Source organism: Coriobacteriia bacterium (assembly GCA_013336165.1).
GTDB lineage: Bacteria > Actinomycetota > Coriobacteriia > Anaerosomatales > JAAXUF01 > JAAXUF01.
In genome coordinates, this window is record JAAXUF010000004.1 from 1 (window position 1) to 115343 (window position 115343).

The 115343-nt window shown below is 61.2% G+C and carries 102 protein-coding genes and 5 tRNA genes (1 of these 107 running past the window's edge); 24 read left to right on the forward strand and 83 right to left on the reverse strand.

Features of this window, described 5'->3' with window-relative positions; genetic code table 11:
* The coding region (locus HGA39_04085; GenBank protein ID NTW28527.1) for an IS3 family transposase at positions 1 to 86 on the forward strand (86 nt) is incomplete at its 5' end.
* Positions 87 to 160: 74 nt separating this feature from the next.
* Here the strand turns inward: HGA39_04085 and HGA39_04090 are convergent.
* The 6 genes from HGA39_04090 to HGA39_04115 all read right to left on the reverse strand — a co-directional run bounded on the left by HGA39_04090 (position 161) and on the right by HGA39_04115 (position 5658).
* Positions 161 to 331, reverse strand: a complete 171-nt coding sequence (locus tag HGA39_04090) for a 4Fe-4S binding protein (GenBank protein ID NTW28528.1) — start codon at positions 329 to 331, stop codon at positions 161 to 163.
* Positions 332 to 450: 119 nt separating this feature from the next.
* Complete coding sequence (locus tag HGA39_04095) at positions 451 to 2052, reverse strand: hypothetical protein (protein ID NTW28529.1); 1602 nt, start codon at positions 2050 to 2052, stop codon at positions 451 to 453.
* A gap of 4 nt (positions 2053 to 2056) precedes the next feature.
* Positions 2057 to 2752, reverse strand: coding sequence for a bacillithiol biosynthesis deacetylase BshB1 (bshB1, locus tag HGA39_04100; protein ID NTW28530.1), 696 nt, complete (start codon positions 2750 to 2752; stop codon positions 2057 to 2059).
* A complete protein-coding gene (locus tag HGA39_04105) occupies positions 2749 to 3450 on the reverse strand; it encodes a glycosyltransferase family 2 protein (GenBank protein ID NTW28531.1) in 702 nt (233 codons plus the stop codon). Before HGA39_04105 ends, bshB1 begins: the two co-directional genes overlap by 4 nt.
* A gap of 89 nt (positions 3451 to 3539) precedes the next feature.
* Positions 3540 to 3965, reverse strand: a complete 426-nt coding sequence (locus tag HGA39_04110; protein ID NTW28532.1) for an OsmC family protein — start codon at positions 3963 to 3965, stop codon at positions 3540 to 3542.
* Positions 3966 to 4032: 67 nt separating this feature from the next.
* Positions 4033 to 5658, reverse strand: coding sequence for a PilT/PilU family type 4a pilus ATPase (locus HGA39_04115; protein ID NTW28533.1), 1626 nt, complete (start codon positions 5656 to 5658; stop codon positions 4033 to 4035).
* 138 nt (positions 5659 to 5796) lie between these two features.
* Here HGA39_04115 and rlmD point away from each other — a divergent pair, with 138 nt between their 5' ends.
* A complete protein-coding gene (rlmD, locus tag HGA39_04120; protein ID NTW28534.1) occupies positions 5797 to 7104 on the forward strand; it encodes a 23S rRNA (uracil(1939)-C(5))-methyltransferase RlmD in 1308 nt (435 codons plus the stop codon).
* A 69-nt stretch (positions 7105 to 7173) separates the two neighbouring features.
* Here rlmD and HGA39_04125 read toward each other — a convergent pair whose 3' ends face one another.
* Positions 7174 to 7401 (reverse strand): cytochrome B5, encoded by a 228-nt coding sequence (locus HGA39_04125; GenBank protein ID NTW28535.1) that lies wholly within the window; start codon positions 7399 to 7401, stop codon positions 7174 to 7176.
* Positions 7402 to 7493: 92 nt separating this feature from the next.
* Complete coding sequence (locus HGA39_04130; GenBank protein ID NTW28536.1) at positions 7494 to 10565, reverse strand: FAD-binding oxidoreductase; 3072 nt, start codon at positions 10563 to 10565, stop codon at positions 7494 to 7496.
* Between the two features lie 267 nt (positions 10566 to 10832).
* On the opposite strand from HGA39_04130, the gene HGA39_04135 reads away from it, so the two are divergent.
* The gene (locus tag HGA39_04135; GenBank protein ID NTW28537.1) at positions 10833 to 11549 is read left to right on the forward strand and encodes an HAD family hydrolase; all 717 of its coding nucleotides are present in this window, start codon (positions 10833 to 10835) and stop codon (positions 11547 to 11549) included.
* Positions 11542 to 12117, forward strand: a complete 576-nt coding sequence (locus HGA39_04140; protein NTW28538.1) for a hydrogenase maturation protease — start codon at positions 11542 to 11544, stop codon at positions 12115 to 12117. The genes HGA39_04135 and HGA39_04140 overlap by 8 nt, the downstream gene beginning before the upstream one ends.
* Positions 12118 to 12126: 9 nt before the next feature.
* Here the strand turns inward: HGA39_04140 and HGA39_04145 are convergent, their stop codons facing one another.
* A complete protein-coding gene (locus HGA39_04145) occupies positions 12127 to 14046 on the reverse strand; it encodes a transketolase (protein ID NTW28539.1) in 1920 nt (639 codons plus the stop codon).
* A 113-nt stretch (positions 14047 to 14159) separates the two neighbouring features.
* Between HGA39_04145 and HGA39_04150 the strand changes: the two genes are divergently transcribed.
* Positions 14160 to 14969, forward strand: coding sequence for an inositol monophosphatase (locus HGA39_04150; protein ID NTW28540.1), 810 nt, complete (start codon positions 14160 to 14162; stop codon positions 14967 to 14969).
* Positions 14970 to 14986: 17 nt separating this feature from the next.
* Here the strand turns inward: HGA39_04150 and hemG are convergent, their stop codons facing one another.
* From hemG to rnd, 10 genes are all read right to left on the reverse strand, one after another.
* Positions 14987 to 16453: a protoporphyrinogen oxidase gene (hemG, locus tag HGA39_04155; GenBank protein ID NTW28541.1), complete on the reverse strand. Its 1467-nt coding sequence runs from the start codon at positions 16451 to 16453 to the stop codon at positions 14987 to 14989.
* Entirely contained in the window at positions 16450 to 17373 is a 924-nt protein-coding gene (gene hemH, locus HGA39_04160; protein NTW28542.1) for a ferrochelatase, read from the reverse strand. The genes hemG and hemH overlap by 4 nt, the downstream gene beginning before the upstream one ends.
* On the reverse strand, positions 17373 to 18449 hold the full coding sequence (hemE, locus tag HGA39_04165; GenBank protein NTW28543.1) for a uroporphyrinogen decarboxylase: 1077 nt from the start codon (positions 18447 to 18449) through the stop codon (positions 17373 to 17375). The genes hemH and hemE overlap by 1 nt, the downstream gene beginning before the upstream one ends.
* 149 nt (positions 18450 to 18598) lie before the next feature.
* Positions 18599 to 20593 carry an acetate--CoA ligase gene (acs, locus tag HGA39_04170; GenBank protein ID NTW28544.1) on the reverse strand — a complete coding sequence of 665 codons (1995 nt, stop codon included), beginning with the start codon at positions 20591 to 20593 and terminating at the stop codon, positions 18599 to 18601.
* Between the two features lie 513 nt (positions 20594 to 21106).
* The gene (locus HGA39_04175) at positions 21107 to 22624 is read right to left on the reverse strand and encodes a DUF4445 domain-containing protein (GenBank protein ID NTW28545.1); all 1518 of its coding nucleotides are present in this window, start codon (positions 22622 to 22624) and stop codon (positions 21107 to 21109) included.
* Positions 22625 to 22678: 54 nt separating this feature from the next.
* The gene (locus HGA39_04180; protein ID NTW28546.1) at positions 22679 to 23032 is read right to left on the reverse strand and encodes a histidine triad nucleotide-binding protein; all 354 of its coding nucleotides are present in this window, start codon (positions 23030 to 23032) and stop codon (positions 22679 to 22681) included.
* 3 nt (positions 23033 to 23035) lie between these two features.
* Positions 23036 to 23281, reverse strand: coding sequence for an exodeoxyribonuclease VII small subunit (gene xseB, locus HGA39_04185; protein NTW28547.1), 246 nt, complete (start codon positions 23279 to 23281; stop codon positions 23036 to 23038).
* Complete coding sequence (xseA, locus tag HGA39_04190; protein ID NTW28548.1) at positions 23278 to 24516, reverse strand: exodeoxyribonuclease VII large subunit; 1239 nt, start codon at positions 24514 to 24516, stop codon at positions 23278 to 23280. Before xseA ends, xseB begins: the two co-directional genes overlap by 4 nt.
* A 93-nt stretch (positions 24517 to 24609) precedes the next feature.
* Positions 24610 to 25356, reverse strand: a complete 747-nt coding sequence (locus HGA39_04195; GenBank protein NTW28549.1) for a zinc metallopeptidase — start codon at positions 25354 to 25356, stop codon at positions 24610 to 24612.
* 31 nt (positions 25357 to 25387) lie between these two features.
* Positions 25388 to 26560 (reverse strand): ribonuclease D, encoded by a 1173-nt coding sequence (gene rnd, locus HGA39_04200; protein ID NTW28550.1) that lies wholly within the window; start codon positions 26558 to 26560, stop codon positions 25388 to 25390.
* 210 nt (positions 26561 to 26770) lie between these two features.
* Between rnd and HGA39_04205 the strand changes: the two genes are divergently transcribed.
* Positions 26771 to 27523, forward strand: a complete 753-nt coding sequence (locus HGA39_04205; protein ID NTW28551.1) for a hypothetical protein — start codon at positions 26771 to 26773, stop codon at positions 27521 to 27523.
* A 68-nt stretch (positions 27524 to 27591) separates the two neighbouring features.
* Positions 27592 to 27846 carry a GlsB/YeaQ/YmgE family stress response membrane protein gene (locus tag HGA39_04210; protein ID NTW28552.1) on the forward strand — a complete coding sequence of 85 codons (255 nt, stop codon included), beginning with the start codon at positions 27592 to 27594 and terminating at the stop codon, positions 27844 to 27846.
* 18 nt (positions 27847 to 27864) lie between these two features.
* Here the strand turns inward: HGA39_04210 and HGA39_04215 are convergent, their stop codons facing one another.
* Positions 27865 to 29475 carry a diguanylate cyclase gene (locus HGA39_04215; protein NTW28553.1) on the reverse strand — a complete coding sequence of 537 codons (1611 nt, stop codon included), beginning with the start codon at positions 29473 to 29475 and terminating at the stop codon, positions 27865 to 27867.
* Between the two features lie 94 nt (positions 29476 to 29569).
* Positions 29570 to 29644: transfer RNA gene (locus HGA39_04220), tRNA-Val, on the reverse strand.
* 136 nt (positions 29645 to 29780) lie between these two features.
* Between HGA39_04220 and HGA39_04225 the strand changes: the two genes are divergently transcribed.
* The 3 genes from HGA39_04225 (at position 29781) to HGA39_04235 (ending at position 31403) form a co-directional block, all read left to right on the forward strand.
* Positions 29781 to 29856 (forward strand) — tRNA-Gly (locus tag HGA39_04225).
* 88 nt (positions 29857 to 29944) lie between these two features.
* Positions 29945 to 30018 (forward strand) — tRNA-Cys (locus HGA39_04230).
* Between the two features lie 134 nt (positions 30019 to 30152).
* Positions 30153 to 31403 (forward strand): glycosyltransferase family 4 protein, encoded by a 1251-nt coding sequence (locus HGA39_04235; protein ID NTW28554.1) that lies wholly within the window; start codon positions 30153 to 30155, stop codon positions 31401 to 31403.
* Here the strand turns inward: HGA39_04235 and HGA39_04240 are convergent.
* The 10 genes from HGA39_04240 to HGA39_04285 all read right to left on the reverse strand — a co-directional run bounded on the left by HGA39_04240 (position 31387) and on the right by HGA39_04285 (position 41950).
* Positions 31387 to 31539, reverse strand: coding sequence for a hypothetical protein (locus HGA39_04240; GenBank protein NTW28555.1), 153 nt, complete (start codon positions 31537 to 31539; stop codon positions 31387 to 31389). The genes HGA39_04235 and HGA39_04240 overlap by 17 nt on opposite strands.
* 126 nt (positions 31540 to 31665) lie before the next feature.
* Positions 31666 to 32259, reverse strand: coding sequence for a UbiX family flavin prenyltransferase (locus tag HGA39_04245; GenBank protein ID NTW28556.1), 594 nt, complete (start codon positions 32257 to 32259; stop codon positions 31666 to 31668).
* A 64-nt stretch (positions 32260 to 32323) separates the two neighbouring features.
* Positions 32324 to 33061 carry an HAD-IA family hydrolase gene (locus HGA39_04250; protein ID NTW28557.1) on the reverse strand — a complete coding sequence of 246 codons (738 nt, stop codon included), beginning with the start codon at positions 33059 to 33061 and terminating at the stop codon, positions 32324 to 32326.
* Positions 33036 to 33836 carry an anti-sigma factor antagonist gene (locus HGA39_04255; protein NTW28558.1) on the reverse strand — a complete coding sequence of 267 codons (801 nt, stop codon included), beginning with the start codon at positions 33834 to 33836 and terminating at the stop codon, positions 33036 to 33038. The genes HGA39_04250 and HGA39_04255 overlap by 26 nt, the downstream gene beginning before the upstream one ends.
* Positions 33817 to 36372 carry a SpoIIE family protein phosphatase gene (locus HGA39_04260; protein ID NTW28559.1) on the reverse strand — a complete coding sequence of 852 codons (2556 nt, stop codon included), beginning with the start codon at positions 36370 to 36372 and terminating at the stop codon, positions 33817 to 33819. The genes HGA39_04255 and HGA39_04260 overlap by 20 nt, the downstream gene beginning before the upstream one ends.
* Positions 36373 to 36408: 36 nt before the next feature.
* Complete coding sequence (locus tag HGA39_04265; protein ID NTW28560.1) at positions 36409 to 36630, reverse strand: heavy-metal-associated domain-containing protein; 222 nt, start codon at positions 36628 to 36630, stop codon at positions 36409 to 36411.
* 35 nt (positions 36631 to 36665) lie between these two features.
* Positions 36666 to 38015 carry a sigma-54-dependent Fis family transcriptional regulator gene (locus HGA39_04270; protein NTW28561.1) on the reverse strand — a complete coding sequence of 450 codons (1350 nt, stop codon included), beginning with the start codon at positions 38013 to 38015 and terminating at the stop codon, positions 36666 to 36668.
* Between the two features lie 10 nt (positions 38016 to 38025).
* Positions 38026 to 39489: a PAS domain-containing protein gene (locus HGA39_04275; protein ID NTW28562.1), complete on the reverse strand. Its 1464-nt coding sequence runs from the start codon at positions 39487 to 39489 to the stop codon at positions 38026 to 38028.
* A complete protein-coding gene (gene rpoN, locus HGA39_04280) occupies positions 39486 to 40874 on the reverse strand; it encodes an RNA polymerase factor sigma-54 (protein NTW28563.1) in 1389 nt (462 codons plus the stop codon). Before rpoN ends, HGA39_04275 begins: the two co-directional genes overlap by 4 nt.
* Before the next feature lie 116 nt (positions 40875 to 40990).
* Positions 40991 to 41950, reverse strand: coding sequence for an EamA family transporter (locus HGA39_04285; GenBank protein NTW28564.1), 960 nt, complete (start codon positions 41948 to 41950; stop codon positions 40991 to 40993).
* 114 nt (positions 41951 to 42064) lie between these two features.
* Between HGA39_04285 and HGA39_04290 the strand changes: the two genes are divergently transcribed.
* Positions 42065 to 42370 (forward strand): metal-sensitive transcriptional regulator, encoded by a 306-nt coding sequence (locus HGA39_04290; GenBank protein ID NTW28565.1) that lies wholly within the window; start codon positions 42065 to 42067, stop codon positions 42368 to 42370.
* 21 nt (positions 42371 to 42391) lie between these two features.
* Positions 42392 to 43627, forward strand: coding sequence for a hypothetical protein (locus HGA39_04295; GenBank protein ID NTW28566.1), 1236 nt, complete (start codon positions 42392 to 42394; stop codon positions 43625 to 43627).
* Positions 43628 to 43661: 34 nt separating this feature from the next.
* Here HGA39_04295 and HGA39_04300 read toward each other — a convergent pair whose 3' ends face one another.
* From HGA39_04300 to uvrA, 22 genes are all read right to left on the reverse strand, one after another.
* Positions 43662 to 44381 carry a CehA/McbA family metallohydrolase gene (locus HGA39_04300; protein NTW28567.1) on the reverse strand — a complete coding sequence of 240 codons (720 nt, stop codon included), beginning with the start codon at positions 44379 to 44381 and terminating at the stop codon, positions 43662 to 43664.
* A 108-nt stretch (positions 44382 to 44489) separates the two neighbouring features.
* The gene (locus HGA39_04305) at positions 44490 to 45650 is read right to left on the reverse strand and encodes a pyridoxal phosphate-dependent aminotransferase (protein ID NTW28568.1); all 1161 of its coding nucleotides are present in this window, start codon (positions 45648 to 45650) and stop codon (positions 44490 to 44492) included.
* A gap of 43 nt (positions 45651 to 45693) precedes the next feature.
* Complete coding sequence (locus HGA39_04310) at positions 45694 to 47817, reverse strand: SpoIIE family protein phosphatase (protein NTW28569.1); 2124 nt, start codon at positions 47815 to 47817, stop codon at positions 45694 to 45696.
* Positions 47818 to 47986: 169 nt separating this feature from the next.
* Positions 47987 to 49264 carry an FtsX-like permease family protein gene (locus HGA39_04315; GenBank protein NTW28570.1) on the reverse strand — a complete coding sequence of 426 codons (1278 nt, stop codon included), beginning with the start codon at positions 49262 to 49264 and terminating at the stop codon, positions 47987 to 47989.
* Positions 49265 to 49936 carry an ABC transporter ATP-binding protein gene (locus HGA39_04320; protein NTW28571.1) on the reverse strand — a complete coding sequence of 224 codons (672 nt, stop codon included), beginning with the start codon at positions 49934 to 49936 and terminating at the stop codon, positions 49265 to 49267. It lies immediately after the preceding gene.
* A complete protein-coding gene (locus tag HGA39_04325; GenBank protein NTW28572.1) occupies positions 49929 to 50174 on the reverse strand; it encodes an AbrB/MazE/SpoVT family DNA-binding domain-containing protein in 246 nt (81 codons plus the stop codon). Before HGA39_04325 ends, HGA39_04320 begins: the two co-directional genes overlap by 8 nt.
* A 189-nt stretch (positions 50175 to 50363) precedes the next feature.
* Positions 50364 to 50449 (reverse strand) — tRNA-Leu (locus HGA39_04330).
* Positions 50450 to 50553: 104 nt separating this feature from the next.
* Entirely contained in the window at positions 50554 to 51603 is a 1050-nt protein-coding gene (locus HGA39_04335) for a dipeptide ABC transporter ATP-binding protein (protein ID NTW28573.1), read from the reverse strand.
* Between the two features lies 1 nt (position 51604).
* Complete coding sequence (locus HGA39_04340; GenBank protein ID NTW28574.1) at positions 51605 to 52627, reverse strand: ABC transporter ATP-binding protein; 1023 nt, start codon at positions 52625 to 52627, stop codon at positions 51605 to 51607.
* A gap of 2 nt (positions 52628 to 52629) precedes the next feature.
* Positions 52630 to 53640: an ABC transporter permease gene (locus tag HGA39_04345; GenBank protein NTW28575.1), complete on the reverse strand. Its 1011-nt coding sequence runs from the start codon at positions 53638 to 53640 to the stop codon at positions 52630 to 52632.
* Positions 53591 to 54571, reverse strand: coding sequence for an ABC transporter permease (locus HGA39_04350; protein ID NTW28576.1), 981 nt, complete (start codon positions 54569 to 54571; stop codon positions 53591 to 53593). Before HGA39_04350 ends, HGA39_04345 begins: the two co-directional genes overlap by 50 nt.
* A 100-nt stretch (positions 54572 to 54671) precedes the next feature.
* Positions 54672 to 56372: a peptide ABC transporter substrate-binding protein gene (locus HGA39_04355; GenBank protein ID NTW28577.1), complete on the reverse strand. Its 1701-nt coding sequence runs from the start codon at positions 56370 to 56372 to the stop codon at positions 54672 to 54674.
* A gap of 279 nt (positions 56373 to 56651) precedes the next feature.
* Positions 56652 to 56894 carry a preprotein translocase subunit SecG gene (gene secG, locus HGA39_04360; GenBank protein NTW28578.1) on the reverse strand — a complete coding sequence of 81 codons (243 nt, stop codon included), beginning with the start codon at positions 56892 to 56894 and terminating at the stop codon, positions 56652 to 56654.
* A gap of 58 nt (positions 56895 to 56952) precedes the next feature.
* Entirely contained in the window at positions 56953 to 58440 is a 1488-nt protein-coding gene (locus tag HGA39_04365; GenBank protein ID NTW28579.1) for a 2,3-bisphosphoglycerate-independent phosphoglycerate mutase, read from the reverse strand.
* 29 nt (positions 58441 to 58469) lie between these two features.
* Positions 58470 to 59258, reverse strand: a complete 789-nt coding sequence (locus tag HGA39_04370) for a triose-phosphate isomerase (GenBank protein ID NTW28580.1) — start codon at positions 59256 to 59258, stop codon at positions 58470 to 58472.
* A 65-nt stretch (positions 59259 to 59323) separates the two neighbouring features.
* Positions 59324 to 60514 carry a phosphoglycerate kinase gene (locus HGA39_04375; GenBank protein ID NTW28581.1) on the reverse strand — a complete coding sequence of 397 codons (1191 nt, stop codon included), beginning with the start codon at positions 60512 to 60514 and terminating at the stop codon, positions 59324 to 59326.
* A gap of 75 nt (positions 60515 to 60589) precedes the next feature.
* A complete protein-coding gene (gene gap / locus HGA39_04380) occupies positions 60590 to 61624 on the reverse strand; it encodes a type I glyceraldehyde-3-phosphate dehydrogenase (GenBank protein ID NTW28582.1) in 1035 nt (344 codons plus the stop codon).
* Positions 61625 to 61708: 84 nt separating this feature from the next.
* Positions 61709 to 62659 (reverse strand): DNA-binding protein WhiA, encoded by a 951-nt coding sequence (gene whiA, locus HGA39_04385; protein ID NTW28583.1) that lies wholly within the window; start codon positions 62657 to 62659, stop codon positions 61709 to 61711.
* A 1-nt stretch (position 62660) separates the two neighbouring features.
* Positions 62661 to 63617, reverse strand: coding sequence for a YvcK family protein (locus tag HGA39_04390; protein NTW28584.1), 957 nt, complete (start codon positions 63615 to 63617; stop codon positions 62661 to 62663).
* 2 nt (positions 63618 to 63619) lie between these two features.
* Positions 63620 to 64558 carry an RNase adapter RapZ gene (rapZ, locus tag HGA39_04395; GenBank protein NTW28585.1) on the reverse strand — a complete coding sequence of 313 codons (939 nt, stop codon included), beginning with the start codon at positions 64556 to 64558 and terminating at the stop codon, positions 63620 to 63622.
* Positions 64559 to 64645: 87 nt separating this feature from the next.
* Positions 64646 to 66619 carry an excinuclease ABC subunit UvrC gene (gene uvrC, locus HGA39_04400; GenBank protein ID NTW28586.1) on the reverse strand — a complete coding sequence of 658 codons (1974 nt, stop codon included), beginning with the start codon at positions 66617 to 66619 and terminating at the stop codon, positions 64646 to 64648.
* Positions 66520 to 69471, reverse strand: a complete 2952-nt coding sequence (gene uvrA / locus HGA39_04405) for an excinuclease ABC subunit UvrA (protein NTW28587.1) — start codon at positions 69469 to 69471, stop codon at positions 66520 to 66522. Before uvrA ends, uvrC begins: the two co-directional genes overlap by 100 nt.
* 121 nt (positions 69472 to 69592) lie before the next feature.
* Here uvrA and HGA39_04410 point away from each other — a divergent pair, with 121 nt between their 5' ends.
* The 5 genes from HGA39_04410 (at position 69593) to HGA39_04430 (ending at position 75248) form a co-directional block, all read left to right on the forward strand.
* Positions 69593 to 70816 carry an ammonium transporter gene (locus tag HGA39_04410; protein NTW28588.1) on the forward strand — a complete coding sequence of 408 codons (1224 nt, stop codon included), beginning with the start codon at positions 69593 to 69595 and terminating at the stop codon, positions 70814 to 70816.
* A 45-nt stretch (positions 70817 to 70861) separates the two neighbouring features.
* Positions 70862 to 71200 (forward strand): P-II family nitrogen regulator, encoded by a 339-nt coding sequence (locus HGA39_04415; GenBank protein ID NTW28589.1) that lies wholly within the window; start codon positions 70862 to 70864, stop codon positions 71198 to 71200.
* 3 nt (positions 71201 to 71203) lie between these two features.
* Positions 71204 to 73465 (forward strand): HD domain-containing protein, encoded by a 2262-nt coding sequence (locus HGA39_04420; protein NTW28590.1) that lies wholly within the window; start codon positions 71204 to 71206, stop codon positions 73463 to 73465.
* 207 nt (positions 73466 to 73672) lie between these two features.
* Complete coding sequence (locus HGA39_04425) at positions 73673 to 74677, forward strand: hypothetical protein (GenBank protein ID NTW28591.1); 1005 nt, start codon at positions 73673 to 73675, stop codon at positions 74675 to 74677.
* Between the two features lie 7 nt (positions 74678 to 74684).
* Positions 74685 to 75248, forward strand: a complete 564-nt coding sequence (locus HGA39_04430) for a cob(I)yrinic acid a,c-diamide adenosyltransferase (GenBank protein ID NTW28592.1) — start codon at positions 74685 to 74687, stop codon at positions 75246 to 75248.
* Between the two features lie 7 nt (positions 75249 to 75255).
* On the opposite strand, the gene HGA39_04435 is transcribed toward HGA39_04430, so the two are convergent.
* Positions 75256 to 75492: a hypothetical protein gene (locus HGA39_04435; protein ID NTW28593.1), complete on the reverse strand. Its 237-nt coding sequence runs from the start codon at positions 75490 to 75492 to the stop codon at positions 75256 to 75258.
* Positions 75493 to 75678: 186 nt separating this feature from the next.
* On the opposite strand from HGA39_04435, the gene larE reads away from it, so the two are divergent.
* A complete protein-coding gene (gene larE / locus HGA39_04440) occupies positions 75679 to 76506 on the forward strand; it encodes an ATP-dependent sacrificial sulfur transferase LarE (protein ID NTW28594.1) in 828 nt (275 codons plus the stop codon).
* On the opposite strand, the gene HGA39_04445 is transcribed toward larE, so the two are convergent.
* The 7 genes from HGA39_04445 to polA all read right to left on the reverse strand — a co-directional run bounded on the left by HGA39_04445 (position 76503) and on the right by polA (position 86788).
* Positions 76503 to 78659 carry a cation-translocating P-type ATPase gene (locus HGA39_04445; GenBank protein NTW28595.1) on the reverse strand — a complete coding sequence of 719 codons (2157 nt, stop codon included), beginning with the start codon at positions 78657 to 78659 and terminating at the stop codon, positions 76503 to 76505. The two genes, larE and HGA39_04445, sit on opposite strands and share 4 nt — an antisense overlap.
* Positions 78656 to 79033: a winged helix-turn-helix transcriptional regulator gene (locus tag HGA39_04450; protein NTW28596.1), complete on the reverse strand. Its 378-nt coding sequence runs from the start codon at positions 79031 to 79033 to the stop codon at positions 78656 to 78658. Before HGA39_04450 ends, HGA39_04445 begins: the two co-directional genes overlap by 4 nt.
* Before the next feature lie 173 nt (positions 79034 to 79206).
* Positions 79207 to 81276, reverse strand: a complete 2070-nt coding sequence (gene uvrB, locus HGA39_04455) for an excinuclease ABC subunit UvrB (protein ID NTW28597.1) — start codon at positions 81274 to 81276, stop codon at positions 79207 to 79209.
* The gene (locus tag HGA39_04460; GenBank protein NTW28598.1) at positions 81276 to 81860 is read right to left on the reverse strand and encodes a lytic transglycosylase domain-containing protein; all 585 of its coding nucleotides are present in this window, start codon (positions 81858 to 81860) and stop codon (positions 81276 to 81278) included. The genes uvrB and HGA39_04460 overlap by 1 nt, the downstream gene beginning before the upstream one ends.
* Positions 81857 to 82474 carry a dephospho-CoA kinase gene (locus HGA39_04465; protein NTW28599.1) on the reverse strand — a complete coding sequence of 206 codons (618 nt, stop codon included), beginning with the start codon at positions 82472 to 82474 and terminating at the stop codon, positions 81857 to 81859. The genes HGA39_04460 and HGA39_04465 overlap by 4 nt, the downstream gene beginning before the upstream one ends.
* Positions 82475 to 82601: 127 nt before the next feature.
* Positions 82602 to 83900 carry a 30S ribosomal protein S1 gene (gene rpsA, locus HGA39_04470; GenBank protein NTW28600.1) on the reverse strand — a complete coding sequence of 433 codons (1299 nt, stop codon included), beginning with the start codon at positions 83898 to 83900 and terminating at the stop codon, positions 82602 to 82604.
* Positions 83901 to 84124: 224 nt separating this feature from the next.
* A complete protein-coding gene (gene polA, locus HGA39_04475; GenBank protein NTW28601.1) occupies positions 84125 to 86788 on the reverse strand; it encodes a DNA polymerase I in 2664 nt (887 codons plus the stop codon).
* Positions 86789 to 86879: 91 nt separating this feature from the next.
* Between polA and HGA39_04480 the strand changes: the two genes are divergently transcribed.
* Positions 86880 to 87461, forward strand: a complete 582-nt coding sequence (locus tag HGA39_04480) for a class I SAM-dependent methyltransferase (GenBank protein ID NTW28602.1) — start codon at positions 86880 to 86882, stop codon at positions 87459 to 87461.
* On the opposite strand, the gene HGA39_04485 is transcribed toward HGA39_04480, so the two are convergent.
* The 7 genes from HGA39_04485 to HGA39_04515 all read right to left on the reverse strand — a co-directional run bounded on the left by HGA39_04485 (position 87462) and on the right by HGA39_04515 (position 96730).
* Entirely contained in the window at positions 87462 to 88133 is a 672-nt protein-coding gene (locus HGA39_04485; protein ID NTW28603.1) for a response regulator transcription factor, read from the reverse strand. It abuts the gene before it with no gap.
* A gap of 100 nt (positions 88134 to 88233) precedes the next feature.
* Entirely contained in the window at positions 88234 to 89571 is a 1338-nt protein-coding gene (locus HGA39_04490) for a glutamine synthetase (GenBank protein NTW28604.1), read from the reverse strand.
* 129 nt (positions 89572 to 89700) lie between these two features.
* Positions 89701 to 90522, reverse strand: a complete 822-nt coding sequence (locus HGA39_04495; GenBank protein NTW28605.1) for a hypothetical protein — start codon at positions 90520 to 90522, stop codon at positions 89701 to 89703.
* Between the two features lie 17 nt (positions 90523 to 90539).
* Positions 90540 to 92051, reverse strand: coding sequence for a 4Fe-4S binding protein (locus tag HGA39_04500; protein NTW28606.1), 1512 nt, complete (start codon positions 92049 to 92051; stop codon positions 90540 to 90542).
* Between the two features lies 1 nt (position 92052).
* A complete protein-coding gene (locus HGA39_04505) occupies positions 92053 to 93294 on the reverse strand; it encodes a glutamine amidotransferase family protein (GenBank protein NTW28607.1) in 1242 nt (413 codons plus the stop codon).
* 29 nt (positions 93295 to 93323) lie between these two features.
* The gene (locus tag HGA39_04510; GenBank protein NTW28608.1) at positions 93324 to 94667 is read right to left on the reverse strand and encodes a hypothetical protein; all 1344 of its coding nucleotides are present in this window, start codon (positions 94665 to 94667) and stop codon (positions 93324 to 93326) included.
* A 434-nt stretch (positions 94668 to 95101) separates the two neighbouring features.
* Positions 95102 to 96730: an FAD-binding protein gene (locus tag HGA39_04515; GenBank protein NTW28609.1), complete on the reverse strand. Its 1629-nt coding sequence runs from the start codon at positions 96728 to 96730 to the stop codon at positions 95102 to 95104.
* A 280-nt stretch (positions 96731 to 97010) separates the two neighbouring features.
* Between HGA39_04515 and HGA39_04520 the strand changes: the two genes are divergently transcribed.
* The gene (locus HGA39_04520) at positions 97011 to 98465 is read left to right on the forward strand and encodes a response regulator transcription factor (protein NTW28610.1); all 1455 of its coding nucleotides are present in this window, start codon (positions 97011 to 97013) and stop codon (positions 98463 to 98465) included.
* A 270-nt stretch (positions 98466 to 98735) separates the two neighbouring features.
* Here HGA39_04520 and HGA39_04525 read toward each other — a convergent pair whose 3' ends face one another.
* The 4 genes from HGA39_04525 to HGA39_04540 all read right to left on the reverse strand — a co-directional run bounded on the left by HGA39_04525 (position 98736) and on the right by HGA39_04540 (position 101970).
* Positions 98736 to 99371, reverse strand: a complete 636-nt coding sequence (locus tag HGA39_04525) for a LysE family transporter (GenBank protein ID NTW28611.1) — start codon at positions 99369 to 99371, stop codon at positions 98736 to 98738.
* Between the two features lie 16 nt (positions 99372 to 99387).
* Positions 99388 to 99840 carry an Lrp/AsnC family transcriptional regulator gene (locus tag HGA39_04530; protein NTW28612.1) on the reverse strand — a complete coding sequence of 151 codons (453 nt, stop codon included), beginning with the start codon at positions 99838 to 99840 and terminating at the stop codon, positions 99388 to 99390.
* Between the two features lie 104 nt (positions 99841 to 99944).
* On the reverse strand, positions 99945 to 100475 hold the full coding sequence (locus HGA39_04535; GenBank protein NTW28613.1) for a response regulator: 531 nt from the start codon (positions 100473 to 100475) through the stop codon (positions 99945 to 99947).
* 43 nt (positions 100476 to 100518) lie between these two features.
* Positions 100519 to 101970, reverse strand: coding sequence for a hypothetical protein (locus HGA39_04540; GenBank protein NTW28614.1), 1452 nt, complete (start codon positions 101968 to 101970; stop codon positions 100519 to 100521).
* Positions 101971 to 102073: 103 nt separating this feature from the next.
* Between HGA39_04540 and HGA39_04545 the strand changes: the two genes are divergently transcribed.
* The gene (locus tag HGA39_04545; protein NTW28615.1) at positions 102074 to 102859 is read left to right on the forward strand and encodes a hypothetical protein; all 786 of its coding nucleotides are present in this window, start codon (positions 102074 to 102076) and stop codon (positions 102857 to 102859) included.
* A 37-nt stretch (positions 102860 to 102896) separates the two neighbouring features.
* Positions 102897 to 102982: transfer RNA gene (locus tag HGA39_04550), tRNA-Leu, on the forward strand.
* Between the two features lie 63 nt (positions 102983 to 103045).
* On the opposite strand, the gene HGA39_04555 is transcribed toward HGA39_04550, so the two are convergent.
* Positions 103046 to 104350, reverse strand: a complete 1305-nt coding sequence (locus HGA39_04555; GenBank protein NTW28616.1) for an MFS transporter — start codon at positions 104348 to 104350, stop codon at positions 103046 to 103048.
* Between the two features lie 122 nt (positions 104351 to 104472).
* On the opposite strand from HGA39_04555, the gene HGA39_04560 reads away from it, so the two are divergent.
* Positions 104473 to 105462: an adenosine deaminase gene (locus HGA39_04560; GenBank protein NTW28617.1), complete on the forward strand. Its 990-nt coding sequence runs from the start codon at positions 104473 to 104475 to the stop codon at positions 105460 to 105462.
* Here the strand turns inward: HGA39_04560 and HGA39_04565 are convergent.
* From HGA39_04565 to HGA39_04595, 7 genes are all read right to left on the reverse strand, one after another.
* Entirely contained in the window at positions 105459 to 106031 is a 573-nt protein-coding gene (locus HGA39_04565; protein ID NTW28618.1) for a fuculose phosphate aldolase, read from the reverse strand. The two genes, HGA39_04560 and HGA39_04565, sit on opposite strands and share 4 nt — an antisense overlap.
* An 18-nt stretch (positions 106032 to 106049) precedes the next feature.
* Complete coding sequence (gene pfkA / locus HGA39_04570; GenBank protein NTW28619.1) at positions 106050 to 107021, reverse strand: 6-phosphofructokinase; 972 nt, start codon at positions 107019 to 107021, stop codon at positions 106050 to 106052.
* Positions 107022 to 107025: 4 nt separating this feature from the next.
* On the reverse strand, positions 107026 to 107979 hold the full coding sequence (locus HGA39_04575; GenBank protein NTW28620.1) for an acetyl-CoA carboxylase carboxyltransferase subunit alpha: 954 nt from the start codon (positions 107977 to 107979) through the stop codon (positions 107026 to 107028).
* A gap of 21 nt (positions 107980 to 108000) precedes the next feature.
* Complete coding sequence (locus HGA39_04580) at positions 108001 to 108912, reverse strand: acetyl-CoA carboxylase carboxyltransferase subunit beta (protein NTW28621.1); 912 nt, start codon at positions 108910 to 108912, stop codon at positions 108001 to 108003.
* A 128-nt stretch (positions 108913 to 109040) separates the two neighbouring features.
* Positions 109041 to 109997, reverse strand: a complete 957-nt coding sequence (locus HGA39_04585; protein NTW28622.1) for an aldolase — start codon at positions 109995 to 109997, stop codon at positions 109041 to 109043.
* Between the two features lie 135 nt (positions 109998 to 110132).
* A complete protein-coding gene (locus HGA39_04590; GenBank protein NTW28623.1) occupies positions 110133 to 110585 on the reverse strand; it encodes a GNAT family N-acetyltransferase in 453 nt (150 codons plus the stop codon).
* Positions 110586 to 110663: 78 nt separating this feature from the next.
* Entirely contained in the window at positions 110664 to 112271 is a 1608-nt protein-coding gene (locus HGA39_04595) for an NAD+ synthase (GenBank protein NTW28624.1), read from the reverse strand.
* A 319-nt stretch (positions 112272 to 112590) separates the two neighbouring features.
* Between HGA39_04595 and HGA39_04600 the strand changes: the two genes are divergently transcribed.
* Positions 112591 to 113262: a hypothetical protein gene (locus tag HGA39_04600; GenBank protein NTW28625.1), complete on the forward strand. Its 672-nt coding sequence runs from the start codon at positions 112591 to 112593 to the stop codon at positions 113260 to 113262.
* 1 nt (position 113263) lies between these two features.
* On the opposite strand, the gene HGA39_04605 is transcribed toward HGA39_04600, so the two are convergent.
* The 3 genes from HGA39_04605 to HGA39_04615 form a co-directional block, all read right to left on the reverse strand.
* On the reverse strand, positions 113264 to 113410 hold the full coding sequence (locus HGA39_04605) for a hypothetical protein (protein ID NTW28626.1): 147 nt from the start codon (positions 113408 to 113410) through the stop codon (positions 113264 to 113266).
* Between the two features lie 155 nt (positions 113411 to 113565).
* Positions 113566 to 114723 (reverse strand): hypothetical protein, encoded by a 1158-nt coding sequence (locus HGA39_04610; GenBank protein NTW28627.1) that lies wholly within the window; start codon positions 114721 to 114723, stop codon positions 113566 to 113568.
* 75 nt (positions 114724 to 114798) lie between these two features.
* Positions 114799 to 115343: the 3' portion of a tryptophan synthase subunit alpha gene (locus tag HGA39_04615; GenBank protein ID NTW28628.1), read on the reverse strand. The gene runs 253 nt beyond the window's last position; 545 of the gene's 798 nt are visible here — the last part of the coding sequence; the start codon falls outside the window, past its right edge — the gene reads right to left on this strand; the stop codon is at positions 114799 to 114801.

The window sequence follows — 115343 nt, forward strand, 5'->3', positions numbered from 1 at the left end:
GCTACTGGAACACCAAGAGGTACCAGCCGAAACTGAAAGGGCTGAGCCCGGAACAATTCCGGACCCAGTCCGTGGACGCCGCTTGAGACCCCTATTAAGCCGTCCAGCTTTTGGGGTCTAGTTCAATATCCGGCCCTTCTTGCTGAACAGACTCGTGGGGCTAGTTCTGAGAAATAGCACCGTTCGGGCATGCGTCCACGCAGATTCCGCACTCGGTGCAGCCGGCAGGCCGACTCAGGACGGCCGTATCCTCGAGATCGTAACAGCTGTTCGGGCACTCATCGACGCAGATACCGCAAGCTGTGCACACTTCCTTGTCAACTACGGGCACTGACATTGTCCATCCTCTCCAAAGCAAACAAGTGATTCACGCCGGTTATCGCATGCTAGCGCTCTGCGCCCTGCATGGGCAAGTTTCCCGCTCTCCGTCGCCCGCCAGCCGGATCGCGCTCAAGCACGAACGGCGCCCGCTGACCTGGCTATTTCAGCGATTTCTTCAGGCGTCCACATACAGAAGGGATAGGTCCTGTCTGTGAGAATATCGGCAGCTGCGCGCTGCGATTCAAGCGACGCCAACCCCGCTTCGTACGCCTCGCGCACAGGCGAAAGCAGGGCTCCCAACTCTGCGGTGACCTCCCGAATTCGCAGTCCCAAAGCCTTCTTGTCTGCGCCGGGTGCCGAGATGAGCGAGAGCAGGCCGGCCTTCTCGGCGGCAAGCGCATGCGCCGCAGAGCGCTGTTCAGCCGAGTCGAACACGATCTCGCCGAGAAGAGCGTCAGGGTTGTGAACGAGCCGATTCAACCGCTCCCGCGCCGCAGAGAGTTCCTCATCCGCGATCCGGTGAGCACCAACCGGCAACCGCAGAGTCAGCGAGGCGACCACGAAACCCAGAGGTTCGACACCGTAGTAGCGCCGACACACGCCGTCGGTGACCACATCATATCGGCCGCCACCCACGCCATGGATGAAGATATCTGCACAGAACACTCGAGCGAACAGGGTCAGCGCCAGCGCCTTCGGAACGATCACCATCCCCGCCTGCCGCAACACTCCGACGGCGGAAGGGCCGTCGGATGGCAACTCGGCGGCAAGCTGGCCGTCGGATGTCCGCAAAGCGACGCACCCACCCGCACACGGCTCAGCCCACAGGCCTGTTCTAATCCCGTTTGAGATCAGCCAGAGCGGAAGCTCATAGCGACCATCAGCGAATGCGAGATCCGGGAAGGGCTGAGCCCCCGTTCGCACCTTGTTCGCCGCACGGTACTCACCGAGTTCGGAGTTATGCGCATTCGCAAATCGCTCTGCGGACAGTGCGAGATCCACCACGAACGTCGCAAACGCCTCCGTGCGGGCCAAGCTGGTCAACGGCAGTTCGCGATAGTCGTTCCCTGCAGCCGCCTCGTAGCGACGGCGCGCAATTGTGACGAGTTCGGCAAGATTATGCGAATCGGCTACCGATTGGCGCAAGAGTTCGCAGAAGTGACCGACATTGCGCCGCACCTTCGTCGCGGGGAGATCTGCAACCATCGCTTCGACCGCCGAGCAGAACTCACCCAGAGCTTGTTCACTCGGCACCGGCGCACAAGCGAAATAGGAACCGGGCGTCCCGATAGCAAGGTCGACTTTGCAGCGATGTACTTCCGGAGTGAAACACGGTGCGCTTATGCCTACAGACTCGAATCCGTCCGAATCGACAACGACATCGATAGCCGTTGCGCCCATATCCTCGGCCAGACGCTGCAGAAGGAAGGCCTTGATCCACACGCCGGGATGGTAGATCTCCGGCTGGTGCCCGGCCATGACGATAGGGGCCTCGGGATCGCCCGAGCCGCCCAGAACCACTCCAAGTCTGACGGAGAGATCGGCACCGGCTGCGACCGCTTCCTCGCGAGCCAGCTTTCGCATCGATTGGGCATCCCGACCGGCGATCGTGAACTGCCACTGTGAAGCTGCAGCGCGATTTGCCGAGGCAAGCGCGGCCCAATCGCTATACGGCGGAACCGCGATGAGTTCGTCGTCCCCTGTCGGCAGAGCCGGTTTCGGACGCGTCATCAGCCTATACCAGATCCGTAATGGATCGAAGACAGATCGGCTCAAGTGCGAAGAACGGCTCCCCATATCGAACGCGCGCCATCGCACCCCATGCGGCGGCCTGCTGCTCGACGAACTCGAGCATCCCGTTGTTCGCGGGGTTCTCGGCAAATTGCGATTCGTATGCCCCGAGCGCTGCGATCTTGTCCGACAGGTGCTCGGAGACGTCGACGATGAATGACGGTTCGGCGACAAGACGCATGTGCACAGCCATATACCGGTAGACACGCTCGGGAAAGTACGGCTCGCCCGACATCTTGGTCTTGGTGAGCTTCGCGTAGAAACGTGCCGCCAGTGCGATCTGAGAAGCCGCAAGATGGTCAGGATGCGCGTCCTGAGGAAACGGCACAAACAGCGTCTGTGGCCGCAACTCCCTGATCACCTCGGCCAACTCCATGCGGGCTTCTACAGTATCGAAGAGATAGCGGTTGCTTTGCGTCAAGGTCCGTCGGGTCGCGCCGAGAACCCGTGCGGCCTCCGATGCCTCCGCTGCTCGCCTCTCAGGGGTGCCGTGCGGGGTAGGTTCACCGTTGGTCAGATCGACCAATCCGACACGCATCCCTTGGCCCACCATCTTGGCAACCGTAGCGCCCATGCCAATCTCGACGTCGTCAGGATGGGCACCAATGCACAGTACATCGCACAGCGATTCGGTCGTCATCGCTCATCCTCTTCCAAAGCTTGGCTCCACACTGCCATATAGTAAGCCAGCCGGCGTTCGGGATCATCCAGGAGTTCGCCGAAGGAACGGTCCTGCCCACAATAGATGCGCTCCACCGAAATCTCGCGCACGCTCAGACCGCAACGCCACGCCTTAGCCCACAACTCAAGCGGCATTGCGTATCCGCTTTCGCGCAGCCGAATACACTCGATCGCATGGAGTCGGTACGCCTTGAAACCGCAGAATGCGTCTGTCAGCCCCCAGCCGGTGACACGATTGATCTCACTCGTGACCGTGGCATTGATGCTGCGCCTGTCGTTTGGCGCCACTCCAACCGACGCAGAACCCGGTAGGTACCGGCTACCTGAAATGATGTCTCCGCCGCTGGCCAGAGCGTCAAGGAACTGCGGTATGTGCGCAGGCTCATGCTGGCCATCGCAATCCATGGTGATCAGATGCGACACACCCATGTCCGCTGCCAAGCCAAATCCGACCTTCAGAGCGCAGCCATACCCGCAATTGCGGTCGAGGTGCACCGTCGTGATGTCACTGCGGGCAGCCAGCACGCGTGGAGTCTCATCCGTCGACCCGTCGTCTACAACTATGATTTCTCCCCTGAAATACCGCCGAACCGCATCTAAGACGGTGGCGACTGTCGGGGCTTCGTTATAGACGGGCATCAACACTGCGTCGGGCAAGTGGGTATCCTCTTTTTCGTCGGCAAGTCAGTGACAATACCTGTCATGCCCGGACACGGCAAGCCGCAAACGGTGCGTCGCCCCAGTCCTTAGGCCTCAATCCGGTAACTGGTCATGATCTCGACTTGAGGCCCAAACATCCCACGAACCGAGCAATACTTGTCGTGCGAAAGCTCGATGGCCCGCTCAACCGACTTTGGTTTCACGTCGGAACCCTTCACGACGTAGACGAGCTCGATCCTCGTGTAAATCTTTGGGAACTCGTCCTCACGTTGGGTGGCCTCTACCTCCATCTCCAAGCCGGTGAAGGGCTCACGCTTCTTCTCCAGTACCGAAACGACATCCATCGCCGTGCAACCAGCCAGAGCATAGAGCACGAGTTCAATGGGGCGGGGACCGGTGCTCTCGCCTCCATATTCGGGTGTGGCGTCCAGGACGATCCCGTGGCCGGCGCTGTCCCACGCCGAGAACTGCCTATTGGCGGACCAACGAACCCTAACCTTATCCAACGCCATGATTACCTCCAAAACAGTAGTGGCGAGCCACAACTGCGGCCCGCCACATGAGTTCGCGGCCTTGCTCCTAGAGCTTGCGACCCACCATGGCTGCCAGTTCTTTGGGATTGCGAGCCTTGCTGATCGCCTCCTGGAATGTGATCTTCCCTGCAGTCAGCAGGTTCTTCAGGCTCTGATCGAGCGTCTGCATTCCTTGAGAACCGCCACCTTGGATGATTGTCTCCATTTGGTGCGTTTTTCCCTCACGGATCAGATTCTGGATCGCCGGAACGCCGAGCATGATCTCCATCGCCATGACTCGTGTCTTGCCGTCGGTACACGGCAGAAGGGTCTGCGACAGCACACCTTCAAGGCACGTCGAGAGCTGCATCCTTACCTGCGCCTGCTGATGAGGCGGGAATACATCAATGATGCGGTCGATTGTCTCAGGGCCACCGGTCGTGTGCAGAGTCGCGAAGACGAGGTGTCCCGTTTCTGCCGCCGTCAACGCCGCAGAAATCGTCTCCAGATCGCGCATTTCGCCGACGAGGATGACATCCGGGTCTTGACGCAACACTCGTTTGAGCGCAGATGCGAACGAAAGAGTGTCCTCGCCCACCTCACGCTGATTGACAAAGCACCTCTTGTTGCGATGCATGAACTCGATCGGGTCCTCCATGGTTACGATGTGCAGGGCCTTTGTCGTGTTCACGTGATCGATCATGGCGGCAAGCGTCGTCGACTTGCCCGAGCCAGTCGGGCCCGTCACGAGTACGAGGCCCCGGGGACGGTCGGCCAAGAATCGGCACACCGGAGGCAGACCGAGTTGTTCCAGCGTCGGGATATCGATCGGGATCGCACGGAAGACCGCGCCCATCGAATTACGCTGCTGAAAGACATTGGCCCTGAAACGGGAGACCCCCGGAATGCTGTAGGCGAAGTCCAGTTCGAGTTCGGTCTCGAACCGTTTGCGCTGCTCTTCAGACAGCAGTCCGAGAATCATCTCCGTCGTGTCTCGGGGAGTCAGCGGATTCATATTCTCGATGCGGATGAGTTCACCCCGCTGGCGAATGCCGGGAGGGCTACCTGCGGTGATGTGCAGGTCGGAACCACCTCTGTCAAGCATAATATGCAAGAGATCGTCGATGTGGGGAAGCCCGGATGTGCGCCCATCAGTTTGCGGCGCAGCAGTCCCCCGAGAGCCGACAGCAGTGCTCATTGGCACGTCACCTTCACTCCCCGTGGTACGAGGCACGGCACGTAGGGATTCGTCTTCGCAGAGAGCTATGGAGGGCTTGTAGCCCGCAAGAACCGCGATCCTCTCGGCGATCGGTTCCACAGAGCCGACCGAGGACAGTTCGTCAACCGCACCTGCTCGGTGCGCTCTCGCCGATGACTCCACTCCCGTCTCCGGATTGATGATCACAACGGGAACGTCGCGCGTGGCCGCGTCCGACTTCACCCGCTCGGCGAAGGCGAAACCGTCCATGCCGGGCAGCTTCGCCTCGACTACCAACACATCCGGCACGTTCTGCTCGAGAATGCCAAAGGCCCGCGGCGCCGAAATGGCACTGGTCACTTCGAGGCCGGGCGCCCTTTCGAGCAGAGCCGTCTTCACGCTCAACACGAAACGGGCGTCATCATGGACTATCAGCGCCGTCTTGGACACGAACATCATCTCCTCTTGGGGTCGAAGAGCGAGCAATCCACCCATCTCACCCATCCCCCGTCGGCCTATCAAGACAATGTATCGGCTATGCGCGCTCGATTCTAAACACAATTTTGAGCACTACTTCGGGTAGGATGTTTGGAAACCGCCCCCAACTCGGCCAAACAGAGAGTCGGAGACAACTTGATTCGTGTCAATATTGAAAGTCTTGCATACGGTGGTGACTCCATCGCACGCTTGGAAGATGGCCGGACTGCGTTCGTCCGAGGAGGTTGCCCCGGCGACACCGTCCTCGCCACGATCGTCGAAGATCGCGATCGTTTCGTTCGAGCGCAGGTCGACGAAATTGTCGTTGCCTCGCCTGATCGTGTCGAACCCCCATGCCCCTACTTCGGGATCTGCGGTGGCTGCAACTGGCAGCATGTTTCCTATTCAGCACAGCTTGCCGCCAAGCGCAGAATCATCGTCGACGCCTTCCAGCGAATAGGCCGCTTCGCCAATGCCGAGGAATTCGTCGCCGAGACCGTTCCCTCGGCGACAGAATACGGATACCGCAACAAGATCGAACTCGTCACCGGAAGGTCGGGTGGCCGACTACAGCTCGGTTATCACAAGGCCGGCTCAGACGAGATAGTGGAGATCGAGTCGTGCCTGCTGCTGCCTCGCAAGCAGCAGACAGCCCCCAAAGCACTTGCAGGCGCGCTCCGTTATCTGTCCGGCAGGCAGGAACTCGGCATACAGAGAGTCGCCCTCAGGGTGGCCGCGAACACGCAGGACGTCGAGATCGCCCTGTGGACCGTCCCGGGCCCGTTCCCCCGAAGGCCAGCCGGAACCACGCTTGGACAGGCTCTCAACACCTCAAGCATTGTACGAGTGCTCACCAAAGGCCCGTCCAACGAACGCAGAGTCTCCGGAGTCGAGGTACTGGCCGGCAACGGCTTCTGGAGAGAGCGTCTCCTCGGCCGCATGATGACCATCTCGGCGCCAAGCTTCTTCCAAGTGAACACCCAATCCGCCGAGTCCCTGATTCGGGTGGCATTGGCAGGCTTGGCACCCGATGGCTCCGACCGCGCTCTCGACCTCTACGCGGGCGCAGGGACGTTCACGGCACCTCTGGCCGATGCCGCAGGTGAAGTCATCGCTGTGGAATCGTCATCCAGCGCCATACGCGATCTTCGCCGCAACCTCGATACCCTTCGCCTTGACGCCGATGTGATCGGCGGCGATGCCGCTCGCGAACTCCCGGACATCGGCTACACCGACGTCGCCCTTGTCGACCCCCCGCGCGCCGGTCTGCACCCTGAGGTCCTGTCTGCGCTCACCGAGACGGGCGCGAGAGCGATCGCGTACGTGTCCTGCGATCCATCCACACTCGCACGTGATGCGGCCGCACTCGCTGAGCACGGTTACGCCGTTGCATCGGTTACGCCCGTCGACATGTTCCCTCAGACTTACCACGTGGAAGCCGTCGCACTATTCACACGCGCATAGTTCAGGGCCGGCTCCTCGAAGCCGACCCTGAACTTATCTCATCAGCAACAATGCGAAAGTAGCCTCTGGCTATACGATCTTCCCGACCTCAGGAAAATCTGTGATGTACACGTCGTGAGGCGCCATCGCATGATCCTCGGTCAGATCGGCTCCCGCAGAATGCATGTCGCCGTGCGAGCCCTCATCCCACATGGCGCTTTCGGAGACGTCGTAGACAATCCCTTCATAAGCGACATATGCGGGCCTGCCGTCTTTGCCATCGAAATCTGCAAGGTCATCGAGCGTGAACTCTTTCATCTATTCCTCCCTGGAGTCCTAGAACGTTGTATTCGTATCTCTCCAGTTGTCGGACACGCATAACAGGCCGCGGCACGCATTTCTCAAGACAACTACGTGTCGTTGCGAACGAAGTCGATAAACTTCGGCACCAGATACGGAATCAGCTGCGGCAGGTACGTCGGCATGAGCGCATCCATCGTCTTAGGCAGCAAGTCAGGCATGAGCGCTTCCATATCCTCCGGCATCGGTCCAATGAATTCCTGGACTGCGGCGATCAGATCGGGCATCACCTTACCGAGTATCCCGGGTGCCAACATCGGGAACAACGCAGGCATCATCTTCTCCATCAAGGAAAGTCCGCCTGGCACGTGCTTCATTGCAAGCATCATCGGTTTCATGCCTGCAGGCATCGAGTCCAGCATCTGCGGGAAGACCCTCGTCATCAGCTGGGCCATTTCCTTGGGCGCCATCAACCTGATGAACTTGTCGAAGAAACTCCACATGTAGGTCGCATTGGATGAACTGGATGCGATGTCATAACCCGCCGCCTGCGCCACGATCCGCGCAAGATCGTCAACCTTCAGATCCAGCCCGCGCTTGTCGACGCTGTCCCGAAGCTGGACTTGGCAGCACGGACATGCGGCGATAACGGTGTCGGCACCGGCATCGATCGCCTCCTGGAGCCGGTCGCCGCCGATGATGGGAGCCACATCGATTTCACCGATGAGAGTCATAACCGACCCACAGCACTTGCCGTCTTCACGGTTGTGTTCCATCTCGACGTAATCGACACCCGGAATAGCGGCAAGCATCGTCCTTGGAGGTTCGTAGATGCCCTGAGCACGCCCGAGATGGCAGGAGTCGTGGAAGGTGAGGGTACCCGGAACGGCATTCTTCAACTCGAGACGGCCATCCGCAACAGCTTCAGCAACGAGCTCGGAGTAGTGCTTCACTTCGAAGTCATACTCATCGCCGCGCTCCGCGGCCAAGTTTGCATAGAACTCCTTCCAAACAAGCCCGCACGCAGGACACGATGTGACAATCGTCTTTGCACCGCGCTTCTTGGCCTCGCCGGTGTTGTGGCGGTATATCTCCTCAAACAGGTCCCATTTGCCGGCCATTTTCATCGGAATGCCACAGCACGCCTCGTCGGTACCCATGTACGCGATGTCGTATCCCGAGTCTGTGAGCAGTCGTATCGACGCCTCGGCGATGTCCTTCTCAACGAAGCTTGCGGTACAACCTGCGAAGTAGAGGATCGGTCCCTTGTCTTTCAGCTTGGGCTTCATGTCCTCAGGAACCCAGTCGGCACGGTGCTCGGCCTTTCCGGCCCAGATATCGCGCTCTCCCCGTAACGAAGCAGCCATCATTTCGAAGGGCGGGAACGTTCCCCTCTTCTCCTCGTTGATGAGCTTGCCACGCAGTTCCATCCAGTTGTGCTCGATCGGCAACTGCACCTGGCAGCGCGTGTTGCAGACCTCGCACGTGGTGCACACCAGAATCGTGTCGATCGCCTTTCGATCCCACTTCTGCCGACCCTCGATCACCTCACGGATGAACGCGTACTTGCCGCGCGGTGACTGTGACTCCCAGCCTCGGCTTGAATACTGATCGCATGTTGAGACGCAGTAGCCGCACCGCGCGCACGCATACGCCATGAACGCCACATCACCGGGTATTCCGTTCATCTCCTTCGCGAGATCACCGGGACCGGCGGGGGCCTTCGCGGCGTTCGCGATCGGCCGTATGATCGGCTCCAATGCACTCGCTGCGCCCATCAGCACATCAAGTGCGCCAAACCCAAACACCTTGCCTGGGTTCATGAGATTGCGCGGATCGATCTTCCGCTTGTAGTCGCGCAGTGCGCGAACCTTCTTCTCTCCCAAGACGTCTTCGGCCTCAAACCGGAAGTACAGGCCTGTTGAGTACGCCGACCCTCCGTGGGCCTTTGCGATCCGGATGACCGACAAGGACAGCGCGAAGGCCATGTTGAAGTTGAATGTCCGCTCGTCATGCGGGATGAAGCCGAGAAGGACGACGTGGTCACCTTTCGCAACCATGCCTTCCAGTACGAACGGTTGCTTGATCTTGTCGGCGATCTCTCCGAGCACGGCAGAGAGCTGGTCGACCGGCACGACGACTTCGGTCGGGATGATCGATGGTCCGATGCGCTTGAGTCGCATGGGAGCGAAGCGCTGGTCCCATTCATGCTCGGCGATTGCAGTGTCAAGTTCGGTGCCGCCCACAGTTGCCACGATCGCATGCAGCGCTGCATCGATCGCCGAGTGCCGAGACACAGGATACGCGACCAGGAGCAAATAGGTCTCAGGAAGCTCCGGCTCGAAGAGCTGATGCTGCAACTCGTATGGATGCCCGTGACGATGCGGCAGCCGCTTCTTGAGGCGAGACGACTCCGGATTCAGGAAGGTGATCGACCAGATCGGAACGTTCTTCGCCGAGATCTGCGCGACCCCTCGTGCAAGCGAGTCCGCGTCAGGAAACGCTATCAGGCGATGAACCTCGTCCTCAAGCGGCCTGACCTTGAAGGTGACCTCGGTGATGATCCCGGTGATACCCTCGGCATCAGCGATGTAGTCCAACAACTCCCCGCCTGCGAACTCCTTGACTTCGCCACTAGGCAGCACGACTCTCGCACTCACGACGTTGTCCTTGAAAGCTCCGTACTCATAGCTCCCAAAGCCGCTACCACCCTGCGCAAGCCATCCAGCGACAGAGGAACTTGAGTGGGAAGACGGGTAGAGCCTCAGCGCGAGCCCGCGCTTGGCGATCTCGGCTTCGACCCGTTCCCAGATTGCGCCTGCCTGCACTCGAACGGTAGACGCGGAAACGTCGACCTCGAGTACCTGCTGCATGCTCGCCAAGGAGACGACGATTGCGCCTCTCCGGGGAAGTGCGCCGCCATAGCCGCTCGTGGACCAGCCACGGGGAGTCAGCTGCCACCCCTCGTTCACCGCAGCTTGTGCCAACTTCACGATCTGCGTTTCGTCCTTCGGCCGCACAACAGCGCCGGCGATTCCGGCCGGGACGAGGGGTTTGACCAACCTCGGCATGGCCCCTATGTCGAATGAATACATAGACCGCTCGCGCAGGTCAGTTCGGACTCGCTTGTCGCCGAAGATCGATTTCAACGACTCCTCAACGCGCTTGGGCACTGCTGCCATCCCTGTCGCTTCCTCTCGTCTATTCTGATCCGACCGGCCGCAGCTGCGAACACGATCGAAACGCACACTGCTCCATAGCAAACATTATACCCCTATGGGTATTTCTGATGTCAACGAGATTCTCCTTTGCCAAACCTCTGGAGCCCCACCGAAGATGTCACAAAGGAACGTTCCCAATATCGCTGTTCCACAGAACGCGGTAGGCGGCATCGGCCGGCATGCTAGTATTCGACGGTATTCGCTCTCCTCGCCCGAAAGGCAGTGGCCGTGTTATCCGGCATTCTCTTTGATCTCGACAGTACGTTGCTCGATATCCAACTCGAGCCATTCCTTCGCAACTACTTCGCGGCCCTGACGCCGGCCCTCGCAGAGATTCTCCACGACGAGGCAGAATCCCGAAAAGGACTCGACGCCCTCATGGTGTCGACCCAAGCCATGATGCAGGCACATCCCGGCCGCACGAACCGACAGATCTTCAACGAGTCCTTTGCGAAGATCACGGGCGCAGATCTCTCCCTCGATCACCACGCAGAGATATTGGGTCGGTTCTATGCGGAAGCATTCCCGAGGCTTCAAGGGACAATCGGCCCCCATGCAGGCGCCCGGAACGTCGTCGAAACCGCTCTCGCCCTTGGGCTGAAGGTCGCCGTCGCGACCAATCCCATCTTTCCCCGCGCCGCGGTTCTGGAACGTCTGAGGTGGGCAGGGCTGGAACACGTCGCGTTTCACGCGATAACGTCCTACGAGTCACTGCATTCGACCAAGCCTCAAGCCGACTACTTCATCGAGACAGCCGACATGCTGGGCGTCGACCCGGCGCACTGCATCATGGTCGGCGACGATCCGTTGTTGGACATGCCAGCAGCCGATGTCGGAATGAAGACGTACTACGTCGGCCAGCCGCCTCTTCCCGCAGCAACTTGGCACGGAACCCTGAACGACCTGGCCGCTATCCTCCCGCAGCTGATGGAGCACCATGACTGACAGCGCAGAACAGCAAATCCTCGTCATCGGCGTGGGAAACCCATTGATGCTTGACGACGGCCTTGGCCCGCGAGTAATCGAGTTGCTGCGAGCCGGCTACGAGTTTCCGGAGAATGTCGAGGTCCTCGACGCCGGGACGATGGGCTTCATGATCCTGAATCTCATCCATTCAGCCGATCAGCTGATCGTGGTCGATGCGATCAAGGACACCAACCTGCCGCCCGGCACCGTTCTTCGCCTGACTCCTGAGCAGATGGCGACCAATCACGTACGCCATTCGGGTCACGATATCAAGCTGATCGACGTGCTTCAGGCAGCGACGATGATGGGCGGTGCGCCGGAGACGATCGCCATCGGCGTCCAAATCGAGAAGATAAGTGATTTCGTCCTCGAACTGACTCCCATGGTCGAGGCGGCGGTTCCCATCGCCGCAGCTGCCGTCATCGATGAGTTGCGTCGACTCGGCGTCGAGCCAAAGCCCAGCGCAGGCGCCCCCGACGTGGCAGCTCGCATCATCGAAGCCATGCGCACGTATCGGCCGATGCCCGATGCAACCAAGGAAAGATAGACGCCGCGCTTAGCCCTTCTCGATTTCTTTTCGGATCGTCGTGGCGATCCCTGATGCATCGAGGCCAACGCGAGCAAAGAGGTCCTTGGCGGTGCCCGAAGACTGGTAGCCGTCTACGCCGAGCTTCACCAAGCGCGTTGGGCTTCCATGAGCGGCGAGCCACTCTGCAACGGATGCCCCAAGGCCTGAATGGATGCTGTGGTCCTCGACAGTGAAGAGCAACGGGGCTGCAGCGGCGTAGTCGAGCGCGGGGTCGTCCAAATCCAGCGGGCACGCAACGATTCCGACCTCGACTTCGATGCCTTCCTCGCGCAGAAAGTCCGCCGCCGCGACGGCCGCACCAGCCAGCGTGCCCATCGCCAGCACAACGGCGTCGTTTCCTTCCCGCGCCCAGACGATCTCGCCGAGAGCAAACTCATAGCCCTCACCGAAGAGCGGCAGGCCACTCTCGGCCAGCACCGTCGGAAGCTTGCTTCGCCCCATGGCCACGACCACGTTACCGGGCAGCCCCACTGCGGCTCTGACGGCACGGTCCGTTTGATTGGGATCGGCCGGAACGATGACCGTCCAGCCGAACATGGTGCGAAACGCTCCGACATAGTCCAGACACTGATGAGTCCTGCCGTCCTCGCCCACGTCCAACCCACAGTGCGTCACCACGAGTTTGAGTCCCGTGGCGTTGATATCATTCAGGCGCTGCTGGTTGTAGACCTCGTCAATTCCAAACACCCCAAAATCGCTCCAGAGCGCCAGCACACCCGGCACGATCGACAGTGCTCCTGCAACCGTCGCGGCGTTGTGCTCGCCCACACCGCACTCGATGAAGCCGGTGGGGCGGATCTTGGCGAAGCCGTCAGTCTTCACGGATCCGGCCAGATCGCAATCGAGCACTGCGATAGGCAGATCGGGGTTAGCCGATGCGAGGTCTGTGAGAGCCGCCCCCCACGCGGAGCGGTTGTCGGTAGACACCGCCGGACCGTAGGTTCGCGGCGTGCCCGGATCGACGGCGACGGTCTGCGGCGCATGGGGGGACGCCGCGACCGAGCAGGGCTTCGCACGACGCTCTCGTGCCGTCTCAAGCTCGCCGGTGTCCAAGCCGAGCTCAGCCATCGCACGGCCGTACTCCTCGGGAGTCAGACCGCGGCCATGATACTCGGGGTCGTCCTCCATGAACGACACGCCTTTGCCGATCAGGGTGCGGGCAAAAACCGCTGTGGGCACACCGTCATCAATGCCGTCTGCGATCGCCGCGTGAAGAGCGCTCAGATCGTGCCCGTCGCACTGGATCACACGCCAGCCGTCGGCCTCCCAGTCGGCAACAATCGGCACCGGCATCACCGTGTCGGTGTGTCCCGAGATCTGCACGCGATTCCAGTCGACCACCACCGTCAGTGCGCCGAGTCGCTCTTTGACCGCAAGCCGCCGTGCCTCGGCCACTTGGCCCTTGTGCTGCTCGGCGTCGCTCATCAGCACGAACGTGTGCCAGTCGGCGCCTTTGAGACGTGCGCCCAGAGCGAAACCCACACCCGCCGAGAGACCCTGCCCGAGGTTACCGCTCGACCACTCCACGCCCGGTACCGACCGCTCAACGTGGCCTTCGAAGATGCTGCCCGCCTGACGGAAATGCGCCGTGAACTCCTCGGCCGGAAAGAAGCCGGCGGCTGCCAGTGCAGAGTACACGCCGGGCGAAGTGTGGCCATGAGAGACCACGATGCAGTCGCGGTCAGCCCAGCTCGGGTCGGCAGGACGCAGGCGCGCCAAGGAATACAGCAGCGTGTATATCTCCATTGAGGAAAAAGAACCGCCGGGATGCCCCGACGCAGCCAGCGTCGTCGCCGTGAGCACGTGGCCGCGCGAAAGGAGAGCCCGGCGCGAAAGCTCGGCCAGCACCTCATCGGACAGTGGAGATGCGAATCCTGATTCATGCATAAGATCCCCAATACGCGAAAGTGCTATTGATTCGAGACAAGCCTGCCTTGCTCCCCTCTTCAGGGTACACTTGAGTGCGATCATATTCGATTATCCCCGAGGAGGCGGCCAACGTGCGTGCGCTACTCGAAACAGCCGAAATCGCGGCTCGGGCCGGTGGACGTGTCCTCGAGACATCGCGCGGCGAGCTTGGTGCCGTACGCTCGAAAGCGTGGGCGCATGACTTCGTGACAGACGTCGACGTCGCCTCCGGCGTGGCTGTCGTTCGCGCGATTCAGGAGCGGATCACCGACGCACGATTTGTGATCGAGGAGGACGAGGTACACGGCTTGGCAGGCGTCAAGCGCGGGAGACTCGACGACACCGAGGTCTGGGTCATCGATCCGCTCGACGGAACCACTTCCTTCGTTCACGGATACCCCACGTACTCCGTCTCCGTCGCGGTATTGCGCGACGGACAGCCTGTTGCCGGCGCCGTGTACAACGCCGCTGCCGGCGAAATGAACTCGGCCGCACTCGGACTGGGTGCCCGGCGTGACGGTGCGGCAATCCATGCATCAGATACGGCCAGCGTGCAGGAATCGCTTCTCATCACCGGCTTTCCCTACGACCGAGGCGCAGCGCTCGACCGGCAACTCGCCGTTCTCGGCGCGTTCTTGCGCGCACCTGTGCACGGAATCCGCCGCGATGGCTCGGCTGCCGTCGACTGCTGCCATGTGGCCGGGGGACGTGCAGACGGCTTCTGGGAGTACACACTAAGGGCTTGGGACATGGCCGCCGGTGTGGTCATTCTGCGCGAAGCGGGTGCGACTGTCAGCGACGTCTCAGGCAACCCGTGGACTGCCGAAAGCGACAGCATCTGTACGGCCTCGCCCGAACTTCACGCGCGCATGCTCGAAGTGATCGCAAGCGCATCGCTCTGAAGCCAACGGCCACTCGACTAGGCGAAGTCGATGCCCAGATCGGCAAGCACCTTGGCGGCTGCCCGCTCGCCGGACTCGATGCAGTTCGGTATCCCGACCCCACGATAGCCGCCTCCGGCAAGCGCGAGTCCAGGAATCGCCGAGGCGCGCTCCTCGATAAGAGCCACACGGTTCAGGTGGCCGATCGTGTACTGCGGCATCCCGCCATTCCAGCGGAAAACACGAGAGAATATCGGCTTTGCTGCGGGTTTGACTCCAAGCAGTGACCGAAACTCCGACAGGACCGTCTGGACGAGTTGCTCGTCGCTCTCCTCCATGATGACCTGGTTGTGAGGCCCGCCGACGAACCCGCGCAGCAGAACCCACCCTTTCGGTGCACGTCCCGGCCACTTGGTCGATGAGTACGTCGCCGCCATGAGCGCCCTCTCTTCGACAAGCGGGCATAAGACGCCGAACGCGTTCAGATCGATCCCGATCTCATCTTCGCGAAAGGCCACCGAGACGGTCGCCGAGGAGCTCGTGGGGATCTGCGCAAGCGCACCAGCGAGCCGGGCGTCGAACTCGCGCACAAGATCTTCCGCCGCCCACACCTCGGTGGCGATGATCACGGCGTCTGCAGTCTCCATGCTGCCGTCGGATAGCATAGCGGTCCACACACCGTTGGCATCCCGAGCAAGCCCCGTGACCTTTACGCCCATGCGGATGCGCCCGCGACCGGCTTCATCGGTGAGGGCATCGGTGAACTGCTGCATGCCTTCGTTGAAGGACATGAAGAACGTCTTGGGTTTCGCACCAGGCACCGGCGGGTGTTCTCGGCGCATCTGCTCGGCTGTTTTGCGCTGCGCCAAGAAGCCGCGGATCATGCAGCCGTACTTCTGCTCCATCTCCAGCAAGCTCGGAAACGTAGCGGCGAGAGACATGACCGCTGGATCCGATGCGTGCACACCGCCTACGATCGGCTCAGCGAGCCGGTCGAGGATCTCTTTGCCCATACGGCGGTGGATGAAATGTTCCAGCGTTTCGTCGTTGAGTTCACCGATAGGAACGGCCTTCCTAGGAATGAAGAGATCCATTCCGGCACGCAGTTTTCCGCGCCAAGAGAAGAGGCCTGTGGTGGCGAAAGGCCAGAACTTGGTGGGAGCGAACTGCATCACGCCATCCGGCATGGAGTAGAGACGGCCGCGCTTGACGATAAGAGTCTTCTTGCGGGAATCGTCTGTGGGAAGCTCTTCGTCAAAGACGCCGATCTCACGCGCGAGGCGGTGTACGGCAGGCTTACTCGAAAGGAACGTGTCCGAGCCGCCGTCGACAATGAACGTTCCGGCGGCGGTCTCAACCTTCTCAGTGACGATTTTGCCGCCGATTCGGTGATCCTTCTCAAGGACGATGAACTCCAAATCGCACCCCGCCTCGACGGCTCGACGCATCTTCAGCGCCGCGCCCAGCCCTGCGGCACCTGCGCCAATCACGATTACTCTCTTCATGAGCGGCTACACCTTTCTTGAAGCAGAACCTCGATTTGCCTCGCCATCGCCAGCGTGACGCGCGGGTCGTCGTTGGGCACTGCGCATCGTGCGAACTTCAGCCCCAGGTCTCTCGCCTTGTTCGCGACGACGATATCGAGATCGAACAGCGTCTCCATGTGGTCGGTAAGAAAGCCAATCGGGCAGACAATGACACCGTCCATAGTGCCGTCCGCCGACGCTGCCTCCATCACTGCATCCAAGCTAGGCGCAAGCCACTCCCCGGGGCGCTGGCCCTTCGACTGGTACGCGACCAGCCAAGGAACTGCTCCCAGCTTCTCGGCAACCGCCTCTGCGGTGCCGCGCAGCCCGGCGATATAGGGATCGGGTTCGGCGAGGTCTGCAACCGGCAGGCTATGCGCCGAGAAGACGATCAGTACCCGGTCGGCGGGCCCGAACGACATCAGAGTCGAGCGAGCCTCGTTTGCGAAGAACTCAGCGAACTCGCGTGTCGCCGAGACGAGCGGCGCCTCGACCACTGCGATCCCGCACTCACGCGCGGCCTCACCCAGTGCATGCCGATACGCACCAGAAGCCGCCCGAGACTCGAACGGAGACAGCGACACGGCGATTACGCGGTCACACCCCGCTACGCTGAGTTCGGCGACAGCCTCGCCGATGAAAGGATGCCAGTACGCCATCCCCACGCGAACCAGCATGTCGTGTCCGCTTTCACGCAACGTCCGCTCGAGCGCAGAGGCGATTTGTCGCGCGATTCCGGCGAGGGGCGACGCTCCGCCGATGGCTGCATAGTTCGCGGTAACACGCTTCACCAGCTCCGGCGAAGGCTTTCTGCCGGTAAGGTTTCGCATGAACGGCGCAATCGCATCGAGACAGTCAGGACCGCCGAAACCCATAAGCACAACACCCGTACGAGGCATCAGGAACGCTCCGCGCCTGTCCGAATGCGTTGAGAGTGCTCATGCACCAGCTGGACGAACGTCCTGGCCTTCTCGGGATCGCTGGTCTTGTGGATACCGTGGCCGAGATTGAAGATGTGACCCGGTCGGGTGCCAACGGCATCAAGGATCTCGACAACCATCCCCTCCAGCGCCATGTCCGAAGCGAAGAGTGCCACCGGGTCGATGTTGCCCTGAATGGCGAACTTCGGATCAATCACTTCGACCGCGCGGGCCATATCAAGCCGCCAGTCAACACCCAAGACGTCACCGCCCGCACGCTGCACGAGATCCAGCATGGAAGTGGCACCGTTTGCGAAGTGAATGAACGGAACGCTCTCCACGCGATCCGCGTTATACGCGGAGACCTCGGCTATTACTCGCTGCGTGTGCGGCAGCACGAATCGATCGTAGTCGCGCGGCGCAAGATAGCCTACCCAACTGTCGAACAGCTGGACCGCCTGTGCGCCGGCATCGATCTGAGCCTGGAGGTAGGCGATCACCGTGTCCGAGATCTTGGTCATCAGCTGATCCCATGCGTGCGGCTCATTCCACATGAACGCCTTGCAGCGCTCGTATTCACGGCTGCTGCCGCCTTCGATCATGTAGCTTGCAAGCGTAAATGGCGCACCCGAGAATCCGATGAGTGGAACTTTGTCCACGAGTTCACGTCGCACTATCCGTATGGTATCCATCACAAAGCCGGTGTCCTCGACGGGATCGGCGACGTGCAGCTTGTCGACATCCGCCGGCGTGCGGACAGGATTGTGGATCACAGGGCCGTCGCCTTGGACAAACTCAAGATCCAGACCCATTCCCGGAAACGGTAGCAATATGTCTGCGAAAAGGATTGCCGCATCCACGCCGACAAGATCTACGGGCTGGAGGGTAACCTCGGCGGCAAGCTCGGGCGTGCGACACATCTCCAGAAAACCGTGCTTGGACCTGATAGCGCGATACTCCGCGAGATACCGGCCTGCTTGCCTCATCATCCACACGGGTGTGCGCTCCGTACTCTCGCAACGCGCTGCCCGCAGGAAGAGATCGCTGTATGCCATGGTGGATGTCCTTTTCACGAGTCTGATGCGCCCATAGTAAGGACGATCGCCAAGGGGGGATTTTACCACTTCGCGGGAATAGGTCCCGGCCGATTATCCATCGGACCGGGACCTATCTGTCATTGACTTTCTTTGCAGGCGCCGTTTCGCTACGAGATGTCCGGTGCTCCCTCGATGATCTTCTTGACCACGCTCGGATCCGCAAGTGTAGACACGTCGCCAAATGTGGAGATGTCACGCTCCCCGGCGGCTATCTTGCGCAAGATGCGACGCATGATCTTACCTGAACGCGTCTTGGGCAGGTCTGGAACGATCTGGATGTGGTCGGGGGTAGCGATCGGCCCGATCTCCTTGCGGACGTGCCCACGCAGGATCGATGCAATATCCCCATCCACTACGCCCTCGCCCTTCAGGATCACATAGGCGTAAATGCCCTCGCCCTTGATGTCATGAGGGAATCCGACAACTGCAGCCTCTGCAACCGCAAGATGGGAAACCAGCGCCGACTCAACCTCTGCCGTGCCCATGCGGTGCCCCGAGACGTTCACAACATCGTCCACGCGGCCGAGCAACCAATAGTAGCCGTCTTCGTCCATCCGGCAACCGTCACCGGTGAAGTAGTAGCCCGGAAACGCGGAGAAATACACGTCCTTCATTCGCGTGTTCTCTGGGTCGCCCCATGTCCCGCGGAGCATACCGGGCCACGGGAACTTGATGCATAGACGACCCCCTTCACCCACCGGAGTCTCAGTCCTATCCTCGTTGAGGATGATCGGCTGGATGCCAAAGAACGGCTTGGTTGCCGAGCCCGGCTTCATCGGAGTCGCACCGGGCATGTTCGCGATCATGTGACCGCCGGTCTCGGTCTGCCACCACGTGTCGACGATCGGAACCCGCTCCCGGCCGATGTTCCGGTAGTACCACATCCAAGCCTCGGGGTTGATCGGTTCACCGACGGTTCCTAAGACGCGCAACGTGGACAGGTCATACTTCGCCGGCCAATCGTCCCCGGACTTCATGAGAGCTCGGATCGCGGTTGGCGCAGTGTAGAACTGGTTCACGCCGTGCTTGTCGATGATTTCCCAGAACCGACCGGGATTCGGATAGCTGGGGATTCCTTCGAACATCAGCGACGTCGCCCCGATGCACATCGGGCCGTAGACCACGTAGCTGTGGCCGGTGATCCAGCCACAGTCCGCCGTGCAGAAGAAGACGTCATCATCGTGATAGTCGAAGAAATACTTGAATGTCGAAGCGGCGTGGACCAGGTAACCGCCAGTCGTGTGGAGAACGCCCTTCGGAGTACCCGTCGAGCCGGACGTGTAGAGGATGAACAAGGGATCTTCGGCGTCCATCCATTCGATGTCGCAGTGGCGGCTGATATCGGCAGCCCGGACCTCCTCGTGGTACCAGAAGTCACGACCTGGCTCCATGTCGACGCGCGTCTGAGCGCGCGAAACGACGATCACCGATTCAATGGTAGGAGTCTCGTTGAGCGCCTCGTCAGCCATGGCCTTGAGAGGCACCGTGCGGCCTCCACGAAAGCCCTCATCGGCGGTGATCAGCATCTTCGCGCCACAATCTTGGATGCGGTCGCGCAGGGAGTTCGATGAGAAGCCTGCGAACACGATGCTGTGAATCGCCCCGATGCGGGCACAGGCGAGCATCGCAATCGCAATCTCCGGGATCATCGGCAGGTAGATCGCCACACGATCGCCCTTGCTGACGCCATGCTTCTTGAGAACGTTGGCAAATTTGCAGACCTTGAAGTAGAGCGACTGGTATGTATATATCCTAGAACGTCCCTCGTCGGACTCCCAAATGAGCGCAGCCTTGTTGCGGCGCCCGTCGGTAAGGTGGCGATCGAGGCAGTTGTACGCGACGTTGGTCTTGCCGCCTTTGAACCACTCGACTCGAGGAGTCTCGAACTCCCACTCGAGGACTTTGTCCCACGGCTTCTCCCAGTGAAGAAGGTCAGCGGCCATGTCGGCCCAGAAGCCCTCAGGATCCGCAACCGATCGTTCATAGATCTGCTGATACTGCTCCATGGAACTGATCCACGCGTTGTCCTTGACCCATTGTGCCGGTTCAATCACGCGCGTTTCATGCATCATTGAATCGTATGACGTCGACTCGCTGGTCATCTCGACCTCCTTGTCCTTTGTAATCGTCCGGGACAAGAGAGAACACCCCTGCCCTGGTAGACAAACGACCCGCTTAGGGTCGCAACTCATACTAGCGAGCCTGAGCGGAGGGCCAGATGCGAAGTCAGGCAGACGGCGGGAACTCTCGGCTAACGGTGCGGCGTGTGTAGGTGAACGGAACCGATGGTCCTATTGCATGACGTGAGCATTTTCTTGTCCTTCCGCCGCCCAATTTCCACCGCTCGCACGCCTAGCTTGTAACAAATGTTGCAGAGTTGGGTCAACGTGCGGTAACGTCGTGACAATTCAAGTTTCCTTCCCTACAAAGCGCCGTTCACGGAGAATCCGAAGCGGCAACCGGCAGGGCGAAGCACGACCGGCATCGTGAGTACGAGGCTTTCGACACACCTCACGCCCGACAGAGACTCAGGGGTAACACCAGGGAAGGCTTAAAGGAGACCCGGCCCGAAGGCTGGGTCTCCGCATTTGTCGGCTTGCTCGATCTCTCGAGATCTAGACAGAGAACGGCTCGAGCGCGGTCGCCGCGATGAGCGCGACACCGAATCCCGATGTTGTCGCCAAGTCGATATGACGCAGTTCGCGCGCGGTCGCTCGAGCGTTGTCCAATACGTCCGGATCCAACGCGATAGCGGCGGCGCCATCCAGTGCCGCATTGCCAACCTGCCGGACACGGCCGCGAAAGTTCGTGGGAAGAACGCCCAAGTTCAGGAGATCTTCTGGCCAGAGCGCCTTTCCGAACGCTCCGGCGACCAACACTTCATCGATGCGGGCAGCAGGAATTCCTGAAGCCGACACAACCGCCTCCACACCGACGCGGACGGCGGCTTTCGCAAGCTGCAACGCTCGAATATCCAGCTGACTGATCACAATGCCGGTTTCGCGCTCACCCAGGCAGACCCCGGCCACGCCTTGGCCGAGAATGGTCATCCGCCGCCCCAGCGGACCACCTTCAACGAAAGCTCCCTGGTGGTTGACGGCACCGATCCGAACGAGCTCGGCGACCGCCGAAATGAGTCCCGCCCCCGAGAGCCACCGGGCGTCCCCACCTCCGATCACAGTCAGTTCCACAGAACCAGCCTCGTCTATGACTACCCGCTCAACAGCTCCGTCAACAGCCGGGCCGCCACAGAACAGTCCCACACCCTCGAACGCCGAGCCAGCTGCCGTCGAAGCGCCGCTCAGCGTCCCATTACCCGAGAGAAGAATCTCTGCGTTTGTGCCCAAGTCGACCAGTAGACGCGAATGCGATAAGTCCGTCAGCCCTCCGGAGACCACCGCCGCCAGCGCATCACCCCCGATGAAGCCCGCCATTGGAGGAAGAAGCGTCACACGCACACCCTCGGCGAGAAGGGATCTCACCGCCGAGTCAATAGGCAGTTCGGAATCAAGATCGGGAGGAGTGAAAGGGTATGCGGCCAGTGAAGTGACGTCGGCACCTATCAGCAGGGACGCCATGACCGTGTTACCTGCGATAACCACCCTCCGCACGTTCGAGAGCGGCACAGCTGCCGCCCGAGCCGCGCTTAGAAGCGCATCGCACACGGACTCCTCGGCGAGTCCGCGAAGCTCCTGAGCCCCACCATCGAGGGCCGCGGCGATTCGCGATACGACGTCGGCACCATATGACTGCTGACGATTCGCGACCGAGGCGCGGCCTCTCTCGCGGCCGCTGCCCTCCTCAATCAAAACGGCCGCAACCGACGTGGTGCCGAGATCGACCCCAGCAACGAGATCGGCTCCCTCCCCGCCGTACTCTGAGCGTGAGACGGATCGCGCGGCAACCATGACGGGGCGCAACACAGCCGGCGCGGTAACGCGCGCCCGGCAAGCCAACCGCACGCCTTCAGGCGCACGAACGAGACCTGCGACCTCGGCGTCGTCGGGCGGGACAAGATGCCCCGAGAGCACTCGCACACCGCACTCTCCGCACACACCACGCCCGCCACATGCGGCCGAAAGCCCGACCCCGGCCTTTCGCGCAGCCTCGAGCACTGTGGATCCAAGGGGCACCCACACAGTGATGCCCGGCGGAAGAAACGTGATGGCTGCGCGGGGGCTCAGCGCCTACTCCCCCGCCGACTGGATCATCCGGTGCCCCATCGGAAAGCCACCGATCACGTGTACGTGCAGGTGGTTCACGGTCTGCATCGCATCCGGCCCGCTGTTCACTATCACCCGGTAGCCGGACTCGCCAATCCCTTTCACGTCCGCGACTGCAGGTACGGCGCTGAACAACGCACAAATGACGTCAGAAGGCACATCCGCAGACAGGTTGCTGTAGTGAATGCGAGGAATAACCAGAGTGTGCACCGGAGCCTGCGGTTGTATGTCATCAAAGGCGATCACAGACTCGTCTTCGTAGACGATCTTCGCAGAAATCTCGCCACTCGCTATCTTGCAGAACAGACAGTCGTCCATCCGTCACTCCTCCCGTCCGGTAATCTCGTCGGAGTTCTCAAGCTCCCCAACAAGCATAGTCACTTTCTGCTGCGCATCGGTGAGTTTGCCCTGAAGCACCCGCAGGAGGCCGACTCCACGCTCATAGCGAGCGAGGCTCTCCTCAAGCTCAAGTTGCCCGCCCTCAAGAGCAACGACAATCCTGTCGAGCTCGGCGAGAGCCTCTCCGAACGACATGTCTTCCTGTAGTGTTGAAAGAGACTCGCTCATCGTTCCTCCAAAGTATCGATCACCTCAACGGCCGCACCAATCCGGCCGTCATACAGACGCACAGACAGCACATCACCAAAACTCACCTGTTTCACGCTCTTGACTACGGTGTGGCCGTCCGCAGCAAAACAGGCTGCGTATCCGCGGCTCAGTATGCCAAGGGGCGATAGATCCTCAAGCCGGGCGGCGGCCAGCAAGAACGCGGACTCATGGGGTTCCATGATGCGTGGCCCATGCCGCACAAGTCTCTCGTGCGCATACGTGAGACGCTGAGCGTCCCGCTCGAGACGGCCTGGAATTGCCTGCATCAACCTCATGCCCGCTAGGTCAACGGCCTGCACCGCGGCCCCCAAAACTACGAAGGGATCGCGCAAGACAGGACGCTCGGCCAATCGCGTAACACTGTGAGTCGCGAGACGCACACGGTTCTCCAGCGCTCGACCGAGCGCCCGCGCCTCGCGAACGAGGGCCATACCTACCTCCGAGAGCGACGGCGCCACGGCTTCGGCAGCCGCGGTGGGAGTGGAAGCGCGTAAGTCGGCGACCATGTCGGCAATCGAGGTGTCAGGCTCATGCCCGATACCTGTCACGACTGGCACAGGGCACTCCACGATCGCACGTGCAACAGACTCGGCGTTAAACGGCATCAGGTCCTCGTACGAACCGCCGCCGCGCACAAGGAGTATGACGTCAGCTCCACAGTCGGACGCGTATCTGAGCCCCTCGACAATCGCATCGAGTGCCGTTTCTCCTTCAACGGTAACGCCGGCAACGAGCACCTCAGCAAGTGGATACCGTCGCCGCAGCGTACGGAGAACGTCATGGATCGCCTTCCCGCGTGGTGACGTGACGACGGCGATCCGTTCCGGGTATCTCGGCAGAATGCGCTTGCGATCCGACCGCATGAGCCCTTCGGTTTCGAGCTTCCGCGCGAGGGCCGCTACCCGAAGGCGCAGATCGCCCTCGCCCGCCAGCGCCAGCGAACGAACCTGGAACTGCATCCTGCCCTTCGGCACATAAGCCGAGAAGGATCCCGTGATCTCGACAAGCATCCCACAGCGAAGGGTGACGTCGCCCGCATCGTAAGCGTCGCGCCACATCAGGCATGGCATCGCCGCGCCACCGTCTGAGACTGTGAAGTAGGTCGCCTTGTAGCCTGGTTTGTCGTTGAACTCCGACACCTCGCCGACCACCGTGAGACGCACTCGCTCAAGGGCGTCTTTTGCTACAAGCATCGCCTCTGTCACGCTGACTGCGCGGTTCTCGATCACGTCTCACCCCCTCGTCATCAGCCATCCTACCAACAAGATCCGACATGCAGACGTCAGCTAGTCCCTGCGGAGCAGACCCATAAGATAGAGCAGCTGAAGCACTGCAATCAGTGCAGCAGCGACGTAGGTGAGAGCGGCAGCCGTGAGCACTTGGCGTGCTCCACCCAGCTGGGCCGGCTGAAGCACGCCGGTCGATTCGAGGGCAACCATGGCCCGCTTAGAAGCGTTGATCTCAACCGGCAGCGTCACTATTTGAAAGAGCACGGCGAAGGCGTAAAACGCGATGCCCAGCAGGACGATCGCCTGCCCAAATGCTGAGCCTAACCCGAAGAACAGCCCAAAGAAGATCATGACCCATGCCGCACTCGATCCGAAGTTCGCGACAGGGACGAGCGCGGTCCGTACACGGTTCCAGACATAGCCTTGCGCATCCTGCACCGCATGTCCCGCCTCGTGGGCGGCGACTCCTGCCGCCGCGACGCTTGAGACTCCATAGATGCCTTCGGAAAGACTGATGACTTTTGTTCTCGGGTCGTAGTGGTCCGAGAGGTTGCCACCGATCGGCTGAATACGAACGCCGCGTGTCCTGCCCTCCACCATACCCGATACCGTGGGGCCGCCCATACCTCCACTGATGCCGTTTGCGGCCAGCACACGCTCAGCGACTTCCGCCCCGGTCAGGCCGTTTGAAAGCGGCACTCCGCTCCATCGGCGATATGCCGAGTTGATGTAGCCCCGTGTGATCAATCCTAGGACGAGCGATACCACCATGAGCAAGATCCAGCTTGAGTTGATTCCGAACATGAGCGTCAATGCCTCCCTATCGTGAAACCGGCTACTCTGAAAGATCCGTTTGGCCATCTGTATGCAAAGGCTCTACCACAAGAGTTCCGGCCGACAAACGCATCGATATCTCACCGTCGAGAAGTCTCCGGAGCTCGTCGCCGACCATCTCCTTCCGCCAGCCTTCAAGCAGCGGACTTGTTTCCCGCTCGCCGGCGGCCAAGTGCTCAAGGTCATCACGCGATGCCAAGAGAGGCATCGCCACGTCTCGTTCGCGAGCGCGAAGTCGCACGATTGCGACCATCAGATCGACTGCGGCATCGATGTCGCCGAGGGGTTTGCGCCGCTTCTTGAGCGCAGGCAACTCGTCGTCGGGGACCGCAAGTCCGCGTGCCACCGATTCGATCACGCTCTTTTGCGCGACGGCACCGATCTTGTCGGCGACTCCCCGGATTGCCATGAGCTCCGGAACCGTCTTGGGAACCCTGCGCGCTATCTCAATGATGCTTTCGTCGCCGATCAGCCACCGCTTGGGAATATCTCGACGTTGAGCTTCGAGCTCCCTCCACGCCGCAACCTCTCTAGCCACAGCAAGTTGTCGGCGGTTGAGCGAAGACACCCGTTTCACTCGGCGCCACTGCTCGAGGGGGTCAGCCATATACGTCGCCGGATTCTCCAGATGCGCGAAGTTGGAGGCAAGCCAGTCCAATCTTCCGTCTCGCTTGAGGGTGGTGCACAGGCGTCTGTACATCTCAGGAAGATAGCGCACATCATTCAGCGCGTATTCAACCTGCGTCTCGGAAAGCGGGCGTTTGGCCCAGTCGGTGTAGGTATCAGACTTGTCGAGCGTTACGTCCATCATTTCCTTGACCAACGCTCCGTATCCCACCTGCTGCGGGAACCCGGCGAGTGTGGCCGCAATTTGAGTGTCAAACACCGGCATCGTGGCCTCACCGCACAGCCGATAGAAGATCTCAAGATCCTGTGAACCCGAGTGGAACACCTTCACCACTGCCGGATCGGCAAGAAGGGCGCCCAGCGGCGACAGATCATCGATCACAAGCGGGTCGATGATCGCTGCCACGTCATCAGATGCAACCTGGATCAAACACAGCTTCGCGTAGTAGGTCCGCTCCCGCATGAACTCCGTGTCGATCGCAACAATGGGAGCCTTTCGGAGCTGCGCCACCAACTCGCACAGTGTTCCGGTGTCAGTAACGTACAAGTCCGGTGGCTCCTCTCCTCCGAAAACTCGCGGTCCATACTCAGTAGGCCGGCCACAAGTTCCTTTCGGGGTCTGCAGAATGCGCTATCGGGCGGACATAACAGTATACCTGAGCCGCAGATACAGTTACGCCGTCCCTGCCGGTCCTAGGGCATCTGAGGGTATCCTAGGGTTAGACTAGGAATTTCACCCTTTGCATCGGAGGCAGGAATGGGTTCCCGCCGCTCTGAAGTGCTCCTTGTTGCCGCACTGTTCGTCTTCGGCACAGCGCTCTATGCGCTGCGCTGGCTGCTCTTCCCCGGCGAAGTGCCCCACAGTGAGATGTGGCGCTTCCTCATCGGCGATGTCGCGTTTCTGTTTCTGCAGGTCGCATTCGTGACATTCTTCATCGACCGGTTGCTCAGGGAGAGGGAACGACGCGCACTGCTGCAGAAGCTCAACATGGTCATCGGCGCCTTCTTTTCCGAGATTGGCGGCGAGCTGCTCGGCCGGATTGCAGGTGCCGATCGAAACCTGGCTTCCGTACGTGATGACCTCATCCCGAGGTCCACTTGGACCCCGACCCACTATGCCCTGGCAAGACAAGCGCTTGCCCGTCACAAGCCAAGCATCGACGTCACAGCCTGTGACCTCCACGAACTCAAGGAGATGCTCGTCCGCCACAGACAGTTCGTGTTAGGGCTGCTCGGCAACCAGGCCCTGCTTGATCATCAGGCGTTCACGGAACTCCTGTGGGCGATAACCCACCTCGCCGAGGAACTTCAAGCCCGTCAGAGCCTGGAGAACCTGCCTGAAGCCGACGCCGCTCATATCGCAGTCGACATCCGGCGTGCGTACAACCTGCTCACCTCACAGTGGCTTGACTATATGAGCCATCTGCAAGCCCAGTATCCGTTCCTGTTCTCTCTCGCCGTCCGCTTGAATCCATTCGATCCAGAGGCACATCCCGAGATTTCAGCCTGACTCTGCCGAGGAAGGGGAAAGAAGATGGTGGGTTCCGGACGTAACCCGCAGACGGAACGGAGACCGAAATGGAATTTCTGACATGGGTTCTGGTTGGTCTAGTGGCTGGCATCATTGCGAAACTGCTGATGCCGAGACTCGGCCCCAACGGCTGGATTATGACCATCGTCCTCGGTATTCTCGGCGCCTACATCGGGGGCTGGGTTTCGGGAAAGCTCGGTGGCCCGGCTGTCGTCGGATTCGACGTGCCGTCAATAGCAATAGCGGCCGCCGGCGCCATAGTGGTGCTGCTGGCATATGGGCTTATCTCGCGACGCCGCTAGACTATCGGCGTCAAGCGGCTACCGGATCTCGGCAACAACCACTCTGTTGCGACCTTCCCTCTTGGCAGCGTAGACCGCACTGTCCGCAGCAGCCACCACACTGGCGACGGTTGCATCATTGGGTGGATAGGTGGCGACCCCAAGTGACAGCGTAGGTGCCAACTTGTGGTCCACCCAAGCGGGACTCGCTTCCTCAAATGAGCTTCTCCACTGCTCGGCACGCAACGCAGCGTCATCTGCGGAGGCGAATGGCAAAACGACGAGGAACTCCTCACCGCCATACCGGTAGATCAAATCTCCCGGTCGCGTCTGCTCGCGGAGCTGCGAGGCTAGGCGCTGCAGAACCGCATCGCCCGTTGCGTGGCCGCAGGTATCGTTTACTTGCTTGAAGTGATCAACATCCAGCATCACCAGGCTGACGGGATAGGACTCCCGAGCAGCCCGGCTGAATTCACGTTCCAAGGTCAACGTGAGGTACCGTCTGTTGAAGAGCTGAGTCAACGGATCTCGAACCGCCTGCTCCCGCAACTCGGTATGGAGAGACTCGATCTCCGAAAGCCGGGACTGCAGATCCTGGTTTGATTTACTCAGCGCTTCCTCGGCAAGTTTCTGCATCGTGATATCCCGAAGAATACACAGACTCCCCGTGCGCCCGCCATGCTTGTCGGTCAACAAGGAAACGCTGACGCTGAGAGTGCGTCCCTCAGGCGATGCCAGAACGAACTCCTCGTCTACCGGTGTGGCACTCGCGAGACGGCTAACCAGGCCGGGCCAGCTCGGCAGGAGGTCTTCGACAGCCGTCCCGATCAGGCTCCCGTCGCCGATATGCAGCAGGCGTCTCGCGGCAGGGTTCACGTCGACTATTCGCCCGACCTCATCGACAACGAGGAGACCCTCGACCATCCGCTCGATGAGGGCATCTCGCGCGACCGGAATCAGGTCAAGCAGCTTGAATCTCACAAGTCCGAACGTAAGCAAAATGCCCGTGAGCGCTAGGAACACACCAGGATCCAGACCGGGCCATGCACCTGGGAGAAAGTCGTACGCGATGATAGCCACCCACGGAATAAGAGTTGCAATCACGATCCCAAAGCTCTGCCGACGGTAGAGCCCCTTGTTGCGAACTGCGAAGTCGATGAGGACCGCCGTTGCCACGGCCACAACCGCGAAACCGTAGACCGTGATCACCCAGTAGAGCAGACCGTGATGGTACGTAAGAATGTTATGCCCCGGTGCGTCGAACGAGAAGCGCGTCCATATGAGGTGATGCCAGTCGTTCGTAAACACCGCTACGATGCTGAGCGCAGGCACAACAAAGAGTCCTGCGATTCGCTTCCGAGTAAGCAACCTACCCGTCCCGGCGAACTCAACCGCGAAAAGCAACAGGAATACGCCCACTGTCGTTGCGCCGAAATATGCAATCTTGCTCCACAGCACATGTCCTGCAACCTCAAGAACCGATATCTCCATCGCATCGGCCAGCGCCAGTTCGACGACCGCCAAGAGTATGCAGAGCAACCAGAGTCCCCCGGGAGCCGACCGGCGACGCCAAGCAAGGGGAACCGCTGCCGCACAACACAGAGCCGCAACTAGGTATAGGGCTGTGTATGAAGTGAAATCGTAGGTCACTGAATGCCCCTTTGCCCGGCGCCTATGGCGCAAATGGCAAGAACGCCCCTCCATTCTCTCTTTGCGAGACTCTGAAGGGGCGCGTCGTCATCAATGGTGGGCACTGTAGGATTTGAACCTACGACCCCTTCCGTGTCAAGGAAGTGCTCTCCCCCTGAGCTAAGCGCCCATTGATTGCCCGAAAGCAACGAACGATAGTGTAGCAAAGTACCGGCGGATGGGAAGAGCCAACCCGCCGCAACCTACCCTTTCTCGAAAAAATGACCCTTGCGCCGTCCAACTCGTCCCGCTAGACTAGCCCCTGCGCGGACGTGGCTCAGCTGGTAGAGCACAACCTTGCCAAGGTTGGGGTCGCGGGTTCGAATCCCGTCGTCCGCTCCATCGTTTTTTCGAAGGTCGGCCGGAGGGTCCCACACCGAGGGCCTGATTGGTCGACTTTTTTGATTCGGCGCAGTAGGCGCCTTCATACGGCGACGTGGCCAAGTGGCAAGGCAGGGGCCTGCAAAGCCCTTATCCCCAGTTCGAATCTGGGCGTCGCCTCCAAGTACATACTGACAACCGGCAGGTACATTCTGCTGGTTGTCTGCGTTTCTCAAGGGTGCTCCCATGCTGGTAAACTACCGAAGGGCCATCAGCCCGATAGCTAGGGGACAGCTACTGAAAGCAGATCGCGCCATATGCGTATCGGATTCTTTACTGACACGTACACCCCGCAGATCAATGGGGTAGTTACGTCAATTCGCCTCTTCAAAACGGCTCTCGAGGCTCGGGGGCATCAGGTCTATGTGTTCGCGCCCGAGCCCGGAGCTCCAGACGACACCGAAGACATCGTGCGCTTCCTGTCTATCCCATTCGTCTTCCAGCCGGAGATGCGTTTCGCCTCCCCCATCTCTTTCGAGGCGCTGAGGTTGCTGGACCATATTGATCTTGACATCGTCCACGCCCACGACCCATTCAGCATCGGTCTCTTCGGCCTCAACATCGCTCGGCGACAGAAGATCCCGTACGTGCATACGTACCACACTATGTATCCGGAGTATGTTCACTACGTCTGGGAGACGAAACTGACAAAGCGCCTCGCCGAGAGACTCTCCCGGGACTACTGTGACGCGTGCGACTCTGTGGTCGCTCCGTCGACGAAGGTCGAGGAGTATCTACTTGGTTGGGGCGTCTCGGCACCGATCGAAATCATCGCAACCGGCGTCGACATCGACAAGTATGCCGCAGAGGATCCTGACCGTGTCGACGTATTGCGCAAACGGCTCGGACTGGCGCCCGAGGACCGAATCGCATTGTTTGTCGGACGCCTGGGCCGTGAGAAGAACGTCGAAACACTGGTGCGCGCCATATGGCACTGCGAATGCCCGGCTGTGAAACTGCTGATCGTAGGTGATGGCCCCCACCGCCGGGAGCTCGAGGAGCTCACTGATGAACTGGATCTGAGGGGTCGCGTTGTCTTTGCGGGCTATCTTGAGCGCGATGACACAATCGCTGCGTACCACCTCGCACACATCTTTGCCTTCGCATCGACGAGCGAGACACAGGGCCTCGTCGTGGGTGAAGCGATGGCTGCCGGGCTACCCGTTGTAGCCGCCGAGGACAAGGCCGTGGAAGACTTCGTGATCGACGGTACGTGCGGGCTCGTAGTGCCTGGGATACCTGACAGACTCGCGGCCGCTATGGACGCGCTTCTCTTGGACGAGCCGCGACGGCTCGAGTATGCGGCGGCGGCGACACTGCGCGCACAGGAGTTCTCTATCGCTCGCGAAGCTGCGCGCCTCGAAGCGCACTATCTCCGGGCGATAGAGAACTATCACCCGAGATCGTTCCTGCCCACCCTGCCCGAGTTGCGACGCGCACTGAAGCCGATGCCGAAGCACAAGAAGACGGCTGAAGGGTCTACGAAACCCCCTAGGACGCGTACTTGAGTAGGACTCGCTTCGACTGTTCGATACGGGAGAGGCCCCGTTCGATCTCGCGCGGGTCGGCGATGTTCTCAATCGCCCACTTCACGATCTCCAAGGGAACGTTCGGATAGCGCTTCCGCGCCTGCAACTGGGTCATTGCTACTCCTCTTACTGCGACTGCTGCTGCGACTACTGCTGCTGTGATGACCCTACCTGTTGAAGTGTGCTACCGAAACGCCACTACCGTCAACCAAGCCAGGCCGATCGAGTGTCGTGTCTCCTATCAACCGAGCAGATCATGCTTCATGCCGAGGACGTCCAGCACCTTGCCGACAACGAATCCGATCAGATCATCGACGGATGTGGGGCGATGATAGAACGCCGGCATGGCCGGAACCACAATTGCGCCCGCCTCGGCAGCGGCGGTCAGATTGCGCAAATGTATCAGCGAGAGAGGAGTCTCGAGCGGAACCAGGACCAGCGGACGGCGCTCCTTGAGCATGAAATCCGCAGCGCGCTCTGACAAGTCGCCGACAAGCCCGTGTGCCACTCCCGCAACGAATCCCATTGAGCACGGCGCGACGATCATTGCGTCCAAGCGATATGTGTCCGAGACGATTCTGTCGGACCTGTACTCCGGCCCCACCACTCGCAGGTTCGCAGCACTCGGCAACTCCAGAAACGCCGCCAGCGCAACCGCCGCGACACCCGGGCCGCCGATCGGCAACTCGAATCCGAGCTCCGAAGCGGCAACGTCCCGTCCCGCATCCGAGAAGATGATGGTGGTCTCATGGCCCTTGAGCGCAAGTTGCTCGATAAGGCGCATACCATATGCGCTTCCGGACGCCCCAGTGATCACAACAGCGTACTTACCCACCGAATTCACTCCCCTGATGTCTGTAAACGATCAGCACTGGCGTCTGCGCTGACTCCTGTGACGGTCACAATCCAAGTGTGCGTTCGATGTCGTCCAGAGTGCACATGACGCGCTCTTCTCGGCTGCTCGACAAGGCCCGGCGGTCAATGAGCACAGGTCGCATCCCCGCCGCCCGCGCGCCGATGATGTCCGCATACTGGTGATCGCCCACGTGCGCCGCATCTGCAGGGACAACGCCCATGCGTGCGCAGGCGAGTTCGAATATGCGCGGATCCGGCTTGCGCAACCCCACTTCCGCCGAAGAAACCACCTCCTCGACGAATTGGTCGAGACCCAGGCCGTTAATGATTGTCTTGAGCCTGCGATCCCAGTTGGAGATCAGACCAATCCGCAGACCACGCGCTTTCAGCCGCCCAAGAGCAGGCCGCACATCGTCATAGGCCCTCCAGCGCGACGGATCCCCAAACTCATCGTAGACGCGGCGAGCGATGCGCTCAGGGCTGTCCTGAATGCCGAGGTTGCGGCACAAAAACGAGTACATCCCCACCCATACTTGCGACGTTTCCTCTTCGCTGGTCCAGAACGTGTCATCCGAGCGGTATCGATCCTCGTAGTACTCGTCAACCAGCGGCATCAGCGCATCGATCGCCGAGAGATCGTGAATGTGACCGTCCTCGGCAAGAACTTGTCGGCATACCTCCGCAACACTCGGATGAGGGTAGAGCAACGTGTTGCCTACGTCGAAAAACACGACCTCGAGAGGATGGCCACCCAGCTCAGGACTCGCCATCACTGTGTCCATCTTGTCGATGCTTCTCAAGCCGAACCAGCGTTCCGCCGTCTCTTGGGCACTCGAAGTCGACCCGATCCATCAATGCTCTCATGAACATGACGCCTCGGCCACTCGATGCATACAAGTCATCACAGGGTGTCTGTGCGGCGCCGTCGAAACCCCGTCCGTTGTCGAGGACTTCAAGCACCACCCGATCTCCATAGGCCAAGATGCGAACCGCCACACTCGGAACTCCGTCAATGGGCTTGCCGTGCCGCACTGCGTTGGCGAGAGCCTCGCCCAAGGCCACCTTGATGTCGAAGATTGCTGAGTCCGGAAAACCCAGAGTTTTTACTATCCCGCTGACTTCTTCTCGTGCTTCCGCCAGCCGGTTCACATCCGAGGCGACGAACAGCTCCCTAGTCCATAGTGGCTCGCTCGTGACTTCGGAAAGCTCAAGTCCACTGATCGCCTCGCTGACATCCGGGCTCATTGTGATCGAAACGGCTACGTGTATCAGTCCGGACAACTCGAGAATGCGCGCTATATCCGAGTTCGCCCCAGCAAGCACCAGACGTCCACCCCGTGGTTTCAGTTGGTGATCCAGCCACACCAGGAGTCCGAGGGCCGAACTGTCCGCATAGACCACATCAGTCAGGTCGAGTACGAGATCGGAACAACCACCATCGAGCACGCTCGCCAGATCAGCCCGCAACTCGGGCACCACCGCCGTGTCGATATCGCCCGACAAGCCCACCACGCAGACACGTGTGTCATTGTGTAGCCTAACGTCGAACGGGGCCATTGCTATCTCCTCCTTCGTGAGCGCCCCTTGGGACAATCGATCTGCCCCGCATTGCGATCGCAAGCACCGCTATGTCGTCTCGAAGCTCACCGTGCGAAAACCTTCGAACCGCCGAAAGAATCCCCGAAACCACGTCCTCCGGAGTGCACTGCGTATCGAGAACCTCTCTGATCCGCATCTCGCCGAAGAATGCCGTATTCCGTCTGGCCTCGGTGACTCCGTCAGTGTAAAGCAGCACAACGTCTCCAGGTAGCACTCCTACGCTGTATTCCCCATATTGCGACTCCATCCCCGCCCCAAGCAACGGCCCCGTCGACGAAAGCGATTCGATGCCGCCGGCCTTTCGGCCGATCAGCCCCGGAGGATGTCCGCCATTCGCCCACGTGAGCCTCCCGGTTGCGGGATCGAGTCTGCCAAGCCACAGAGTCACAATGTCACTGGGCTCCCCAGACTCGGTCACCAGACGGTTAACGCGTTCAACGACCGCTGAAACGCTCAGGCCTGCGCTGACCAGCGCCCTGACCGAGTACTTGATCATAGATGTCTTGGTCGCCGCATGCACCCCCTTGCCGCATACGTCTGCGATCGCGAACCACAGTTGTCCGTCAGGCGCGCGAAAGAGATCGTAGTAGTCACCGCCGATCTCAGCCTCGGTGCCCGCCGGCTGATAGGCTGCCGCAAAATCGAACTCCGGATCGGGCGGTAGTGTGCCTGGCAGAATGGACCTCTGGAGTACCTCCGCGACATCGTGCTCACGGCTGTAGAGTCGCGCCGTATCCAACGCAAGCGCAGCCTGCGAGGCGAATGTCTGCAGCATGCTGTGGTCTTCCTCGGCAAATGCGGCGGGTTCCCTCGACAAGACGACGAGCACGCCAATCGAGCGGCCTCGGGCCAGCAGCGGGACGGCGAGGAGAGAGTGCAGGCCATGAGCGGCAGCAGTCCCCGCGATGCCGTCGAGCGTCTCGTGCAGATCCCAGAATGAGACCGGCTCACCGGTGGAGATAACGTATCCGGGCACGTCCTCCCCCGGCGACAGTCTCAGGTCGACGAATTCGGGCGGGACCGCGCCGCGCGCCATCGCTGTGGTGATTACGCGGGTCCTCGCGTCATACGTCATGAGCGCAACGGCATCGGCCGAGAGAATCCTCTGAACCACGTCCAACACGCGGTTCAAGACGACGTTCACCTGAAGCGACGATCCGACTGCCTGGCTGATGTTGAAGATAGTCTCCAGTTTGTCTGCCCTCGCGACTGCCCGTTCGTAGAGGTATGCGTTGTCGAGGGCCAAGACAAGTTCGTTGGACAGGGCCTGGGCAAGTTCGACGTCGCGCTGTCCAACCACCTGACCCGCGCGCTCTATCGCCAGAACCGCGCCGCGTGTGCTCTCAAAATCAACAGGAACCAAGAGTAGTTCCCTGACGTCTGACCGCTCAAAGACGGTGTTCTCGTCCCCGTCGACAGCTTGGTGAACCACCGCAGGTCTGCCTGTTCCGAGCCGCCCAAACGCGGTTCGCGCCATCTCGAGCAGCGCCTGCTCTGAACTGCAGTCCTCAGCAGGTTCAAGTCCGAGGACGGCACGGTCGTTGAAGGCGAACCGAACCTTCTCGGCGCAGAAGAGATCAGCGATGACCCCGCCCACCTCAGTCAGAGCCGGTCCCAGACCTCCCGGGCGCGCCAGACTCTCAGCCGCCATCCGAAGACCCTCAGAAACACGGCACATCTCCTCTTCAGTGGCCAGACGCCTCGAATTCCCTATGACGACACCAGCCTGTGCGCAGAAGAGTCCCACCAGCTCGCGTTCAGCCTCGGAGAAAGGTCTACCGATGCCCCGTGCAACGACGACAACTCCAAGCACCTCGTGAGCGTTCGTGAGCGGCGTCACGAGAACAGCCGAGGGCAAGAGGAGATCCCATCCCGGCAACTCCTCAGCGATGGTGCCTTCGCCGGCCGCATACGCCGCCGAGCATGCGCTTGTCTGAGCCTTCGCCAGCCAGCTATCGCCAAGAGCGTCAATCAGAGGAGTCCCTGTCACGCCGATCCCGTGATCGCTGGAAAGCACCAGCCATCGCCCGCCTCCGTCTGCCAGATAGGCAGCCGAGGCCGAGACGGGTCCGGCCATCTCGTCCACCGCTTCGAGGACTGCATCCAAGGCCTGATCTGCCCGCTCCGCAGCGCCAAGGGTACGTGACAAGTTGCGCAAAGCGCTCAGCTTGGTCGCGACGGCACCGAAAGCGTCGACAAGCGGCTTGAGCCTGGTTCCTGCATCATCTGGAAGGGACCCACCGTGTGAACCTTCAACGAGGTGTCGAGCGATTCGCGTCAGAAGGAAGAGCAGCCGGATATCTCGTCGAAAGACCAGCCACAGGACAACAGCAACAGTCAATGCGCCGAAAGTCACGCAGGCACCGCCCAGCATCGCTATGGCGTCTGCCGACAGTGGAGTGCGCCATGCACCCACCAACACGACCGCAGCGACTCCACCCGCCGCAAGGGCCACTACCGCGCACAAGAGCACGATGATGCGTGCGACGGGCATCGCAGAGCCTCTGCGGCGCTCATTCATGACGAAGCGCTAGTCCACAAGCTCGGCGTCGTAGCCGGCACCCCGTATCGCCAGAATGATCTCGTTTTCGGTGACGATATCGGGGTCGAAGCGCACGACCGTCTCGGCGGACGCGAGATCTGTCGAGACATCGGCAACGCCTTCAAGTTCGCCGACAGTCATGTCGACCAGCTTCGAACATGATGCACAGTGCAACCCCGATGTCTTGAAGTACTTCGTGGTTTCACTCATGACTCTCTCCTCTTCGTAAGCTCGGGGCCGGTTCGCTACAGGCCAAGCCGTTGCATACGCACTTCCAGCGTCTTGCTGGTCAGGCCCAGGAGTTTTGCCGCTTTGGGTATGCTTGCTCCCGAGCGGTCGATGGCCTGCCTGACAAGATCCAGTTCGACTTCCTCCAAATCAACTCCCTCTTCAGGCAACACGAAGCCGGTCTGCACTCGGCTGGTCGGCGAGACACCGGCCCGTACCTCGGCAGGCAAGTCGGACACGTCTATCTCGTCACCGCGCGAGAGGATGACGATGCGTTCGATGGTATTCTCAAGTTCTCGGATGTTTCCAGGCCACTGATACCGGACAAGAGCCTCCATCGACTCGGGACTAAGCTTCTTGGTACCAGCCTTGAACTTGTCGAGAAAATGCGCAACCAAGAGGGGGATATCGCCAGAGCGCTGGCGGAGTGTGGGCAACTGAATGGGAACAACATTGAGGCGGTAGAACAGGTCCTCACGAAACTCGCCATCGGCGATCATCTGTTGGAGATCGCGGTTCGTGGCCGCAATGACGCGCACATCCACCTCAACGCCACGGGTGGCTCCAAGTCGCTCGACACGGCGCTCCTGCAAGACGCGGAGTAACTTGACCTGGGTCGCCGGAGATATGTCGCCTATCTCATCCAGAAACAGGGTACCCCCATTCGCCATCTCGAACCGGCCCGGCTTGCCCATGACGGCGCCGGTGAACGCGCCCTTCTCATAACCGAACAGCTCGCTTTCGAGCAGGGTCTCCGGGAGCGCCCCGGCACTCACCGCCACGAAAGGCCTCGATGCCCGATCGGAGAGATTGTGCAATGCATGCGCAATCAGCTCCTTGCCCGTACCGGACTCCCCATAGATCACAACGGTCGCGGTTGTCGGAGCGACGCGCTCGATGGTGCTCAGAACGTCGAGCATTGTCTGATCAGATGCCACAATCCCATGAACATCGTATTCTCGATTCAGCTCACCCCGGAGCCGCTCGACTTCGGCCGCAAGGCCAGAGTATTTCAGGGCCTTGCCGATGGCCAGCTTCAGCTCTTCCAGATCAAATGGCTTCGTCAGATATTCGGTCGCCCCGGCCTTCATGGCCTCCACAGCGGTGGCCACATTGCCGTGCGCCGTCAGCATGATGATCGGGAAGCTCAATCCCTTCGCACGCACCGTGCGCAAGACCTCCATCCCATCCTTTCCGGGCATGCGGTGATCCAGCACCATCACGTCGGGCTCACGCTCGGCGATCAGATCCAACGCCTTGGCGCCATCTGCCGCCTCAATGATCTCGAACCCATCAGCCGCGAGCGCCTGACCGAGAACCCATCGCATATTCTTCTCATCGTCAACAATGAGCACTCTTTTGATCATCGTTCTTCCCTCAATCTGTCGACGCGACGTGGAGCCTGATTGTGAACACTGTCCCGCCGGGCCCGCTTTCAACTTCCACCTGACCGTCGTGATCCTCAATAATCCGGTGCACGACCGTGAGTCCTAGGCCGGTGCCATCGGCCCGCTTGGTGAAGAACGGGTCGAAGATCTTGGCTAAGTCGGCGGGATCTATACCCGGCCCGGTGTCGGCAACAGATACCTCCACAAAGTACTCATCACTTCGCGCCTCTATGGTTATGATGCCGCCAATGTCACCCATCGCCTGTACCGCGTTTGTCACCAGATTCAGAAATACCTGCTCGAGTTGATCGGGGTCACCGCTCACGGCCGGCAGGTCCTCCGGGACCTTCTGCACGATCCGGACACCGGACTGCAGTGCGAATCGGCTCGCAAACGACACGATGTGGGCGATCGTTTCGCGCAGGTCCGTCCGCACGAGAGTGGGCGTGCTCGGCCTGCCAAAGTCCAGGAGGGCCTTGATGACACGGTTGAGCCGATCGATCTCCTGCTTGATGACCCCAGCGATCTCCTTGATGCGGGCCGCATCACCGTGAGCATCTTCCAGCAGCTGAACGCTCGCACGGATCACCCCCAGCGGATTGCGCACCTCGTGAGCAACGCCTGCGGTCAGCTGTCCCAACGCGGCAAGCCTATCTGCCCGGATGAGCTGATCCGTCAGGGCTTTCACGTCAGAGACGTCCTCCAGCGTGATGACTGCCCCAAGGTTGTCCCCATCTACATCGCGCATGCATGACGTGGACGCCTGCACGTGCAGCATGCGCCCACCGACCGTCTGAATGGTCGTCTCTCTCATGGCGAGAGGCAATCGGCCGGCCAACACCTTCGCGACATCGCCGCCGAGACCGCCGTCCGACCGGAACAGCGATCCGATCGGCTTGGGAACCATCTCGAACTCCGAGACCCCGAGCATACGTTCCGCTGCCGCATTGGCCGTCGCGACCGATCCATCAGGACCTACCGTGAGCACCGCCGAAGTGATCGAGCGCAGAATCGACTGTGTGTAGTCTTGGATGTTGATGAGCTGAATCGCCCTGTCTTCAAGCTTCTTGTAGGCGCCTTCCAACTGTAGAGACATGCGTTTGAGATCCGCGTTCTTCGTCTGTTCCGTATCGCGCATGGTGCCCAGTATCGCACCCACCGCAATCAGCGATCCCACCTCAAGCCAGGTGTCGAATCCGAGGACTGCCGATTCCCCGACCGGCAGCCACGAGTGCAACACCACGATCGCACACGCCACGACTACTGCAACGATTCCTCCCCGCCTGCCGAACAGATACGCGGCATAGCCCACCGGAATGTAGTACAGCCGCTGGTGAAGACTCCACAATGGCACGCCTCCGACCGTGGCACCCGCGAAGAGATACAGTACGGTTATCAGCAGGAACATCAGGAAGATGATGATGACTGCTGGAGCAGCTTTCTTGCCGCTCATCTGCGCCGCCTTGCCCAGCTCGGCTCGATGTGTAATTCTTCCCGGTACTTTGCCACCGTCCTCCTCGCAACGGTAACGCCCTCCTTGGAGAGCATCTCGGCGAGACTTTGGTCCGATAGCGGCTTTGCCGCATCTTCTTCTTGTACGAACTCTTTGAGACGCCGCTTGATGCTTGTGGCCGCGACATCCATTCCGGATGTCGTCCGATATCCTCCGCTGAAGAAATGCTTCAACTCAAACAGCCCATACGGCGTCGCAATGTACTTGCCCGTCACACCGCGTGACACCGTTGACAGGTGCACTCCGATCTCGACCGCCACATCCTCAAGGCGAAGCGGACGCAACATCCCCTTGCCGTTTTCGAAGAAATCCTGCTGCACATCCAAGATGATCTCGGCAATGCGCGACACTGTGTCCTTGCGCCTGTCCACATTCTTTATGAAGCTCTCCGCCGAGCGGATCTTGTCCTTCAGATATCGGCGCGTGTCACCATCGGCAGAAGAGTCGCTACGCAGCATCGACCGGTAGCGCGGGGACACGCGAAGCGAAGGAAGCGCTTCGTTGTTCGGAGTAATCGTCCAGTCGTCTCCGAGTCTGCGGACCGTGACATCCGGCACGATGTAGCCGGGAGAGGGACCGGGCGAGAACGCTCCGGCGGGACGAGGGTTCAGAAGGCGCAGGATCTCGACCAGTCGGCGCACTTCATCTTCGTCAGTCTTGAGCGAGCGCGCGATCTTGCGATACCGGTTGGCCGCAACGTCATCAAGGTACTCGCGGACGATGCGCATAAGCAGCGGCTCCTCGATGCCGAGCGAACGCATCTGCAAACACATCGCCTCCGGCAGATCGCGTGCCGCCACACCCGCAGGATCGAGCTGTTGAACGGCTTCCAGCCCTGCCTGAGCGGCGCGCCGAGAAACCCCGGCCATGCGTGCGATCTCGTCGAGCGAACCGACAAAGAAGCCGTCATCATCAAGCGACCCGACAATGGCACGCCCGGCTCGTGCGACGCCTTCAGAAAGATCGAGAAGGCCCAGCTGCTCGAGCAGGTAGTCGATGAACGACTGGACTCCGCCGACAAAATCCTCGGTGTTCGTCTGATCGGCGTTCGGATCTCGCGGCGCAGACTGATCGATCGATTCGAGGTCTTCATACATGTCGAGCCAGTCGTCCCAAGAACGCTCGTCGTCTTCCGCGGGCGGCTCTTCGCCCTCCACAGGCTCAGATTCGGATTCGTCCACTTCAAGGACGGGGTTCTCAAGCATCTCGACTTCGATAAGCTGCTGAAGGTCGGCGACAGGCATCGCCAGTATGCTGAGCCCCTGATACACCTGTGGCGACAGCGTCACTTTGTGGTGCAATTCGGGGCGGTGCGAAAGCTCCATCGACCCTCCCTCGATGCGCAAACGGGAACCAGAAAGCGCCCGCCATTGCAAAAAGTATACCACCGCGGAACCGGACTCAGACTTGGCCGACGGTGGCGAGCTCCTGCGTGATCGGCCTAATCCCGCGGAGGAAGGATTGGAGATTGCGTGCGCGCCGGAAGCTGAACCACGATTATCGCTGCGATCACCAGCAGCCCACCCGCAATTTGCAGCAATGTCAGCGTTTCGCCGAAGAGCAGAAACGCGCCGAAGCCGGCGATCACCGGCTCGACAGTCGAAGTGACCGTGGCGTTTGTCGGCGCAATGTACTTGAGCGCGGCGAGAAAGGCTGTGAACGGGATGATCGTGCTGAATACCGCCATGAACAACACGGCGCTCATCGTCTTGGGGTCGGCGAATACGCCGAGAACTGCGCGCGGACCGAGTACGACAAGCCAGAAGATCGATGCGAATCCGAGCCCCCAAACGAGAGTCGTATACGGGCTGAAGCGACTGGCGGCAACGGCACCCATCAGCGAGTAGATCGCGAAGAACACCGCCGAGAGCAGCCCCCACATCAGTCCCGCCTGCGACACCACGGGCCCGCCTTTATCGAGTGCCCCTACAACGAGAGCGCTCCCGCCCACAGAAAGGGCAACGCCGATGGGCAGCGTCCATGTGAATCGGTGGCGCATGAAGGCAACCCCTATCACCAGCACGAGCACCGGTGCTAGGTACTCAAGAAGAACTGCCGTGGCTACGTTGGCCAAGGACAGTGTCTTGAAGTATGTGAAGTGAACCATGGCGAGACCGACCACCCCAAAGATGGCCAAGAACGGAACGTCATGCGGCGTGATCCTGAGTTCGTCCCTTTTCCAGAATGCGAGCACAACAGCCATGAGGAGGAAAGCGGAGAGGGCACGGGCCCCCGCCAGAGCGGTCGGCTCGATCGCGATACCCAGCGGCGGCACCGGCCAGGAAGCCGTGGCAGCCGAGGATTGTGTGAACAGCCACTTGGCCGTAAGGCCTCCGGTCGCCCAAAACGTAGCAGCCAGCAGAGCGAGAGAGTAGCCCTGCAGGCGGTGTGAACCAGACAAATCCGTCTCCTTGGCAGTAGCGTGTAGCGCGCGGCGTCTTGTTGCTGATACCCCTAGGGGGTATCATTATCGGTAATCGATTCAGCATACCGCAATGAAAGGGCACGGGGAGTCATGGCTGACAACGTATCGGACCATCCCAACGTCGTCACGAGCGAAATCGAGCGCAAGAAGATCATCAACCGGCTGCGCCGACTCGAGGGACAGATCAGGGGTCTTCAGACGATGGTTGAATCCGAGAAGGACTGCGCCTCTGTTCTAACGCAGGTCATGGCAGCGAAATCTGCTTTGAATCAGGTTGGCGTACACATCATCAGCCACAGTATGCGGGAATGCCTCACCGAAGCCGAAGTGGGGACCGCCTCCCACGACGAAGCCATCGATCGGGCCATATCCGTGTTTCTCAAGTACTCCTCCTAAGGGATCGGAGCGCACGAGCTTATGCCACATGCCGAACTCCTATGGATCGTGCTCGCCGCAGGCGCCATCGTCTCAGGCGGCTCGCTTGTAGGACTTCTTGCCGCACGATCGGTCTCAGAGCGCGTGTTTGCCGTAGCTGGCGTCACCGGCCTCGGGATAAGCCTGTGGGCTTTTGTATCCATCATCGCCAGCTACGATCGGCTCGATGCCGTCGCGTATGCGGCAATCTTTGGTGCGGCGGGTCTTGTCGGCGGCTACGCCCTGGCATCCGCCGTCCTCGAGGGGCTGGCAACTCGTCCCAGTCGACCTCCGCTCCCGGCTGAGGTGCCCGCAGGTATCGGAAAAGGCGCTGTCATTGTGCTTGGCGAAGTCGAGCCCCCCGGCTACAGCGCCCGAATCGTCGCCGGAGCCCTGAGGGATTTGGCGAAACAGGGTACCCTCGACCCATCCATAGCACTCCTCCCCTTCATCTTCATGGCCCAGAAGATGAGATACCGGGCACGCGGCGGCACCAGTCCCTCGGCCCACGAGCTCGATCTGCTAGCAGAACGTCTTGCCGTCACCCTCGAGCGGCACAAGAATGTCGGGTGCGTCGAATCCGCGTGGTGCCGAGGAGAGCGGGCGCTTGCAACCGTGATTCTCAAAGCCGTCGCACAGGGCTTCCGTACGTTCACCATCGCGGAGGCTTTCATTGCCGAATCACCACAGGTAGACGCTGCGAAGCGCGAGGTCGACGCACTGCGCCTCGAATCTCTCGGCGTCACGGTCTCCTACGCACAACCCCTGTGGCATGCCGATCGCATCGCCCGGCTTGTCGCGACACGCGCAATGGCGGCGGCCACAAACCCTTCGACCACCGGTGTCGCCCTTGTCGGTCGAGCTCAGCCGGAGAGTCTCGCTCAGGAACGTGGCGAGTTCGACACGCAGGAGACGGCGTTTCTGCAACGCGTCCGGCTGCTGTTGACCGGCTTCGGGATCCCCGAGGCCAACATACGCATCGCTTGGATGGATTGGCGTTCCCCCGACATCACCGGCACTCTGCGACATCTGGAGGCAATAGGGTGCGAGCGCATTGTGGTGTCCCCCGCTTGCTTCCCCTTGGACTCACTCGAGACTGCACTCGACATCCCGTTGGCCGGAAACCGGGCGCGCGTGGCTGAGACTGTGTCGATAGTCACGCTGCCTGCATGGCACGATGATCCGGGGTTCGTTGAGGCCCTGAGATCGGATGTCGCCGACATGCTGGGATCCTCCTAGGCGGACAATCCGGCCGATGCCGCCCGCCCAGAGGTTAGTGCGCCTTGCAGCGTTCCCAGTTGCGCGCCTGCATCCGGCGAATCTGCGGGTAGCGAAACGCATAGCGCAGTGCAATGGAGAGACCTCCGCGTTCGGCCTGAGCGCGTGTCTCGAGATTGTCGATGCTGAGGTGCAGGTCTTCTGCGCTCGAACCCCGAAACAGCGTATAGCCCTTGCCGATCGCCTTGCACACATGAGCATCGCTACCGCCGGTTGCGGCGATTCCCTGCCCGTGCACGAACGTCTTGGCGGCAAGACGGTTGGCGTAGATGAGATACGGTGAGGAGTTGTAGACCTCAAGAGCCTTGTAGGCCAAGTCGTTGATGGCATTGCCTACACTCTTGAGCCCAAAGGGCCCGAAGGCCCGGTTCGCAAACGGGTGAGCGATTACGGCGATTCCGCCCTGCTCCTCGATTGCGCGGATCGTGTCGGTCGCCGACATCCCGGCCTGGATGTCCTCTTCGATGAATAGGCCGAGAATATGCCCCGCGCTCGAAGTGATCTCCGATCCGACCACAACGTCGAAATCGTAGGCCTCGGCAAGCGACTTGGCGACGAGCGCGCCTTCGATGGTGTTGTGATCGGTGATCGCTATCACACTCAGGTCTGTCTTGTGCTGAACGTAATCCATGATCTCGGAGATCTTCGAAAGACCATCACTGTGATCAGAATGAATATGCAGATCGGCCTTGCTCCACACGTCAGTATCAGTCACTCGCTAACCAGTCTCCCTCACATTTGGACCCGAAGAGCGGCCGGCGAGACATGCTGCTGCGATAGAGTGAGCAAAGGGCGAACCAACAGGCATGTCGGCTTTTTCCAACTAGGTGTTTTCCGTCGCCCAAACACCCAAGCGCGCGACCCCTTCCTGCAGTCGATCGAGCGATGTCGCATAACTCAACCTGAGGAACCCTTCTCCCCCAGGTCCGAAGTCGACGCCCGGCGCAGTAGCGACACCTGCCTCTTCGAGAAGCCGGTATGAGAGGGCCAAGGAGTCTTCGCCCCATGCCCTTGCATCGGCAAAGACGTAGAACGCACCGCAAGGTGGACTCGCAATGATCAGACCCGCGCTTTCGAGCGCAGGAACAAGATAACGGCGCCTTTCGTCGTAGAGGGCGCGCATCATCGCGACGTCGCCTTGCGCCTGCGTCAACGCGACTACCCCCGCCTGCTGAACGAACGCGTTTGCGGCGAGGAAAAAATTCTGCTGGATCTTCTCGGCAGGGCGAATGAACTCCGGGGGCGTGATCAGGTAGCCGAGACGCCATCCTGTCATCGCATACGCCTTCGAGAATCCGTTCAGGACAAAGGCGCGGTCAGTGTAGGACAGAATCGTCCGGTCGGGACCGCAGAAGTCCAGGCCGTGATAGATTTCGTCGCTCGCTATGTGGACGCCTGTGTCCACGGCGATTTGAGCAAGCGCACGAAGATCCTCGTCGCCCAGCACGGCTCCGGTGGGGTTACCGGGAGAGTTGATCATGATTGCCTTGGTGCGCGGGCCGATCGCGGCGCGGACCTCTTCCGGCCGATAGCGGAAACCGTCCTCGGCGCGCACCCGCACGAACTTGGGGATCCCGCCGAGAAACGTCACATAGTTCGGATAGGCGGGGTAGCAGGGATCGGGCATGATGACCTCGTCACCCGGGTCCAACAACGCGCCAAAGAGGAGCAGCATGGCCGGCGAAGTGCCCTGCGTAACGACGATGTTGGCCGGATCGACCGTCGCGCCGTAGTGATCGCGATAGTGTGCCGAGAGCGCATCACGCAGGTCGAGAAGTCCCAATGACGGCGTATAGTGCGTGCTCCCGGACTGCATCGCCGCCTCCGCGGCATCCGAGATCACCTTTGGTGTCGGGAAATCCGGGTCCCCGATCTCAAGCCGAACAATGTCTCTGCCTTGCGCCTCGAGCTCTGTCGCACACGCAACGATGTCCATGACCACAAACGGGCGAATGCCCTCCGATCGGCGCGATACCTCAGACATGGAGCACCTCCTCCTTGAAGACAGGGAGCAACCAGCTCCTTTGTCAGGCCAAGCGCAGCGACACGATCGCGATATCGTCGGAGAGCCGGCCGTCTGCGAATCTGGTGACGTCATCCATGAGCACGGACGGCAGCTCGTTGGCCCCGGAAGAAACCGCAGCCTCCAGCGAGAATATCAGTCCATCCTCGCCAAAGAAACGCCCGTCTCCGTCTCGGGATTCGGTCACCCCGTCAGTGTAGAGCACCACCGTTTCATCCCTGCCCAGCACAAGCCGCTGGTCCTTGTACTCCATATCGTCAGACACGCCAATGATGGGAGAAGCCCCCGGCAGAAGCCTAGCCGACCCGTCCTTGCCGAGCACGACCGCCGGAGGGTGGCCCGCACTGCAGTACGTCATCTCTCCGTCACGCGTATTGATAACCGCGAAGAAGGCGCTCGCGAATTCCGGCAGCCGCGCTGCACGCCCCAGGGCGTGATTCACCCGCTTCATCACAACCGCAGGAGAGGACGTCTCGTGCGCATAAGCACGAATCGTGTCCTTGATGACGGAAGTCAGAATAGCAGCCTCCAGACCCTTCCCCGAGACATCTCCTATAACGAGCCCAACGCGCCCGCGAGCAAGTTCGAACCAATCATAGAAGTCGCCACCGACGCGGGTGTTGACAGTCGCCGAGCGATACAGATGCTCGAACGCGACCCCTCGAACCGATGCCGGGACCGTAAGCAACGCCTCCTGCAGGGTCTCGGCGATACGATGCTCGCTCGCGAAGTCCTCTGAGTTGGCGAGGGCTTGCGCTATGACGTCGGCGAAGCGCTTCGCGTATTCGAGAGTCAACTCATCAAGACGCCTTTCTTCGGAGTCTCCGAGCAACATCACGCCGAAACGCTCGCCTCTTGCCTCAACGGGCACTGCGAGCATCTTGCGAGGCCTTGGGTGGGCCGAGCCGTCCTCGAAACCCGGGATGTCGACCCAACCACCGGTCGCAAGCGCTGAGTCTCCGAGTTCCAGTGCCTTCACCGCCTCAAGAGTGAGCAGCACTGAAGAACGACGCCTGTCCAACCCATGCGAATACGTGATCGTGAGGGTGGCCTCGTCCACGGTCCCGAACGCCACCGACTCGCAGTCGAGCCCTTCGGCGACGATGGCGAGCACCGCAGGCACGTTCAACATGTCCGTCAGGTGCAGTGAACCGTTCACGAGCACATTAAGCTCGTTCAGTGCGGTACTCATGACCTGTACCTTGCGCGAGCGCTCGAAGAGCCGAGCATTTGCCACAGCCAGAGTGATGCGACTGGCGGCCAGCTGGATCATGGTGCTCTGTGCGACGCTCACCTCGTGCTGACTCCACCAAGCGAGTTCCAGCACGCCGAAGAGAGAGCCGCCCAGAAACATCGGCACGCCAAATACGGAGCGAATGCCCGCCGACTGCAGGATGTCCATGCGCCATGGACTTTCAGAGAGGCTGGCGACATAGATCGGCTTCCCGGCCTCAGCAATTCTGGCGGCAAAGCCCTGCTCCTCCGGGACCCGAAGCCCGGTCGGCGCCCACGAGGAAGCACCTCGCTGGTACGTGACAACCAAAGCATCCTGATCCCGTTCCAGAAGGACCACCGCGTCCGCATCGACAACTTCCGCAAGCGTCTCGAGCGTCTCGGCGAGAAGGCGCTCCTGCCCAGCATGGTCGAGCGCGCCTGAGACGATTCGCAGTAGTCCCTCAAGGTGCTGATTCGAGGTTGCCAGCTCCGAAATGAGTCGCTCGCGCTCGGCCTCATTGTGCCGACGGCGGGTGATGTCGCGGATCACACTCACGACCCCTCGGCCATGCGCGAGATCGACTCCGCGCGAACTCACCTCTACGGGGAATGTCGAACCGTCGCTGCGCAGGTGTGCAGCCTCGAAGAGGATGCCGCCCTGAAGGGCTGCGCCAAGCTGTTCCTGCATTCCCGTACGCGTCTCACGGGTTCTCAGATCGCTGATCGACATGCCGATCAACACATGTAGTGGATATCCGTAGATTTCCCCAGCCGAGGAGTTCGCGTCAAGGATGGTTCCGCTTGCGTCGACGATAAGCACCGCATCTCGGGCGCAATCCAAGACGTCACGGCTTCGGGCATCCATCGGGAGCGAACTTACCCGAGATGATCTCGCTTCGAGATCCGACTCCACGCGACCCCCTATGTCAGCGACCGATTGCCTCGCTTCGGCAGTACTGAGTGTAGCGCAAGATGCGGCATTCAAGATGGATGACGTTTCCATAGCGGTTTCCCCACAACGCAAGCGGCCCTCCCCGTATCCGGGAGGGCCGCAGTCAAGCATGGCGGCGCAAGCTCTTGGTCTACTCGTACCTGAGTGCGTCGATTGGATTGAGCAGAGCCGCTTTGGCCGCCGGATAGATACCAAAGATCAATCCGACTGCGCTGGAAACCCCTACTGCTAGTGCGATCGCGCTCATTGTCACGATGGGGGTGAACCCTAAGAACCCCGAGAGAACCTTGCCGACCAAGAATCCAAGGAAGATGCCGATGACTCCGCCGGCAAGAGTCAGCAGGAAAGCCTCGACGATGAACTGCAACAGAATGTCAGACGTCTTGGCTCCCACTGCCTTGCGCAGACCGATCTCGCGGGTACGCTCAGTCACCGAGACCAGCATGATGTTCATGATTCCGATGCCGCCAACGACAAGCGATATGGCAGCAATCCCCGCGAGAAGCGATGTCAGAACACCGGTAATGCTACTTACCGTGGAAAGCAGGTCCTTTGACGACAAGATCGAGAAATCGGCCTTCTTCGGATCCGTGATGCCGTGGTTGGCCAGAAGCGTTGCTTGGACTTCAGCTTTGGCTTCCTCCACTGAGGCCTCATCAACGGCTTGAGCGATCATCGTGCTGAAATTGCCGTTCTTGAACGTCACCATTGCCGCAGAATATGGTGTGAACATCTGTGTATTCGGATTGCTGAAGCCGGATTCGGCCTTCTCCGAGAGCACGCCGATGATCTCGTACACATCGCCATCGATAGTGATCTCCCGACCAATCGGACTGGTGGTTCCGTAGACATCGACGGCGACTTTGCTGCCTAAGACCAGTACCTTGTTCTTCGCCGTGACGTCAGCATTGTCGAACAACTTCCCGTCCTCTACGGAAAGCAAGTTGATGTCGAATGCGGCAGGAGCAACGCCTGCGACCGTGATACGTCGCTGATCCGCGCCCACGGTGACAAGAACCGATCCTGAGACCGTGCCGGTTACGGCCTTTATCTTCGGGTTCTTGGTGGTATCGGCGAGTGATTTCAGGTCCTTCTCGCTGAGTGTCGAAGTGCTCCCACCAAAGCCTCCCCCTGAGGCGCTGCCCGAACCCATGCCTGAGCTTTGCCCGCTGCTTTGACTGGTCGCGCTGGACATGGCCCCGAGACCTCCCCCCGGTGTGATAGTCAGGTTCGTGGTGCCGAGTTTCCCGATCTGAGAGTTTATGTTCGCTTGCACGCCATTACCCATGGAAATGAGTGCGATCACCGAACCGATGCCGATGATGATGCCGAGGACCGTCAAGAAGCTGCGTCCCTTGTTGGCGAAGATCGCCCGTATCGACTGCTTGGAAATAATCCAGTATTTCATTTACTTTTCCTTCACAATCTTGCCGTCGCGCAGGTAGATGATCCTGTCGGCAAATGCAGCGATGTCCGCCTCATGAGTGATCAGAACGATGGTTGCGCCCTTCTTGTTGATCTCTTGGAACAGAGCCATGATCTCGTTGGAGGTCCTCGTATCCAAGTTTCCTGTCGGCTCGTCGGCGAGGATGATTGAAGGATCCATCACCAGTGCCCTGGCAACAGCGACTCGTTGTATCTGGCCGCCCGAAAGCTGATTGCTCTTGTTTTTCTTCTTGTCGCCGAGCCCCACTTCTTCAGCAAGGTCGTTTGCTCGTTTGTCGGGGTTGTCGATCTTGCCATAGATGGTCGGCAACAGAATGTTGTCCAAGACCGAGGTACGCGGAAGCAGATTGAACTGTTGAAACACAAACCCTATCTCCTGATTGCGAATCTCCGATTGCTTGCCCTTTCCAAGCTGACTCACGTCCGTGCCATCGAGGCAGTACTTGCCTCTTGTTGCTGTGTCCAGCAATCCGATGATGTGCATCAGGCTGGACTTGCCTGAGCCGGACGGACCCATGATGGCAACAAACTCACCTTGCTCAATCGACAAGCTGATGCCGTCCAAGGCAACGGTATCTTCGTCGCCGGTTCTATAGATCTTGGTGACATCCGTTATTTCGATTACTTTATTCATTACTTTGTCCCTTTGTTTCCTTGACCATTTGACCTAGCATCATCGTCTTCTCAGACATCTCAGCAATCATCTTCTCGATACTGTCCGCCTTGACGAGCATGATTGCCTGGTCGTTCATGCCCATGACGATCAACGTGTCACCTTTTTCGAGGCCCAGTGCCTTCCGCGCTTTATTGGGGATCACTACTTGACCTCTATCACTTATTACGGTGGAACCAAAGAACTCCGGACTGAACACGTGATCAACCTCCTAATGGCGTGTCGGCCACACAGCAGAATCGCGACTCGCAGTTCTGCGTCGAATCTTACTTTTCTTACTTGTTGTACTTTTCCATACGAGCGCATTCGCGTCAACTCGATGGCGACCACAGACAGCTGACAAACAAAGCGGCCCTCCCCGTGTCCGGAGAGAGCCGCAGGTTGATCATGGTGTCGAAGAAGGGATTTGAACCCTCACGAGGTTGCCCTCACTAGGCCCTCAACCTAGCGCGTCTGCCGTTCCGCCACTTCGACTCGAACACCGCCCCTAGAGGACAGCGAGGGAGAGTATACCAACACCGATTACGGGGTACCAGTCCCCTTTCGATCCTTCTTGATACTCCTCGCACACCGACAAGCTAAAGCGCATCCCCTACAACGACTTCGAGCAACTCCTCGTCGATGATCGGCGCCGACTCGCCCACGATCGGGAACGGCTTCGCAAAATGACACGCAACCCGATGCCCCGGCTCGATCTCCCTCAACTCCGGTTCGCAATCCGCGCACACCGGGAACTGCGCGATCGGACAACGCGTGTGGAATCGGCAACCCGACGGCGGATCGATCGGGCTCGGCGGGTCCCCCGGCAGCAGAATACGCCTGCGTTCGCGCTGGGCCTTGGGATCCGGAAGAGGAACCGCCGAGAGCAGCGACTGCGTGTACGGGTGGTTTGGCTCGGAATAGAGCTGTTTCCAGTCCGCGATCTCCACAATCTTGCCGAGGTACATGACGGCCACGCGGTCGGAGATGTGCTGAACGACTGACAGGTCGTGCGCGATGAATATGTACGTGAGGTTGAACTGGTCCTGGAGCTGATCGAGCAGGTTCAGGACCTGCGCCTGGATGGAGACGTCAAGCGCCGACACGGGTTCATCGGCAACGATGAGTTTGGGGTTGAGCGCAAGCGCCCGTGCGATCCCGATACGCTGTCTCTGGCCGCCAGAGAACTCGTGCGGATAGCGATTCGAGTGCTCAGGGTTCAGTCCCACGACGTCAAGCAAGTCCTTGACGCGGCTCGTCCTCTCGGCGCGAGTACCGATGCTGTGAATGGCCAGCGGCTCACCGACGATTTCCCCCACCGTCATTCGGGGGTTCAATGAGGCATAGGGATCCTGAAAGATGAACTGCACCTGTCGGCGATAGGCCTGCAGGTCGCGGCCCTTGAGCGCCAAGGCATCCTTGCCTTCGAAGATGACCTTGCCACTGGTCGGTTCCGTCAGGCGGATGATCATTCGGCCGGTCGTCGACTTACCGCTCCCCGACTCGCCGACAAGCCCGAGCGTCTGTCCCTGCTCGACGTCGAACGCGACGTCGTCAACGGCGTGGACGACGCCTTTGTTACGCGAAAACACGCCATCGCTCACCTTGAAGTGTTTTGTCAGCCCTTCGACCCTGATCAGTTCACTCATGCTATGCACTCACCCCCGCGCAAGCCATCTCTGTCCGCGTAAAACCAGAGTCGCCCGCAAAGTGACAGGCGGCCTGATGGCTTCCGATAACCGCACGCAACGTTGGTGACTCCAGTCGGCACCGCTCCTGGGCGTACGGGCACCGCGGATGAAATGTGCAACCGCCCGGCAGATGGATGAGGCTGGGCGGCTGCCCCTTGATCGGGCACAGCTCCCCTTTTTCGGTGAGGTCATGCCGGGGCAACGAGTCCATGAGACCCCACGTATATGGATGCATGGGGCTGTAGAAGACGTCGTCGACCGTGCCGTACTCGACCGCACGGCCCGCATACATGACGAGGATACGGTCGGCCATATCGGCGACGACACCGAGGTCGTGCGTAATCATGATGATCGCCGTGCCGGTTCGTTTCTGAAGCTCTTGCATGATCTCGATGATCTGCGCCTGGATGGTGACATCGAGCGCGGTCGTCGGCTCATCGGCGATGAGGATGTCCGGGTCGTTGGCGAGCGCCATCGCAATCATGACACGCTGCCTCATGCCGCCCGAAAACTGGTGCGGATAGTCTCGTACGCGCTGCGATGCATGCGGGATTCCCACGAGTTCCAGAAGCTTCACGGCCCTCGCCTCGGCATCTTTGGCGTGAACGCCCTTGTGAATGCGCAGCGGCTCGGCAAGTTGCTTGCCGACGCGATAGACAGGGTTGAGCGACGTCATCGGATCTTGAAAGATCATCGCGATCTCATTGCCGCGAACACGGCGCATGTCGGCGTCGCTCATCGTGAGCAGCGATTTGCCCTTGAAGAGCGCTTCGCCCCCCTCGATCTTGCCGGGAGGCATCGGCACAAGCCGCATGAGCGTCATCGCCGAGACGGACTTGCCCGAGCCAGACTCTCCCACCACGCCGATCGTCTCGCCGCGGTTCAGTTCGAATGTGACTCCATCGACCGCCTTGACGACGCCGTCACGGGTATGAAAATGCATCTTGAGGTCAGTGACCTGAAGCAAAGGCTGATCTGTCATCGCTAGTCCTTCATCTTCACGTCGAGGGCGTCACGGATTCCGTCACCAAGCAGCGTGAACGCCAACACCGTGGACAGAATCGCTATACCGGGCCAGATGATGAGCCCCGGATTCGATATGAGATAGTTCTGCCCGTCGCTGATCATGCGGCCCCACGACACCACGTTCGGGCTGCGTGAGGGATCGAACTGGACCCCGAGACCCAAGAATGAAAGTGCCGCCTCGGTCAGAATCGCTCCTCCTACCGACATGGTGGCGTAGACCACGATGGGTGCAACGGCGTTAGGCAGAATGTGCCGGAGAACGAGTCTCAAGTCACTTGCGCCCAGAGCTCGAGCAGCGTCGATGTAGTCGCTTTCCTTGACCGATAAGATCGAAGAACGGAACACCCGGGCGATCGAGGGCCAGCCGAGTACACCGATTGTCACCACGACCGGTAACAAGCCGCGCTGGCTGGGCGGTAACACCGAGAGCAGCAGGATCGCGAAGAGAATATAGGGAAACGCGAGAAACACGTCGGCGATACGCATGACCGTGGCGTCCACAAGGCCGCCATAGAAGCCCGAGAGCGCTCCCATCAACAAGCCGATGAACACCGAGACCAGTACTGCGGCCAGACCGACGGTCAAAGAAACCCGAGATCCGTACACGACTCTGGAGAAGACGTCGCGCCCCAGATCGTCGGTTCCCATTGGATGGGTCATAGAAGGCGGCAGGAGGCGGTTTGCCATGGCGGTCTGCGTGTTGATGGCGTTCGGGTAGCCATAGTGCTGAGGCACCCAGAGGTCTGCCGTAACCGCTCCGATAACGATGATGAGCAGCCACGCCAGTGCCGCAACCGCCAGCTTGTTTCGCCGCAGCCTGAACCAGGCATCGCCCCATAAGGTGCGGGCCTTCTCGGAGTACTGAGCATCGGCGATTGGTCCTTCGGGAGCTACAGGTGCCGAACTGGTGTCCGTCATCTCACTCACCCGCCGATCCGCCATAGCGGATTCTCGGGTCAAGAAACGCATAGCTGATATCGACGAGGAGGTTCACGATCATGACCGCAAACAGGATGACGACCGTGCAGCCAAAGATGGTGGGATAGTCCAGCTGAAAGGCGGCTCTGGAGATCGTGAAGCCGATTCCGGGCCAGTTGAAGACCGTCTCGGTCAGGACAGCACCAGAAAGCATTGCCCCCAGATCCAGACCGATGAACGTCACAACCGGGATCAATGCGTTCTTCAGTGCGTGCTTGCGGAGCACGGCTCCGGGGGCGAGGCCTTTGGCATGCGCGGTGCGAATGTAGTCCTGACCGTTCACCTCAAGAAGTTGGCTGCGCATGATCCGCGCCGCATAGGCGGTCGAAACCGAGGCAAGCGTGATCGCGGGTAGCACCAAGTGCACCCACGCCGGGAACCCATCGGCACCTCCCCCGGCGCCTGTGACTGGAAGATAGAACATGCCGCCTGTCTGTTTCTGTAACCAGATCCCAAAGACGTACTGGAGCATGATGCCGAGCCAGAAGACGGGCAGTGCGACCAGAACCGATGTCGACAGAGTCGCTAAGATATCCCAGATACTGTACCGCTTCACCGCCGCAATTATACCGACTCCGATGCCAACGATGATCTCGACAACGATCGCTGAGAGGGCAAGCTTGACGGTGTAGGGATAGGTGGTCTTGATGATATCGGCAACCGGCCGTCCTGTGGCGATGGAGACGCCCAAGTCGCCGTGGGCAAGCGCATTCAGGTAGTTCCCATACTGCACGTACCATGGCTTGTCGAACCCGTACTGGGCGCGCAATGCGGCTTCGACTGCTGGTGACATCGACTTCTCCCCCGCACGCAAGCGCACCGGATCGCCCGGCAGGACTGTCGTGATGAGGAACAGCACTAGGGTCACTCCGAAAAACACAGGAACGAACTGCAATAACCTCCGGAAGATATATCGGAACATTGTTCCATCCATCTCGCTGATCACGAAGTGTGGGGGTGGTGGGTCACTTGCCCCACCACCCCCATGATGCTTTCACGCAGATATGCTCCGACCCTTCCAGCTACTTGCCGCCGTTGGTCAGCCAGACTGCGGTGAAGTCTGCTAACCCTTGCGCGCTGTACTGGAGATTGTTCACGCGATTTGACGTAACATTGTTGTGACGTAGGAAGAGGAGTGGAATAGCGGGGTTTGCGGCCTGGATGGTGTTATTGACCGCCTGATACTTCGCGATTCTATCGGCGCCGATCACCGTTGCGCGCGCCTTATTGATCCCAGTGTCCACTGATGCATCAGAGTACTGAGGCATGTTGGTGTCGGAATCAGAGAAGAACAGTGGGAAGAGAAAATTGTCCATGATCGGATAGTCCGAGCTCCAAGCCAGACGACCGATCTGGAACTTGCCAGCACCAAGCCCTTTGAGATACGTTGGGTAGTCTGCAGACTCGAACGTGGTGTTGATCCCAATGACCTTCAAATCAGCCTGAATGAGCTGCATGACCTTCTCGTGGTCGGCACCAGTATTGAATGACAGCGTGATCGTTGACAGGCCCTTGCCGTCAGGATAGCCTGCTGCCGTCAACGCCGCCTTGGCTGCGGCAACATCGTAGTGCGAATCCTTCCAAGCCCCAGTCTGATATCCCGCTATGCCCGGCGGCACGATGTTGTCAGCAGGAGCACAGGTACCTTCAAAAACGGTGTCGCAGATCGCTTGACGGTTAATTGCAAGGCTGATGGCCTTGCGGAGGTTCGCGTTGCCGACAACACTGTCCTTCATGTTCAAGACAAGGAAGTAGGTTGAGTTCTCTGCACCAAGAAGCACCTGCTTGCCAGGATTGGCTGTGTAGCCATCCACTGAGGTGCCATACTGGGCTTGGGAGGCCTTGATCTGGCCTTCGGTAATCTGCGTGAAGTCAAGGTTGCCAGCTTTGAACTCAGTGAACGCTGCCGCAGGATCCTTGAAGATCGCGAAGTTGACACCGTCGATATTGGCCATGGTCCCGTAGTAGTCGTTGTTCCTGACCAGTTTGATGCTCTGGTCGTGAGTCCAAGGCTCCGACATCTTGAACGGACCGTTGCCGACCGGCATCTCGCCGAAGGGCACTGTCTTACCGTTGTACGGGACGCCACCCTCAACGTATCTCTTGAGCACCGGCGCTAGGGCCGGATGGGAAACCATGTAGTTGAAATCGGCAAATGTCTCCGACAAGGTCACCTGAAGAGTATGACTGTCAATCGCCTTGAGGCCACTTAGCTCTGTGGCCTTGCCGTCCTGCATCTCCTCATATCCCTTGATCGGAGCCAGAGAGACGCTGGAACTATCAACCTTGCCAGTGGAGGTATTGATCGTCTCTGGATTGGCGATGCGGTTCCATGCGTAGATGAAATCTGCAGCCGTAACGGACGTGCCATCATGGAACTTGGCTTTCGGATCCAGCTTGAAGGTCCACACCGTCGCATCGGCGTTGACCGTCCACGTAGTGGCCGCAGCTGGGTTGACCTTGGTGGGATCAAGGGAATCGATTGCCGTGAGACTGTCGAACAGAGCCTGTGCAACCTGTATGTTGTTAGACTCGATAGCGTTGTAGGGATCGATATATGAAGGCTCTCCGATGTAGTAGGAGAGCGTGCCCCCCTTTGCCACACCCGCGCCGTCGCCCGTCGTGATCGTCTTCTTCGGAGTACACCCGACGGTCATGATTAGGGATGCGGTCACTGCGATTGCCAAGGGCACCACGATGAACCGTTTGAGACTACGCCGCATTTGCTGCCTCCCTTTCTCTCCCGAACAGAACTGTGTCGTTGTGGCAGATGGTTAATTTTGTCGCACGAGAATACAGTCCCCCTATGAAACGCATGCCAACTTTGGCACAACCTACGCATGAATGTCCCACGTAAGGCGCCGAATGGCAAGTTATGTGACGAAATCGGTCTTCGTGGGTGCGGATAGACACGGGCTTCCTCCGCATTCACGAGACAAACAGAAGAGCGGCGCACAGGCGCCGCTCGAGGGTGCAAGACTCTCTGAATACCCGCTAGAGCCTTACGCGGGATAGATCACCATAAGCACCAGAAGACTGACGCCAAACGCTATCGCAAAACCCACAGTGATGCGATCGAGATTCTTTTCGATGATGCTCGTCCCACTTGATGTGGGCGAGATCGCTCCGCTGAGCATGTCGGACAGACCCATGCCCTTCCCTGAATGCAGGAGCACGAATGCGATCAGACCGATAGCCGAGACGCCCCAGATAACGAGAGTTGTGATGAACAGTACATTCTGCACGCGGGACTCCTCGGCGATTGTTCGACTAGACGCTACAAAATAACATCAAATGGGTGTTTCAGTATACCAGCAGGCTGCGACCGGTCCACTCCACGGGCCTTTCCATGCCGAGCAGGTCGATCAATGTCGGCGCCACATCGGCAAGAATGCCTCCGTCAGCCAGTGAACGAACGGCATCGGCAACCACCACAAGCGGAACGCGGGACAACGTGTGTGCGGTAAACGGGGTAACGCCATCGACATCGAGCATCTGTTCTGCGTTGCCGTGGTCGGCCGTGATGACGGCCACTCCGCCGGCTTCCCGAATGGCCGCAACGACAGCCCCCACCCCCGCGTCGACCGTCTCAACCGCCCGCACGGCGGCGTCGAACAACCCTGTGTGGCCGACCATGTCGCAGTTCGCGAAGTTGACGATGTAGACGTCGGCCGCGCCTTCGTGGATTGCCGCCACTAGGCGCTCGGTGACCTCAGGCGCGCTCATCTCAGGCTTCAAGTCATACGTCGCGACCTTGGGGCTGGGCACGAGCACTCTCGTCTCCCCTGCCTTTTCCGCCTCATCGCCGCCGTTCAGAAAGAACGTGACGTGCGCGTACTTCTCGGTCTCCGCGATATGGAGTTGCCTCAACCCCGCTGCCGAGAGCACATCGGCCAGAACATTGATCGGGAACTCCTTCGGGTACGCGACCTCGGCAGGAATTAAGGGATCGTACTCAGTGAGGCACACGAAACGGACTTGCGGCGTGACCGGACGTGCGAAGCCCTCGAATGCCGGATCCGTGAAAGCCCTCGTGATCTCCCGCGCACGGTCAGGACGGAAGTTGAAGAACACGACCGCATCGCCATCGTGCACCGGTGCGGCCTCGACAATGACGGGCACCACGAACTCGTCGCTGACGTCTGCTTCGTACGACGACCGCACAGCCTCGACGGCACCGTCGGCCGGAACCCCCTCGCCCAGCACGATCGCCTGCCAGGCTTTCATTACGCGATCCCATCGGTTGTCACGGTCCATCGCGTAGTAGCGGCCCATGACCGTCGCAATGCGCCCCACGCCAAGTTCGCCGAGAAACCGCTCGGCGTCTGCGACGAAGTCGAGGCCACTGCGTGGCGGCACGTCCCGGCCGTCGAGGAACGCGTGCACGAAGACTCGCTCGGCGCCGCACGCTTTGGCCATCTCCAGCAGCGCGTAGAGGTGATCCCGATGGCTGTGTACTCCACCGTCAGAGAGCAGGCCCATGAGGTGTACCGCGCCACCGCCGGCTGCGGCCGCCTTCATCGCACCCGAGAGCACAGGGTTTGCGAAGATCGAACGGTCCGCAACCGCGAGGTTAATGCGCGTGAGTTCCTGGTAGACGACCCTTCCGGCACCGATGTTGAGATGTCCGACTTCCGAGTTGCCCATCTGCCCCTCAGGCAGGCCGACAGCGAGACCGGATGCGTCGAGGGTGGTGACGGGCCATCTGCTGAAGATCGCGTCGAGGTTCGGCTTACGTGCGGCGGCTATGGCGTTGCCGGTATTCTCGGCTGACACGCCGTAGCCGTCCATGATCACGAGCAATGCTGGGAGATTCCTCGTCACTTGGCGAAGTCCACAGCAGTGCGCACCATCGCCACGAATGACTCCGCGACAAGCGAAGCCCCACCAACGAGCGCGCCATCGATGTCGGGCTCGGGCATGAAGAACGCGATGTTCTCGGGCTTGGCCGAGCCTCCATAGAGCACGCGGACGCCGAGTGCCGCCTGCGGCCCGAAGAGTGCCCCGACGGTCGCGCGGATGGACCGAGCCACATCGTTGGCAGCCTCAGGCGTGGGCGTGCGCCCGGTGCCGATCGCCCAGATGGGCTCGTAGGCGATGACCAGCCTCTCAGCCTGCTCGGCGGTCAGACCCTGAAGCGCAGCGCGAACCTGTGCGCGCACGAATTCATCCGTGTTGCCCGCGTCGCGCACCTCGAGTGACTCTCCGCAGCACACGATCGGCGTGATGCCGATGGCAAACAGCGCCAGAGCCTTGCGATTGACATCGGCGTCGGTCTCGCCGAAGTACTCGCGGCGCTCCGAATGGCCGACGATGCAGTAGCTGCACTGCACGCTGGCAAGCATCTGAGGCGAAATCTCACCGGTATAGGCGCCTTCGGATTCCCAGTACACGTTCTGTGCACCGAGTCGAAGCTTCGAGGCGTCGAACTCGATGACAGACGCAACGGACTTCAAGTCGATCGACGGCGGGCACACAACGGCTTCGGCGCGTTCGGTGAGCTCCTTGTCATCGCCGAGAAGATAGTCAATCGCCTGCGCAAGAACGACGGCTTCGCCTGGGTTCTTGTACATCTTCCAGTTGCCCGCGATCATCGGCATTCTGCCCATGGTTCGCGCCTCCTCTTTCGGTTTAGCGGACAAGCCAAGAACCTGTCCGGTGCCTGTATGTTCCCCTATTTGTCGAGCAACGCCTCGACGCCCGGAAGCGGCGCACCTTCCAGCAGCTTCATGCTGGCGCCGCCACCGGTGGAAACGAACGTCACCCGCTCTTCAACGCCGAACTTGCGCAGTGCTGCCACAGAATCGCCGCCGCCGATGATCGATACGGCGCGATTGTTGCGCCCGACCGCGATCGCGACCTCCCTGGTACCGGATTCATAGGGCTTCATTTCGAAGACGCCCATCGGCCCATTCCAGAAGATGGTCTTCGCATCCGAGATAGCACCCTTGAACAACTCCACCGACGTCGGGCCGATATCGAGGCCCATCATGCCGACGGGAATCTCCTCGCGGCCCACAATGCGGATCTCGGCGTCTTCGGCAAACGCATCCGCAACGATGAAGTCCACAGGCAGAACGATATCGACGCCACGATCGCGCGCCTTCGCAAGCATCTTCTTCGCGGGCTCGACCCACTCCGGCTCGACGATCGACGTGCCGATCTCAAGGCCCTTCGCGGCGAGGAACGTGAACGCCATACCCCCGCCGACAATAAGCGTATCAACGCACTCCAAGAACCGGTCAATCACTCCGAACTTGTCGGAAACCTTGCTGCCGCCGAGAATCGCGACGAACGGGTGCTCGGGATTTGAGAGCATGGTCGTGAGCGTCTCGACTTCGCGTGCGAGCAGGAGGCCGGCGTAGGCAGGCAGGAACTCGGCCACTCCCGCAGTCGAAGCATGCGCACGGTGCGCTGCCCCGAACGCATCGTTTACGTAGATGTCGCCAAGCGCAGCGAGTTTCTTGGCAAAGGCCGGGTCGTTGGCCTTCTCGCCCGGATAGAACCGTGCGTTTTCGAGCATCAGAACTTCGCCGTCGACCATGCGCTCGGTTGCCTCGAGAGCCTCTGGGCCGACCGTGGAATCGATGAAGACGACGTTGCGGCCAAGCAGGCGTGCAAGCGAGCGGCGCACAGGCCGCAGCGAGTACTGCGGGTCGGGCTTTCCGTTGGGCCGCCCGAGATGGCTCACGATGATGACGCGCGCGCCGTGGTCCATCAGGTAGCGAAGCGTCGGAAGCGCCGCGCGAATACGCGTGTCGTCGGCTACGGCACCTTCAGAAAGGGGCACGTTGAAGTCGACACGCACGAGGACCCGCTTTCCCCGTACATCGACGTCTTTGACGGTCTTTTTTGCGAACATGATTCCTCCGAGACTGACAAGTGAGATCAGCGAGGCTCCGAAGCATCTTCGGAGCCTCGCTATAGACCTGATGTGGTATTACCCGATCTTCTTAACGAGATCTTTGACGCGGTTCGAATATCCCCACTCATTGTCATACCAAGACAGGCACTTCACAAATGTCCCCTCGCCGCCCATGACCATCGTCTGCAACGAATCGAACACGGAACTCGCGGGGTTGCCGACAACATCCACCGAGACGATCGGATCGGTGCAATACTCCAGAATGCCCTTCATGGGGCCTTCCGCTGCAGCCTTCATCGCGGCGTTGATCTGCTCTTTCGTGACCGGCGTCTCAAGCTCGGCGACGAGGTCGACCACAGAACCGTCCGGAGTGGGAACGCGTACCGACATGCCGTCGAGCTTGCCCTTCATGTCCGGCAGCACGAGGCCGATGGCCTTGGCGGCACCCGTCGAAGTCGGGATCATCGACATCGCGGCGGCACGGGCACGACGCAGGTCCTTGTGCGGCTGATCAAGGATGCTCTGGTCGTTGGTGTAGCTGTGAATCGTGTTCATGAAGCCCTGCTTAAGGCCGAAGGAGTCACGCAGGACCTTCGCGAACGGGGCAAGGCAGTTGGTCGTGCACGATGCATTGGAGATGATGAAGTGCTTCTCGGGATCGAACTGATCATCGTTGACGCCCATGACGATCGTGATGTCCTCATTGCTCGCAGGAGCTGAGATCACGACGCGCTTCGCGCCGGCGTCAAGGTGTGCCTTGGCTTTGGTGCCGTCGGTGAAGAAGCCAGTCGACTCAACGACCACGTCGATGTCCAGATCGCGCCACGGCAGATCGGCAGGATTGCGCTGTGCGAAGACCTTGATGGTGTGCGAGACGCCCATAAGCTCTCCGAGCGGATTTTTCGAGTGGATGACGATGCCGTCATCGGTAGCCTCAACATCGTGGTCAAAGCGCTTGTGAATCGAGTCGTACTTGAGAAGATGTGCGAGCGTTTTGGCGTCCGTCAGGTCGTTGACCGCGACGACTTCGATGGCTGGATCATTCGCCATCGCCCGAAACGTCAAGCGCCCTATGCGTCCGAAACCGTTGATTGCAACTCTGATAGCCAAGGTGGTGCCTCCCTTACGTTCGGCCGCTCCATTGCGGCCACTGCCGGTGGACGAACGCCTTCAGCGTCTTCGCCGAATGCGTCCCTAGTTCTCGGCGGCCGGCTCCTGACGGAGCATCTCAGCCGCAAGTTCCTCAATACGACGAACCCTATGATACACAGCCGACTTGCTCAGTGGCGGGTCAGCTAGTTCGCCAAGTTCTCTCAAAGAGAGATCTATATTGGCGAGCCGCAATTCGGCAAGCTCCTGAAGAGCCGGCGGAAGGCTGTCGAGGCCCTTCGACTTGGCCAGCGCATGGATCGCCTCGATCTGCAGGATAGCCGCCTCGGCGGTCTTCTGCTGGTTGGCGATCTCGGCGTTGACCAGCCGGTTTACGTCGTTGCGCATCGACTTGATGATCCGGACGTCCTCAGTGCGCAGAAGCGCGCGGTGCGCGCCGGCCAGCGCGAGGAACGTGACGATGGGCTCGGCGCCCTTGAGATAGACGGCGAACGTCCCTCGCCGCTGTGCCAAGCGCGCCTCGATGTGAAAACGCGCCATCAGGCCGACAAGGTCGTGGGCGAGCTGCTCGGTCTCGGCGGTCAACTCAAAGTGGAAGTCGCCGTGCGGGTCGGCCACGAATCCGCCGCCGAGAAACGCTCCCCGCAGGTACGCGATCGCGCAGCAGTCGCGCTTGACCAGCTTGGGGTCGATCCCGATCGAGAACCCCTCTTCTCCCAGAATCCCCAGTTCGGACAGCGCTGGGCCGAGAGCGGGCTGCGAAGGGACGGTGATCAGATAGTTGTTCGTCTTGTGCAGAACACTGCGACGCACAGTCAGTTCGGTCTTCAGTCCGTACATGTTGTGAAGCAACTTGACCACAACGCGGGCGACCGGGGCGGTTTCCGTGGCGACTTCCAGCCGGTAGCGGCCCGGTCCGGTGATGTGCAGAGTTCCTTCGATGCGCACGAGAGCAGCCAGCTCTGCCTTGAGGCAGCACTGGCGCTTGGGCTCAATACGCGAGAGCTCGTCTTTCACCTCTGCGGTGAAGGACATCCTAGGAAACCACCCCTTCGAGCACGTCTTTGAGAGCAGGACGGGAATGCCGCGCCGGGTTGGAAGCGTCTGCTAACCCAGTCCCAACCACACGGATGCCGAGGGCCTCGATCCGGGCCCGGATATCCGGCCCCGAAGCCACCGGCTCGACAACAATGTCATCATCGCACACCTGAGCCACCGATACGCTCGGATCGTGCACGATCGCGACATCGATCGCACCTGCGAGCCCGTGCTCCTCGAGCGCAATGACATGATCAGCGGCGTCAAGGCCGTGTGTTTCGCCTCGCATGTTAGCGACGTTGCACACGTAGACGCGCAACGCAGCCGAGTCGCGCACGGCCTTCGCAAGGCCGTCCACCAGGAAGTTGGGAATGATGCTCGTGTAGAGCGAGCCCGGCCCGATGACGATCACATCAGCGCGACGTATTGCCTCAAGCGCCGGGCCATATGGCGCAGGTTCGTTCGGATCGAGCCGGACGTGCGCGAGCGGCCGTGAACTCACTGCCAGCTTTGCCTGGCCGGTAAGTGCGAGGCCGGCCCGGTCGACACCGGTAAGCCTTACATCGACCAGGGTCGACGGCAGTACCTTTCCGCGTACGGTCAAGTAGCCTTCCACGGTCTCAATCGCCTCTGCAAACGAACCCTGCAAGTCCGTGAGTGCGGCGAGAATGAGGTTGCCGAGCGCGTGGCCCGCGAGCCCCTCTCCGTGCGGGAAGCGGTACTGAAGCAGGCGCGCCTCTAGACCGTCCTCCTCGGCGGCCATCGCCACGAGGCAGTTGCGGATGTCGCCCGGAGGCAGCATTCCCAGCTGCTCGCGAAGAAGTCCCGAAGAGCCTCCGTCGTCGGCCATGCTGACTACCGCGGCCGTCTCGAATCCCAAGCCGAGAAGGGCCTGCAGGACGGCGGGCAGCCCCGTACCACCGCCGATGGCGACGGCGCGCCTACCTTCACCCACGCTCAACGGGCCTCCTCATCTCGGCCGCTGTCGCGGTGACTGACGAAGACTCGATAGCCCTGCTCCCGAAGATGCTCGGCGGTGACCTCGGCCAGTGCAACCGAGCGGTGCATGCCGCCCGTGCATCCTAATGCAACGGTGAGGTGATGCTTGCCTTCCATCACGTAGCCGGGCATGACGTCGTCGAGCAGGGGCAGCCAGCGTTTCAGGAACGTCTGCGTCGCCGGCTTCTCCAACACGAAGTCCCGGACAGCATCCGCAAGGCCGGTCAGTGACCTCAACTCCGACTCGTAGTACGGATTCGGAAGAAACCGCACATCCATGACGATATCGGCATCCGACGGCGTTCCGTACTTGAATCCGAATGACATCACTTCAACCGTCAGCATGAGTGCCGACGGGTCTCCCGAAAACCTGCCACGGATCACTTGGCGCAGCTCTTGGGGCCGAAGTCCCGTGGTATCGATGACGAGGTCTGCGCGAGTGCGGATCTCGTCGAGCTCGGCCCGCTCGGCGGCGATGCCTTCGAGCACGGTTCCGCCCTCCTCGCACAGGGGGTGAGGACGTCTCGTCTGACTGAAGCGGCGAACGAGAGTCTTGTCGTCCGCCTCCAAGAAGACAACGTGTGAGTCGACACCGCGGTCCTCGAGCTTGCGTATCTCGCCCGAGAGCGCCGCGAAGAACTCGTGTGCGCGGACATCGCATACGACGGCCATACGCCGCACGTCCAAGCCCGGCAGCTTAGCCAGGTCGATGAGCTGCGGCAAGAACGCCGGTGGAAGATTGTCGATGCAGAAGTAGCCGAGGTCTTCAAACGTGTGCATGGCTTCGCTTCGGCCGGCTCCAGACATGCCGGTGATCACCACAAGCTCAGGCCGTTCCCCTGCCGGCACGCTCGCGCCTGGGGAGGGCGGGATGTCTGCGGGACACGAATCGGTCATGAGGTACTCCCCCTCGATGCGGCTGGAGACAGTTCAGCTCTACTGCCGAGTATAGCGCCCGGGCTGCCGAATTGGAGTGCGGCGGCGTCAGTGGGCGGATTCGGGCTCTGTACGGGATTGCCGCATGACGGATGCGATTTCCTCGGCGGTGTCACGGGGGATTCCGGAAACGGCGGCGATCTCGTCGACGGTGGCCTGGCGCAGACGCTTCACCGAGCCGAAGGCTTTCAGGAGCGCCTTCTTGCGCGTCGGCCCGACGCCGGGCACGTCGTCGAGCACGGACGCTGTCATCGCGTTGCCGCGCAGTTTGCGGTGGTACTCGATCGCGAAGCGGTGCGCTTCGTCGCGGACGCGCTTCACGAGATAGAGCGACGGCGAGCCGGCGGGAAGCACGACGGGATCTTCGGACCAGCTCACGAACAGCTCCTCCTCGCGCTTGGCCAGCCCAACGACAGGGATGCTCGAAAGCCCCAGCTCTGCGAGCACGCCCAGAGTCGCCGAGAGCTGCGGCTTACCGCCGTCGACGATCACGAGGCCAGGCCGCGACCCAAAGCGCGCGTCGGCCATGCGCTCGGGAGCGAAGCGGCGGCGCAGAACCTCCGACATCATCGCGATGTCGTTGGCCTCACCGGTGTCAAGGCGCACGCGAAAGCGGCGGTAGCTCTTAGGGTCCGACCTCCCGCTCGCAAACACAACCATCGAACCTACCGAATGCCGTCCGTGAAGAGTGGAGATGTCATAACACTCGATCCTCAGGGGCGGCGCAGGCAGGGCAAGAGCGCTTTCGAGCTGAAGCAGAGCCGCGTTGAGGCGCTCTTCGTCGTAGCGCGTCCGAACCTTGAAGCGCATGAGGCTGTGCCGGGCGTTTTCCTCGGCGAGGTTGAGCAAGTCGCGCTTCTCCCCCTTCACCGGCACGGTAAGGCGAACCCGCTTGCCTCGGACCGACGTGAGCCACTCCTCAACCGCGGGTGCGTCATCAGGCAGCTCCGGCAACACGAGTTCACCGGGCAACTCCGGACCCTCGGCGTAGTAACGAAGCAGGAAGCCGCCCACCAGCTCAGGCAGCGGCACGTCGAGACCCTTGTCGAGTACGAATTCGTTGCCCACCAGCACGCGGCCTTCCCGCACAACGAACACGTGAACGCCGGCAACCGTTTCCTCGCGGAAGAAGCCGACGACGTCCAGATTCAAAGGCCTCGCCGAGACCACCTTCTGACGCCCGCGGATGGCCGCCACGGCCTCGAGGCGGTTCCGGTAGCGCGCCGCGCTCTCGAAGTCGAGTTCGGCGGCGGCGTCGCGCATGCGGCGCCCCAGCTCGCCCTCAACGTCGTCGTGCTTGCCGGCAAGAAAGCGCGAGATGCGGCCGACGTTCTCGGCGTAGTCTTCGCGCGAGATCGCGCCGACGCAGGGGCCCGGACCGAGGCCGACATGGTAGTCGAAGCATGCTCGGCTAGTCGGCTCTCCGCCGTGGTCGTTGACGCGCTTCCATTCCGCGCATGTGGCGCGGCACAGGGGAACGATACGGCGCACGATGTCGATCGTGTCACGCGCCGCACGTGCGTCCGTGTAGGGCCCGAAGTACTTGGTGCCCGGATTGTGCTTCTCGCGCGTGAACTTGATCGCCGGATACGGGTCCGAGAGCGTCAGCGCGATGAACGGGTAACTCTTGTCGTCGCGATAACCCACGTTGTACGGCGGTGAGAACTGCTTGATGAGGCTCTTCTCAAGGATGAGCGATTCGACCTCTGTGCCCGTCACGACGTAGTCGTAGCTCGCGACCTGCTCCATCATCAGCGGGATCTTCTCGCGCTCGTCCTGACCGAGGACGTACTGCTTCATCCTCTTTCGCAGCGACTTCGCCTTGCCCACGTAGAGGACGCCGCCTTCGACCGTCTTCCACAGGTAGACGCCAGGCGAGTCCGGCACCGAACCCAACTGCTCCGCTATGCTCGGCCGCTCCGTCACGCGCGACCGTGCCCCTCGCCAAGCTCCGGCGCCACGGTCGCACCGCGTCCTTCCAGGACCGGCTTGAGGAACCGGCCCGTGTGCGAGTATTCGCATGCCGCGACTTCCTCGGGCGTGCCAGACACCACGACTTCACCGCCGCGATCACCGCCTTCGGGACCCAGATCGATGATCCTGTCGGCAGACTTGATGACGTCGAGGTTGTGCTCGATCACAAGCACCGTGTTGCCACCGTCGACGAGGCGCTGCAGCACGATCAACAACTGTCGCACGTCGTCGAAGTGAAGGCCGGTGGTCGGCTCGTCGAGGATGTAGAACGTCCGCCCGGTTGAACGGCGCTGCAGTTCGCTCGCGAGCTTGACGCGCTGTGCCTCGCCGCCTGAAAGAGTCGTGGCGGGCTGACCGAGATGCACGTAGCCGAGGCCCACGTCATAGAGCGTCTGTAGCTTGCGCCTGATCGGCGGGATATTCTCGAAGAACGACAACGCTTCCTCCACCGTCATGGCGAGGATCTCCGAGACGTTCTTGCCCTTGTACGTCACCTGCAGCGTCTCGCGACTGTAGCGCGCGCCTTTGCAGACCTCGCACGGCACGTAGACGTCGGGCAGGAAGTGCATTTCGATTTTGATCTGCCCGTCGCCCTTGCACGCTTCGCAACGGCCTCCAGCGACGTTGAACGAGAACCGGCCCGGGCTGTAGCCTCGCGCCTTCGCCTCCGGCGTGGAAGCGAAGAGCGAACGCACGTCGTCCCACAAGCCCGTGTACGTCGCGGGGTTCGACCGCGGCGTTCGGCCAATGGGCGACTGGTCGATGTCGATGATCTTGTCGATGTACTCGAGTCCCTCGAGCTTGCGGTAGTCTCCCGTACGCCGACGCGCCCTCTGCAGCTTGTTGGCCAGTGCCGGAGCCAGCGTGTCGGTGATGAGCGAGCTCTTGCCGCTTCCCGATACACCCGTGATGACGGTGAGCACGCCGACGGGTATCTCGGCGTCGATGTCTTTTAGGTTGTGCTCCGTGGCGCCCAGAAGCCTGATCGCGCCCTTGCCCGTTGTGCTGCGGCGCGTCTCCGGCACGGGAATCGAGACACGACCGGAGAGGTACGCCGCCGTAAGCGAGTCGGGACATGCGAGGATGTCTTCCGGCGTGCCCACGCACACGATATGGCCGCCGTGTTCGCCGGCACCGGGCCCCATGTCCACCACGAAGTCCGCCGCGCGGATCGTCTCCTCGTCGTGCTCGACCACCAGCACGGTGTTGCCGAGATCGCGCAACCGTTCCATCGTCGCGATCAGCCGCGCGTTGTCGCGCTGGTGAAGACCGATCGAAGGTTCGTCGAGGATGTAGAGCACGCCCATGAGACCGGCGCCGATCTGGGTCGCAAGCCTGATGCGCTGCGCCTCGCCGCCGGAAAGCGATGCCGTCCCTCGTTCCAGCGTGAGATAGTCGAGACCCACGTCCACAAGAAAGCGCAGCCGCTCGATGATCTCTTTGACGACACGCCGGGCGATCTGTTCGTCGCGCTCGGATAGTTCAAGCTGCTCGAAGAAGTCAAGCGATCTCTTCGCCGAGAGGCCCGTGACTTCGTGGATGTTGCTGCCGCCCACGGTGACAGCCAGTATCTCGGGCTTGAGCCGGGCGCCCTTGCAGGTATTGCAGGGGATGACGCTCATGAACTCCTCGAGCTTCTCCTTCGCCTGCTCGGACTCAGTCTCCTGGTGGCGCCGCATCACGGTGTTGACTGCACCTTCATACTTGGAGAACCAGTGCGTCTCCCGGCCGTCCCGCGTGACGTAGTCCACCCGGATGCGCTGGTCGCCGAGGCCGTTGAGCAAGACGTCCTGCACCTTGTCCGGCAGGTCCTGCCACGGTGTGTCGAGCGAGAAGCCAACCTCGGCCGCGACCGCCGCAAGCATCTGCGGGTAATACGTCTGCCCCGTCGCAAACGGTTTGATCGCGCCCTGTGCGACAGTGAGGCTCGTATCCGGCACGATGAGCCGCGGGTCGGGCTCAAGACGGCTGCCGAGACCTACGCAATCGGGGCAGGCGCCGTACGGCGCGTTGAACGAAAAGTCTCGTGGAGCGAGTTCGTCCATCGACACGCCGTGGACCGGGCATGCGAGCGCCTGCGAGAATGAGAGTTCCTCGCCCTCCGCAGGTGCGATCAAGACGGTGCCATCGGCAAGCCGAAGGGCGGTCTCGATGCTGTCGGCCAAACGAGAGCGCAGTCCCTCCTTCATGACCAGTCGGTCGACGATGACGTCGATATCGTGCTTGTACTTCTTGTCGAGCGGAATGTCCTCGTCAAGGGTGCGAACTTCACGGTCCACCCGCACGCGCGTGAAACCCTCGCGCTTGAGATCGTCAAACAGCTTGCCGTACTCCCCCTTGCGCCCGCGGACAACGGGCGCGATAACCGAGAACTTCGTGCCTTCCGCAAGCTCAAGAACACGGTCGACGATCTGGTCGGGACTCTGCTTGCGAATCTCACGGCCGCAGATGTGGCAATGCGGGATGCCGATGCGCGCGTACAGCAACCGCAGATAGTCGTAGATCTCAGTCACGGTCCCCACCGTCGAGCGAGGGTTCTTCGACGTCGTCTTCTGGTCGATGGAGACCGCCGGGGACAATCCCTCGATGTGATCGACGTCCGGCTTGTCCATCTGGCCGAGAAACTGCCTGGCGTATGCCGAGAGCGACTCAACGTAGCGGCGCTGCCCCTCGGCGTAGATCGTGTCGAAGGCCAGCGAGCTCTTACCTGAGCCGGACAGCCCGGTGATGACCACGAGTTTGTCCCTCGGTATGTCGAGGTCGAATCCCTTCAGGTTGTGCTGGCGGGCACCGCGGATTTGTATGCAGTCGAGGGACAAGATCGAAATCCTTTCTGTGACGCGCAACCGGTGCACGTAATCCACCAGTATAGCTTCCCTTGTGCCAAGACGAGGTTTCATCCCCCGGACAAGGGACAGAAACACTTCCGAAACAAGCCGCCGATACGGTGACTCGTGTCAGGCAGGCACCACCATGCGGGGCAGCTGTAGCCAACGCAGGTGGCGGACTTTAGGAGAGAGTATGGACGGGTTAAGTACCGGCGACACAGCGTGGATGCTCGCGTCGACCGCACTCGTACTGTTCATGACGCCGGGACTCGCGGCGTTCTACGGCGGCATGGTGCGGAAGAAGAACGTCCTGTCCACCACGATGCACAGCTTCTTCGCAATTGGATCGGTTGGTGTCATCTGGGCTGTCATCGGCTACTCGCTCGCATTCAGCGGCGGGTCTGGCGCGTTGTCTGCCTTCGTTGGCGGGTTCGACTTCGTGGGACTGAACAACGTGACCGGCTTGATCGGCACGATTCCCCACAGTGTGTTCGCGATGTTCCAGGGTATGTTCGCCATCATCACCGTCGCCCTTATCACAGGCTCAGTCGCTGAACGCATGAAGTTCAAGGCATATGTGATCTTCACCTCTGCTTGGGCGATTCTTGTCTACAGCCCGCTGGCCCACTGGGTATGGCAGGGAAATGGCTGGCTCTTCAAGCTTGGTGCGCTTGACTTCGCCGGCGGTACCGTCGTCCACATCTCCTCGGCCGCTGCGGCCCTCGCTGCCGCAATCGTGCTCGGCAAGCGTAAGGGCCTCAACACCGAGGCGATGCGCCCGAATAACCTTCCTCTGACCGTGCTCGGCGCAGGCATCCTGTGGTTCGGCTGGTTCGGTTTCAACGCAGGTTCCGCTCTTGGTGCCAACGAGCTGGCAGGTGTGGCGTTCCTCAACACCATGATCGCCGCCTCCGCGGCTGTCGTCGGATGGACGATTGTCGAAACGATGCACTCAGGGAAGCCGACCGTGCTCGGCGCCGCCTCCGGCGCCATCGCTGGCCTCGTCGTTATCACGCCTGCGGCTGGCTTCGTCGCCCCTTGGGCCGCGATACTGATGGGTCTTCTCGCCGGCGGGATCTGCTACTTCGGCCTCTACCTCAAGAAGAAGTTCAAGTTTGACGACGCACTCGACGTCGTAGGCATCCACGGTGTGGGTGGTACGCTCGGCGCAATCCTGACCGGTGTGTTCGCCACTACCGCCATCAACTCTCTCGGCAGTGGTCTTGTCGACGGCAACGGCAAGCAGGTTCTCATCCAACTTGTGGCAGTCGTGGCAGCTTGGGTCTTTTCATTCGGTCTCAGCTTCATCATTCTGAAAGTCACGGACAAGCTCGTGGGATTGCGCGTCGACGAAGAGAGTGAAGTGCTGGGCCTCGACCTGGCACTGCATTCTGAAGAGGGCTACGTACTCGACTAGATGCCGTGACATCAACGAATAGACACATCTGAAGGGAGCCACAACGTGAAGAAGATCGAAGCTATCATCAAGCCGCACAAGCTTGATGACGTGAAAGAGGCGATCAACGCCCTTGGCGTGCAGGGAATGACCGTGACTGACGTCCGTGGGTACGGGCGCCAGAAGGGCCACACCGAGATCTACCGCGGATCCGAGTACACGGTGGACTTTGTTCCGAAAGTGAAGATCGAACTCGTCGTCGCCGACGAAATCGCCGAGAAAGTCGAGGAAGCCATCCTCACCTCCGCCCGTACTGACAAGATCGGTGACGGCAAGATCTTCATAAGCGATATTGAAAGCGCGGTGCGAATCCGCACCGGCGAGCGGGGCCCGGACGCCCTCTAGGGCATGAGAGCCTATCTCGCCCAGCGGACGGAATTCATCGCCTCGGCTCGTCCGAGCATTGAAGCGGCCCGCGAACTGTCGGCCTTGACCGACGAGGCCGTTCGGGAACTCTCCCGAACGGCCTCGTCGCTTGTGCGCGGACGGACCGCACTAGTAGCACTTGGTGGTTGGGGCGCCGGTGGCCTCCTCCCCTCTAGCGACTTGGACGTCTTGGTGTTGTCCGACTCTTCCTCGTCTGCGCTCAAGCCGTACGTCGAAGCGATCCTCTACCCCCTGTGGGACGCCGGGTTGAAGGTAGGCCACCAAGTCAGGTCGCCCAAGGAGCAGTTGCACGGCATGCGAGCCGACCTCGCAACCTGCACCGCCGCGCTCACCGGGCGCGTCATCGACGGCGACGTCGCTTGGGCACAGCAGGTGCTGGCCTCCTGCGCCGCCGACGCGAAGAAGCGCTCGAAGCGCGTGCTGCGCGAACTCGCGGCAAGGCCGCGACCAGGGTCGCCCTATGCGCTCGAACCCGACCTCAAGGAAGACGCCGGCGGCCGGCGTGACTACGACGAGCTCGTCTGGACGTGCGCCGTCCTGACCGGAACGGTGCAGCGCGAGCCTTCAGCCCTCCTCGCCGCAAGATTGTCAACCTCCGCAGAGCTCGCCGCGATCTCGGAGGCCGCCGACACCATCAGCGCAGCACGCTTCACACTCGCACGGGCCGAGCTCGGCAACCGCATGAGCCTCGACGCCGCCGAGATACTCGGCACGGATGACGCCGAGCGCGTTCAGCTGGCGCTCGCGACAACGGCACTTGCTCTTACCCGCATTCGGCGGCGGGTGGCGGGCGTGCGCGATCGCGGCATCGCGGAAGACGACTCCCCACTCGGCGCACAGGCCATCTACGCGCTTCTGGACGCCGGCGAGCGCTCGCTTGATGCGCTTGAGGAGGCGGCGCAGGCAGGCAGGCTTGACGCTCTCATTCCCGGCTTCCGCGCCCTCATGACGGTGCGCCGTCCCGGCATCGGCCACCAGCTCACCGTGGGAGCGCATTCGCTGCGCGCTGCGGTTCTCTCGGCGACGATGCCAACGACAGGCGCGCTTGCCGAATCGCGGAGGGATATCGGCGATCTGCACACCCTGCAGGTGGCAGCTCTCGCGCACGACCTCGGCAAAGCGAAAGTGGGTAGCGGGCACGCAGAGCGCGGAACGGCACCTGCTGCCGATGCGGCACGCAGATTCGGGCTCACGGAGGCTGCTGCGCTCGATGTCGCCGATCTAGTGCGCCACCACCTCGCGCTCGCCGAGACCGCGACGCGCATCGACATTGACGACGAGGACGCGGTTCTCTCGGCGGCAGCACGCATAGGCCGGCGTGGGCTCCTGGCGCCCCTGCATCTACTCACTGCTGCAGACTCGCTCGCAACAGGACCGGCCACGTGGAGCGCCTGGAAGGCCTCTCTGGTGGGCAAACTCGTGACTCGACTCGACGCCGCGCTCTCCGCCGAGATCGACGGTGCCGGGCTGGCGATCCGTGGTGAGGCCGTGCGTGGTGAGGCACTCGCTGCACTGGCTGTCGACGATACCCTTGAGCGAGCCTTCATATCGGAGGCTCCCCTGCGCTACCTTGCCGACCGCGATCCTGGGGCGGTGACCCGCGACGCACGTCTGGTGGCCGCGCTCACGTTGTCCGCCTCGGCGGTTGAGGCCCGAATCGCAGTCGGCAGCGGACCCACTGCCGACTCATGGAGCGTCACGGTCGTGGCGCCCGACCGCCCGGAGCTACTGTCGCGCATTGCGGGAGCCATGTCGCTCGCTGGACTCGACATCCTCGCCGTGGATGCCTACGGCGCATCCGGAGGGCTCGCGCTCGACCATTTCGTGGTGGCATCGGCCACGCTCAAGCCCGTAACTCCCGAGACGTTCACTTCGCTGGAGCGGTTCTTGCGGGCAGCCCTTGGCGATCGCCTCGAACTGGAGACCCGCCTCGCCGAGCGACGGCGCCACTACCCCGCCCGCGTGCAGACGCCCGTGCAGGTCAGCATGGTCACCACGGGATTCGATACTGCCGTGCGCGTCTCCGCGCCGGACCGCCCTGGGCTCCTACACGACCTCGCACGCGCGGTATCGGCGACGGGCCTCAATATCCGTTGGGCGAAGGCCCTCACTGTCGACGGCATCGCGCTGGACACCTTCCATGTGACGGACGCCGAGGGCGGTCCCGTGGACAATCCAGGCATCCTCGGCCATCTGGCGATGCGTCTGCGAGAAATCGAGTAGCCATCTACGGGTAACGGCAAGTACACTGTATGCTGAAATTACGGGACAAGAGCGCGCTGATTGCGCACTATGTACGATGGCGTGCGGACACGCTAGGCCTATCTTCAGCGCAAACAGTCACTTCCGAACGAGAACGGGCCAACGTATATGGCATATCGCTCCAAACACGGTAAGAGCAAGATCATTCGTCTGAACAAGACGTCCAGAGTGATAGCGTACTGCCTGGCAGGCATCCTCGCATTCTCGCTTCTATCGTTCGTGGTCATCTTCCATTCCCCGTACACGTACCTGAAGGACCTCTGGGTCACAACGGCCATGTCCACGATGAACCACCAGTATCTTGCGAGGATATTCGTCTCCGACAAGGAGATCGAAGAAATAATGGCCAGGAACAGAGTTGTTGATTCAGGCCAGAGTGTGGACGTCTCACAGATATCCAGCCCACCAGTGGCGAATAACCTGGCTGAAGCCAGAAAGCTCCAGGAGGAGCTGGCTTTGATCGAGAAGATCGATCTCAGTGGCCCCGGATATCACGGAACCCTGCTGATCGTTCATGACCCATCGAGAGTATTCGTCGGCGCTACCAGCAAGGCCGGCGTGGTCGGCGAAAAGCTCGACGTTATGGCCAAGAAATACGATGCCGTCGCTGCGATCAACGCGGGTGGCTTTGTTGATGTGGGAGGTGTGGGCAACGGCGGGACTGCCGACGGTCTCACGATATCCCAAGGTAAGGTAGTCAGCGGAGTGAACGGCGTTCGCTACGACCTTGTCGGCTTCACCCAAGACAACAAGCTGATGTTGGGAAGCTACACGCTCGCCGAAATCAAGAACATGCAGATCCGTGATGCCGTGTCCTTCCATCCCTTCCTGATCGTCAACGGTCAGCCGTCACAGATCATTGGAAACGGTGGTTGGGGCATCGATCCAAGAACCGCTATCGGACAGAGGCAAGATGGGGCGGTGCTCCTGCTTTCCATCGACGGCAGGCAAGCGAGCGCGGTCGGCGTCTCGATCAAGGATCTCCAGAACATAATGATCCAGTACGGAGCCTACAACGCGACGAATCTTGACGGCGGATCCTCTACAACCATCTTCTGGGAAGGGTCGATTATCAATAATCCGTGCGGCCCTGCCGGTGCGAGATACCTGCCAAACGCAATCATGGTCAGCAACGTCGACGAGAACTCCCTCCTTTCCGTACAAGGAGAGTAGAGCAGCCGTGACCCTCTACACACGCCGAGGCGACAGCGGCGAAACCGGGCTCGTCGGAGGTTCGCGGCTGAGCAAAGCCTCCGCGCGCATCGAGGCGTGTGGAACGGTCGATGAAGCAGCAGCCTCCATCGCGTTCGCGCGCGCGGCCGTCTCCGACGACCTGCTCGTCCGTATGCTGATCTTCGTGCAGCACAGACTCGCCAACTGCGCCTCGGTACTGGCGACGCCTGAAGCCGACTCAACCTCCGAGCAGCTGCATGTCAGCGCGGCCGACGTCTCATGGCTCGAGCAGGCGGTCGACCTCCTCACGGAGAAGACCGGCGAGTTCCGGCAGCTCGTGATCGCCTCTGACAGCGAGGTCTCCTCGCGCCTGAACCTTGCCAGGACCGTAGTGAGGCGCGCAGAACGCAAGACGGTTGCACTTGCCGAGAAGGAACCAGTCGACGGCGACGTGCTTGCGTTCATGAACCGCCTCTCGGACCTGCTTTACGCGGCATCGGCGTACGTCGATGCCGAAGAGTACCGCCCGCAACAGGTATGGAATCCGCAAGTCGAGCCACCGGAACTCTAGGAAATGCTTACCCGTGCCCGAGAGTTCGCGCGGAGTCCTCATACGTCTCGACAGTCGCTTCCTCGGCGCTCTCTCCTGCGTGATACTCGGGGTTCTCTTCATCAGCCTCTGGGCCGATGCCAAGTTCGTCCGGAGTGAGCGGACCAGCAAGCGTTGATTTCGTCTTCATCTGTGAGCGAATGCCAGAGTAGAACGCCACAACCGCGGCGACAAGAACCAGAACCCAGAACCACCACGTAAACATCGCACCACCCCCTACCAAGCGCTCGGCCGATACATCTGTTCCTTCCCATAGTCGGAACTTGGCCGCTCAACTTCGGGCTGTGCTCTTTCATGCGTCTATCATCGCCGTTTGGCGCATATGCATGCACATCTCTCACCCCGTGGGGATATACTGCCAGTACTGTCGAGGTGGAACGGGATTCTCGCGATGACCATCGAAAAAAAGTACGAAGCTCTGCTGGCTCGGCTCCTTGAGTTCGAAAGCGTACTTGTCGCCTATTCCGGTGGCATCGATTCCACTCTGGTCGCGTTTGGCGCACACGCGGTATTGGGCGATCGCTGCAGGGCCGTTCTCGGCTCTTCAGACACATACCCCGACTCGGAGATCAGCGCCGCCCGCGAACTTGCGGGCCGTCTCGGTTTCCGGCTCATCGAGGTGGAAACATCCGAACTCGCCGATCCACGATTCGCCGCGAACGGCCCCGACAGGTGTTATCACTGCAAGGGCGAACTTTTCGGCTTGCTGCTGCGTGTCGCCGATGTTGAGGGCCTGCAATATGTAGCAGATGGAAACAACGCCGACGATCTTCATGACTTCCGGCCAGGTCGCCGTGCCGCGCAGGAACTTGGTATCGTGAGCCCCTTGGCGGAAGTCGGGCTTACGAAACCGGAGATACGCGAACTCGCCCGCGAACTCGGCCTTCCCAACTGGGACAAACCATCGATGGCGTGCCTCGCCTCGCGCTTCCCTTATCACGAGCGCATCACCGACGAGGGCCTCGCTAAAGTTTCGTCCGCCGAGAAGGCTCTGTGTGGTTTAGGCCTTTCGCAATTCCGCGTTCGCTCGCACGGCCCTATCGCGCGAGTGGAAGTGTGCCCATCCGAGATCGACTTCGCCTGGAGCATCCGCCACGCAATCTCAATCGCAATGCGGCAGGCCGGTTTCAACTACGCCGCGCTGGATCTGGAAGGCTATCGTGCAGGATCGATGAACGAGGTCTTGCAGGAGGCCCAGACCGCCGCCTTCGAAGTCTAGCGTGACGCCGTTCTGAGAAGACGCAGCCCGTTCAGAATCACGAGCAGGGCAACTCCCGTGTCCGCAAAGACCGCCAACCACATGTTGGCATAACCCAGTACGGCGCCAAGCAGCACCGCCATCTTCACGATCACCGAAAACGCCACATTCGCCCGCACTGTGGCGACGGTGCGTCTCGCCAAGCGGAAGAAACCCGGCAACGCCGAGAGGTCATCGGCCATCAGCGCGACATCGGCCGTTTCCAGCGCGACATCCGACCCTGCCGCCCCCATTGCGATCCCGATGTCAGCAGCAGCAAGCGCAGGCGCGTCGTTGATGCCGTCACCGACCATCGCGACCGCACCATACCGCTGCCCAAGCCGCCTCACGGCATCGACTTTGCCTTCAGGCAGCAGCCGAGCCATGTGGCTCGAAAGCCCCGCTCTTGCGGCAACACCGGCAGCGGAGCGTTCGTTGTCTCCGGTGAGCATAGTGAGGTGTTCGATGCCGCCATCCTTCAACGCCGAGATGACATGCGGCGCCTCTGCGCGCAGCGGATCCGACACGCCGAGAAAGCCGAGTGGTCCGCCGCTGTCGACAAGCACCAGCACCGTCAGACCGTCGGCCTCAACCGAAGCGAAAGCATCGATCATGTGCTCCGGTATGGTCGCGATCTCCAGCGCAAAATGCGGACTCACGAGAGAGTACCGCCGCCCGCCGAGAATGCCTTCGACTCCGCGACCCGGCAGCTCAAAGAACCCGCTCACGGGTTCCGTCACCAAGCCTCGCCGCTGAGCGTCCTCGTGTACGGCCCGTGCGAGAGGATGCGTCGAGTGCGCCTCGAGCGATGCGGCGATAGCGAGGACGCCGAGTGGATCACCGCCGTCACATGCCTCGGCATGCGTCACCTTTGGTTTGCCTTCCGTAAGCGTTCCGGTCTTGTCGAAAGCGATCGCTTTCACTCGTGAGGCGCTTTCCAGGAACGCACCGCCCTTCACCAACACGCCATCGCGTCCCGCGCGCGCAATCGCGCTCACAAACGTCACCGGAGTCGAGATGACCAGCGCGCAGGGGCAAGCTGCCACGAGCACAACAAGCGCACGGGACAGCCAATGCGTCCAGACCGACCAATCGCTGAAACCCACCTGCACAAGCGGCGGGACCACCCATACCAGCGCCGCAAGCGCAACAACGGCCGGTGTGTAGACGCGGCTGAACCGGTCGACGATGAGCTGAACCGGTGCCTTTGCGGCCTGCGCCTCTTCAACCAGCCGGACGACACGAGCCAGCGTCGAGTCCTCGGCGACAGCTGTGACCGTGGCCTCCAGCAGGCCGCTCAGATTCAGCGATCCCGCAAACAGGGGATCACCCTCGCGTTTGTCGACAGGTACGGACTCCCCGGTTATGGGCGCCTCGTCGAGCGCCGAAACCCCAGCGACCACAACAGCGTCAACTGCAACACGTTCGCCGGGGCGGACCAGCATTCGCTCGCCGACGCGGACTTCCCCAAGCGGCACCTCGGCGACGGTGCCACCCCTGGTAACCCGCGCCGTTGAAGGAGCAAGCTCCATGAGTCTTTGGATCGAAGTGCGGGTACGGTCCAGCGCGCGAGCTTCAAGCCACCCACCGAGCGTGAACAGGAAGACAACCGCGGCAGCTTCCGCAAAATCCTCCAGTGCGACAGCTCCGGCAACGGCAACGATCATGAGCACGTTCATATCGATGCGACGAGTCCTCGCCGCGGCAATCGCCCTGGGCAGAAGGAGGAGCCATCCGAAAACGACCGACAGGAGATATGCGGCTGCCGAGAACGCAGCGAGCGTCTCGGGAGCCACCAGATGGATCGCGCCGCCGATGAGAGCCATCAGCCCCGATCCTACAACGGCAGCCTGAGTGCGATTCGCCCACAGCCGCGCGGCGGGAGAGCCCTCCATGTCCACTGTGGCCGAATCCCCCACAGGTACCAAGCCGTGGCCCGCGCGAGCGACAGCCGCCTCCACTGCGGCCCGAGGATCCTGATCCGCCCACTCAACCACTAGGTTTCCGCTCGCGAAGTTCAGATCCGCCGAGACTACGCCCGGCGTCATCGCCACGGACTTGGCCACCGTCTGGGCGCAGTCGGGGCAGTCGAGCCCGGTTACCCGCCATACAGCGCGCGTGCACACTTCGGTCACTCGATCCTCCCCCGCTCACCCGCATGCTCAAGCCCTTGTCCGAGAAGAGTGCGTACGTGGTCATCGGCTAATCGGTAGACCGCCCGATTGCCGTCCCGCCTGTACGCGACCAGCCCGCGATCTCGGAGAAGCCGCAGCTGATGGCTGACGCCTGACTGCGAGACCTCGCACAGAGCCACCAGATCACACACACAAAGCTCTTGATATGACAGCGCTTCCAGAATCCGAAACCGCGTAGGATCTGCCAGCGCCGAGAATATCCCGGTCGTCGCCAGCACTGTCGCGTCGGTGACGATCATTGTCTTCAGCCGCTCTATGGCTGATTGGTCTACAGCAGTCTCCGCGCACTCACACGAAGATGACTCCGGCGACATGCTGACGCTGTCAATCGGACTCGCTTCCAACGCTCTATATGAATGTTTGCTCATATATGCAGGATAGCGAAGTGGCACCGCGACGTAAAGACGCCGCACTTCGTCCGCAGCCGAGACGAGCTTCAGACGCTCGCAGGCATGGAACTGGCAGGGTCGATGCAGTCCGGCTGCCGCTACCGCCGCTTCCGTCGCCCATACTCCGAGCTCTTGCGTGCTCCCTGCTTCAGACGTTTGAGCACCTCGTCGGTTGACGTCGACTCCACCTCAGCACGAAGCTTGACCACTTGGTCGCGCAGTCGCGCGGCTGACTCGAAGTCCAGCGCCGCCGAGGCCGACACCATGTCATCCTCGAGCGTCGCGATGAGCCGAAAGACCTCTTCCTTCGGCAGCTTCGCGAGCTCGCGTGCCGTTGCGACCGCCGTGGTCGCCTGGGACTCGCCCTCGTGCATGTATTGCACGATGTCGGCGATCGCTTTGCGGATCGTCTGCGGCTCGATGCCGTGCTCGGTGTTGTACGCCACCTGTTTTTCTCGGCGGCGATTGGTCTCTTCGATCGCGAACTTCATCGAGTCCGTCACGCGCTCGGCGTACATGATGACGGAGCCGGACACGTTTCGCGCCGCGCGCCCGATCGTCTGGATGAGGGAGCGCCCGTTGCGCAAGAAGCCCTCCTTGTCGGCATCGAGGATCGCGACGAGAGACACTTCCGGCAGGTCGAGCCCCTCGCGCAACAGATTGATGCCGACAAGCACGTCGAACACCCCCGCACGCAAGTCGCGCAGGATCTCGATGCGCTCGAGCGTGGCGATGTCGGAGTGCAGATAGCGCACGCGGATTCCCTGCTCGAAGAGGTGGTCCGTGAGGTCCTCAGCCATTTTCTTGGTGAGTGTGGTGACCAGCGTGCGCTCGCCGACCGCCGTGCGTGCCTTGATCTCGCCGATGAGATCGTCGATCTGCCCCTTGATCGGCCGCACGACGATCTGCGGATCCACAAGACCCGTGGGCCGGATGATCTGTTCCACGACCTGTTCGGTGACCGCGAGTTCGCGGTCACCGGGGGTGGCTGACACGTAGATGAACCGCGGCACTCGCGCTTCAAACTCGTCGAAGCGCAGCGGGCGATTGTCCAGAGCACTCGGCAGGCGAAAACCGTGCTCCACGAGCGTGATCTTGCGGCTGCGGTCACCCTCGTGCATCCCGCGGATCTGCGGCAGCGTGACATGGCTCTCGTCGATGATGCACAGAAAGTCATCACCGAAGTAGTCGATGAGCGTGTTTGCCGGCTCGCCGGCCTCGCGTCCGTCTAGGTGGCGCGAATAGTTCTCGATACCGCTCGTGAATCCCATCGTCTCGAGCATCTCAAGGTCGTAGTTCGTCCGCATCTCCAGCCGCTGCGCCTCGAGCAGCTTGCCTTCTGCGCGGAACTCCTTCAGGCGCTGCGTAAGTTCCTCCTGAATCGTCTCAATGGCGTGAGCGAGTTTGCGCGCCTCCGTCACATAGTGTGTCGCGGGCCAGATCGGCAGTTCGTCGAATGCGTTGAGGACTTCCCCCGTGATCTGGTTGACCTCGGCAACAACCTCGATCTCGTCGCCAAAGAACTCCACCCGCACGGGATGATCGGCATACGGCGGGAAGATGTCGACGACGTCTCCCCTAACCCGGAAGGTCCCGCGCGTAAGCTCGTAGTCATTGCGATCGTACTGGATGCCGATGAGGTCGCGGACGAGCGCATCCCGATCCATCGCCTTGCCTCGGCCGAGAAAGACCGCCATGCCTGCGTAGTCTTCCGGCGATCCGATGCCGTAGATGCAACTCACGCTTGCTACAACCACGACGTCCTTGCGCGACAGCAGAGCCGCAGTGGCCGCGTGACGCAGCTTCTCGACCTCGGCGTTGATCGACGAGTCCTTCTCGATGAACGTGTCTGTCGAGGGGACGTAGGCCTCAGGCTGATAGTAGTCGTAGTAAGAGACGAAGTAGACGACCGCGTTGTCCGGCAGGAAGTCCTTAAGCTCCGAGGCAAGCTGCGCGGCCAGCGTCTTATTGGGCGCCATGACGAGCGTGGGCTTCTGAACCTGCTCGATCACCTTGGCCATCGTGAACGTCTTGCCACTTCCCGTGACGCCGAGAAGCGTCTGGTAGCGAAGGCTCTCGGCCACACCGCGTGTCAGAGCGGTGATCGCCTCTGGCTGGTCTCCTGCAGGCTCGAACGGAGAAACGACTCTGAACTGGTTCTTCAACATCACTTGGATCCTGTCCAACTAGGAAACGCGTCAGGATAGAGTGCGCCGTAGCGCTCTCGCGCGCGCACCACGTTCACAACGTAATTCTTGGTCTCAGGAAAATCGATGGCCGCCCGAATGTCGCCGCCCTCTTTCTTCCACTCATCCGCATGACGCAATCCTGCATTGTACGCCGCGAGCGAGGCCTCTATCTCGTGGTAGCGCTCGACAAGGTAGCGCAGATACGCGGTTCCGTACTCAATATTGACAGTGGGGTCTGACAACCGGCCGGGCGGGAACTTCTCGGCATCGACCTTGTCCGAGTCGGCCAGGTCCTGAGCGGTCTGCGGCATGACCTGCATCAGCCCGACCGCTCCCGCGTAGGAGTTCGCATCCGGCCTCCAAGACGACTCGGTGTTGATCACCGCCGCCACGAGATACGGGTTCACACTGTGGCGCAGAGCCGAGTCGACGATCTGTGCTCGGTAGTCCAGCGGATAGTATTGCCGCTGCCAGCCAGCCGGTCCGCGCACATAGAAGAAGGTTATCGCCGCCAGCCCGACCGCCACGCCCACCAGCAGCGCCCGCACGAAGTTGCGGCTCACTCGTGGTCACCAACCGCCACACGCTCGTTCCAGAACCGGTCCAGCTCGCCGAGAAACCGCTCGAGGGATCCGTCATTGACAATCACAAAGTCGGCAAGCGCCTCACGGGCTTCGTCGGGCGCTTGGACGGCGAGCCGGCGACGAACATCATCCTCAGTCATGTCGCCTCGGAGTGCTGCACGGGAGATGCGCAGGTCTTCAGGAGCACTGATAGCCAGCACAACGTCGGCGAGGTCGACAAACCATGGCGCCTCGGCGAGGAGCGGGACCTCGACCACGATCACGCGGGGCGGCTCGGCAGAACCCTTGAGCGCCGACAGGATGGAGGCGATCTGGGTCGCGACGGCAGGGTGGACCAGATGGTCAAGGGCGCCGGCGGCTTCGGGTGAGGTGAATGCGACACCCGCCAGAGCGGCACGATCCAATGTCCCGTCAGGCCGCAACACTGCTGCTCCGAACCGGGCGACAACGGCATCCAGCACCGGCGAATCCGGCTTGAGAACACTCTCGGCGACTTCATCGAGATCGAGCGCCACGGCTCCACGGGCGCGAAGATGCTGCGCTGCCGTGCTCTTTCCTGAACCGATGCCGCCTGTGAGAACGAGAACCATCATGAGACATGCCCATCACTAGCCGAGATATGAAGCCTAACAGAATTTCTACCCAGCAAAGCCGCGAGACCGGATCACCCTGCTGGGCAATCCGGTCTCGATAGTGGCAATCAGCGCCTTGACGACAGAACTACTCCGGCTTGGCTTCGTCCTCTGCGACGACTTCCTCGGCCTCGGGAGCAACCTCGGCCTCGACGACTTCGGCATCCTCTGGGGCCTCGACAGCAGCCTCAACAGCCTCAACAGCCTCAACAGCTTCAACAGCTTCAACGGCCTCGGCGGCCTCGGCTTCCGGCTCTCCGCCGACGATCTCGATGGTCAGACCGAGGGTCTCGGCGGCTGCACGCATCGAAAGCGAGATCCGGCGACGCTCAAGGTCGACATCCATGACCTTGACCATGACCTTCTGGCCGACCGCGGTAACCTGATCGGGGGTCTCGACATGGCCCTTGGCCATCTCGGAGATGTGCACGAGGCCCTCGACGCCGTCGCCCAGCTCGACGAACACGCCGAACTGCACGAGCTTGGTGACGGTACCCTCGATGATCGAGCCGATCGGGTAGTCCTCGACAAGAACTTTCCACGGATCGGCAGTCGTCTGCTTGAGGCCCAGGGAGATGCGCTCGCGGTTCATGTCGACATCGAGCACCTGGACGTTGACCGGATCGCCGACCTTGACGACCTCGGACGGATGGTTGACATGGCTCCACGACAGCTCGGAAATGTGCACGAGGCCGTCGATGCCGCCGAGATCGACGAAGGCGCCGAAGTCGACGATCGAGGAAACGTGGCCGGGGAGGATCATGCCCTTCTGCAGCTTGCCGAGAATGTCGGCGCGCTCGGTCTTGCGGCCCTCTTCGAGGACGACGCGGCGAGAGAGGACGACGTTGTTGCGGTTACGGTCCATCTCGATGACACGCGCCTCGAGGCGGGTGCCCGTGTAGGCAGCCAGATCCTTGACGCGACGAAGGTCGACCAAAGACGCCGGCAGGAAGCCGCGTAGGCCGATGTCGAGGATGAGACCGCCCTTGACGACCTCGATGACTTCGCCTTCGACGTTATCGCCTGAGGAGAACTTCTCTTCGATCCTGGTCCACGCGCGCTCGTACTCGGCACGCTTCTTGGACAGGATGAGACGGCCGTCCTTGTCCTCCTTCTGGAGAACGAGGGCCTCGACGTGATCGCCGCACTTCACGATGTCGGCGGGATTGGCGTCCTTGCGGATGGAAAGCTCGCGTGCAGGGATGACGCCTTCGGACTTGAACCCGATGTCGAGCAGAACCTCGTCGCGCTCGACTTTGACGACGGTACCGCTGACAAGGTCGCCCTCGTCGAAATCGGTCAGCGTACCGTCGATAAGGGCATGCATTTCCTCGTCGGTGTACTCGCGCTGCTCGATCACTGTACCGAAATCTTGCTGTTCACTCATGTGTGGACCCCTTTTCAATCACGGGGCCCCGAGTTCATGCCGTCGTCGCCTACAGGGTTACTCGTATCGGTTAGGACCGTCGTCGCCTACAGGGATAATCTACATGTCTCCGGGGGCCAATAGGACATGCGTATGCCCAGACGCCCAATGCGCCTGAACAGTCGCGTGAGCAGTCTACAAGATGCAGCGTGAGTACGCCACCCCGACACGGAGCCGGGTGTAGCCTATTTCGCGTTTGCCCAATTCGGTCCGCTCGCCACGCTCACGTCAAGCGGCACTGCCAGCCGAACAACCCCCGCCATTGCCTCGGTGACCATCGCCGAGAGCCGTTCTATCTCCTCAACTGGAGATTCGAAGACGAGTTCGTCGTGGACTTGCAGAACCATCGTGCTGCGGAAGCCTTCGGCTCGCAACCGGCGATCGACCTCGATCATTGCAAGCTTCATGATGTCGGCAGCCGTGCCTTGCATCGGGTGATTCATCGCCGTACGCTCGCCGAACGACCGCAGGTTGTAGTTGGAGGAACCCAGTTCCGGGATGCGTCGCTTGCGACCGAAGAGTGTGATCGCCCAACCGTTCTTGTGCGCCTCTGCAACAGTCTCATCGAGGTAGCTCCGCACCCGCGGATAGGCAGCGTAGTAGCGGTCGATCATAGCCTGTGCCTCCACACGCGCGATCTTGAGCGACTCGGCCAAGCCATGCGCCGACTGCCCGTACACGATCCCGAAGTTGACGGCCTTGGCGCGCGCACGCATACCCGGAGCCACTTCATCCGCGCTCACGCCGAAGACCCTCGCAGCCGTAGCCGTGTGAAAGTCCATGCCACTCGTAAACGCCTCGATCAGGCCCTCATCACCGGAAAGATGCGCCAGCACGCGCAACTCGATCTGGCTGTAGTCCGCCGAGACGATCCTGTCGCCCGGCTCGGCGGGTATGAAGGCCCGCCTGATCTTCCGGCCCAGATCGGTACGCACGGGGATGTTCTGCAGGTTGGGATTCGACGACGAGAGACGCCCGGTGGCGGCCACCGTCTGGTTGAACGTCGTGTGAAGGCGGCCGTCGTCCCCCAACATACGCGGCAAGGCGTCGAGGTACGTGCTCTTGAGCTTGGTGAGTTCGCGGTATGAGACGATCTTCTCGGCGATGGGATGAAACGGCACGAGCGCGGCAAGCACCGACGCATCGGTCGAAAAGCCGGTCTTGGTGCGCTTCTGTGATGGCAGGCCGAGGCGTTCGAAGAGCACCTCGGCCAGTTGCTTGGGCGAATCGAGCGTGAAGGTGCAGCCTGCAAGCTTGAAGATCTCGGCCGAAAGCGCGGCCATGCCCTCAGCCGCTTCAGCCGAGAGCGCCCGCAGGACTCCGGCATCTAGGCCCACACCTACGCGCTCCATGCGGGCGAGCACGGGTACAAGCGGCATCTCGATGTCACGCATGACCCTCAGAGAACCATCCTCTTCCAGACGCCGTTGGAGCTCCTTCGCAAGATCCGCCGCAGTGCCGGCCAGAACCACTGCATCGGGAACGTCCTTCGCTCCGAGAACAAGCATTTCGCCGAGATAATCGGCAGAAAGCGCCGAGAGTCCGTACGACGATCGGCTCGACTCCAAGAGATACGCTGCCACCGCGATATCGAAAAGATTCGCCGGATCTGCGTCGAGTACCGCCACATCGCATTCATGCGCCTCGTCGGGAGGGCAGACCACTTCGATCAGCGCCTTCACGTCCACTGTCGCGACTCCGGCCCGCCCCCGCAGAAGTTCGTCGAGAGTGCGGTCCACCGCCTCGGATGGCACCAGCGCTACCGTGCTACCATGCGCCACGGCCAGATCACGACTCACGCCGAAGAGCGTCTCACTCGCGCCATCATCCAGCGCCACTCCGAGCCATTCTGTCGAGTCCGCGACCCAACCATGAACCGCATCCACAGCCTTCTGACCCACCAAGATCTCGCGTGCGACCTGCGTCTGGGATACCGGTTCATCTGATGTCTCATCAACGGGCGCGCCCCCTCCCGCCGAACGCACCGCGAGCACACGATCCAGCAGTGACGTGAATCGATACCGCCCAAATACCGCTGCGACTTCATGCGGATCAAACGCTCCGAAACTCACACTCGCGATATCGATGTCCAATGGCACGTCGCACGCGATCGTGGCGACAATCCGGCTCGCGCGCGCCGAGCCCTCATGTTCCCGCAGGTTCTCCCCCACCTTGCCCGGGATCTCCTCCGAACGCGCTAGGAGCTCGTCCAGTGAGCCGAACTCCTGAAGCAGCTTGGCGGCGGTCTTCTCGCCGATGCCCGGAACACCGGGGATGTTGTCGCTCGTGTCACCCTTGAGGCCGAGATAGTCGGGGACTTGTGCGGGTGTGACACCGTACCGCTCGAGGACCTCCGCGGGACCGTAGACCACGATGTCGGTGATCCCCTTCTTGGTGGTTACGACCACGACGTCGTCATTCACCAGCTGAAACGCATCACGGTCTCCGGTAACGAGAAGTGTGCGCACTCCTGCGGACCTCCCGCGCACCGCCAAGGTGCCCAGAATGTCGTCGCCCTCCCACCCCTCGGCTTCCACAATCGGCACGTCAAGTGCACCGAGCAGCTCTTTGACCATCGAGAACTGTGCCTTTAGCGCCGGGTCCGTCGGGGGACGGTGCACCTTGTATTGTTCCAATGCCTCGGTACGAAATGCGGGCTTGCCGCGATCGAATGCGACGATCACGCCGTCTGGACGCAAGTCGGCGATCAGCTTCACGAGCATGGATATGAATCCGAACGCAGCGTTTGTTGGCCGACCATCGGGAGCGGTCATGGTCGGGGGCAGCGCGTGAAATGCGCGGTGGATCAGGCTGTTGCCGTCAACGACGGCGATGGTGCGCTGTTGCATCTTTTTGACCCTTTCGGGAACAAGAACTGTAGGCGTATCGCCAAAGCGATCACTACCAGTGTACCCGAGCGTCTGACATCTGGAGGTCGGCATGGGTTTCTTCAATTGGGCGGCTCCGCTGTTCAAACACTTCGCTGACCGCTGGTCGGAAGAAGACGTAGACAGCATCGCCGAGTGGTTGGCACCGAGCGTTTCAGCGGGTGGCTGGCTGCTCGACGTGGGTGGCGGAACCGGTGCGCTGGCTGCACGGCTGCAGACGCGCCTCGGCGCCGAAATCGCAGTTCTCGACCCGACGCCTGAGATGCTGAGCCACGTCGCGCCACATGCCCACGTGCACACAGTCCTCGGAGCGGCAGAGGGTATTCCCTTTCCGGATGAGAAGTTCGACGCGATCATCGTGACAGACGCGTTTCACCACTTTAGAAATCAGAATGCGGCTGCGCAGGAGTTCGCCCGCGTTCTCAGGCCGAACGGCGGTGTCGTCATCCTGGAACTGGACAGCCGAAACCCTGCAATCCGTTGGATCGGGCTTGGCGAGAAGGTGCTGGGCGAACCCGCCGCTTTCCTGTCGCCTGCGGAGATGCAGGCCCTCATGTCCGCACAGGGCATCACGGGAACCTGTACACCGATGAACGGGAGCTCGTACCGATTCACAGGCACAACGAAGTCCTGATTACCCGTTCCAGAGATACCCCACGTTGCGCACCGTCTCGAGGCGACGCGAGAGTTCTGCGCCGATTTTGGAGCGGATTCGACGCACATGCACGTCGACCGTGCGAGATCCGCCGTAGTAGTCACTTCCCCAGACGCGCCTGAGCAGCACCTCGCGCGAGTACGTGCGACCGGGATGCGTGACGAGGAACGAGAACAGTGAGTACTCCAGATACGTGAAGTCGATCGGTTCTCCGCGCAGGTACGCCTGATAGGTGGCAAGGTTGAGCGTGAGTTCGTCGATACGCACAAGCTCCTGCCTGGCAACTTCTTCGCCGGGCCAGAGCAGGCCGCGCACACGAGCAGCCAACTCGTCGGAGGTTGCGCCGCGAACTAGGAAGTCGCTCGGCATGCGGACGGGAAGCCGCAGTCCCGCAAGCGCCTCGGACTCCACTAAGACCAGCAGCTTGAGGTCCACGCCGCCGGAAGATGCATGCTCAACGATGTGACCAAGCGCCTCGGGGCTGCGGCCGCCATCCAATACGACCAGATCGGCCTTATCGTCGACAAGACGTTTGGGCAAGTCCCCTGTCGAACAAAGAAGCGATCTGACGTCGAGCGGCTCAACAGCTCGTGTCACCCATGCGGATGTATGAGAGTCGTCTGAGACGATGAGAATGCGTTTCATATGCATGATGATACCGTTTTCCTCGCTCAGGGGAATGACAGCGCCGGACGAGAAGCTCTCGCCCGGCGCCGGGTACCTCATTTCCACCAGGGGTGGGGATTGTTCCCTAGATGATCGAAAGGTACTTGTCGAGCTCCCACTGGGTGACCTGGGTCCGGTACTCGTTGTACTCGGCACGCTTGTTCTCAACGTAGAAAGAGTGGATGTGATCGCCGAGGATCTCCTTCATGAGTTCCGAGCCCTCGAACAGGTCGATGGCCTCGCCCAAGCTGCCCGGCAGTGTGTAGATGCCGGCAGCGTCGAGCTCTTCCTGGCTCATGTGGAAGATGTTGTTCGTGGCCTCCGCAGCGAGTTCCAGCTTCTCCTCGATACCCTTGAGACCCGCGCCCAGCATGCAAGCGAATGCGGTGTAGGGGTTGGCCGAGGGGTCCGGGCAACGCAGCTCGATGCGAGTCGCGTTCTCCTTGCCGGGCTTGTACATCGGGACGCGAACGAGAGCCGAGCGGTTGCGGCGGGCCCACGCGATGTAGACCGGAGCCTCGTAGCCGGGGACCAAGCGCTTGTAGGAGTTCACGAGCGGGTTGGTCACGGCGCAGAACTCGGGGGCGTACTTCAGGATACCGGCGATGTACCACTTGGCGATCTGGGAAAGGTTGAAGCCTTCCGGATCGTTGGCATCGAAGAACGCGTTGCCGTCCTTGGTGAACAGCGACTGGTGAACGTGCATGCCCGAGCCGTTCTGGCCGTAGATCGGCTTGGGCATGAAGGTGGCGTACACGCCGTGCTGCATCGCGATTTCCTTGACGATGAGGCGGTATGTCATGACGTTGTCGGCCATGGTCAGGGCATCGGCATAACGCAGGTCTATCTCATGCTGCGACGGGGCAACCTCGTGGTGCGAGTACTCGACCGGAATACCCATCTGCTCGAGGGTGAGAACCGTGTTGCGGCGAAGGTCAGATGCGATGTCGAGGGGAGTCAGGTCGAAGTAGCCACCCTGATCGAGAACTTCGGTGTCCTGATCGTCGGCGAAGTAGAAGAACTCGAGTTCGGGACCAACGTACATGGTGTAACCCATGTCGGCGGCCTTCTTGAGCACGCGCTTCAGCGCATAGCGGGGATCGCCCTCGAACGGCGTGCCGTCAGGCTTGACGATATCGCAGAACATGCGGCCGACGCCCTGTGCGGACGGACGCCACGGGATGACCTGGAAGGTCTCCGGATTCGGGTAGGCCACCATGTCGGATTCCTCGAGGCGGGTGAAACCGTCGATCGAGGAGCCGTCGAAACCCATACCCTCGGAGAACGCGCCTTCGAGTTCGGTGTCGGTGACGGCAAACGACTTCAGCATGCCGAGCACGTCGGTGAACCAGAAGCGCACGAAGTGAACGTCGCGCTCCTCAACGGTCTTGAGCACATAGTCCTTATCGAACGTTGGTGCCATGTGTAGCCTCCCTTTCCTGACGTGCCGGACGGCGCGTCGACAGACGGATCGATTCGAGCCATCTACCACAGAGTAGTCATTCTATGTTTCGATGGTGTTACGATTCGCGGCTCCCGCAGGAATCGCCTCTCACAGATTCGTATACAGCTTCCCGTAAGGCCGATGGCTCAGAGGCGCGAGCTTTGTGAACGGCTTGGACAGCACCTCCTTGAGGTCCATCCCCAGGTCCGCGCAGTACTCGGCAAGCACGGGAGAAAGCTCGGCCAGATCGGTCTCGGTCGCAGCGGTCACACCGACCTCATTGCCGCATTGCCACGATTCGACTTCCCCACGCACGTAGATCGTGCCACCGTGCATGCCAGTGCCGAGGTAGCCGCCCACGAGCGGGCGCTCGGCGTCCTTGCTCATGCCGAGCAGGACCAGCAGCCCTCCCGCCATGTACTCGCCAAAGAAGTCCCGGGCCTTGCCGCCGCACACCACGATCGGCCGAAGCTCCTCGAAGGCCTTCATGTGAATGCCGACTCGGTAGCCGACGTCGCCCTTAATGAACAGCTTGCCGCCGCGCATACCATAGCCGAGCACGTCGCCCGCGTCGCCGTGGATCACGACCTTGCCTGCGTTCATGGTGTTGCCCACACCGTCCTGCGCGTTGCCGAACACCTCGATCGTGGGGCCGTCCATGAGCATCGCCATGTCCTGCCCGGGAGTCCCGTGCACCTCGATCGACAGATTCTTGCCGCGAACGCCGGTGCCAATGTAGCGCTGGCCGTTCACGTTGTTGAGCACGACTTTGGTGGCTCCGTCGGCAAAAGCCGCCCGCACAGCGGCGTTAACTTGCCGGTAATACACTCCTTTGACGTCCATCGTGACGGTATCGCCCTCGCGAACCGTAGCCGGCTCGACGCAAGCGTAACCTTCGACGGGGCCGCCCGTTGGCTTTGTCACTGTCATAGCCTCGTCACTCCCCTCTAAAGGCCCGCGGGCTTGACGCCCAGAATGTCACACGTCTGCTTGTCGAGACCAACGGCACGCAAGCGCTCCCTGCTGCCGCGAAGCGACTCGACCGCGTTCACGCCCAGCGCGCCGAGGATCTCCTGGAGTTCGTGGCTCCACGCATGCACCAAGTTGGTGAGCCTCTCGGCGCCCCACTCGGGATCGAGGCGGCGCGTCAGTTCCGGCTTCTGGGTGGTGAGTCCCCACGAGCAGCAGCCCGTGTGACAGCCTTGGCACAGGTGGCACCCGAGCGCCATCAACGTCGCCGAGCCTATCGCCACGACGTCGGCGCCCAGCGCGATCGCCTTCGCCATGTCCGCCGAGGAGCGGATCGAGCCGGCCGCGATGATCGACGCCTGGTTGCGGATCCCCTCTTCTCGCAAGCGCTGGTCGACGACTGCGATCGCGATCTCAATCGGGATGCCCACATGGTCGCGGATGATCGCCGGAGCTGCGCCGGTGCCCCCGGTGAAGCCGTCGAGGTAGACGTAGTCGGCACCCGCGCGCACGACGCCCGACGCGATGGCGCCCACGTTGTGCACCGCTGCGATCTTGACGCCGACAGGCTTGTAGCCGCTAGCCTCCTTGAGCGAGTAGATGAGCTGGCGCAGGTCCTCGATCGAGTAGATGTCGTGGTGAGGAGCCGGCGAGATCGCGTCGGTTCCCTGCGGGATCATGCGGGTGGTCGAGACTTCCTTGTTGATCTTCTCGCCGGGAAGGTGCCCGCCGATGCCCGGCTTGGCGCCCTGGCCGATCTTGATCTCGATGGCAGCACCACGGTTCAGATACTCGGGGCTTACGCCAAAGCGACCGGAAGCCACCTGCACGATGACGTTGTTCCCATAGGGGTAGAGGTCCGCATGGAGGCCGCCCTCACCGGTGTTCATGAGGATGCCGAGACGTTCGGCTGCCATCGCAAGCGATTTGTGGACGTTCAGCGACACGGAACCGTAGCTCATCGGCGCGAAGATGAGGGGGGTGTCGAGCTTCACGTTGTTTTCGACGCCACTTCCCGGCTTCAGGCGGTAGCCGCCTTCGCCGTTGGCCTCGACCTCCACACTGTCGGGTTTGCGACCGAGGTAGGTGCGCAGTTCCATCGGCTCACGAAGCGGATCGATGGAGGGGTTCGTCACCTGGCACGCGTCAAGCACGAGGTGGTCGAAGATCTTCAGATACGGCTTGTCGTTGCCCATGCCGGTCAGCATGACGCCGCCGGATTCGGCCTGACGCCACACGTTCTTGCGAAGCTCGGGCGACCAGTTCGCGTTGTCACGCAGCGCGAGGTCGTTCTTCTTGATCGTGATGCAGTGCGCCGGGCAGTACGTCACGCAGCGGTGGCATGCGCGGCACTTGCTGTCATCGGGGTACGGGCGCTCGTTGAACGAGTACACGCCCCAGCCGCACTGCTGAACGCAGCGACCGCACTTGTGGCACTTGTTGTAGTCGATCTCGACCCGGAACTCGGGCTGAATGAGGCTTGTGGGCATGTCAGCTCACCTCAACTATCTCGCAGGAATCGGCAACACCGGTGACCGCGCAGGAAACCTCGCCCGCCGAGAGGTGTAGGTCTCCGTGGATGGGCCATGGCATGTCCTTGACGCGCGCGATGACAGGCTCACCGGCCTTGGGCGCCCAGACGGAATCGGGGGCCTCCAGCACCTCACGAATAGCCGATTCCTCGGAAGCGACCATAAGGCGCGAGCCTTGGCGCGCAGCGACGAGCGGCCGCAGCTTGATGCGGTCGTTCAGCGCCACCATGCCGCCGTTGAAGCCGAGCACGATCGCGAACGGACCGTTGAGCATCGCGGGTCCGTAGACCGCGCGAATGCTGCGCATTACGGCTTGCTCCTCGGCGGGCATGCGGTCGATCTCGGTCCACAAGGGACTCGCGAGCGCCTTGCAGGCCAGATCGAGCGGCAGCTTGTGGCGGCGGAGCAGCAGGTCGAACAGATACGCGGCCACCTCGGTGTCGGTGCCCAGCGTGCACTTGTAGCCGAACGCTTCGAGGTAGCGGCTGTTGATGCCGTAGCTCGAGATCTCGCCGTTGTGCACGATCGACCAGTCGAGCAGCGTGAACGGGTGTGCGCCGCCCCACCAGCCGGGAGTGTTGGTCGGAAAACGGTTGTGACCGGTCCACGTGTAGCCCTGATACTCCTCAAGGAGGTAGTAGTGGCCGATCTCCTCGGGGAAGCCAACGCCCTTGAAGGCACCCATGTTCTTGCCGCTCGACGCGACAAACGCGCCGTCGACGCTCGAGTTGATGAGCATGACCGTGTGGACGATGTAGTCGTCGGCGGTCATCTCGGAGTTCTCGAGCTTGTGCGGATCGGGCTGTAGGAAGTAGCGCCACAGGATCGGCGCGTCGCTGATGCCCTTCACGGGACGCGTGGGCATGGGCTCGGCGAGGTCGACAACGAAGTAGCGATCGAAGACGCCTTCCGTCTCCTCCTTCGCCTTTGCGTCGTGATACATCATGTGGAAGCAGTAGTGGTCCGGAAACTCCGGGTAGATGCCGTAGCCGGCATAGCCGCCGCCTAGGCCGTTACCGCGGTCGCGCTGCACGGCCATGGCCTTGATGGCCTCGATCCCGCTCATCAGCGTGCCGGACTCATCGCAGATGCCCATCAAGCCGCATCCGCCGTGGATCTTGAAGGACGCCTCCTCAGCATAGCGCGGGCGCTCGCCGAAGGAGAACTCGCCGGAAAGCGCGGCCGGCCGACTCGTGGGCATCCTCTCCAACAGAGGTTCGTACGACATATCTATTCAGCTCCCTTATGCGTATCTTCCGGCTCGGCCATGAGGCGTGCCATGGCGTCGCCCCCGCTAGCCGGCAGTGGTCCCATACCGAGCTTCTTGCGGGCGGACTCCCTCGGCTTACCTAGGGTTCCGGTCTCCATGAACATCTTGTAGGACTGCGGCACCGATTCCGGCCCCTTGCTGGCGGCAATCGCGAGTTCTTTAAGCTTGCGGAAAGTCTCGGCCATGCCGATGCCTGAGTGGCACAGCTCCTGGCACGTGTAGCACTCGACGCACTTCCAGATCTGGCCGTCTTCGATGACCTGGTCGATCTCGCCGCGCAGGACCTGGCCGATGATCTCGGTAGGCTTGAAGGTCGTGTCGACCTTGCATACCGGGCAGTCGTCCTTGCATGCCGAGCAGTTGAAGCACTTGCCGAGCAACGCCACGTCGAAGTTCTGGGCGATGCGCTTCTTGTCGCTGGCGCGCGCGTTCCACTTCTTCAGGAACGAGTCGACGCTGACGCGGTGCATGTCTAGGCCGATCTCCTCGGGCGTGTGCCCGTAGGTCAGCGCGATGAGTTCGGAGAGGTAGAGCACCGGGACGTGAATGTTCTCGTTGGCGCGCTGCATGGCGGCCTGGTTCAGGTCGAACTGCTGGAAGCAGCTCGGGCACACGACCACGAGCGCGTCGACCTGGTTGTTCTGGAGGTCGTTCAGTTTCCGGCGGCAGAATGCGAGCGAGCTGTCGCGCTCCCCGACGCGGTCGAGCGCTCCGCCACAGCACTGCATCTTCGTGGTGTAGTCGACAACGTTCGCCCCCAACGCCGAGACAATCGCCTCAACCTTAGTGGGATGCAGCGGGTCGTCCCAGCGCACGGCCGGCTGCGGACGCAGCAGGTGGCAGCCGTAGTGGACGGCGATGCGCATGCCCCACAACGGTTTCTTGGCGCCGGATGCGATAACGCCCGCGCCGAGACCATCGGAGAGCCACTCGGCGAAATGAATGACTTGGAGGTCGCCACCATAATGCAGACCCTCGCGCTCAAGACGCTCGTTGATGACGTCGCGCTCGCGCCAGTGAGTCTTGAGGTGACTCTGCGCCTCCTTGAACGTCGAGTAGCACCCGTTGCATGGGGTGACGACGTCCAGGCCGGCCTGCTCGACGAGCGCCAAGTTGCGCGCGGCGGCGGTGTAGAACGTGTCGGGGTCGTTCGCCTTGACCAGCGTCCCTTCCGGGCAGCAGGTATGACCCGCGAGCTCATGAACCTGAGCGCCGAGGTCGTCAAACATCACACGCGTGGCCTTCTCGATGAACGGGAACCGCGCGGGGATCGTGCACCCCCAGAAGACCGCGAACTCCTTCATGCGCGCACACCTTCCAATCACGACCGGATCTCAAGAGACGGCGAAACGAAAAACACCCGCTCAACCCTTGTGGGGTCAAGCGAGCGCCGTTGCTCGCGTCTCTTGGATTCGGTACGCCTTTGTACCGTGCGCGGAGTATAGCATGGGGGTAGTGCGGGGAGGAAATGTGGTGGAAACAGAGTATCTCCGGGACAGCGCAAAGCGACAGTGAATCGCGTTGACGCACGAGTAGTGTACCCGGAATCGATTCTTTGCCGCGTATCCGTTCTAAGGCAGGGTGTGCGTATTCGAGCGGGCGCGGTGCGCGGCCCGCGAGATACCGGAAAACACCAAGAGGGAACATCACCCGCAACAACATCCTCATCGCAAGAAGAGGAGCGGGCCGATTGCTCGGCCCGCTCCATCGCCGCTCAGACTTGTCACTCAACTCGGTGTCAGAGCGTGGCCGCATGCTGTCCGGCAACAAAACCCATGACCGACCCAGCGCCAACACATGAACCAGCGCCGGGATAACCGGCACCCATTACCGAGCCAGATGTGTTCCCGACGGCGTAGAGCCCCGCGATGACCTTGCCCCACACGTCCAGGACCTGAGCCTTCCCGTTAATGCGCAACCCGCCGTTGGTGCCACAGGTGCCCGGACCGTAAAGGGCACCATAGAACGGACCCTTCTCGATCGGCGCTAGGCAGTTATTCTTCAGGTCAGTACGCTTTCCCGTCAGATCGCCACCGGTATTCCGGTCAAAGGCATATTCACCGCGATGCCAGACGGGATCGACACCATTCTTCGCATTCGTGTTGAAGGCCGCAATGGTGGCGGCAAAGCCCGCAGAGTCGATGCCGAGAGCCTTGCATAGGCCCTCAAGCGTGTCCGCCTTCTTCATGTAGGCAGGAACGACACCTTTGTCGGTGTAGCTGGGAGGCAGAGGGTAATTCTGTACGAAGGTCGAATCGCAGATCCAGTATGCGGGCATATTCCGCAGCTCAAAACGGCCGGTATCGTACTCCCAAAACGCGCGGTTGAACACCTGATATGCCGACGATTCATTGCCGATGCGCTCACCGTACTTGTTTACGACGACAGCCCCCGGCTTGCCGCGATACGTCTGCCAGTCACAATCGCCCTTGAGTTTGTCCGGCTCCACTACGAAGAACGGGAGTCCCCAGCAGGAGTTCATGTTGCGCAAATCAGCACCGATCGCCATACCCATCGCATGACCATCCCCGGTGTCGGTCTGAACCGATACGCTACCCTGGATCGGTCCTCGCAGATCACCGACGCGCATGTCTTTGTTGAAGTCGAATCCGCCCGTGCCCAAGATCACGGCCTTAGCCCCGATGTTGATGCTCTTGCCATCCGCACCCGTCGCCTCAACGCCGACTACCCTACCAGTCGCGTCCGTATAGAGCTTCTTGCCAGCGGTCGGCATCATCACTTCGATGCCGAGTTTGTCAACGATGCCACGAATGAGCTTCCATGCTCCGGAACCTGATGTCTTCTTCCCATCGCTTCCGACGATATTGACTGTGCGCCCGAATGGCCGGAAGCCTGGGAATTCGTAGTAGTCTTGGAACATCGCCGGAGCGGTCGCTGCCACCCACTCGTATCCGAACTTGTCCCTGAACCATTCCATCATCTTCGGCCCGTTTGTGAGATAAGAGTCGATCAACTCATCAGAAGACTGTCCTTCGGTGACAGCAACCATGTACTTGCGGGCATCTTCCGGTGTATCAGCTATACCCTTAGCTTTCTGAACGTAGTTGTTCGGTATCCACATGGCACCTCCGGAGATCGCCGTGGTTCCACCAAACAGATCACCCTTTTCGATAATGAGAACCGTCTTGGCGCCGGCATCCTTTGCGGCAATTGCAGCCATTGCGGCCGTGCCGGAGCCGACCACCAGGACGTCGACTTCTTTGTCCCACTTGATTGACGCTATGCCCCCAGCATCGGCCGCCGTGTTCTTTGAGCAACCGCCCAACACGCTCGCGCCAGCCAGCACAGCACCAGCAACTGCTGCGGTCTTGATGAAGCTCCGTCGTTCGATCCCATTCTCAAACATGTGCTTCTCCCATTCATCCTAGTCAGCAAGCCTTCTTTCAAGAGGAGCTACCGCGCACACACCCCCTTCCAGGCGCGCCCCACGTTTTCTCCTGATTGACAGACTCGATTCTGCTCAGTGAGAGAAACATCCACATCATCCGGATCCTCTAGTTCTGGTCTGAGGTCTGGACTTACCCTCGTATGAAACGGATGAGTTGTCTCAAATGGGAATCTGCTATGCTCACTTCGCCATCGCAGACTCAGCGTCGCACATGTCATGGAGGAGACTGTGAGAGTTCATGAAGTACCGTGAGCCTGTGCCGTCTCGGCACATATCATTGAGAACAATGACTGTGCTGACGTTGGGGTTCGCCTCGATCGGCATATGGTTTCAGCTCGTCGGCTACAGCAGCATTCTTACCTTGCCCCCAGACGCGGAACCGCTGCCGTTTGGGCGCATCGCCTTCTTGTCGGCGATCATAGTGGTGATGCTGAGCGGCATCTTCAGACCCGGGTTGATCGACAACCATCATTTGTCACTCCGCTTGGTCATGCCGCCAGTGCTCTTGGCCGGCACTGGTATGTCGCTGCTGGCCTATCATCAGACCTTGGTCCGCCCCTTGAACCTCGCAGTGCCGGGGTGCGCGTTGATGGGCTTGGGATATGCGTGGTTCCTCTTGGCATGGTATCGGGCACTGGTCGCCACCAGAGACGTTCGAACTATCAGCATCATTCTGATGGGCGCGGGTGCGCTACGCCTTGTCATGCCTCTGTTTCTGTCGAGTGGACTTCCGCAGCCATGGCCACTTCTTGCCACAGTGGCGCTTCCCCTGCTCTCCCTCGCCGCTCTCTTCCTGGTAGAGGAGATGCTCGAAGACCAGAGCCAAGTCACGGAAAATCCGGCTCCGCCAGCCATCGAACGTGTGCAGATCATGCAACTTGCGGCTCTCGGCTTCGGTCTCATCGTCCTGCGGGCACTGGGCAGCGGTGGCATCTGGGGCGATAGCAGAATGATCAGCGCCGTCCCGCTCGCACAGACGATACTCGTCTACGGCGCCGGCACGGCAATCTTCATCGGAGTCGGATATGTCACGATAACTCGGCGCGCGATCAAACCGTTGAGCGTCCTTAACCGAGTACCCATGCTCATCGCGATCGCCGGATTTCTCGTCCTGTCATTCCTTCTGCCCAACTATCGTGGTGCGCTCGTGACGGCTGTCTTTGCCGTATTCAATGAAGGCTACTACCAGATGCTCTTCGGGGTCGTCCTGGTGACCAGTGCAGGCGTACTTCGCTTCCCTGCCACTAGGGTACTCGGCGCGACCTTCACTCTCACGTACTCTCTGAGTCTCTTCTGGCTATTCGTATTCGAAAACGCCGCGCCGCTTCCCAACACGATCATGCTCGTGGCCGCCTATGTGTTGGTCATCGTCACCGCTCTGTACTCGGTAAGGAGCACAGAGCCGGCGGACAACAAATGGAGCGCGTGGGAACAGCAGGATGCTTCAAATGCCGATTACTGCGAGGAGTTGGCGGCAGAGTATGATCTCTCGCCACGAGAGAAGGATGTGTTCTGTCTTCTCGCAAAGGGACGTAGCTTGCCGTTCATCCAAGAGGAGTTGTTCCTGTCGGAAGGGACCATTCGGACTCACGTCTCACATATTTACCAGAAGCTAGGGGTCCATTCGCGACAGGATCTTATCAGCATCGCCTCAAGCAAGAACCGCAAGTCGGATGGCGGACTCATCAACTGAGCCCGGAGCACCATCGCGGCCAGAATCGCAGGCAAGTATGCAGCGGCGGCGGCCCTGCAGCTTGTCTGCATCAGGTGCCAGACTCGGCATTTCTTTGGGGCAAGGCCTATCCAACTGCCTCGACGGAATCGGCGAGGTCCATGGAGTGGGTGCCTTCCAAGCGCGCAAGACTGGAAGCGTCTGCGAAACGCCGGCGGCCCGGCATGTCCCTTGTTGCGTCAAAGGCTCCTTGACATCTGGGATCTTGCCGCCATATACACCGGATGGCAATCAGCCCACATGCACTCCCCACACTGCCACAACTCCGAACAGAACCAGCACCGCCCCCGACACTCGGCTGATGCCCGCCACAGTGCGCGATCCGACACGAACGCGCACCAGCGAAACGCCGATGATCAGCGCCACCCACCACGCCAGTGAGCCGAGGGCAACCCCGGCCGTGGCCACCGCAGCAGACGTTGTCCCGTTGCCGGCAGGAAGCACCGCGCTGGCGAACACTGCGACAAACGACATGATCGTCATCGGATTCGCGAGCGTCAGCCCCACAGCCGAGCCGTACAGCGCGGCACTGCCGATACCCCCGTTCGAGTCTGCGACAGCCTCGCCGGATCCCGGCTTCTCGGCAGGGCGCAGCATCGAGCGCAGTCCGAACCAGACGAGCACGCACCCTCCCACAACTTGCAGGGGCATGCGCCAGGAGACCAGCGCCGAGGAAACCGCTGTCACGCCGAAAGCCGCAAGCGCGGCGTAGAGGCCGTCGGCAGTCGCGATGCCGAGGCCCGTTGCCACGCCGGCCTTCGTGCCGCGCTCCAGCGTACGCTGGATGCAGAGCATCCCCATGGCGCCGATCGGCGCCGCGATGGCCGCACCGATCACGAAGGTGCGCACGAAGAGTCCGATGAGCATCATGTCCTTGAACGACTTACCCGGCAAACGGAACGAGAGGCCGCTCGATCGGCGACGACAACACGACTGTCGTATGCGTGCGATCCACCGGACCGATGTTCTTCAGCGCCACGCTGATGAGGTTCTCGAGCCCCTGAGTACCGTCACAGCGGACTTTGAGCAGGTAGTCGTGCTCACCGGTCACATGGTGGCATTCGACCACTTCGGGAATCGCCTCAAGCGCCGTGAGGAACGCGTCCTTGTCGGCGCCATGCGACAGCGTCAGAGAGACGAAGGCGCAGAGATCGAGACCGACTGATGCAGGATCGATCGAAGCCGAGTATCCTGTGATGACGCCGCGCTCTTCGAGGCGTCGCACGCGATCCGCCGTAGACGGGCCGGAAAGCCCGATCTTGGCGGCGAGATCTGTAAACGTAGTGCGGCCATCGGCGGCAAGTGTTTTCAGAATGGTGAGATCCGTGGAATCCATGTGGTCCCCTTCTACGTATGGCACCCATGGAGTCTACTATTACTTGGCATATATGACAATATGCCTACTATGATAAGCCAAACTCGCAAGATTGCCTTCTAGAATTAGATCTCGGCTTCTGCGGCGAGAATGACCGCTTCAGCCATCTCCCGAAGCGTCTTTCGCTTGTCCATCGCGACCTTCTGAAGGCGCTTGAACGCCTCGGGCTCACTCGCCCCCCGTGCCATGAGAATCCCCTTCGCGCGGTCGACAAGCTTCCGAGTCTCCAGACGCTCGGCGAGGTCGGCGACTTCGTTGGCAAGCGAGACTGTCTCGGCGTAACGCGAGATGGCGATAGCCATCGCCGGCAGTATGTCGGCACGCGAGAACGGCTTGACAACGTAGCCCATCGCACCGCCCGCCGCCGCCTGTTCCACATAACTAGCTTGCGAGAACGCGGTTACCATGACCACGGGAGCCAGACGCTCTTCGCCGAGCACCGCGGCGGCCTCGATGCCGCTCACGTTGGGCATATTGATGTCCATGAAGACGATGTCTGGGTGCAGCCTGCGCGCTAACTCGATGGCCTCGGCGCCGTCACGCGCCTCACCGACGACCTCGTGCCCCTCTTCTTCGAGCATCTCGCGCAGGTCCATGCGGATGAGCGCCTCGTCCTCGGCGATCAGAATGCGCACTCGATCAGTCCTCCAGAGTGTCGAACGCAGACGGCTTAGGTTCGCAGTGGGCCAGATCAGGCAGCGGTGCGCGCACCGTGACGGTCGTGCCGCGGCCGCCCGAGAACGTCAGCGTGCCGCGCAGATCGTCCTCGACGACAGTGCGCACGATCGTCAAGCCCAGATTCGCCGAGGTGGCCGGGTCGAAGCCTTCCGGCAGCCCCGCGCCGTCGTCGCGCACGGTGATCACGAGCTCACCCGGAACGCGCCGCATGACGACCTCGACGTGCCCGCTCTGGCGATCCGCGATGCCATGCTCGAGCGCGTTGTGCACGAGCTCGGCCACCGCCAGCGCAAGTGCGGTCGCGGTATGCGCATCCACGTCACCGGTGACGCCTTCGACCGATACTGTGATCGCACTCCCCTCACCCAAAATCCCCCGGCTCACAAGCCCGACGATGGTGCGGGCGGCCTCGGCGAAGTCGACACACTCCTTGTCGCTTCCGGCGAGCAGATCGTGCACGACCGCCATGGAACTCACGCGCTCTGTCGCCTCGGCGAGGGCGTGCCGCGTCTCGACCGACTCGCTGCGGCGTGCTTGGATGCGCAGAAGGCTCGCAATGGTCTGCAGGTTGTTCTTCACGCGGTGGTGGACTTCTCGGATGGTCGCTTCCTTGACCTTGATCTCCTGATCGCGCCGACGAGCCTCGGTTCTGTCCTCGACGAGGACCAGAGCGCCTGCGGGAAGGGCGATCGTGCGATACTCGAAGACACGCCCGCCCACCTCCACGTCTGTCGCCATCGCACGATTGCCGCCTAGGACGGGGACAATTGCGATGCCCGCTCCCGGAAGGATCGTGGCCTTGGAGTCTCTCAGAGTTCCCTCGACGCCGGACAAGCGCATGATGTTCACGGCGTTGGGGCTCGCATAGGTGACCTGGCCCGCGCCGCTCACGCGCATGACACCATCGCCGGCGCGACGTGTGGTCGCAAACGGCCCGCCGGTTCGATAGTCCATGAGCGGCCCGGAGTTCAGCGCCTCGAGCAGCTCCTCCGCGGCATCCATGAACGCGTTCTCCATCGCACCCGGCGACTCAGCGACCGCCTCGGCAAGGTCGCGGATGACCACGGCAAAAGGCTCCGGGGTGCCGATCGGCCACGCCGCGGTACCGTACTTGATGCCGCGCGCCACCCTGCGCCGATCGCCAAAGACCGGACGCTTCGATGCAAGCGCCTCGTACGCCTCGGGTTCCTCCTGGCGATCGAGCGTCTTGCCGTTGCGGCTGGAAGCAAACGGCGCCACGGCCGTGCTGGGGCGCGCGTCAGCCGCGACGGTGAGAAGTTCGTCCGGTCCAAGCACCGCCAGCGCGAAGTCTCCATAGCCCATGTCGGCAATGAGCTGCAGGTTCGCGGCAGCATTTCGCAAATGGACCCGGACGTCTTCAGGGTAGGCCGATATGAGATCGGATGAAGTCATAGAAGAAGTATACGCGCGGAGGGAAGACGAAACAGGTCTGCGAAGCATACAATCCGATAGAAGACCGGGGGCGGAGCGCTGCGCCAATGACCGAGGGGCATCCATGGAGCATGAAGTCTCACCTCTACTGGAGCGGGAATCTCAGCTCAACCTGATCGCGTATTTCGTCATCCTCGCTCTGACCGCAGTTTCGGGTGTGTTGGTGTTCATGCTGATTGCCCGAGTAGAGGTGCCTTCCTTCTGGATCTTCAGCGACAACTGGGTTCGGGCTTTGAGCGTCGCCACCGTCTTCGGAATCGTCATTTATCTCGCCGACCAGCAACGCCGTCTCCAACTGAAGCTGCAGCACTCGTATGCTGAACTTCTGCAGGCTCGCGCCGAGATCATGGCCTCCGTCGACCGGTTCGCGTTCGCTCAGCACGCCGCGGAAATCATGGTCACTCACCCGCAGGACGAGGGGCTTCGGGAACTGTTGAGCCAGGTCGCCGAGCATTTCGGCGCCAACGCATCCGCAGTTGTCGGAGCCGATCTCGAACTGTCCGTAAGAAACGAGGAGTACCGCGAAGCTGCGCGCGACGCCGTGATGAGGGCGTCTATCGAGACTGTGGGCAGAGGCACTCCCCTTACCCTGTCAACATTCGGTGACGGCTCGACGGCACTCGCTGTCCCGCTTCGAGTCAAAGGCCATCTCAAGAATGTGCTGTGTATTTGGCGCAAGTCGGGCAGCTTCCCCGAGCAGACACTTGACGGACTGCAGCTGGTGGCGCGGATCGTCGAGCTTGGCATGGAGAACAGCTCACTTCGCGCTCTCGACGACGAGGACTACGGGGAATCGCAGAATCGGCTTGACGAGACGTGGGACATGCCCCAGTCCGACACGCTATACTGACCGACGGTGTCCGAGCTTCATGCTCGGTGGCCGATATGGGCGAGTGGCGGAATGGCAGACGCGGAGGTCTCAAAAACCTTTGGCCGAGAGGTCGTGTGGGTTCGACTCCCACCTCGCCCACCACGTTTCATCCCGGGAGGCCGATCTCATGACTGGCTCCGATAACGCATCGGATGCCGTCGTGGCCTACCGCCGAGTATCCGAGGAGACCGGCGATTCTCCCGCCGGATCTGCGCCCGCCGCGCGCCCCGCGCGCACGTAGAACGGGGCCGCAGCTCCCACAAACAGCGCGCCGACAAGCCACCCCGCCGAGATTCCGAAGCGACCAGACAGGTAGCCCAGCGCCGGCTGACCCACGCTGCCGCCAACGTCGCCGAAGAGCGAGTCGATCGAAAGCATCGTGGCTCGCTCGGCGGAAGGAATGTGCTCGTTGACAAACCCTGCGCGCAGAGGACCACTCAGTCCAAAGAGCACTCCCCAAAGGAGCCACAGGCCAATCGCCACCAGCGCCGGGCCCACGCCTCGCGCGTGCGTCACCACCGCCACCAGCCCTATCGATGCCGCAATCACCATGCCGGCCGCCGAGTTGAACGCGAGAACCCTGGTCGCACCCGCCGGATTCGCGATGCGCGAACCCACAACTCGGACCAGCAGGTTCCCGCCGATCATCGCAAGCGAGAATACCGCCTGCACGATCCCGAGTAGCCACACATAGTTTTTCCCGAGCAGCTCCAGCACATACGGCTGCCATGAGTAGAAGCTGTAGATGCCGAAGATCCCCGTAAGCAACGAGGTGAAGAGCAGCGGTCGCAGGACCGGGCTCCCCCAGCCCAGCTTCACTCCCGCCGAGAACACGCGCCGCGTCTCCTCTCGGAAGTTGGAGACGTGCAACGCCCTGGGCTTGAAGCCGGAATCGTGCACGAGTGCGGTGACGAGCGCGAAGGCCGCAGCCAGCGCCGCCGCGCGCAAGAGATACGGCCACACAAGGTCAACCTGGCCGAGAAACCCGCCCAGCAGGCTGCCCACCAACGTGGCCGTGCCGAACGCCATCTGTCCCCAGGCAAACACGCGGTTCTTCGAACCCTCCCAGCCGGCGTGGTCGAGCGCATCGACCATCCACGCGTCAACAGCGCCGATCTGGAACGTGAACCCAAGACCCAGAAGCAGGCTGGCGAGGACGAATCCAAGGAGCCCCCAACCGAAGATCGGCACCGCGACATACAGCAGAGTCGACACCACCAGCGTACCGATGGCCAGAAGGTAGGATGCTCGGCGGCCGATCGTGTCGGCGATCACCCCCGTGGGAACCTGGAATATGAACTCGCCAACCGTGAACGCGGTGTTCACAAGCATCACCTGGAAGATCGTCAGCCCGCCGCGCTGAAGGAGGAAGATGGTGTTGACCGCCCATATCAGGGATGACGCGAGCGTGAAGAGCCCGTTCGTCGTAAGGTAGGCGACGAGTATCTTTCGCTGGGTGTATGCGGGCACAGTCACTCCCCATCGGCAGGTAGGGTATACGTTTCACACAGGATGGTTCCCGAGATCGAGGAGAAGCAGTGAGCAGTTCTGAACTTGACCGCAATGCCGACCTCGCCGCTCTGGTCTCGGCGATGCCGAAGGTCGAGTTGCACGTCCACCTCGAGGGAACGCTCGAACCCGAGCAGATGCTCGCACTCGCCCGCCGAAACGGCGTCAAGGTGCCGTTCGCCGACGCTCAGGAGACGCGCGCAGCCTACGACTTCGAAGATCTGCAGTCGTTTCTCGACATCTACTACGCGAGCTGTGCGGTTCTCGTCACGCGCGAGGATTTCCGCGACGTGACGCTTTCCTACCTTCGCCGCGCCGCAAGCGACAACGTCCGCCACGTGGAGCCGTTCTTCGACCCGCAGACGCACACCGCCCGCGGCGTTGCGTTCGACACCGCTATCGCCGGTATCCTCGACGGCCTGGCCGAGGGAGAGCGTGAGTTCGGCATCACCAGCCGCCTCATCCTGTGCTTCTTACGCGACCTGCCGGCCGCAAGCGCCGAGGCCACCCTGCGTGAGGCTCAACCATGGCTCGGCCGCATCGCAGCCGTCGGCCTGGATTCCGCCGAGATCGGCAACCCTCCCGAGAAGTTCGCGGAGGTGTTCGCCCTCGCCCGCGAACTGGGTCTCCTGTGTGTCGCCCACGCCGGCGAAGAAGGTGGCGCCGATCTCGTGACGCGGACGCTCGACGTACTGAAGGTGCGGCGCATCGACCACGGCGTGCGCTCTGTAGAGGATCCGCAGTTGGTAGCCCGGCTGGTCCGCGAAGGTGTCGCTCTGACCGTGTGCCCGTTCTCAAACCTCAAGCTACGGGTGACGCCCACCATCGCCGATTCGCCGCTGAAGGCGCTTCTCGACGCCGGCGTTCGAGTGACCGTGAACTCGGATGATCCCGCGTACTTCGGTGGCTACATCGGAGACAACCTGTTGGCAGCGACCCGGGAGCTTGGGCTCACACGCGACGATCTCCACGCCTTGGGCAGGAACGCTATCGAGGGATCATTCGCCGCCGATGCGCGCAAATCGACGCTCATCGGTGAGCTGGATGCGGTGTTCGCGGGAGCACGCCCCTAGCGCAGTTCGCGCCCCACACTGTCCCGCAGATCGAGCACCCGGCACGACGCCTCCAGCGCGCTGATGCGATAGAACGCTTCCTCGAGCGTGTCGGCGATCGCGAAGGGACCGTGCGAGCGCAGCACCGCAACACTCACGTTTTGCAGCGCAGTGGCGAGCATCTCGGCGGCCTCAGGCGACGCGATCGTGCGGCGTGGCGCCAGAACGGGGACCGACGCACCGATCACGTAGAGCGATTCCGAATCGATGGGCCGAATGTCGTCTTCGATGAGCGAACGAAAGATCGTGTGCGTAGTGTGCGCGTGCACGATCGCCCTCGCGCCGGTGGCACAGTAGATCGCCCGGTGTACCACGAGTTCCCGGCTGCACTCGGCGTCGACGTCGCACTCATCGATCGAGGTCTCGACGAGGTCTCCCTCTGCCAGGCGCCCCAGCATCGAGCCGCGCCGAGTGATGAAGATGCTGTCTCCCGCCCTCACGGACAGGTTTCCGCCATGGCTCGTCACGGCGCCCGAAAGGAACAGGTCCCGGCCGACTCGGGAGAACAGCTCGTAGCGGCTCAGGGACATACTGGTACGCCTTTCAGTCTAGAGCGCCAGGACACGCGCAAGTTGGTGTATCTCGGTGCGCAGCAGATGCTGCGTGTCGTATGCATCGTGCAGCGGATACGCGACCACGTTGGCCGCCTGCAACCCGACGGCAACCCCACTCACCCCGCCGAGAATCGCCTCCACGGCACGCGCGCCCATCCGGCTTGCGAGGAGGCGGTCGAATGCCGACGGCGATCCCCCGCGCTGCACGTAGCCGAGAACGACCGCACGCACCTCGTGCCCGCTTGCCGCGCCGAGTTGCTCGGCGACGGTGAAGGCGTGTCCGGCTCCCTCGGCAAGGATCACCAGCGAATGCCGCTTGCCTCGGCGCGTGCCCACAGCGACGCACTCGACGACCTCGGCCATGCTCCACGGCACCTCGGGCACCAGGATGCAGTCGCCGCCGCACGCGAGTCCGGCGTAGGTCGCTAGGATGCCGCAGCTGCGACCCATGACCTCGATCACGAACGTGCGCTCGTGGCTCGAAGCGGTGTCACGGATCTTGCTGACGGCGTCGCACACCGTGTTGAGCGCCGTGTCGAAGCCAATTGACGTGTCAGTGCCGGCGACATCGTTGTCGATGGTGCCCGGCACGCCCACGACCCGCACGCCGATTGAGTGGAGTTCCTCCGCCGCACGGTAGGAACCGTCCCCGCCGATAATCAGAAGGCCGTCGATGCCTGCCGAGCGCAGAACCTCGGCACCCTGGGCGACACCCTCGGCAGTCTCAAAGCGTGCCGAGCGCGACGTGCCAAGGAACGTGCCACCGCGGTCGAGTACGCCGCCGACATCGCTCACCGCAAGCGGACGCATGCGCCCCTCGAGCAGCCCCTCGAAACCGTGCTCGATGCCGATGACCTCGGCGCCGCGCGCGATGCCGGACCTGACTACCGAGCGGATCGCCGCGTTCATGCCCGGCGCGTCTCCCCCGCTGGTCAGAACCGCGATCCTGGATCGGATATCCGCCATGAGCTCACTCCCCCGGGAGTCTGCAGTACTCGCCTATGTCGCGAAGCCGGTCATACCGGCGAACGAACAGGTCTTCAGGAAGAGTACCCGAAAGTCGGTCGAGTGCGTCGGAAATGGCGACACCCACCGCCGAGATCACGCCGCTAGGATCACGATGAGCCCCGCCGAGAGGCTCCGGGATGATCTCGTCCGCGATGCCGAACTCGTAGACATCCCGTGCCGTCATGCGCAGGCAGGAGGACGCCGCCTCTGCCTGGCCGGAGTCGCGGTAGAGGATCGACGCGCACGCCTCGGGACTGCTCACCGAGTAGTACGAGTTCTCCAGCATGATGAGATGATCGCCAAACCCGATTGCAAGCGCCCCGCCGCTACCGCCCTCGCCGATATCGGCGACGACGATGGGCACCCGCAAGCCGGACAGAAGCTCGATGGACTCTGCGATCGCCCACGCCTGACCGCGCTCCTCGGCTTCGATGCCCGGATACGCGCCGAACGTGTCAAGGAAGGTAACGAGCGGCAGACCGAACTTCTCGGCGAGGCGCATGACGCGCATGGCTTTCCGGAAGCCCTCCGGGTGCGGGCTGCCGAAGTGTCGGCGAATGTTTTCCGTGGTGTTGCTGCCTTTGCGGTGGCCGAGAAACGCGATGCGTTGCTCACCAAGCGTGGCAAGTCCTGCGAACATGGCCTCGTCGTCGCCAAAGAGGCGATCGCCGTGCAGCTCGATGACATCCGTGAATAGCGCCTCGACATAGTGCTGAGTCTTGGGGCGCTCAGGGTGACGCGCGATTTGCACGCGGTCCCACGGAGAAAGCCTGGTGTAGGTCTCAATCCGAAGTTTGGCGATTTCGGCGGCGAGCGAATCAACCTCGGCGGCGAGTTCGGGTGCCTCGGCGAGGCTCAGGCGACGCAGATCTTCGAGCTTCTTCTCGAGGTCGAAGAGTGGACGCTCGAAATCCATAACGTAGCGCGGCTTCACCATCTAGAGAACACCGCCTTTCGTTCCTGCGGCGGAAGGTTCGGCGGAGTCTAGGTAGCCAAGCAGCAGCGAAATGCGGGCCTTGAGCTCGCCACGCGGCACGACGTCATCGATCATACCGTGCTCGAGCATGAACTCGGCGGTCTGGAAGCCTTTGGGCAGCTTCTGGCGGATGGTCTGCTCGATCACGCGCTGACCGGAGAAGCCGATAAGCGCGCCCGGCTCGGCGAGCAGGACGTCGGCAAGCACCGCAAACGATGCGGTAACCCCGCCGTACGTGGGATTGGTGAGAATGGAGATGTAGAGCAGCCCGGCCTCGGCATGTCTGCGGACGGCGGCGCTGGTCTTGGCCATCTGCATGAGCGAGAGCATGCCTTCCTGCATACGCGCGCCACCCGATGCCGCAAAGCACACGACAGGAATACGTTCTCTCGTGGCAAATTCAAAGGCCCTGACGACTTTCTCGCCGACGACCGACCCCATCGATGCTCCGATGAAACGGAAATCCATCGCGACCAGCACGACTTCGCGGCCATCAATGTGGGCGCGACCGGTCATGATCGCCTCATTCAGGCCGCTTTTCTCAGAAGCGCTGGCCACCTGCGCCTCGTAGGGCTTCAGGGCAACGAACTCAAGGGGGTCACACGGAACGAGATCCGCGTCCATCTCGGCGAACAGGCCATCGTCGGCTATGAGCTCGATGCGCTGTGGCGCCGTCAGATCGAAGTGGAAGCCGCAACCGGGGCACACGCGCGCATTGTCGGCGAGTTCACCCTCGTAGATGATCTTGTTGCAGCTCTCGCATTTGACCCAGACGCCATCCGGAACCTCTGCCCCGCCGGCGGCCGGGCGCGATTCAGCGACGCGGGTGTAGCGCTTGTTCTCCCTGGCGGAAAGCCAGTCTGCGATCGACATAGAGTACGCCTGCCTCCGACTCAATATGTACCGACGAGTCTACTATTCCCGAGAGAACCGCTGCGGCACCGCCAGGCTTCCTGTGGAGGGCCGGACGGTGCCGCATGGCGGTTTTGTCGAGTGTGAATCTAGAGCTTGAAATCCTCCGTGCCGTTGAACACCGCAAGTGCGCGGTCGGCGTCGTAATCGCGGAAGGTTATCGCGCTGATCGCCTTGGTGAGACGGACGGCTTCATCCAGCGAGCGCTGGTGGATGTTGCGACCGGTCGCGTTGCCGATGGCACCACCCACGTGGATCTGTTCGTGGAGCTGCGTCAGGAACGTCTTGGCGTCAACCGTCGAGCCGCCGGCGCACACAAGGCCGGTGCGGCCGCTGGAAAGCGCGGCTTCTTTGAGCTTCTCGGCCGATGTGGCGGTGTCGTCACCCTTGGGCGGGTTGACCTTCACGAAGTCGGCGCCCAGGCAGGCCGCGGTACCGGCAGCACCGGCGATGAGGTGCGCGTCCTTCTCGTTGGCGACTGCCTTGCCCCGCGGGTACATCCACAGCACGACGATGAGGCCGTTGGCGTGCGCATCGGCGATGAGTTGGCCGGCCTCGGCCATCATGGTCGACTCGTACTCCGAGCCCAGGTAGATCGTGTAGCCGATACCGACAACGTTGACGCCGTTGTCGCGCAGGTCGAGCACCGTCTGGATGTCGTAGAGCTGGGGCGAATACGGATCGTCCTGGTGCTTCTCGGGATTGGTCGAAGTCTTCACCAGGTGCGTCTTCGAGTTCATCTTCACGAGGTAGTTGATGTCCGGATAGTCAGCGGCGTACTGCGCGATGAGGCCGCGCTGGCCGGCAAGGACGCCAATGACGCCCTGCTCGCCGATGCGGAACAGGTGCTCGGGCTCAGAGTCCGCCGCGTCGATTCCCTCACCGAAGAAGTCGTCGTTTAAGTGCTCGATCTTCTGGTCGCACGCGAAGAGCATCAGGCGGCCTGTGCCCTGAGTCGCGGCAAGATAGCTTCCGATGTAGGTGTCGACGGCGACATCCGGCACATCGGCCGGGACGCGGACAAGGTCACGGTTGATCTTCGGCATAAGGGTCCTCCTTGAGAATCGATGACGTAGTACTTGTGATGACGCCTACATTGCCACCAAGGCGCAGTATGAAACCATGGAACAGGTTACGCGAAGCAGGCCGCGGATGGAAGCGAGCGAGGCTCATCGGCACGATCAGGCCAGCGACTTGCGCATCGTGCGGTGGGCGATACCGGTGAGTTCGCTCGCGAACTCCGGCCCCTCGAAGAAGTAGCCCAGCTTCTCGTAGAAGCCGTAGGCGGTGTAGCGTGCGTTGAGCCAGAGTTCCTCGGCGTCTTGCGAGCGAGCCAGGTCCTCGAGCGTCTGCATCAGCAGTCGGCCCACCCCTTGGCCGTGCGCGTGCGGGGCAACCATCACCTGGCGCACTTGACGGCTGACGCCTCCCGCCACCGGCAGCAAGCGTGCGGTGCCCAGAATCCGTCCGCCCTCATCGAGCGCCACAGCGAACTGGCTGCCATGCGCAGGGTGGTACCATTCGGCATCGCGCGCGACTCCAAATGGCCCATATAAAACGTCGTAGGAAAGGTCGAGGACCTCGCCGAAACGAGGCCAGTCGTGGGTGACGATGACGATATCGGTGAAGGGCATCCGGTCTCCGGGATCGGGTTGGAGGCGAATCCAGAACTGAAGCGCACACGGTGTACATGATACCGCCTAGCGCGAACGTCAACCGTTAAATCCATTGGTAATCGGCATGCGCCGGTCCTTGCCAAAAGACTTCGACGTGATCTTGACGCCGATCGGCCCCTGGCGCCGCTTGTACTCGGCGACATCGGTCATGCGCACAACGCGGTCGACCGTCTCGGCGTCGAAACCTTGCGCCGAGATCTCGTCTCGGCTCTCGTCGTGCTCGACGTAGCGCCGCAGAATCTCATCGAGCACGGGGTACGGCGGCAGCGAGTCCTGATCGACCTGACCTGCCCGCAGCTCGGCCGAGGGCGCCTTGGCCAGAATCGCCTCGGGGATCACGGGGCTGCGGCCTTGCGTGTTACGCCATCTCGCAAGCTCGTAGACGTGCATCTTGAATACGTCTTTGATGGGAGCGAATCCTCCCACCATGTCCCCATAGAGCGTCGAGTATCCCACCGAGAGCTCGCTCTTGTTGCCGGTTGCCAGCGGAAGCCACCCGAACTTGTTCGACAACGCCATCACCAACGTGCCGCGCACGCGGGCCTGCAGATTCTCCTCGGCGACATCGGGCTGTGTGCCCGAGAACGGCCCGGCCAGAGTATCAAGGAACGCCGAGAACGGACCCTCGACCGGCAGCTCAAGCGTGCCGATGCCGAGCGCCTCCGCCAGCGCGACTGAGTCGCTCACGCTGCCTTCCGACGAGTAGCGGCTTGGCATGAGGATGCCGTGGACGTGATCAGCGCCCAGCGCGTCGGCGGCGATTGCCGCGACCAACGCGGAGTCGATGCCACCCGAGAGTCCGAATACCACGTCCGTGAAGCCGTTCTTGCGCGCGTAGTCGCCAAGCCCGAGACAGATCGCCGAGTAGACCTCGGCCTCAGGCTCCAGCGTGGGCGCCAGGTAGTGCGACACGCCTTCGCAGGTTCCAGGCGTGAAATCGGCGATGACGAGGTCCTCCTCGAACGCCCTCCCGCGCGCGATCACTTCGCCGTCTGGCGAGATCACGACGCTGCGGCCGTCGAAGACGAGCTCGTCCTGCCCGCCGACAAGGTTGCAGTACACCAGCCACACGCCGTTGTCGCGCGCACGCGCGATGAGCATCTCCTCGCGCTCGCGTCCCTTGCCCATATGGAAGGGCGACGCCGAGATGTTGAGCACAACGGAAGCTCCAAGTTCGGCGGCTTCTTCGACCAGCTCGGGAACCCACACGTCCTCGCAAACAGTGGTGGCAAAAACGCCCCCGCCCAACTCGGCGAGATCGGGTGCGTCGCCCGGCACGAAGTAACGGTGCTCATCGAAGACTCCGTAGTTGGGGAGCCGGCGCTTGTGGTAGACGCGCACCACGTCGCCGTCCTGACACAGCGCAGCGGCGTTGAAGAGCATGCCGTCAACCCGATCGACGAATCCCAGAATCACAGGCTTGGTGCATGCGCGGGCGACGGTTGCAAGCGCCGCCAGATTCTCGTCGATGAAGTGGTCCTTGTGGACAAGATCCTCCGGAGGGTAGCCCGTCAACACGAGTTCCGGGAACAGCGTGATCTGTGCTCCGGCCTTCTCGGCGCGTCGAATGGCGTGAAGTACACGGCCGACATTGCCGTCGATATCGCCGACGGTCGAATTGATCTGGGCGAGCGCAACGCGCATCGGCTACTCCCGTGTTCCTCGGCGGCCTCGTGAAGCTTGTGGCCATTACTCATGATAAGTCTACCTGACTCAGGCTCGCGTAGCGCTTAGCTTGGTTGAGACCGCCTCCCCGAGCGGTCTCAACACCTCCGGATAACGCTACTTACCTGCGGCGTTTCCAGGTTTGGCATCAATATCGCTGTTCACCGCTTCGGCCGCCGCCCACGCAACGCTAAGACTGCGGAATTGACTCGGGCGGATCGGCACGGTTCAAGGTTCCGGCTGCGTCCGCCGAGTACGGCCTTGAGGCGTCTTAGTCCCCGGCGAAGGGCGCCCGCGAATGGAGCACCTCAAGTCTGTACGACGGCCGGCGAGAATGCGCCGGCTCCTGTTTGTTCTCCCCCTCTTGGTGTCCGTTCTACTGGCCGGAGCAGTGATTCCGGCTCAAGCAATCACCCGCGATGAAGTGCTCGCCCGAGCCACATCGTGGGTCGATCGACAAGTCCGCTACAGCCAAACTTCCTATTTCGAAGGCTATCGGCAGGACTGCTCAGGCTTCGTCTCGATGGCCTGGGGCGCAGGAACCTCCTTCACCACGTACTCTATGAGTTCGTACTCGCAGCGCATCTCGAAAGACGAGCTTCAGCCGGGTGACGCCATCCTCACGAGCCCTGGGCACGCCCTCCTGTTTGCGGGCTGGCTCAACGACAGCCATAGCCAGTACGCCGCCATGGAAGAGTCGACGTGGGGCTATCCGGCTCAGTCGACCACCAAGAACTGGACCTTTGCCAGCGTCGCGCGCCGTTTCAACAACATCGAAGAACCCGCACCCGTAATCCAGCCTGTGGTGGCACCCGTGCCTGAGCCTGTTGCTGCGCCGCCTTCGTCGACGCCCACAGAAGCGGCGCCGATTGCTGTGAGCGGAGTGCGGTTGATCCCCGTGGTAGCCTCTCTTCCTCGATCGATGAGTGGCAACCCGACTGCGGACCTCGGGCCGCAAACGTTCTCTTAGCCTACTTGAGTTCTAGCCACTTCGTGAGGAAGAGGTGCACGACGACGATCATTGCCACGGCGATTGCCGAGACGGAGAGCATCGAGTCCCAAGTGAGCGCGAGTGTCACCAAGGCGATTACCACGACCAGAAGCGGCATAAGAGTCATGACGACACGCGGCCAGTCTGGCCGGCCGGCCGAGCAGACTGTAGGCGATGGTTACGGCGACGACCAGGACGAGCCAGAAGGCCAAACCGACGAGGAATGCGAATACGCGGTAGGGTTCGGGAATCATTTCGGTCTCCATGATGTAGATGAAACAATCATCGGCCTAGTTGCTGTTCGGCTGACCACAGCAGCTGATACGTAAAACCAGTCAGCTCGGGCTGTAGAAGATCATCAAGCACGGCACCTGTGAAGAAGATCTGCGGTACCATTATCGACCTTCGGGGAAGCCGAAAGATCCCGGCACCTCCCAGCCCTGCCGTCTTGAACGCCCACTTGTCGATTCGATATGGAGGCTCGTTGGGGCGCAAACGCCGCATTACCGACTCGTTTTCGTCAAGCACATCTCGCACCTCAAGCACGTTGAATATGAAATACTTCTCACCCCCACAAACCACAGGTAAGAACTCTCCATACTTGGCAAGAAGCGGACCAAGCGCTTTCGCAGCTCGCTCAGACATGGCAGGACAAAAGAAGCACGGAAAATCGGTCTTTTTGAGTTTTCGACGCCCTTCCCTCTCGAGTATCTCGCCCTCAAGCGGGTTCCATTTGTCAACAACGGATTCGCCGTTTTGGATCGAAAGCCGGACACTTGGGTCAGCGTCCGGAATGAGAAGTAGGGCCGCCGTTTCGATGGACGACACCCACTCATAGATCTCAGCAATCGGTCTATCTGAGAGAGCAGGGGACGAGTCAAGACACCTCGATACCTGCCGCAAATCGGGCAGGCTACAGCCGGCCCTTTCAAACTCGTGGACAGCATCTTCGGTAAGAAAGATAGCCGTCGGCATAGACGCCAGTCTGAAGATCCCGTTCTTCCCCACCAACCTATCATCAAAGCAAAGCGATTGAACCTCGACGATCAAACCGCCCTCAAGTCGCACACTTGACCGGGATGGATCATATGCCTTCTCATTCAGAATGTTGGTAACATTGAGTGCCCAATAGGCTTTTTCGCCTTGCACGTTCAGTCTCACAATCTGACCCCAGCGGCTCAGATACTTGGCCATTCGCCTGTGTATCTCATGATCGAAAACGAACACCCACGGAAATCGAACGGGATAGGTCTCGTGCCGACCTCCCGATCCGCCTATCGTTGATAGATACATCTTGGGCGATTTCCACGCCCCTAGCCTCTCACCGTCGAAGCTGCGGAAGCTCTCAAAGACATCGAACATCCCGTCATCATCCTCATCGACGGCCTGGAGCACTCGTCGATCGAAACGATCCGATGGTTCCAGCACAAATACGCTCATCGAGTGGTGCACATGCAATCCTCGCTCTGTCTGCCCCTAGAATCCGCCATTGCCCAGAATAGTCGACGCACAAAACTATAGTCTAGCGAAGAACTGGCCGTGCACCGCATCGGCGAGCTCGGCGGCGAATTTGCGGAGAGAGTCCAGATCGTCCTGGCGCCGGACGATCGCGCTGCCAACGACGACGCCATCGGCAATGCGGGCCACAAGCGCTGCCTGCCCGGGTGTTGAGACGCCAAAGCCTACGGCAACCGGCAGGGGCGTCGCGGCCTTGACCCGCACGACAAGATCGGCGAGTTCGCTAGGCAGGTCCGCTCGCTCGCCGGTGACGCCGGTGGTCGACACGCAGTAGACGAACCCGCGTGAAGCCTGGCCCACTCGAGCGAGGCGCTCGGGGGTTGAGGTCGGCGCCGCCAAGAACACAGTGTCGATCCCGTCAGACGCGGCAAGCCACGGGCCGGCCATGTCGGGCGGCAGATCCGGCACGATCACCCCGCCGATCCCGGCCCCCCTCATCGCCGATCCCACCGCGGGCATCCCCACGCGCATCAGCGGATTCAGGTACGTCATCAGCGCCACGGGCGGCGCATCTGCACCTGCGGTCGCAATGAACTCGCCGG

Bases quoted from the DNA above. Each gene is read 5' to 3' on its own strand.
- HGA39_04095 (NTW28529.1), bottom strand. From the start codon at position 2,052: ATGACGCGTCCGAAACCGGCTCTGCCGACAGGGGACGACGAACTCATC.
- bshB1 (NTW28530.1), bottom strand. From the start codon at position 2,752: ATGACGACCGAATCGCTGTGCGATGTACTGTGCATTGGTGCCCATCCT.
- HGA39_04110 (NTW28532.1), bottom strand. From the start codon at position 3,965: ATGGCGTTGGATAAGGTTAGGGTTCGTTGGTCCGCCAATAGGCAGTTC.
- HGA39_04115 (NTW28533.1), bottom strand. From the start codon at position 5,658: ATGGGTGGATTGCTCGCTCTTCGACCCCAAGAGGAGATGATGTTCGTG.
- HGA39_04125 (NTW28535.1), bottom strand. From the start codon at position 7,401: ATGAAAGAGTTCACGCTCGATGACCTTGCAGATTTCGATGGCAAAGAC.
- HGA39_04130 (NTW28536.1), bottom strand. From the start codon at position 10,565: ATGGCAGCAGTGCCCAAGCGCGTTGAGGAGTCGTTGAAATCGATCTTC.
- HGA39_04140 (NTW28538.1), top strand. From the start codon at position 11,542: ATGACTGACAGCGCAGAACAGCAAATCCTCGTCATCGGCGTGGGAAAC.
- HGA39_04145 (NTW28539.1), bottom strand. From the start codon at position 14,046: ATGCATGAATCAGGATTCGCATCTCCACTGTCCGATGAGGTGCTGGCC.
- hemG (NTW28541.1), bottom strand. From the start codon at position 16,453: ATGAAGAGAGTAATCGTGATTGGCGCAGGTGCCGCAGGGCTGGGCGCG.
- hemH (NTW28542.1), bottom strand. From the start codon at position 17,373: ATGCCTCGTACGGGTGTTGTGCTTATGGGTTTCGGCGGTCCTGACTGT.
- hemE (NTW28543.1), bottom strand. From the start codon at position 18,449: ATGGCATACAGCGATCTCTTCCTGCGGGCAGCGCGTTGCGAGAGTACG.
- acs (NTW28544.1), bottom strand. From the start codon at position 20,593: ATGACCAGCGAGTCGACGTCATACGATTCAATGATGCATGAAACGCGC.
- HGA39_04180 (NTW28546.1), bottom strand. From the start codon at position 23,032: ATGGACGACTGTCTGTTCTGCAAGATAGCGAGTGGCGAGATTTCTGCG.
- xseB (NTW28547.1), bottom strand. From the start codon at position 23,281: ATGAGCGAGTCTCTTTCAACACTACAGGAAGACATGTCGTTCGGAGAG.
- xseA (NTW28548.1), bottom strand. From the start codon at position 24,516: ATGCTTGTAGCAAAAGACGCCCTTGAGCGAGTGCGTCTCACGGTGGTC.
- HGA39_04195 (NTW28549.1), bottom strand. From the start codon at position 25,356: ATGTTCGGAATCAACTCAAGCTGGATCTTGCTCATGGTGGTATCGCTC.
- HGA39_04205 (NTW28551.1), top strand. From the start codon at position 26,771: ATGGGTTCCCGCCGCTCTGAAGTGCTCCTTGTTGCCGCACTGTTCGTC.
- HGA39_04210 (NTW28552.1), top strand. From the start codon at position 27,592: ATGGAATTTCTGACATGGGTTCTGGTTGGTCTAGTGGCTGGCATCATT.
- HGA39_04235 (NTW28554.1), top strand. From the start codon at position 30,153: ATGCGTATCGGATTCTTTACTGACACGTACACCCCGCAGATCAATGGG.
- HGA39_04240 (NTW28555.1), bottom strand. From the start codon at position 31,539: ATGACCCAGTTGCAGGCGCGGAAGCGCTATCCGAACGTTCCCTTGGAG.
- HGA39_04250 (NTW28557.1), bottom strand. From the start codon at position 33,061: ATGGACACAGTGATGGCGAGTCCTGAGCTGGGTGGCCATCCTCTCGAG.
- HGA39_04255 (NTW28558.1), bottom strand. From the start codon at position 33,836: ATGGCCCCGTTCGACGTTAGGCTACACAATGACACACGTGTCTGCGTG.
- HGA39_04260 (NTW28559.1), bottom strand. From the start codon at position 36,372: ATGCCCGTCGCACGCATCATCGTGCTCTTGTGCGCGGTAGTGGCCCTT.
- HGA39_04265 (NTW28560.1), bottom strand. From the start codon at position 36,630: ATGAGTGAAACCACGAAGTACTTCAAGACATCGGGGTTGCACTGTGCA.
- HGA39_04270 (NTW28561.1), bottom strand. From the start codon at position 38,015: ATGATCAAAAGAGTGCTCATTGTTGACGATGAGAAGAATATGCGATGG.
- HGA39_04275 (NTW28562.1), bottom strand. From the start codon at position 39,489: ATGAGCGGCAAGAAAGCTGCTCCAGCAGTCATCATCATCTTCCTGATG.
- rpoN (NTW28563.1), bottom strand. From the start codon at position 40,874: ATGGAGCTTTCGCACCGCCCCGAATTGCACCACAAAGTGACGCTGTCG.
- HGA39_04290 (NTW28565.1), top strand. From the start codon at position 42,065: ATGGCTGACAACGTATCGGACCATCCCAACGTCGTCACGAGCGAAATC.
- HGA39_04295 (NTW28566.1), top strand. From the start codon at position 42,392: ATGCCACATGCCGAACTCCTATGGATCGTGCTCGCCGCAGGCGCCATC.
- HGA39_04305 (NTW28568.1), bottom strand. From the start codon at position 45,650: ATGTCTGAGGTATCGCGCCGATCGGAGGGCATTCGCCCGTTTGTGGTC.
- HGA39_04315 (NTW28570.1), bottom strand. From the start codon at position 49,264: ATGAAATACTGGATTATTTCCAAGCAGTCGATACGGGCGATCTTCGCC.
- HGA39_04320 (NTW28571.1), bottom strand. From the start codon at position 49,936: ATGAATAAAGTAATCGAAATAACGGATGTCACCAAGATCTATAGAACC.
- HGA39_04335 (NTW28573.1), bottom strand. From the start codon at position 51,603: ATGAGTGAACTGATCAGGGTCGAAGGGCTGACAAAACACTTCAAGGTG.
- HGA39_04340 (NTW28574.1), bottom strand. From the start codon at position 52,627: ATGACAGATCAGCCTTTGCTTCAGGTCACTGACCTCAAGATGCATTTT.
- HGA39_04345 (NTW28575.1), bottom strand. From the start codon at position 53,640: ATGCGTTTCTTGACCCGAGAATCCGCTATGGCGGATCGGCGGGTGAGT.
- HGA39_04350 (NTW28576.1), bottom strand. From the start codon at position 54,571: ATGTTCCGATATATCTTCCGGAGGTTATTGCAGTTCGTTCCTGTGTTT.
- HGA39_04355 (NTW28577.1), bottom strand. From the start codon at position 56,372: ATGCGGCGTAGTCTCAAACGGTTCATCGTGGTGCCCTTGGCAATCGCA.
- HGA39_04365 (NTW28579.1), bottom strand. From the start codon at position 58,440: ATGGACGGCTACGGCGTGTCAGCCGAGAATACCGGCAACGCCATAGCC.
- HGA39_04370 (NTW28580.1), bottom strand. From the start codon at position 59,258: ATGGGCAGAATGCCGATGATCGCGGGCAACTGGAAGATGTACAAGAAC.
- whiA (NTW28583.1), bottom strand. From the start codon at position 62,659: ATGTCCTTCACCGCAGAGGTGAAAGACGAGCTCTCGCGTATTGAGCCC.
- rapZ (NTW28585.1), bottom strand. From the start codon at position 64,558: ATGACCGATTCGTGTCCCGCAGACATCCCGCCCTCCCCAGGCGCGAGC.
- uvrC (NTW28586.1), bottom strand. From the start codon at position 66,619: ATGCGAATACTCGCACACGGGCCGGTTCCTCAAGCCGGTCCTGGAAGG.
- uvrA (NTW28587.1), bottom strand. From the start codon at position 69,471: ATGAAACCTCGTCTTGGCACAAGGGAAGCTATACTGGTGGATTACGTG.
- HGA39_04410 (NTW28588.1), top strand. From the start codon at position 69,593: ATGGACGGGTTAAGTACCGGCGACACAGCGTGGATGCTCGCGTCGACC.
- HGA39_04420 (NTW28590.1), top strand. From the start codon at position 71,204: ATGAGAGCCTATCTCGCCCAGCGGACGGAATTCATCGCCTCGGCTCGT.
- HGA39_04435 (NTW28593.1), bottom strand. From the start codon at position 75,492: ATGTTTACGTGGTGGTTCTGGGTTCTGGTTCTTGTCGCCGCGGTTGTG.
- larE (NTW28594.1), top strand. From the start codon at position 75,679: ATGACCATCGAAAAAAAGTACGAAGCTCTGCTGGCTCGGCTCCTTGAG.
- HGA39_04450 (NTW28596.1), bottom strand. From the start codon at position 79,033: ATGTCGCCGGAGTCATCTTCGTGTGAGTGCGCGGAGACTGCTGTAGAC.
- uvrB (NTW28597.1), bottom strand. From the start codon at position 81,276: ATGTTGAAGAACCAGTTCAGAGTCGTTTCTCCGTTCGAGCCTGCAGGA.
- HGA39_04465 (NTW28599.1), bottom strand. From the start codon at position 82,474: ATGATGGTTCTCGTTCTCACAGGCGGCATCGGTTCAGGAAAGAGCACG.
- rpsA (NTW28600.1), bottom strand. From the start codon at position 83,900: ATGAGTGAACAGCAAGATTTCGGTACAGTGATCGAGCAGCGCGAGTAC.
- polA (NTW28601.1), bottom strand. From the start codon at position 86,788: ATGCAACAGCGCACCATCGCCGTCGTTGACGGCAACAGCCTGATCCAC.
- HGA39_04480 (NTW28602.1), top strand. From the start codon at position 86,880: ATGGGTTTCTTCAATTGGGCGGCTCCGCTGTTCAAACACTTCGCTGAC.
- HGA39_04485 (NTW28603.1), bottom strand. From the start codon at position 88,133: ATGCATATGAAACGCATTCTCATCGTCTCAGACGACTCTCATACATCC.
- HGA39_04490 (NTW28604.1), bottom strand. From the start codon at position 89,571: ATGGCACCAACGTTCGATAAGGACTATGTGCTCAAGACCGTTGAGGAG.
- HGA39_04495 (NTW28605.1), bottom strand. From the start codon at position 90,522: ATGACAGTGACAAAGCCAACGGGCGGCCCCGTCGAAGGTTACGCTTGC.
- HGA39_04500 (NTW28606.1), bottom strand. From the start codon at position 92,051: ATGCCCACAAGCCTCATTCAGCCCGAGTTCCGGGTCGAGATCGACTAC.
- HGA39_04505 (NTW28607.1), bottom strand. From the start codon at position 93,294: ATGCCCACGAGTCGGCCGGCCGCGCTTTCCGGCGAGTTCTCCTTCGGC.
- HGA39_04510 (NTW28608.1), bottom strand. From the start codon at position 94,667: ATGAAGGAGTTCGCGGTCTTCTGGGGGTGCACGATCCCCGCGCGGTTC.
- HGA39_04515 (NTW28609.1), bottom strand. From the start codon at position 96,730: ATGTTTGAGAATGGGATCGAACGACGGAGCTTCATCAAGACCGCAGCA.
- HGA39_04520 (NTW28610.1), top strand. From the start codon at position 97,011: ATGAAGTACCGTGAGCCTGTGCCGTCTCGGCACATATCATTGAGAACA.
- HGA39_04525 (NTW28611.1), bottom strand. From the start codon at position 99,371: ATGCTCATCGGACTCTTCGTGCGCACCTTCGTGATCGGTGCGGCCATC.
- HGA39_04530 (NTW28612.1), bottom strand. From the start codon at position 99,840: ATGGATTCCACGGATCTCACCATTCTGAAAACACTTGCCGCCGATGGC.
- HGA39_04535 (NTW28613.1), bottom strand. From the start codon at position 100,475: ATGGACCTGCGCGAGATGCTCGAAGAAGAGGGGCACGAGGTCGTCGGT.
- HGA39_04540 (NTW28614.1), bottom strand. From the start codon at position 101,970: ATGACTTCATCCGATCTCATATCGGCCTACCCTGAAGACGTCCGGGTC.
- HGA39_04545 (NTW28615.1), top strand. From the start codon at position 102,074: ATGGAGCATGAAGTCTCACCTCTACTGGAGCGGGAATCTCAGCTCAAC.
- HGA39_04560 (NTW28617.1), top strand. From the start codon at position 104,473: ATGCCGAAGGTCGAGTTGCACGTCCACCTCGAGGGAACGCTCGAACCC.
- HGA39_04565 (NTW28618.1), bottom strand. From the start codon at position 106,031: ATGTCCCTGAGCCGCTACGAGCTGTTCTCCCGAGTCGGCCGGGACCTG.
- pfkA (NTW28619.1), bottom strand. From the start codon at position 107,021: ATGGCGGATATCCGATCCAGGATCGCGGTTCTGACCAGCGGGGGAGAC.
- HGA39_04575 (NTW28620.1), bottom strand. From the start codon at position 107,979: ATGGATTTCGAGCGTCCACTCTTCGACCTCGAGAAGAAGCTCGAAGAT.
- HGA39_04580 (NTW28621.1), bottom strand. From the start codon at position 108,912: ATGTCGATCGCAGACTGGCTTTCCGCCAGGGAGAACAAGCGCTACACC.
- HGA39_04585 (NTW28622.1), bottom strand. From the start codon at position 109,997: ATGCCGAAGATCAACCGTGACCTTGTCCGCGTCCCGGCCGATGTGCCG.
- HGA39_04590 (NTW28623.1), bottom strand. From the start codon at position 110,585: ATGCCCTTCACCGATATCGTCATCGTCACCCACGACTGGCCTCGTTTC.
- HGA39_04595 (NTW28624.1), bottom strand. From the start codon at position 112,271: ATGCGCGTTGCGCTCGCCCAGATCAATTCGACCGTCGGCGATATCGAC.
- HGA39_04600 (NTW28625.1), top strand. From the start codon at position 112,591: ATGGAGCACCTCAAGTCTGTACGACGGCCGGCGAGAATGCGCCGGCTC.
- HGA39_04605 (NTW28626.1), bottom strand. From the start codon at position 113,410: ATGACTCTTATGCCGCTTCTGGTCGTGGTAATCGCCTTGGTGACACTC.
- HGA39_04610 (NTW28627.1), bottom strand. From the start codon at position 114,723: ATGAGCGTATTTGTGCTGGAACCATCGGATCGTTTCGATCGACGAGTG.